Annotated in this window: 94 protein-coding genes, 4 tRNA genes, 1 other RNA gene and 1 pseudogene (1 of these 100 only partly in view); 57 read left to right on the top strand and 43 right to left on the bottom strand. The window is 49.3% G+C overall.

Annotated features, from left to right (window positions below):
• The 3 genes and pseudogenes from ACPLJI_RS01635 to hacA all read right to left on the bottom strand — a co-directional run.
• Nucleotides 1–113: pseudogene (locus ACPLJI_RS01635) on the bottom strand (NAD-dependent isocitrate dehydrogenase); the annotation flags it as partial.
• Nucleotides 114–118: 5 nt separating this feature from the next.
• Complete coding sequence (locus ACPLJI_RS01630) at nucleotides 119–607, bottom strand: 3-isopropylmalate dehydratase small subunit (RefSeq protein ID WP_424731308.1); 489 nt, start codon at nucleotides 605–607, stop codon at nucleotides 119–121.
• A gap of 16 nt (nucleotides 608–623) precedes the next feature.
• Nucleotides 624–1880, bottom strand: a complete 1257-nt coding sequence (gene hacA, locus ACPLJI_RS01625) for a homoaconitase large subunit (protein WP_424731307.1) — start codon at nucleotides 1878–1880, stop codon at nucleotides 624–626.
• Nucleotides 1881–2206: 326 nt separating this feature from the next.
• Here hacA and ACPLJI_RS01620 point away from each other — a divergent pair, with 326 nt between their 5' ends.
• The 7 genes from ACPLJI_RS01620 (at nucleotide 2207) to ACPLJI_RS01590 (ending at nucleotide 11301) form a co-directional block, all read left to right on the top strand.
• Entirely contained in the window at nucleotides 2207–4585 is a 2379-nt protein-coding gene (locus ACPLJI_RS01620) for an OB-fold nucleic acid binding domain-containing protein (RefSeq protein ID WP_424731306.1), read from the top strand.
• Between the two features lie 23 nt (nucleotides 4586–4608).
• A complete protein-coding gene (gene radA, locus ACPLJI_RS01615; RefSeq protein WP_424731305.1) occupies nucleotides 4609–5544 on the top strand; it encodes a DNA repair and recombination protein RadA in 936 nt (311 codons plus the stop codon).
• 17 nt (nucleotides 5545–5561) lie between these two features.
• A complete protein-coding gene (locus ACPLJI_RS01610) occupies nucleotides 5562–6461 on the top strand; it encodes an AEC family transporter (RefSeq protein WP_424731304.1) in 900 nt (299 codons plus the stop codon).
• Nucleotides 6462–6643: 182 nt separating this feature from the next.
• Nucleotides 6644–8623 carry a H(2):CoB-CoM heterodisulfide ferredoxin reductase subunit HdrA gene (gene hdrA, locus ACPLJI_RS01605; RefSeq protein ID WP_424731303.1) on the top strand — a complete coding sequence of 660 codons (1980 nt, stop codon included), beginning with the start codon at nucleotides 6644–6646 and terminating at the stop codon, nucleotides 8621–8623.
• A gap of 201 nt (nucleotides 8624–8824) precedes the next feature.
• Complete coding sequence (gene glyA / locus ACPLJI_RS01600) at nucleotides 8825–10096, top strand: serine hydroxymethyltransferase (protein WP_424731302.1); 1272 nt, start codon at nucleotides 8825–8827, stop codon at nucleotides 10094–10096.
• Entirely contained in the window at nucleotides 10097–10792 is a 696-nt protein-coding gene (locus ACPLJI_RS01595) for a dihydromethanopterin reductase (acceptor) (RefSeq protein ID WP_424731301.1), read from the top strand.
• A 116-nt stretch (nucleotides 10793–10908) separates the two neighbouring features.
• Nucleotides 10909–11301 carry a HEAT repeat domain-containing protein gene (locus tag ACPLJI_RS01590; RefSeq protein ID WP_424731300.1) on the top strand — a complete coding sequence of 131 codons (393 nt, stop codon included), beginning with the start codon at nucleotides 10909–10911 and terminating at the stop codon, nucleotides 11299–11301.
• A 47-nt stretch (nucleotides 11302–11348) separates the two neighbouring features.
• Here the strand turns inward: ACPLJI_RS01590 and ACPLJI_RS01585 are convergent, their stop codons facing one another.
• Complete coding sequence (locus ACPLJI_RS01585; RefSeq protein ID WP_424731299.1) at nucleotides 11349–11714, bottom strand: DUF192 domain-containing protein; 366 nt, start codon at nucleotides 11712–11714, stop codon at nucleotides 11349–11351.
• A 94-nt stretch (nucleotides 11715–11808) separates the two neighbouring features.
• Between ACPLJI_RS01585 and ACPLJI_RS01580 the strand changes: the two genes are divergently transcribed.
• The 4 genes from ACPLJI_RS01580 to ACPLJI_RS01565 are packed head-to-tail and all read left to right on the top strand — an operon-like array spanning nucleotide 11809 to nucleotide 18891.
• The gene (locus tag ACPLJI_RS01580) at nucleotides 11809–13014 is read left to right on the top strand and encodes a methionine adenosyltransferase (RefSeq protein ID WP_424731298.1); all 1206 of its coding nucleotides are present in this window, start codon (nucleotides 11809–11811) and stop codon (nucleotides 13012–13014) included.
• 22 nt (nucleotides 13015–13036) lie between these two features.
• Nucleotides 13037–16174, top strand: coding sequence for an isoleucine--tRNA ligase (gene ileS / locus ACPLJI_RS01575; RefSeq protein WP_424731297.1), 3138 nt, complete (start codon nucleotides 13037–13039; stop codon nucleotides 16172–16174).
• Nucleotides 16175–16176: 2 nt separating this feature from the next.
• Nucleotides 16177–18321, top strand: a complete 2145-nt coding sequence (purL, locus tag ACPLJI_RS01570; protein ID WP_424731296.1) for a phosphoribosylformylglycinamidine synthase subunit PurL — start codon at nucleotides 16177–16179, stop codon at nucleotides 18319–18321.
• 9 nt (nucleotides 18322–18330) lie between these two features.
• Nucleotides 18331–18891 carry a diacylglycerol/polyprenol kinase family protein gene (locus ACPLJI_RS01565; RefSeq protein WP_424731295.1) on the top strand — a complete coding sequence of 187 codons (561 nt, stop codon included), beginning with the start codon at nucleotides 18331–18333 and terminating at the stop codon, nucleotides 18889–18891.
• 67 nt (nucleotides 18892–18958) lie between these two features.
• Here the strand turns inward: ACPLJI_RS01565 and ACPLJI_RS01560 are convergent, their stop codons facing one another.
• Genes ACPLJI_RS01560 through ACPLJI_RS01550 form a run of 3 tightly spaced genes read right to left on the bottom strand, consistent with a single transcriptional unit; the run spans nucleotide 18959 to nucleotide 22068 of the window.
• Nucleotides 18959–20083 carry an ABC transporter permease gene (locus ACPLJI_RS01560; RefSeq protein ID WP_424731294.1) on the bottom strand — a complete coding sequence of 375 codons (1125 nt, stop codon included), beginning with the start codon at nucleotides 20081–20083 and terminating at the stop codon, nucleotides 18959–18961.
• Nucleotides 20080–21162: an ABC transporter permease gene (locus tag ACPLJI_RS01555; RefSeq protein WP_424731293.1), complete on the bottom strand. Its 1083-nt coding sequence runs from the start codon at nucleotides 21160–21162 to the stop codon at nucleotides 20080–20082. The genes ACPLJI_RS01560 and ACPLJI_RS01555 overlap by 4 nt, the downstream gene beginning before the upstream one ends.
• Nucleotides 21163–22068 (bottom strand): ATP-binding cassette domain-containing protein, encoded by a 906-nt coding sequence (locus ACPLJI_RS01550; RefSeq protein ID WP_424731292.1) that lies wholly within the window; start codon nucleotides 22066–22068, stop codon nucleotides 21163–21165.
• Between the two features lie 97 nt (nucleotides 22069–22165).
• Here ACPLJI_RS01550 and glp point away from each other — a divergent pair, with 97 nt between their 5' ends.
• Nucleotides 22166–23380 (top strand): gephyrin-like molybdotransferase Glp, encoded by a 1215-nt coding sequence (glp, locus tag ACPLJI_RS01545; protein WP_424731291.1) that lies wholly within the window; start codon nucleotides 22166–22168, stop codon nucleotides 23378–23380.
• A gap of 74 nt (nucleotides 23381–23454) precedes the next feature.
• Nucleotides 23455–24612, top strand: coding sequence for a site-2 protease family protein (locus ACPLJI_RS01540; protein WP_424731290.1), 1158 nt, complete (start codon nucleotides 23455–23457; stop codon nucleotides 24610–24612).
• A 160-nt stretch (nucleotides 24613–24772) separates the two neighbouring features.
• Here the strand turns inward: ACPLJI_RS01540 and ACPLJI_RS01535 are convergent, their stop codons facing one another.
• The 4 genes from ACPLJI_RS01535 to ACPLJI_RS01520 form a co-directional block, all read right to left on the bottom strand.
• Nucleotides 24773–24922 carry a hypothetical protein gene (locus ACPLJI_RS01535; protein ID WP_424741092.1) on the bottom strand — a complete coding sequence of 50 codons (150 nt, stop codon included), beginning with the start codon at nucleotides 24920–24922 and terminating at the stop codon, nucleotides 24773–24775.
• 97 nt (nucleotides 24923–25019) lie between these two features.
• Complete coding sequence (locus ACPLJI_RS01530; protein WP_424731288.1) at nucleotides 25020–25304, bottom strand: Hsp20/alpha crystallin family protein; 285 nt, start codon at nucleotides 25302–25304, stop codon at nucleotides 25020–25022.
• Nucleotides 25305–25313: 9 nt separating this feature from the next.
• Entirely contained in the window at nucleotides 25314–25625 is a 312-nt protein-coding gene (locus ACPLJI_RS01525; protein WP_424731287.1) for a 4Fe-4S dicluster domain-containing protein, read from the bottom strand.
• A 1-nt stretch (nucleotide 25626) separates the two neighbouring features.
• Nucleotides 25627–26310, bottom strand: a complete 684-nt coding sequence (locus ACPLJI_RS01520) for a DUF169 domain-containing protein (RefSeq protein WP_424731310.1) — start codon at nucleotides 26308–26310, stop codon at nucleotides 25627–25629.
• A 160-nt stretch (nucleotides 26311–26470) separates the two neighbouring features.
• Between ACPLJI_RS01520 and ACPLJI_RS01515 the strand changes: the two genes are divergently transcribed.
• The 3 genes from ACPLJI_RS01515 to feoB all read left to right on the top strand — a co-directional run bounded on the left by ACPLJI_RS01515 (nucleotide 26471) and on the right by feoB (nucleotide 32789).
• Complete coding sequence (locus ACPLJI_RS01515) at nucleotides 26471–30478, top strand: cobaltochelatase subunit CobN (RefSeq protein ID WP_424731286.1); 4008 nt, start codon at nucleotides 26471–26473, stop codon at nucleotides 30476–30478.
• Between the two features lie 123 nt (nucleotides 30479–30601).
• Complete coding sequence (locus ACPLJI_RS01510) at nucleotides 30602–30832, top strand: FeoA family protein (RefSeq protein ID WP_424731285.1); 231 nt, start codon at nucleotides 30602–30604, stop codon at nucleotides 30830–30832.
• Between the two features lies 1 nt (nucleotide 30833).
• Nucleotides 30834–32789, top strand: coding sequence for a ferrous iron transport protein B (gene feoB / locus ACPLJI_RS01505; RefSeq protein WP_424731284.1), 1956 nt, complete (start codon nucleotides 30834–30836; stop codon nucleotides 32787–32789).
• 74 nt (nucleotides 32790–32863) lie between these two features.
• Here feoB and tusB read toward each other — a convergent pair whose 3' ends face one another.
• Genes tusB through ACPLJI_RS01475 form a run of 6 tightly spaced genes read right to left on the bottom strand, consistent with a single transcriptional unit; the run spans nucleotide 32864 to nucleotide 35636 of the window.
• On the bottom strand, nucleotides 32864–33187 hold the full coding sequence (tusB, locus tag ACPLJI_RS01500; protein ID WP_424731283.1) for a sulfurtransferase complex subunit TusB: 324 nt from the start codon (nucleotides 33185–33187) through the stop codon (nucleotides 32864–32866).
• The gene (locus ACPLJI_RS01495; protein ID WP_424731282.1) at nucleotides 33187–33786 is read right to left on the bottom strand and encodes a (Fe-S)-binding protein; all 600 of its coding nucleotides are present in this window, start codon (nucleotides 33784–33786) and stop codon (nucleotides 33187–33189) included. Before ACPLJI_RS01495 ends, tusB begins: the two co-directional genes overlap by 1 nt.
• Nucleotides 33787–33795: 9 nt before the next feature.
• Nucleotides 33796–34152, bottom strand: a complete 357-nt coding sequence (locus tag ACPLJI_RS01490) for a DsrE family protein (protein ID WP_424731281.1) — start codon at nucleotides 34150–34152, stop codon at nucleotides 33796–33798.
• A 1-nt stretch (nucleotide 34153) separates the two neighbouring features.
• A complete protein-coding gene (locus ACPLJI_RS01485; protein ID WP_424731280.1) occupies nucleotides 34154–34519 on the bottom strand; it encodes a DsrE/DsrF/TusD sulfur relay family protein in 366 nt (121 codons plus the stop codon).
• Between the two features lie 59 nt (nucleotides 34520–34578).
• Nucleotides 34579–35226 (bottom strand): DUF166 domain-containing protein, encoded by a 648-nt coding sequence (locus tag ACPLJI_RS01480; RefSeq protein ID WP_424731279.1) that lies wholly within the window; start codon nucleotides 35224–35226, stop codon nucleotides 34579–34581.
• Between the two features lie 17 nt (nucleotides 35227–35243).
• The gene (locus ACPLJI_RS01475) at nucleotides 35244–35636 is read right to left on the bottom strand and encodes an arsenate reductase ArsC (RefSeq protein WP_424731278.1); all 393 of its coding nucleotides are present in this window, start codon (nucleotides 35634–35636) and stop codon (nucleotides 35244–35246) included.
• A 121-nt stretch (nucleotides 35637–35757) separates the two neighbouring features.
• Between ACPLJI_RS01475 and ACPLJI_RS01470 the strand changes: the two genes are divergently transcribed.
• Genes ACPLJI_RS01470 through ACPLJI_RS01455 form a run of 4 tightly spaced genes read left to right on the top strand, consistent with a single transcriptional unit; the run spans nucleotide 35758 to nucleotide 37785 of the window.
• Entirely contained in the window at nucleotides 35758–37110 is a 1353-nt protein-coding gene (locus ACPLJI_RS01470) for an FAD-dependent oxidoreductase (protein ID WP_424731277.1), read from the top strand.
• Nucleotides 37111–37158: 48 nt separating this feature from the next.
• A complete protein-coding gene (locus ACPLJI_RS01465) occupies nucleotides 37159–37290 on the top strand; it encodes a hypothetical protein (RefSeq protein ID WP_424731276.1) in 132 nt (43 codons plus the stop codon).
• Nucleotides 37271–37579 (top strand): hypothetical protein, encoded by a 309-nt coding sequence (locus tag ACPLJI_RS01460; RefSeq protein ID WP_424731275.1) that lies wholly within the window; start codon nucleotides 37271–37273, stop codon nucleotides 37577–37579. Before ACPLJI_RS01465 ends, ACPLJI_RS01460 begins: the two co-directional genes overlap by 20 nt.
• Before the next feature lie 5 nt (nucleotides 37580–37584).
• A complete protein-coding gene (locus ACPLJI_RS01455) occupies nucleotides 37585–37785 on the top strand; it encodes a hypothetical protein (protein ID WP_424731274.1) in 201 nt (66 codons plus the stop codon).
• A gap of 196 nt (nucleotides 37786–37981) precedes the next feature.
• Here ACPLJI_RS01455 and ACPLJI_RS01450 read toward each other — a convergent pair whose 3' ends face one another.
• Genes ACPLJI_RS01450 through ACPLJI_RS01440 form a run of 3 tightly spaced genes read right to left on the bottom strand, consistent with a single transcriptional unit; the run spans nucleotide 37982 to nucleotide 40154 of the window.
• Complete coding sequence (locus tag ACPLJI_RS01450; protein ID WP_424731273.1) at nucleotides 37982–38515, bottom strand: rubredoxin; 534 nt, start codon at nucleotides 38513–38515, stop codon at nucleotides 37982–37984.
• Nucleotides 38516–38517: 2 nt separating this feature from the next.
• Entirely contained in the window at nucleotides 38518–38931 is a 414-nt protein-coding gene (locus tag ACPLJI_RS01445; RefSeq protein WP_424731272.1) for a ferritin-like domain-containing protein, read from the bottom strand.
• Nucleotides 38932–38936: 5 nt separating this feature from the next.
• Nucleotides 38937–40154: an FprA family A-type flavoprotein gene (locus ACPLJI_RS01440; RefSeq protein ID WP_424731271.1), complete on the bottom strand. Its 1218-nt coding sequence runs from the start codon at nucleotides 40152–40154 to the stop codon at nucleotides 38937–38939.
• Nucleotides 40155–40277: 123 nt separating this feature from the next.
• Here ACPLJI_RS01440 and ACPLJI_RS01435 point away from each other — a divergent pair, with 123 nt between their 5' ends.
• A complete protein-coding gene (locus ACPLJI_RS01435) occupies nucleotides 40278–41039 on the top strand; it encodes a V4R domain-containing protein (RefSeq protein WP_424731270.1) in 762 nt (253 codons plus the stop codon).
• A 4-nt stretch (nucleotides 41040–41043) separates the two neighbouring features.
• Here ACPLJI_RS01435 and cobI read toward each other — a convergent pair whose 3' ends face one another.
• On the bottom strand, nucleotides 41044–41742 hold the full coding sequence (gene cobI, locus ACPLJI_RS01430) for a precorrin-2 C(20)-methyltransferase (RefSeq protein ID WP_424731269.1): 699 nt from the start codon (nucleotides 41740–41742) through the stop codon (nucleotides 41044–41046).
• Between the two features lie 91 nt (nucleotides 41743–41833).
• Between cobI and ACPLJI_RS01425 the strand changes: the two genes are divergently transcribed.
• Nucleotides 41834–43588, top strand: coding sequence for a helicase C-terminal domain-containing protein (locus ACPLJI_RS01425; protein ID WP_424731268.1), 1755 nt, complete (start codon nucleotides 41834–41836; stop codon nucleotides 43586–43588).
• A 24-nt stretch (nucleotides 43589–43612) separates the two neighbouring features.
• On the opposite strand, the gene ACPLJI_RS01420 is transcribed toward ACPLJI_RS01425, so the two are convergent.
• The gene (locus tag ACPLJI_RS01420; RefSeq protein ID WP_424731267.1) at nucleotides 43613–46414 is read right to left on the bottom strand and encodes an FmdE family protein; all 2802 of its coding nucleotides are present in this window, start codon (nucleotides 46412–46414) and stop codon (nucleotides 43613–43615) included.
• Nucleotides 46415–46572: 158 nt separating this feature from the next.
• On the opposite strand from ACPLJI_RS01420, the gene ACPLJI_RS01415 reads away from it, so the two are divergent.
• The 3 genes from ACPLJI_RS01415 to ACPLJI_RS01405 all read left to right on the top strand — a co-directional run bounded on the left by ACPLJI_RS01415 (nucleotide 46573) and on the right by ACPLJI_RS01405 (nucleotide 48894).
• A complete protein-coding gene (locus ACPLJI_RS01415) occupies nucleotides 46573–47088 on the top strand; it encodes an FmdE family protein (RefSeq protein WP_424731266.1) in 516 nt (171 codons plus the stop codon).
• A 742-nt stretch (nucleotides 47089–47830) separates the two neighbouring features.
• On the top strand, nucleotides 47831–48370 hold the full coding sequence (locus ACPLJI_RS01410; RefSeq protein WP_424741091.1) for a flavin reductase family protein: 540 nt from the start codon (nucleotides 47831–47833) through the stop codon (nucleotides 48368–48370).
• A gap of 329 nt (nucleotides 48371–48699) precedes the next feature.
• Nucleotides 48700–48894: a polysaccharide biosynthesis protein gene (locus ACPLJI_RS01405; RefSeq protein WP_424731264.1), complete on the top strand. Its 195-nt coding sequence runs from the start codon at nucleotides 48700–48702 to the stop codon at nucleotides 48892–48894.
• A gap of 39 nt (nucleotides 48895–48933) precedes the next feature.
• Here the strand turns inward: ACPLJI_RS01405 and ACPLJI_RS01400 are convergent.
• A tRNA-Arg gene (locus ACPLJI_RS01400) sits at nucleotides 48934–49009 on the bottom strand.
• Between the two features lie 133 nt (nucleotides 49010–49142).
• On the opposite strand from ACPLJI_RS01400, the gene hisF reads away from it, so the two are divergent.
• From hisF to ACPLJI_RS01380, 4 genes are read left to right on the top strand one after another with little or no spacing between them, the layout of a single operon-like run.
• Entirely contained in the window at nucleotides 49143–49982 is an 840-nt protein-coding gene (gene hisF / locus ACPLJI_RS01395) for an imidazole glycerol phosphate synthase subunit HisF (protein WP_424731309.1), read from the top strand.
• 7 nt (nucleotides 49983–49989) lie between these two features.
• Complete coding sequence (locus ACPLJI_RS01390) at nucleotides 49990–50919, top strand: DNA glycosylase (protein ID WP_424731263.1); 930 nt, start codon at nucleotides 49990–49992, stop codon at nucleotides 50917–50919.
• 2 nt (nucleotides 50920–50921) lie between these two features.
• Nucleotides 50922–51458 (top strand): hypothetical protein, encoded by a 537-nt coding sequence (locus ACPLJI_RS01385; protein ID WP_424731262.1) that lies wholly within the window; start codon nucleotides 50922–50924, stop codon nucleotides 51456–51458.
• Complete coding sequence (locus ACPLJI_RS01380) at nucleotides 51451–51960, top strand: GAF domain-containing protein (RefSeq protein ID WP_424731261.1); 510 nt, start codon at nucleotides 51451–51453, stop codon at nucleotides 51958–51960. The genes ACPLJI_RS01385 and ACPLJI_RS01380 overlap by 8 nt, the downstream gene beginning before the upstream one ends.
• 17 nt (nucleotides 51961–51977) lie before the next feature.
• On the opposite strand, the gene ACPLJI_RS01375 is transcribed toward ACPLJI_RS01380, so the two are convergent.
• Entirely contained in the window at nucleotides 51978–52403 is a 426-nt protein-coding gene (locus ACPLJI_RS01375) for a peptidylprolyl isomerase (protein WP_424731260.1), read from the bottom strand.
• Nucleotides 52404–52481: 78 nt separating this feature from the next.
• On the opposite strand from ACPLJI_RS01375, the gene ACPLJI_RS01370 reads away from it, so the two are divergent.
• Nucleotides 52482–53657: an acetylornithine transaminase gene (locus ACPLJI_RS01370; protein ID WP_424731259.1), complete on the top strand. Its 1176-nt coding sequence runs from the start codon at nucleotides 52482–52484 to the stop codon at nucleotides 53655–53657.
• A gap of 87 nt (nucleotides 53658–53744) precedes the next feature.
• Here the strand turns inward: ACPLJI_RS01370 and ACPLJI_RS01365 are convergent, their stop codons facing one another.
• Nucleotides 53745–54152, bottom strand: a complete 408-nt coding sequence (locus tag ACPLJI_RS01365) for an NUDIX domain-containing protein (protein WP_424731258.1) — start codon at nucleotides 54150–54152, stop codon at nucleotides 53745–53747.
• 84 nt (nucleotides 54153–54236) lie between these two features.
• Between ACPLJI_RS01365 and lysA the strand changes: the two genes are divergently transcribed.
• Together lysA and dapF are read left to right on the top strand one after the other, a co-directional pair.
• Nucleotides 54237–55523, top strand: coding sequence for a diaminopimelate decarboxylase (gene lysA, locus ACPLJI_RS01360; RefSeq protein WP_424731257.1), 1287 nt, complete (start codon nucleotides 54237–54239; stop codon nucleotides 55521–55523).
• Nucleotides 55524–55528: 5 nt separating this feature from the next.
• Nucleotides 55529–56401 carry a diaminopimelate epimerase gene (gene dapF / locus ACPLJI_RS01355; protein WP_424731256.1) on the top strand — a complete coding sequence of 291 codons (873 nt, stop codon included), beginning with the start codon at nucleotides 55529–55531 and terminating at the stop codon, nucleotides 56399–56401.
• Here dapF and ACPLJI_RS01350 read toward each other — a convergent pair.
• The 9 genes from ACPLJI_RS01350 to ACPLJI_RS01310 all read right to left on the bottom strand — a co-directional run bounded on the left by ACPLJI_RS01350 (nucleotide 56398) and on the right by ACPLJI_RS01310 (nucleotide 62566).
• Nucleotides 56398–56991 (bottom strand): HemK2/MTQ2 family protein methyltransferase, encoded by a 594-nt coding sequence (locus tag ACPLJI_RS01350; RefSeq protein ID WP_424741090.1) that lies wholly within the window; start codon nucleotides 56989–56991, stop codon nucleotides 56398–56400. The genes dapF and ACPLJI_RS01350 overlap by 4 nt on opposite strands.
• Nucleotide 56992: 1 nt before the next feature.
• Entirely contained in the window at nucleotides 56993–57196 is a 204-nt protein-coding gene (locus tag ACPLJI_RS01345; RefSeq protein ID WP_424731254.1) for a helix-turn-helix transcriptional regulator, read from the bottom strand.
• Nucleotides 57193–57630 (bottom strand): hypothetical protein, encoded by a 438-nt coding sequence (locus ACPLJI_RS01340; RefSeq protein ID WP_424741093.1) that lies wholly within the window; start codon nucleotides 57628–57630, stop codon nucleotides 57193–57195. Before ACPLJI_RS01340 ends, ACPLJI_RS01345 begins: the two co-directional genes overlap by 4 nt.
• A gap of 73 nt (nucleotides 57631–57703) precedes the next feature.
• A complete protein-coding gene (gene rsmA, locus ACPLJI_RS01335) occupies nucleotides 57704–58525 on the bottom strand; it encodes a 16S rRNA (adenine(1518)-N(6)/adenine(1519)-N(6))-dimethyltransferase RsmA (protein ID WP_424741089.1) in 822 nt (273 codons plus the stop codon).
• A gap of 26 nt (nucleotides 58526–58551) precedes the next feature.
• Nucleotides 58552–59133 carry a DUF655 domain-containing protein gene (locus ACPLJI_RS01330; RefSeq protein WP_424730526.1) on the bottom strand — a complete coding sequence of 194 codons (582 nt, stop codon included), beginning with the start codon at nucleotides 59131–59133 and terminating at the stop codon, nucleotides 58552–58554.
• A gap of 40 nt (nucleotides 59134–59173) precedes the next feature.
• On the bottom strand, nucleotides 59174–59515 hold the full coding sequence (locus tag ACPLJI_RS01325) for an RNA polymerase Rpb4 family protein (protein WP_424730527.1): 342 nt from the start codon (nucleotides 59513–59515) through the stop codon (nucleotides 59174–59176).
• Between the two features lie 5 nt (nucleotides 59516–59520).
• Nucleotides 59521–59811, bottom strand: a complete 291-nt coding sequence (locus ACPLJI_RS01320; RefSeq protein ID WP_424730528.1) for a 50S ribosomal protein L21e — start codon at nucleotides 59809–59811, stop codon at nucleotides 59521–59523.
• A 190-nt stretch (nucleotides 59812–60001) separates the two neighbouring features.
• A complete protein-coding gene (locus ACPLJI_RS01315) occupies nucleotides 60002–61210 on the bottom strand; it encodes a tRNA pseudouridine(54/55) synthase Pus10 (protein WP_424730529.1) in 1209 nt (402 codons plus the stop codon).
• Nucleotides 61211–61237: 27 nt separating this feature from the next.
• Nucleotides 61238–62566, bottom strand: coding sequence for a signal recognition particle protein Srp54 (locus ACPLJI_RS01310; RefSeq protein ID WP_424730530.1), 1329 nt, complete (start codon nucleotides 62564–62566; stop codon nucleotides 61238–61240).
• A 149-nt stretch (nucleotides 62567–62715) separates the two neighbouring features.
• Here ACPLJI_RS01310 and hpt point away from each other — a divergent pair, with 149 nt between their 5' ends.
• The 16 genes from hpt (at nucleotide 62716) to ACPLJI_RS01230 (ending at nucleotide 72244) form a co-directional block, all read left to right on the top strand.
• Entirely contained in the window at nucleotides 62716–63300 is a 585-nt protein-coding gene (gene hpt / locus ACPLJI_RS01305) for a hypoxanthine/guanine phosphoribosyltransferase (RefSeq protein WP_424730531.1), read from the top strand.
• 4 nt (nucleotides 63301–63304) lie between these two features.
• Entirely contained in the window at nucleotides 63305–64297 is a 993-nt protein-coding gene (gene dph2, locus ACPLJI_RS01300; protein WP_424730532.1) for a diphthamide biosynthesis enzyme Dph2, read from the top strand.
• A 173-nt stretch (nucleotides 64298–64470) separates the two neighbouring features.
• Nucleotides 64471–65040, top strand: a complete 570-nt coding sequence (locus ACPLJI_RS01295) for an exosome complex RNA-binding protein Csl4 (RefSeq protein ID WP_424730533.1) — start codon at nucleotides 64471–64473, stop codon at nucleotides 65038–65040.
• 12 nt (nucleotides 65041–65052) lie between these two features.
• Complete coding sequence (locus ACPLJI_RS01290; protein ID WP_424730534.1) at nucleotides 65053–65310, top strand: DNA-directed RNA polymerase subunit L; 258 nt, start codon at nucleotides 65053–65055, stop codon at nucleotides 65308–65310.
• Between the two features lie 8 nt (nucleotides 65311–65318).
• Nucleotides 65319–65918: a DUF99 family protein gene (locus ACPLJI_RS01285; RefSeq protein ID WP_424730535.1), complete on the top strand. Its 600-nt coding sequence runs from the start codon at nucleotides 65319–65321 to the stop codon at nucleotides 65916–65918.
• A 9-nt stretch (nucleotides 65919–65927) separates the two neighbouring features.
• A complete protein-coding gene (locus ACPLJI_RS01280; protein ID WP_424730536.1) occupies nucleotides 65928–66347 on the top strand; it encodes an NUDIX domain-containing protein in 420 nt (139 codons plus the stop codon).
• 78 nt (nucleotides 66348–66425) lie between these two features.
• Complete coding sequence (locus ACPLJI_RS01275) at nucleotides 66426–66740, top strand: transcription factor S (RefSeq protein WP_424730537.1); 315 nt, start codon at nucleotides 66426–66428, stop codon at nucleotides 66738–66740.
• Nucleotides 66741–66792: 52 nt separating this feature from the next.
• Nucleotides 66793–67221, top strand: coding sequence for a hypothetical protein (locus tag ACPLJI_RS01270; protein ID WP_424730538.1), 429 nt, complete (start codon nucleotides 66793–66795; stop codon nucleotides 67219–67221).
• A gap of 51 nt (nucleotides 67222–67272) precedes the next feature.
• A complete protein-coding gene (gene pcn / locus ACPLJI_RS01265; protein ID WP_424730539.1) occupies nucleotides 67273–68007 on the top strand; it encodes a proliferating cell nuclear antigen (pcna) in 735 nt (244 codons plus the stop codon).
• Between the two features lie 19 nt (nucleotides 68008–68026).
• Nucleotides 68027–68704: a hypothetical protein gene (locus ACPLJI_RS01260; RefSeq protein WP_424730540.1), complete on the top strand. Its 678-nt coding sequence runs from the start codon at nucleotides 68027–68029 to the stop codon at nucleotides 68702–68704.
• Nucleotides 68705–68846: 142 nt separating this feature from the next.
• Entirely contained in the window at nucleotides 68847–69125 is a 279-nt protein-coding gene (locus ACPLJI_RS01255; RefSeq protein ID WP_013296475.1) for a 50S ribosomal protein L44e, read from the top strand.
• Nucleotides 69126–69139: 14 nt separating this feature from the next.
• On the top strand, nucleotides 69140–69319 hold the full coding sequence (locus ACPLJI_RS01250; RefSeq protein ID WP_013296474.1) for a 30S ribosomal protein S27e: 180 nt from the start codon (nucleotides 69140–69142) through the stop codon (nucleotides 69317–69319).
• 14 nt (nucleotides 69320–69333) lie between these two features.
• Complete coding sequence (locus ACPLJI_RS01245; RefSeq protein ID WP_424730541.1) at nucleotides 69334–70113, top strand: translation initiation factor IF-2 subunit alpha; 780 nt, start codon at nucleotides 69334–69336, stop codon at nucleotides 70111–70113.
• A complete protein-coding gene (locus ACPLJI_RS01240) occupies nucleotides 70110–70280 on the top strand; it encodes an RNA-protein complex protein Nop10 (protein WP_424730542.1) in 171 nt (56 codons plus the stop codon). The genes ACPLJI_RS01245 and ACPLJI_RS01240 overlap by 4 nt, the downstream gene beginning before the upstream one ends.
• Nucleotide 70281: 1 nt before the next feature.
• Nucleotides 70282–71055 carry a proteasome assembly chaperone family protein gene (locus tag ACPLJI_RS01235; protein ID WP_424730543.1) on the top strand — a complete coding sequence of 258 codons (774 nt, stop codon included), beginning with the start codon at nucleotides 70282–70284 and terminating at the stop codon, nucleotides 71053–71055.
• A 28-nt stretch (nucleotides 71056–71083) separates the two neighbouring features.
• A complete protein-coding gene (locus ACPLJI_RS01230; protein WP_424730544.1) occupies nucleotides 71084–72244 on the top strand; it encodes a TIGR00375 family protein in 1161 nt (386 codons plus the stop codon).
• A gap of 98 nt (nucleotides 72245–72342) precedes the next feature.
• On the opposite strand, the gene ACPLJI_RS01225 is transcribed toward ACPLJI_RS01230, so the two are convergent.
• The 4 genes from ACPLJI_RS01225 to ACPLJI_RS01210 all read right to left on the bottom strand — a co-directional run bounded on the left by ACPLJI_RS01225 (nucleotide 72343) and on the right by ACPLJI_RS01210 (nucleotide 73710).
• Nucleotides 72343–72417: transfer RNA gene (locus ACPLJI_RS01225), tRNA-Arg, on the bottom strand.
• 22 nt (nucleotides 72418–72439) lie between these two features.
• Nucleotides 72440–72514 (bottom strand) — tRNA-Arg (locus tag ACPLJI_RS01220).
• A gap of 45 nt (nucleotides 72515–72559) precedes the next feature.
• On the bottom strand, nucleotides 72560–73270 hold the full coding sequence (locus tag ACPLJI_RS01215) for a proteasome assembly chaperone family protein (protein WP_424730545.1): 711 nt from the start codon (nucleotides 73268–73270) through the stop codon (nucleotides 72560–72562).
• The gene (locus ACPLJI_RS01210; protein WP_424730546.1) at nucleotides 73270–73710 is read right to left on the bottom strand and encodes a PepSY domain-containing protein; all 441 of its coding nucleotides are present in this window, start codon (nucleotides 73708–73710) and stop codon (nucleotides 73270–73272) included. The genes ACPLJI_RS01215 and ACPLJI_RS01210 overlap by 1 nt, the downstream gene beginning before the upstream one ends.
• Nucleotides 73711–73950: 240 nt before the next feature.
• Between ACPLJI_RS01210 and frhA the strand changes: the two genes are divergently transcribed.
• The 4 genes from frhA to frhB are packed head-to-tail and all read left to right on the top strand — an operon-like array spanning nucleotide 73951 to nucleotide 77335.
• Complete coding sequence (gene frhA / locus ACPLJI_RS01205) at nucleotides 73951–75168, top strand: coenzyme F420 hydrogenase subunit alpha (protein ID WP_424730547.1); 1218 nt, start codon at nucleotides 73951–73953, stop codon at nucleotides 75166–75168.
• A gap of 8 nt (nucleotides 75169–75176) precedes the next feature.
• The gene (gene frhD / locus ACPLJI_RS01200; protein ID WP_300477702.1) at nucleotides 75177–75653 is read left to right on the top strand and encodes a coenzyme F420-reducing hydrogenase, FrhD protein; all 477 of its coding nucleotides are present in this window, start codon (nucleotides 75177–75179) and stop codon (nucleotides 75651–75653) included.
• Entirely contained in the window at nucleotides 75650–76477 is an 828-nt protein-coding gene (gene frhG / locus ACPLJI_RS01195) for a coenzyme F420 hydrogenase subunit gamma (protein ID WP_424730548.1), read from the top strand. The genes frhD and frhG overlap by 4 nt, the downstream gene beginning before the upstream one ends.
• A gap of 12 nt (nucleotides 76478–76489) precedes the next feature.
• Complete coding sequence (gene frhB / locus ACPLJI_RS01190) at nucleotides 76490–77335, top strand: coenzyme F420 hydrogenase subunit beta (protein WP_424730549.1); 846 nt, start codon at nucleotides 76490–76492, stop codon at nucleotides 77333–77335.
• Between the two features lie 16 nt (nucleotides 77336–77351).
• On the opposite strand, the gene map is transcribed toward frhB, so the two are convergent.
• The gene (gene map, locus ACPLJI_RS01185) at nucleotides 77352–78242 is read right to left on the bottom strand and encodes a type II methionyl aminopeptidase (RefSeq protein ID WP_424730550.1); all 891 of its coding nucleotides are present in this window, start codon (nucleotides 78240–78242) and stop codon (nucleotides 77352–77354) included.
• Between the two features lie 86 nt (nucleotides 78243–78328).
• Between map and ACPLJI_RS01180 the strand changes: the two genes are divergently transcribed.
• From ACPLJI_RS01180 to rnpB, 4 genes are all read left to right on the top strand, one after another.
• Complete coding sequence (locus ACPLJI_RS01180; protein ID WP_424730551.1) at nucleotides 78329–78742, top strand: hypothetical protein; 414 nt, start codon at nucleotides 78329–78331, stop codon at nucleotides 78740–78742.
• A gap of 15 nt (nucleotides 78743–78757) precedes the next feature.
• Nucleotides 78758–79222, top strand: coding sequence for a hypothetical protein (locus ACPLJI_RS01175; RefSeq protein WP_424730552.1), 465 nt, complete (start codon nucleotides 78758–78760; stop codon nucleotides 79220–79222).
• 168 nt (nucleotides 79223–79390) lie between these two features.
• Nucleotides 79391–79465: transfer RNA gene (locus ACPLJI_RS01170), tRNA-Met, on the top strand.
• 30 nt (nucleotides 79466–79495) lie between these two features.
• An RNA gene (rnpB, locus tag ACPLJI_RS01165) (RNase P RNA component) lies at nucleotides 79496–79794 on the top strand.
• 788 nt (nucleotides 79795–80582) lie between these two features.
• Here rnpB and dnaJ read toward each other — a convergent pair.
• The 3 genes from dnaJ to ACPLJI_RS01150 form a co-directional block, all read right to left on the bottom strand.
• Nucleotides 80583–81713: a molecular chaperone DnaJ gene (dnaJ, locus tag ACPLJI_RS01160; RefSeq protein ID WP_424730553.1), complete on the bottom strand. Its 1131-nt coding sequence runs from the start codon at nucleotides 81711–81713 to the stop codon at nucleotides 80583–80585.
• Between the two features lie 80 nt (nucleotides 81714–81793).
• On the bottom strand, nucleotides 81794–83635 hold the full coding sequence (gene dnaK, locus ACPLJI_RS01155) for a molecular chaperone DnaK (RefSeq protein WP_424730554.1): 1842 nt from the start codon (nucleotides 83633–83635) through the stop codon (nucleotides 81794–81796).
• Nucleotides 83636–83649: 14 nt separating this feature from the next.
• Nucleotides 83650–84174 carry a nucleotide exchange factor GrpE gene (locus ACPLJI_RS01150; protein ID WP_424730555.1) on the bottom strand — a complete coding sequence of 175 codons (525 nt, stop codon included), beginning with the start codon at nucleotides 84172–84174 and terminating at the stop codon, nucleotides 83650–83652.
• A 108-nt stretch (nucleotides 84175–84282) separates the two neighbouring features.
• Between ACPLJI_RS01150 and ACPLJI_RS01145 the strand changes: the two genes are divergently transcribed.
• Nucleotides 84283–84786 (top strand): ArsR/SmtB family transcription factor, encoded by a 504-nt coding sequence (locus tag ACPLJI_RS01145; protein WP_424730556.1) that lies wholly within the window; start codon nucleotides 84283–84285, stop codon nucleotides 84784–84786.
• Nucleotides 84787–84947: 161 nt separating this feature from the next.
• On the opposite strand, the gene hypF is transcribed toward ACPLJI_RS01145, so the two are convergent.
• Nucleotides 84948–86713, bottom strand: partial view of a carbamoyltransferase HypF gene (gene hypF, locus ACPLJI_RS01140; RefSeq protein WP_424730557.1) — the 3' portion only. The gene runs 535 nt beyond the window's last position; the window shows 1766 of its 2301 coding nt (coding positions 536–2301); the start codon falls outside the window, past its right edge; the stop codon is at nucleotides 84948–84950.

Raw genomic sequence — 86713 nt, 5'->3', positions numbered from 1 at the left:
CCTGCCTCTGCATACACAAATTCCAGTTCAAGGTCCAGCCCCCCAAGAACGTGGAGGGCGGCCTCCATGACCTCCTTACCGATACCATCCCCTGGTATAATGGCTATCTTCATGGTATTCACCCGTCAAATTCTCCCTTTTTCCTGAGGTAGGGTATGAGACCCCCACTTTCAAGTATTTCCACCATGAACTCGGGGAGTCTCTTGAAGGGGAATTCTTCGTCTCCCCGTATTATAACACCCCTTTCAAGGTCCACCTCTATCTCATCACCTTCATTGAGTTTCTCTGTTATTCCTGGCGCCTCAAGAAGAGGTATACCCACATTTATGGCGTTTCTGTAGAATATCCTGGCAAAGGACTCTGCAATGACCGCGGCTATTCCGGCACCCTTGAGGGCAAGGGGGGCGTGTTCCCGTGATGAACCACATCCAAAGTTCTTCCCGGCGACTATGAAGTCTCCTGGCCTGACCTTTGAGGGGAATTCAGGGTCAAGGCCCTCCATGACGTGCTCCCTGAGTTTTTCAGGGTCACGCATAACAAGGTACCGTCCAGGTATTATTATGTCCGTGTCCACGTCATCGGGGAATTTCCAGACTCTTCCTTTCATATATAAGCACCTCCAACTATTCAAGTTCACCCGGGTGGGTGATTCTCCCTGTTACTGCAGATGCGGCTGCAACCGCTGCGGATGATAGGTATACCTCTGCATCCGGGCTTCCCTGCCTGCCCCTGAAGTTTCTGTTTGATGTTGAAAGGCTGACCTCTCCTGGCCCCACGAGTCCCACATGGCCGCCGAGACATGGTCCACAGCAGGGGTTGCATACGAGGGCGCCGGCATCCACGAATATTTCCATTAGACCCTCTGAGAGGGCCCGGCGGTAGACCTCCCTTGAGGCGGGTATCACGAGCATCCTGACGCTGTCTGCAACCTCCCTGTTTTTCAGTATTGCAGCGGCATCTCTGAGGTCACTGAGGCGGCCGTTTGTACATGAACCAAGGAAAACCTGGTCTATCTCAACATCCACCTCACTGACGGGCTTCACATTGTCAACGTTGTGCGGGCATGCGACCTGGGGTTCAAGCTCAGAAACATCAACCTCCATGACACTGAGGGAGGGTGCATCAGGGTCTGTCCTGAACACCCTGTAGGGTTTATCTGATCTACTTTCCACGTACCTTATGGTTTTTTCATCAGGTTCAACTATTCCGGTTTTACCCCCCATCTCTATTGCCATGTTGGAGAGCACCATACGGTCTGATACGCTCATATCTGCGACGGTTTCACCTGCAAATTCACAGGCCATGTAGGTGGCACCGTCTGCCCCCACCTCACCTATGATGTTCAGTATGACGTCCTTTGCATACACGTGTTTTCTTAGTGATCCGCTTATTTCGAACCGTATCGTTTCAGGAACTCTGAACCACAGTTTTCCGGTGGCAAAGACCATTGCCATGTCAGTTGACCCTATACCCGTGGCAAAGGCCCCCAGGGCACCGTGGGTGCAGGTGTGGGAGTCTGTTCCCACAACAACCTCTCCAGGCACCACATGTCCCTTTTCAGGCAGCACCTGGTGACATACACCCTCCCTTACATCATAGAAGTTCTTTATGCCCTGTTCCCTCACAAAGTCCCTCATTATCATGTGGTTCTGGGCCGCGTCCAGGGAATCTGCAGGTACCTGGTGGTCGAATATCACAACGATTTTTTCAGGGTCCCAGACCCTTTCCCTGCCTATTCCTTCAAAGGATTCAACCGACAGGGGTCCTGTGAGGTCATGGGTCATGGCGACATCTATACTGGCCATAACTATTTCACCGGCCTCTACACGGTCTTTACCTGAAGCCATGGCAAGTATTTTCTCAGAAACAGTCATAGACATCTTCTATCCTCCTTTAGCAGAATATACTGAAGGCATCATAAAATTTCCAGCAATGGATCCATGGGGCTGGCTGTGAAAATTAGAGCATCCTTAAGGTTCAAATGTCCCCCCATGTTCACTGGATATCTGCATTTCGCCTTCATACTGAAAAACTCGGCTTAATTTTACAGTTATATTTTCACCCAACACTAATAAATACTTTGATAATAAAATTTAAATATTTAGTAATACAAGGTAGTAACAGTTCCAGGAATATTAGTTTCCAGGACCTCACCAAGTCTTTTATAGACGGTGCGTAATAATTATTAATCAAGTGAGGGACCCAAATGAAGGAAGAACTTAAGAGGGAATATGAAAGGATTAAGGACAGAATGTCCCTTGAGGAATTCCAAAGGCTAATAGAGAAAAGGAAAGAGCAATATGGGGACGTAGAATTCATGGATGATGTTGCAATTGCAACGACGGTGGTTGATGAGATCCTCAGGGATGAAAATACAATGCTATCAGAGAAGGAAGAGCACAGGATGGATACCATATCCAAACTTGAGGAGGGTGCAGAGACCCCGGTGACAGGGAGGGTCATGAAAATATCAAGTCCCCGGACATTCATCACAAGGAAGGGAAGAGAGGGAAAACTTGCCAATGTGATAATTGCAGATAATACAGGGGAACTTCGAACCGTTTTCTGGACAGAGAACATGAAGCTCCTCAAAAAATTCAATGAGGGAGATGTGATCAGGATAAGGGATGTTAGAATAAGGGGCGGATTTGGAGGCAGAAAGGAAGCCCATCTGATGCCAAGGTCGAGGGTTGAGGTCCTTGACCCCGCGGATTTCCCGGACTTTCCAGAATACAGGGAGGAGATAACCCCCATAGCTGACCTTGCAGAGGACCAGGAGGTCAACGTCATTGCGAGAATAACAGGCATATCACGGGTGAGGACCTTTGAGAGGGATGGCCGTGAGGGAAGGTTCCTTTCACTTGAAATAATGGATGAAACCGGTTCAACCACCTACACCATCTGGAACAACGACGTCACCCTTGTGGAGGAACTTGGTCTTAATGAGGGAGACGCGGTTAAAATACTGGGGGCCCAGACAAGAAGAAGGGATGACAGTGTAACACTCACCCACACCAGCCTGACCAGGATTGTGCCGGGCGAATATGATGTTCCCGAGTACAGTGAGAAGGTGATTAAGATAGGGGACCTCCATGAAATGGAGAGTGCAACCGTGATGGGCCTTGTAACAAGGGTTCATGACCCTGTGGAATTTGAAAGAAACGATGGAACAACAGGTTCTGTAAGATCCATTGAGATTACAGATGATACCGGCTCTGCGAGGGTGACACTCTGGGATGAGGACAGCCGCATAAAGATCAACAAGGGGGACATTGTCAGGATATCCGGTGCAAGGGTTGAATTTGATGATTTCAACCAGTCATACCGCATCAACACCAACTTCAACACTCGCATCACCGTCAACCCTGAATCTGATGGTTCGCTCCTTAAGGTCCTTGAGGAGTACCGGGAGCATCTGAGACCCCTCAAGATAGCCGAAATACTTGAAATGGAGGATGAGGGCGAGGAGGTGGATGTTGCAGGTAGGATATTCAGCCTCAGCGACCCGAGGGAATTTGAGAGGCAGGATGGAACCGGCATCGTGAGGTCAATGGAACTTGCAGATGAGACAGGCACGATAAGGGTCAGTCTCTGGGATGAAAAGGCAGAAAAACCCCTGAATGTGGGGGATGCTGTGAGAATAGAGAATGCCCGCATAAGGCTCGGGCTTTACAGCGTGGAACTCAACACAGGAAGAACAACCAGGATAGTGGAACCCCTTCCTGAGGATATTGAGAACCTGCCCTCCTTTGAGGAGCTTGAGGAGATGTTCTACACCACAAAGAAGATTGATGAACTTGAGGAGGACGACAGGAACATAAGGATAATTGCAAGGGTGGTTGATCTCTTTGATCCCAGGGAGTTCCAGAGGGGGGACGGGACACCGGGCCTTGTGAGAACCGTTGAGTTTGCTGATGATACAGGATCCATAAGGGCAAGTCTCTGGGATGATGCTGCGGAGAAACAACTGAGCATTGGAGATGCGGTGAGAATAGAAAACCCCCGCGTAATCTACAGGAATGATCTGGGTGGAGAGAGGCTTGAACTCAGCATAGGGAGAAGTTCAAGGATTGAACCGGCAACTGAAAGGGATATTGAAGGGTTACCCTCCTTTGATGAGCTCCAGGAAATCCTCTATCCACGGGTAAACATTGAGGACCTTCCGGGGGATTCAAGAAATGTCATGATAAAGGGTGAACTCACAGAAATGTCAGGCAGGAGAATTCTATCCATAAAGTGCCCATCGTGCAATGAGAGGCTTGAACTCTCTGATGAGAACATCTGTAACTTCTGCGGCGCCCTTGTGGATGAGCCACGGTACCTCCTGATGATCCCTGGAAGGATCATGGATGATACCGGTGAGGTCCTCATAACCTTCTTTGGAAGGGAGGCTGAAAAAATCCTGGGAATGTCCACGGGGGAGGTTGTTGATATCATAAATCAGTCTGCAGATGAATCAGCCCTTGAGGAGAGGGTTGAGGACCTCAATGGCGTTACCGTGGAGGTTATTGGAAAGGCGGATTTTGATGAATACAATGAGGAACTGAGGTTCATACCCAGAAAGGTTGTGAAGGTTGAACTTTAAAATGAAATTTAAGGGAGATTAAAATGGTTGAACTTGAAGATCTACCAAATGTAGGGGCCAAAACGGCACAGAAATTAAGGGACGCAGGATTCGGGGACATGATGCGTCTTGCCACAGCCACAGCCAAGGAACTCTCTGTGAAGGCGGAAATTGGTGAGGGCGTGGCTGAAAAGGTGATAGAGGCTGCCAGAAGGGCTGAGAAGATAGACTTTGAAACAGCCTTTGATGTGATGGAACGTCGAAAGGACGTGGGCAGAATAACAACAGGTAGCAAGGCCCTGGATGAACTCATAGGCGGCGGGATTGAAACACAGGCAATAACCGAGGTTTTCGGAGAGTTCGGGTCAGGTAAGAGCCAGCTATCCCATGAGCTTGCAGTGACTGTGCAGCTGCCAGAGGAAATGGGCGGTCTGGATGCCGAGGCTGTGTTCATAGATACAGAGAACACCTTCCGTCCAGAAAGGATAGAGCAGATAGCCAATGCCTTTGAGCTGGACCTTGATGAGGTTCTCAATAAGATACACATTGCAAGGGCATTCAACTCAAGTCACCAGATACTCATGGCAGAGAAGGTGAATGAGCTAATACAGGAGGGCAAGAACATACGCCTCGTGATTGTGGACTCACTCACAGCCCACTTCAGGGCAGAGTATGTTGGGAGGGAGGCCCTGGCAACAAGGCAGCAGAAGCTCAACCAGCACCTCCACACCCTCCAGAACATAGCAAACAGCTACAATGCAGCGGTTTTCGTAACAAACCAGGTTCAGGCAAGACCCGATGCCTTCTTTGGAAGCCCCACAAAGGCGATAGGCGGACATGTCCTGGGCCATGCAGCAACCTACCGGCTGTGGCTCAAGAAGGGACTTGCAGGTAAGAGGATAGCGAGGCTTGTTGACAGCCCCCACCTCCCGGAGGGTGAGTGTGTCTTCAAGATAACAGAAGCAGGTATCGTTGATTAAACCCTATTTTGATTTTTATGGGCTCGTTTGAAACGGTTCTCTCCATACTGATCCTTGTCCTCACAGGACATGCACTTAAACTGAGTGGCATGCTGAGGGAGGAGGATGCATCACCCCTCAACAGGATTGTCATCAACCTTGCAATACCCTCCTTGATATTCACATCACTCTACAGGGCTGATTTGAGCGGAATAGCGGATCTATTCCTGATACCACTGGTATGTATAACCACCGGGGCATTATCTGGAACCATAGCAGCCCTGTGGGCGGGAAGGAGGGGCATGGATTCCCGGAAAACCTGGGGGATGATTGTGGCTGCAGCCATGATGAACTCAGGTTTCCTGGGTTACCCTGTGACTGAGGGAATATTTGGATCTGAGGGTCTTTTAAGGGCCATATTCTATGATACAGGCACAACTGTAATGTTCACATTCCTCGGGCTTATCCTATCATTTATCTCAGGGTCTGGGGGGACTGCAGTCGTTAAGAGGGCAGCCACCTTCCCACCCCTCTGGGCATTCATACTGGGTCTTACCTTCAACCTGATGGGATTACCTGCGGGAATTGCAGGCACGGTTCTTGGCTATCTGGCCGGTGCAGCGGTTCCCCTCATCATGATCTCACTTGGTCTTTCACTGAACTTCAGGTTCCTGAGGGATTCAATGGTTGAAGCAACATTTGTGAGTACCTTGAGACTCATAGTATCCCCTCTAATTGCGGCATTCATTGTTTACATCTTATCATTTAAGGGTCTGGACTTCTCTGTAACTGTGCTTGAAGCCTCAATGCCCTCGGCCATGCTTGCAGCGGTACTTGCAATCGAGAATGACCTTGACGTTGACCTTGTATCATCATGCATATTCATGAGCACGGTACTGGGCCTTGTGTCACTGCCAGCATGGTCATTTATACTCTGAAAAATTTATTTCAAATTCGGAATATAATGAAAATATTTTTAATTTTTAGCAATTTGATTAAAATAAATGTAATAGTATATAAATCTTACTTAAAGTTTTTGATAGAAATGTTTATTTAGCACTGTGCTATACCTTACATCAAATAAATATCATTGCTAGATATCCCTATGTAAGGTGATCTAATGGCAGAAGAAAAAAAAGAAACAATGGAAGAACCAAAAATCGGTGTTTACGTCTGTCACTGCGGTGTAAACATCGGCGGTGTGGTCGACATTGAGGCTGTAAGGGACTACGCTGCGAAACTACCAAACGTTGTGGTTGCAAAGGACTACAAGTACTACTGCTCCGACCCAGGTCAGCTTGAGATACAGAAGGACATCAAGGAACTCGGAATAAACAGGGTAGTTGTGGCTGCATGTTCCCCAAGGCTCCACGAACCAACCTTCAGGAGATGTGTTGAAGAGGCAGGACTCAACCAGTTCCTCTTCGAATTCGCAAACATAAGGGAACACGACTCATGGGTCCACATGGACAACCCTGAGGGTGCAACAGAAAAGGCCAAGGACCTTGTGAGGATGGCGGTTGCCAAGGCAAGACTCCTGGAGCCCCTGGAGGCATCAAAGGTTAGTGTGGATGACAAGGCCCTGGTCATTGGGGGAGGGGTTGCAGGTATACAGGCCGCCCTTGACCTGGCAGACATGGGATTCAAGACCTACATGGTGGAGAAGAGGCCAAGTATCTCAGGAAGAATGGGTCAGCTGGACAAAACCTTCCCAACCCTCGACTGTTCAATGTGTATCCTTGCACCAAAAATGGTGGATGTCGGTAAACACGAAAACATTGAACTCATAACCTACGCCGAGGTTAAGGAAGTTGACGGTTACATAGGTAACTTCAAGGTCAAAATAGAGAAGAAACCAAGGTACATAGACGAGGACCTCTGTACCGGATGCGGTTCCTGCGTAGAGGTATGCCCGATCGAGATGCCCAACTACTTCGACGAGGGAATCGGTATGACCAAGGCTGTCTACATACCATTCCCACAGGCTGTCCCGCTATGCGCAACCATTGACAAGGACTACTGTATAGAGTGCATGCTCTGTGATGAGGTCTGTGAAAGGGGAGCCGTTAAGCACGACCAGGAACCAGAGGAAATCGAAATCGAAGTTGGTACAATAATCGTTGCAACAGGATACGATGCTTACGACCCAACAGAGAAACTCGAATACGGTTACGGCCGGCACACAAACGTCATAACAGGCCTTGAACTAGAAAGGATGATCAACGCATCAGGTCCAACCGATGGTAAGGTCCTCAAACCATCAGACGGAGAAAAACCAAAGAGGGTCGCATTCATCCACTGCGTCGGTTCAAGGGACGAACAGGTTGGAAAACCCTACTGTTCCCGTGTCTGCTGTATGTACATCATGAAGAACGCACAGCTCATCAAGGACAAAATGCCTGACACAGAGGTTACACTCTACTACATGGACATAAGGGCATTCGGTAAAGGATTCGAGGAATTCTACAAACGCTCACAGGAGAAATACGGAATCAAATTCATAAGGGGACGACCTGCTGAGGTCATCGAAAACCCTGACCTCACACTCACAGTGAGATCAGAGGACACACTCCTCGGTAAGCTCACAGAGTACGACTACGACATGGTTGTCCTTGGTGTGGGTCTCGTGCCACCGGAGGGTGCAGAGACACTCAGGCAGACAATCGGTCTATCCAAATCTGCAGACGGCTTCCTCATGGAAGCACACCCAAAACTCAGGCCTGTTGACACACTGACAGACGGTGTGTACCTTGCAGGTGTGGCTCAGGGTCCAAAGGACATTCCTGACGCTGTTGCACAGGCTTCAGGTGCAGCTGCACGTGCAGCAATACCCATGGTCAAGGGTGAAGTGGAAATTGAGCCAATAATCGCAGTTACAGATTCCGACGTCTGCGGTGGTTGTGAGGTCTGCATTGAGCTCTGTCCATTCGGTGCCATAAGCATAGAGGAAGGGCAAGCCAACGTTAACGTGGCCCTCTGTAAGGGTTGCGGTACCTGTGTGGCAGCATGTCCATCAGGTGCAATGGACCAGCAGCACTTCAAAACAGAGCAGATCATGGCTCAGATCGAAGCTGCACTCAACGAACCTGCTTCAAAATAGATGGGCCGGCCCATCAAAACCATTTCTTTTATCTGCTAACTGATTTAATCTTTCAATGCTATTTCTGCAGCTATTTCATAAAAACGCCTTTTCCATGTTCTATTGCAGATTCATCTCCTGGGCTCATGACTGGCTGCAGGTAAATTGGCGGCACCAATTTTATATTGTAATTTTAACTATTTCCTAATGGAGATGATTTTCATGGTCAGCAATCAGGATTATACCGAGAGGATAAGAGAGCTCATGAAGGATCATAACAGCTGGATGGAGTCAAGCATCAACCTCATAGCAAGTGAAAATATAACCAGTTCAAGGGTCAGGGAGGCCCTCACCTCTGACCTTTCACACCGCTATGCAGAGGGCCTTCCGGGCGAGAGGCTCTATGAGGGCTGCAGGTACATAGATGAGATTGAAGAGATGGCAATTGAACTCTCAAAGAAACTCTTCAGGGCAGAACATGCGAATGTCCAGCCAACTTCTGGTGTTGTGGCCAACCTCGCATGCTTCTTTGCAACTGCAGATGTTGGGGACCCCATAATGGCCATGGAGGTCCCATATGGCGGTCACATATCCCATGCAAAGGTCAGTGCAGCCGGTGTGAGGGGATTCAAAATATACACACACCCCTTTGACTTTGAAAATATGAACATAGACGCTGATGCAATGAAGAAGAAAATCCTTGAGGTCAAACCAAGGATAATACTCTTCGGTGGAAGTCTCTTTCTATTCCCCCACCCTGTGGAGGAGGCCGTTGAGGCCGCAGAGGAGGTCGGTGCAAGGATAATGTACGACGGCGCCCACGTCCTTGGCCTCATTGCAGGAGGGTACTTCCAGGATCCCCTCAGGGAGGGGGCCGATATGCTGGTGGGAAGCACACACAAGACATTTCCCGGACCCCAGGGAGGCATAATCCTCTGCAGGGAGGAACTTGCAGATGACATAGATGAGGCGGTCTTCCCGGGACTTGTGAGTAACCACCACCTCCACCATGTGGCCGGCCTTGGAATAGCAACCGCAGAGATGCTTGAGTTTGGAAGTGAATACGCGGCACAGACAATCAGAAACGCAAAGAAACTAGCAGAGAACCTCAATGAACTTGGATTCAACGTACTGTGTGAGCACCTCGACTTCACAGAATCCCATCAGGTTGTGATGGATGTATCAGACATTGGCAGGGCCGCCGAGATATCCAAGAGACTCGAAGCCAACAACATAATACTCAACAAGAATCTTCTCCCATGGGATGATGTTAACAGGTCAGAAGACCCCTCAGGAATAAGGATAGGTACGCAGGAGATAACGAGACGTGGCATGAAGGAGTCAGAGATGTCAGAGGTTGCAGAATACATAAAGAGGGTTGTTATTGACGGCAGGGATGTTAATGAAGAGGTTTCAGAGTTCATGTCATCCTATACAAAGGTCCACTACGCCTTTGAGGAGTCAGAGGCCTACAGGTACATGGAGATCCAGTAGATGAGAATTGCCTGGGCATTCACAGGGGCCGGGCACCTGCTCCTTGAGAGTGTTGAGGCACTGGAGGAGATGGTTTCAGGGGGCCACGAGGTAACCATCCTCCTATCGGGTGCTGCAGAAGAGGTTCTGAGGATGTACGGCCTCTTTGATAGGGTCAGGAAAGTTTCAGGGGGATACTACAGGGAACTTGTGCTTGAAAGTGGGGAGGGCTACAGCTTCCCCATAACAGGCAGGCTCTCCATGGGTAGATATGATCTTCTGGTGGTATCCCCTGTAACATCCAATACCGTGGCCAAGATAGTTCATGGCATAGCCGACACACTTGTGACAAACGCAGTGGCCCAGGCAGGTAAGGGTGGAGTGCCTGTGTACTGCGTTCCGGTGGACCTTGAGGAGGGCGATGTTGAAACGGTCCTCCCATCAAAACTTGAACTTGAACTCTGCAGGAGATGCGAGCAGTGCCTTGCCGCGGCGGCATGTCCAGGGGACGCAATAGTTCCAGGGGTTGAAATAAGGCTGCTGAAGTGCAGGGGCTGCGGTCTGTGTCAGAGAGCATGTCCATATGGCGCTGTCTCAGGCGGGAGGATAATAACCATCCATATGAGGGAGGTGGACATCAGAAACACAGAGAAACTCTCTGAGATGGATGGTATAACTGTATTCGCGGGGCCCGGGGAGATTCTAGGGGCTATCTGACCACTTCAACTATTTCAACCCCTCCAACACCAAATGCTCAAGAAAAGCACCCATGCCACTCCTTCATAAAATTTAATTATCATCTGAACAGAGATATGATAACAGGGGGTTTTTTGATGGAAGGTAAGAGGATTGATTTTCTTATTGAGGAACTCAGGAACCCGGACTGGGTTGTGCGTGAGGATGCTGCTGAACTCCTTGCAGAGGTTGCAGATCCCCGGGCTGTGGAACCACTCATAGAGGCCCTTGATGACGAGGACTACCATGTTAGGGAGGCGGCTGCACTTGCACTTGCAACCTTTGATGATAAAAGGTCGGTTGAGCCCCTCAGAGAGCATCTTTCGGATGAAAAACCCGGTGTGAGATACGCATGTGCCCTGGCCCTTGGAATACTCGGGGATGAGGATTCAGTCAAGGACCTTGAGGTGCTACTTGACGATGAAAGTCCAATGGTTCGGAGGGTGGCGGAGGTCGCAATTTCGGAGATAAAAAAGAGGTTGAGATCCTAGATTCATGGAATTTCACATGTTCTGGTAGGGTTCCCTGGTGCGGAATCTTAAATATCCTGAAATTCCAGCATGTCGCCTATTTGAGTTCCAGATTCCTCAATTTTTCCCTTTTTAAGTTCTATAACATATCTTGCAGGTTTCACTGGATTGTAGACCTGCCATGGTTTGAGTTCAGCCATATCAACCACTCGCATATCCTTATCAACGAATAGAACGTCAAGCGGGACAAGCATGAAGAACATGTGTATCCCTGAGCCGTATCTCCCACGTCCCTCGGGTATTTCAAGTACAAGTCCGGTCTCAACATTTCTCCTGAGCATCAGACCCCTGAAACGTGAAAGGAATGTATCTGCAAACCTCACAGCACCAAGAGCGGCGCCCCTTGTCTTATTGAACACCTCTTTCTTCATCATAGATTCTCCTGAAAACACCGTGTTATATTTATTTATATCATCAGCTCAAAACCATAAACCATTAACTGTGCATATTCATCAGGAGGTTATCAGTGTGAGAAATATTATCGTTGAACCCCTTAACCAGACACCAATCGAGGACCAGAAGGTGGAGATAGTTGAAAGGAAGGGCATAGGACACCCTGACAGTATAAGTGACGGGATCGCCGAATCAGTGAGCAGGGCCCTCTGCAACGCCTACCTTGACAGATTCGGTGCCATAATGCACCACAACACCGACGAGGTACAGATAACAGCAGGGGAATCCGCACCACAGTTCGGAGGCGGTGAGGTTATAAAGCCGATAGAGATACTCCTCACAGGAAGGGGCATCGCTGAGGTTGATGGAGAGAAGATAGGGCTTGACAGGATAGCCATATCAGCAGCCAAGGAGTACCTCAGGGACAACATAATAAACCTTGATGTTGAGACCTGCACCGTTGTGGAGTGCAAGATCGGGCACGGTTCAGGGGACCTGAGGGACGTCTTTGCAAGGAAGGGAAGGGCACCCCTATCAAATGACACATCATTCGGGGTTGGATTCGCACCATTCTCAGAGACCGAGAGGATAGTGATGGAGGCAGAGAGCCTCCTCAACTCCCCTGAGTTCAAGAAGAAATACCCTGCAGTGGGTGAGGACATAAAGGTCATGGGTCTCAGGGAAAATGACAACATAACGCTCACCGTTGCCTGTGCAATGGTGGACAGATACGTATCAGACCTCGAGGAATACCTTGAAATAAAGAATGTGGTGAAGGATGAGGTATTCAAACTGGCCTCAGGGATCACAGAGAGAAACCTCGAGGTCTTTGTCAACACCGCCGACCGCTGCGAGGACGATGAGCCATCTGTGTACATAACAGTTACAGGGACCTCCGCTGAGATGGGTGATGACGGATCTGTGGGAAGGGGTAACAGGGCCAATGGCCTCATAACACCCAACAGGCCAATGTCCATGGAGGCAACATCAGGTAAGAACCCCATAAACCATGTGGGTAAAATTTACAACCTCCTCTCAAACCAGATGGCTGCAGACATAGTTGAGAGCATCGAGGGGGTTAAACAGGTCCATATAATGATACTCAGCCAGATAGGAAAGCCAATTGACCACCCCAAGGCCGCCACAGCACAGGTGATCCTTGAGGATGGATACACCATGGATGAGATCACAGGAAAGGTTTCAGGGGTAATGGACGCATGGCTCGAGGACATACCAAGCATAACCGAGATGCTGGTCAGGGGCCAGCTCCGGACATTCTAATATCCATCTGAGGGAGAAACACATGCCAATCCAGGAAGCCGAAAAATCCTACAGACCCCATGTGATAGAGGAAAAGGTTCAGAGTTTCTGGGAAGAAAGGGATATCTATGAACGCGTCAAGGAACTGAGGGAGAATGGTCCAAGGTACTCGTTCCTGGACGGTCCACCCTACTGCAGCGGAAGGATTCACCTTGGAACAGCATGGAACAAGATAATGAAGGACTCCTACCTCCGCTTCAAATCAATGAGGGGTTTCAATGTCAGAAGGCAGCCTGGATGGGACACCCATGGCCTCCCAATAGAACACAAGGTTGAGGGGATCCTGGGTGTCAGGAGCAAGAAGGACATCGAGGATAAGATCGGGATAGAGGAATTTGTCAGGAAGTGCAGGGAATTCGCTGTTGAGAACAAGGCTGTGATGACATCCCAGTTCCAGCGCCTGGGGGTCTGGATGGACTGGGATGACCCCTACGTGACCTTTGACCCTGCCTACATGGAATCATGCTGGTGGACCCTGAAGAGGGCCCATGAAAAGAACCTCCTTTTAAGGGATCTAAGGGTGATAACGTGGTGTCCGCGCTGTGAAACGGCACTGGCACTTGCTGAGATAGACTACCATGAGAAGGAGGACCCATCCATCTATGTGAAGTTCCCTGTCTCAGGGGACACATACATACTAGTATGGACAACAACGCCCTGGACCCTGCCTGCAAACATGGCCGTTTCGGTCCACCCTGACTTTGACTATGCCCACGCCCGCCTTGATGGGGAAACCTACATAATGGCAGAGGCACTCGTTGAGAAGGTTCTGGGGGAGGAAGCGGAGATAATAAAGACCGTCAGGGGATCTGAACTTGAGGGCCTCACCTACAGGCACCCCCTGGATGAGGAGGTGCCATGCCACAGGGACATGGAGCACAGGGTCATCCTGGGGGACCATGTGACACTCACAGAGGGTACAGGGTGTGTTCACACAGCCCCAGGTCACGGTCCAGAGGACTTTGAGATAGGTAAAGAATATGGACTCCCAGTTTTCTGCCCTGTGGACGAGGCAGGAGTCTTCACTGAGGATGCAGGGAAATACAGGGGACTCTTTGTTAAGGACGCTGATTCTGACATAATAGATGACCTCAGATCAAAGAACCTCCTCCTGAGGGCAGGAACCATAAGTCACAGGTACGGGTTCTGCTGGAGATGCAAAACACCCATAATCTACCTTGCCACAGAGCAGTGGTTCCTCAGGATAACAGAAATAAAGGATAAAATGCTCAGTGAACTCGACAGGGTACAGTGGATCCCCTCATGGGCAGGGGAGAGCAGGTTCAGGAACTGGATAGAGAATGCAAGGGACTGGACCATCTCAAGGCAGCGTTACTGGGGAATACCCATCCCCATATGGGTCTGTGAGGAATGTGACAGTATACATGTTGTTGGATCAATAGAGGAGCTCAGGGAGCTGGCGGTTGAGGGTCAGCTGGAGGGTGACTTCATCCACAGGCCCCACGTGGACAGGATAATACTTGAGTGCAATAGATGCGGGGGAAAGATGAAGAGGACACCCGATGTCCTGGACGTATGGATAGACTCGGGTGTTGCAGGGTGGGCAGCCCTCCACTACCCCTCAGAGAAGGAACTCTTCAGTAAATGGTTCCCCTACGACTTCATAACAGAGGGACATGACCAGACAAGGGGCTGGTTCTACTCACAGCTTGGCTGCGGTGTAATAGCACTTGATGAGACACCCTACCGGCGGGTCCTCATGCACGGATTCACCCTTGATGAAGAGGGCAGGAAGATGAGCAAGTCCCTGGGGAATGTGGTTGAACCTGAGGATGTCATAGAGAAGTACGGTGCTGATGTCCTGAGGTTCTACCTTCTATGGGCCAACAAGCCATGGGAGGACCTTAAATTCGTATGGGATGAACTCAGGAATGTTAACAAGATGTTCAACATACTCTGGAATGTCTACGTCTTCGCAACAACCTACATGTCCCTTGACAGGTTCCAGCCAGGGGACCATGAAGTGGAGGACCTTCACTTCAGGGAGGAGGATCGATGGATAATCTCAAGGGTTAACTCTGTGGCCCTGAGGGTGACAGAGGCCCTGGATAACCTCCACTTCCACAGGGCAACCCGTGAAATTCACGATTTCATAGTGGAGGACCTCAGCCGCTGGTACATAAGGCTCATAAGGAGCCGCACATGGATAGAGAGGGACGATCCAGACAAGCTGGCAGCCTATCAGAGCCTCTACACAGCACTCAAGACACTGATAGTGACACTCTCACCCATAGCACCCCATGTATGTGAGGACATATACCAGAACCTTGTGAGGGGGGCTGAACCCGACTCACCTGAGAGCATACACATGCTGGACTGGATGGTGAGTGGGGATGCGGTGGACGAAAAACTCGAGGCAGAGATGGACATCGTCCGTGAGATAATAGAGGCATGTGCAAGGGCAAGGGACACCGCAAGGTACAAGCTGAGATGGCCTGTAAGGGAGATAGTTGTGGTATCAGAGGAGAATAGGGTTCTTGAGGCGGCAGAGTCCCTTAAGGCTGTCATAGCTGAACAGGCCAACGCCAAGTCCATCAGGACTTCAACAGAGTTCCCTGATATGAAGATAATCCCCAAACCAAATCCAGCAACCCTGGGTCCAAAGCTCAGGCAGGACATGCCACATGTCATGAGAAAACTTGAGGAGGCGGATGGCTCTGAGGTTAAAGCTGCAATTGAGTCAGAGGGCAGCTTCAGGGTTGAACTGGACGGTAGAATAATCGCCCTGGAACCTGAGGACATAATATTTGAGACAGAACTCCCTGAAAACATCGTGAATGCACAGTTTGAGGGTGGAAGTGTCTTCGTTGACACGGAACTCACACCTGAAATAATGAGCGAGGCAATGGCCCGCGAACTTGTAAGGAGGATCCAGGATATGAGAAAGGACCTTGACCTGGATGTTGAGGCCAGAATAGAGGTTTCAGTGAAATGCAGCCCTGAGTTCAGGGAACTGACCGGGCCCCAGAGGGAATTTGTGGAGAATGAAGTCAGGGCCAGCCATCTCTCCTTTGATTACACTGAACTCCAGTACACCAAGGAATGGAAGATATCAGATGAAAACATTATAATATCCATAAAACCTTCAGATAAGGTGTGAAAATGGTTTTAACAGATTCAGAGATTGAATTCATAAGGAAAGAACTTGGGAGAGATCCAAATCCCCTTGAATACGGGATGCTGGATGTGATGTTCTCTGAGCACTGCTCATACAAGAGCAGCCGCCCGGTCCTTGGCCTCTTCCCGACCGGTGGTGAGGGGGTAATCATAGGCCCGGGTGACGACGCTGGTGTCGTGGGGATCACAGATGAACTGGCACTGGCCATTGGAATTGAAAGCCACAACCATCCCTCTGCGATAGAACCATATGGGGGGGCAGGTACCGGTATAGGTGGTATTCTGAGGGATATAATCTCAATGGGCGCCATGCCCGTAGCTCTCCTTGACTCTCTGCGATTCGGATACCTTGAGGACCAGAAATCAAGGTACCTCTTTGAACACGTGGTTAAGGGTATATCAGACTACGGGAACCGTGTTGGGGTTCCAACCGTGGCAGGAGAGGTTGAATTTGATGATAACTTCCAGCTGAACCCCCTGGTGAATGTTATGTGTGCGGGTCTTGTGCGCAAGGATGAGATAAAAAGGGGGATAGCTCCGCGGCCAGGTGACGTCTTCCTCCTCATGGGGGGCAGAACAGGCAGGGATGGGATCCATGGTGTAACCTTCGCCTCTGAGGAACTCACAAGTTCATCTGAACTGGAGGACCGGCCAGCGGTTCAGGTTGGGGACCCCTTCACCAAGAAGATGGTGATGGAGGCAAGCTTTGAGATAATGGAGAAAATAGAGGTTTCAGGTGTGAAGGACCTCGGGGGCGGGGGTTTAACTTGCTGCATCTCTGAACTTGTGGCCAAATGTGATAACGGTGCAAGGGTAAACCTGGAGGCTGTACCCCTGAGGGAGGAGGGAATGACACCCTATGAGATAATGCTCTCAGAGTCACAGGAGCGGATGATCTTCGTTCTCAGCCCTGAAAAGGTTGATGAGGCAATGGAGATCTGCAGGAAATATGAGCTCCCGGCCGCGGTCATAGGTGAGGTTACAGATACCGGAAGGATGATTGTTGAAAGTGAAGGGAATGTTATAGCGGACCTTCCAGCAAAGCTCCTTGCGGATCCCCCTGTGATTGAAAGGGAGGCAAGAAAACCAGATCTACCCGGGGGGCAGGTTGAGGTTCAGCACCCACCTCTCAAGGAGGCGCTCCTTGAGCTCCTGTCATCACCGAACATTGCAAGCAAGAGGTGGGTTTATCGCCAGTACGACCATGAGGTTCAGATAAGGACCGTTGTGAAGCCCGGTGATGATGCGGCGGTCCTCAGGGTCGACGATGAGACTGGAGTTGCACTCACCGTTGACTGCAACAGCATCCACACAAAGCTGGACCCGTATGGTGGTGGCGCAGCCTCTGTGGGTGAGGCAATAAGGAACGTTGTTTCAATGGGTGCATGGCCACTCTGCATAGTCGACTGCCTCAACTTCGGCAACCCAGAGAAGCCAGAGGTTTTCTGGCAGTTCAGGGAATGTGTGAGGGGGATGGCTGACATGGCAGAGACCTTCGGCACACCCGTAATAAGCGGTAACGTGAGCTTCTACAATGAAACAGAGGGTGTCACAGTGAACCCCTCCCCTGTGGTTGGAGTGGCAGGGAGGCTTCCACTTGATAGCATAAAAACAATGGACTTCAAGGCTGAGGGCGAGAGTATAATCGTTATCGGGGTGACAAAACCTGAACTGGGCGCCTCAGAGTACCTCAGGACGGTTCATGGTATTGTTGATGGTAAGCCACCGGAGACGGATCTTAAGGCGGAATTTGAAGCTGCAAACTCAGTCAGGAAGATAATTGAGAGATTCGGGGATCAGGTAACAGCGGTCCATGACTGTTCAGCAGGGGGTATAGGGGTTGCAGCTGCTGAGATGTCCATAAAGTCAGGTATCGGGGCAACCATAGAGACAGCCAGGATCCCGGGAAGCTTCAGTAACATCCATGAGGCCCTCTTCTCTGAATCAAATGGGAGGTACATCATAACCGTGACCGGATCCGTGGAGGAGATAATCCGGGAAACCGAAGTGCCTTGTGCTGTTATAGGAACCACTGGAGGCGGGGCCCTGAAATTTGATGATGTAGCACTGGATGTCTCTGAACTTCATGATGCTTACCATGGGGTTATTGAGGCATACATGTCCACATAGGTGTTTTTTTTGAGTTACAGGAGGGAGTTATTCAGGCAGCTCATACATGCGGCAGGCATCGTTTTCGTGATCCTCGCAGGCTACCTTGGCCCCCTCCCCATGGTGGTCATCTCCCTCACAGCAGCACTCATGGGTGAGGTGATATTTCAGCTTGACCGGAGGTTCACCCTCCCCTTTTTCTCCAATGTTCTGAGGAGCTGCCGGAGGGATGATACCGAGAGGGGCTTCATCTACTACTTTCTGGGAATGGCCCTCACGTACGCCCTCTTTGGTTTTAACATTTCAGTGGCCAGTGCCTCGGTTATAATACTCACCCTGGGTGACTCACTCTCCACAATCATCGGCAGGAAGTATGGTTCACACCCCCTCCCATTTAATCAGGATAAGAGTATGGAGGGTTCAGCGGCATTCCTTTTCGCGGGATTCCTGGGCGCCCTGCTTTTCCTTGACCCCCTAACCGCGCTCACAGGGGCTTTTGCGGGCATGCTGGTGGAGGCCTACACGCCGGTTGAGGATAACATAACCATTCCCATTGGCGCCGGGGCTGTGATGCTGCTTCTAGTCCACTGAACAGATTTTTTGAGGCCTTCAGAGTCTTATAATGATGAGAAAAACAGAAAAATGGTTTTTGCGGGTTTCAGAGTCTTATCACTCCCTCCCTCCTGAATGAGACAACTGAAGCCACAAAGAGGATTACAGATAAAAAAGCCGCCGGTAACATTTCATAGATGAGACCCGGGCTGAGATATGGGCTTGATGATAATTTGACCATTATGATGCTGGGTATGAAGCGTATTACCGGGTTGAGGATGCCCATATCCATGAAGAGGGGCACGAACAGCAGAAATGTTGCGAAGAAGAGCACCACCGTGATGGCAGAGTTGGCCTCCTTTGTGCTGTCTGCGAGGATTGATATGAAGAGGCCGGTTCCTGTGAATCCCAGACCCGTGAGGAACATTATGATGGAAAGCAGTGGAAGGTTGTAAACCGGCACCCCCAGGAGCATCATCATTCCAAGCCACAGGAGGCTCTGAATGAATGAAAAAATGAGTGCAGGGGTTATCTTACCAAGAATGATGCCGGTCTCGGATAGAGGGACCATAAGGAGTACCTCGAAGGTTTTCCTTTCCTTCTCACCAACGATGCTATCGGTTACAATATTACTACCAAGGAAGAATGGGAGGAAAACCACGAAGGGTATTATGAAGCCGTACATTATCTCCACAAAGTAGGAGCTGTCAACTGCAAGGGGAGCATATCTTTCCCTGTTAATGGGAACAATTTTCAGTTTAACAGGATTCTCAAGGGCTTTAACTGTGGATGCGGGAATCCCCGAGTCCCTGAACTGTTTCTGCTCCGCGTACCACGAGGCAGCGCGCTGAAGCCTTTCGCTCATGATGGTGTAGAATGCGCTGCCGGTGTCTGCTTCGATGCGGACATCCCCACCGCTGGTGTAGACGATGGCAACCACCCCTGACCCCAGGCTTTTCCTGGCATCAGCGAGATCCTGAAATTTCGTAACACCAAGACCCTCCCTTTCAAGGCCCTCAATAAGCAGACCTTCGTCTCCCACAACACCCACCTTGAGGAACCTGGAACCACCCCACTCCCCAATGAGCTCTGGATCCGCTGCAACAGAACTTACAACCGCAAGTCCATAGGCACCCAGTATTATTATGACCTGCACAAGGACAAGAAGCATGTAGATTCTGTTTGAGAATATGTCCCGTGCCTCCTTAAATGTAAGGGCCTTCAGTTTCATGGTTTCACCATCAATCTTAGGATACCCGGCCTTGGACCGAAAACCACATCATCCCTGCTGAATAATCTGACTGCAAGGCCATAGAAGATGATGTTAAGTAACAGAACCGAGGCGAGGGGCGGTATGATGTCCGCCCCATTCAGGTTAACTCCTGATATCATCTTTATGGTGAGGGTCATCGGTGAGAGGGAACCTGAGGAACCCGCCATGTAGGCGAGGGCCGGCACAATCAGATATGCTGCTGCGATTATGTAGGCAAAGGTTATACCTATCCCGGCCTCACGGTAGTTCTTTGCATAAACAGATATGAGTGCCGTGAGCCCTATTATGGGTGTTGATGAAAGCACAACGGTGAAATAGGCACCGGCAGGGTTGCTTATCTGGAAACCAGCCGCCATTATCAGGATCATCCACACACCAACCTGCAGCGCCACCGTTGCAGTAACAGAGAGGCACTTTCCGATGATGATCTCAGACCGCCTTATGGGCATTGCAATAAGGGCTTCACCTGTTTTCCTCTCCTTTTCACCCACGATACTGTCCACCACGAGGTTCCCGAACAGGAAAACCGGGAGAAAGAGGAGAATTGAAACCATGACCCTCCTCACAAGCTGGAGTGGAAGTGCCTCACCCCGTGTCTCCTCACGGACCTCAGGTCTTGGCGCCGGGATTTCAATGATTTCCCTGGTTATCACGGTGGAGGCCCTTTCAACCGCGGCTTCCACCTCGTCCCTCACAACCGTCCTTCTTGGATCTGAATAGTCGAGGTAGAGCGTTGCATTCAGGGGTATCCCTGTGAAGTTATCGACCAGTAGCCTGGAGGGCGCACCCCCATGTATATAGAGGATGTCAGGGTTTAGCTGCCCGGAAATGATACCTGAGGGGTCGGTGACACTGAGCTCTGCAAAACCCCTGAGGGATGGTGTGAATGTGTTTTCCTCACCGATCATCTCAATGAAGCCGCTGAACATGAATATGGTGAGTGAAAGTACCAGTATCTGGAATATGAATATGAAGAGGAATTTACGGCTCCTGAATGTGCCCCTGAGTTCCCATCTTGTCACTGTAAGGAGATTCATCTAGGACCCCTTCAGGCTCTGTATGAATACGTCGTTCAGTGTGGCCTCCCGGGTGTTCACACTGAAGACCGTCCCAGGGATATTCTCTATAACATCTTTTATGGATTCACGGCTACCAAGGGATAACCTGATGATTTTACCATCTATTTCAACGGATTTAACGCCACTTATGTTCATAAGAGACCCCCTGTTGACCAATGAGGGCTCCGATACCTTAACTTCAAGTATAAGGTCCCCACGGGCCCTGGATTTGAGTTCATCCGGGGTTCCAGTGTCTAGTATGCGCCCCCTGTTTATTATGGCTACCCTGTCACAGAGGTAATCTGCCTCCTCCATGTAGTGGGTGCAGAGTATCATGGTCCTTGACCCCTTCAGCTCCCTTATGAATTCTCTTATTGAGAATGCTGTTGCCGGGTCAAGACCCATCGTGGGCTCGTCGAATATTATGATTGGGGGGTCATGTATTAGGGCCCTTGCTATCCCGATCCTCTGCCGCATGCCCTTGGAGAATGTGTTTATTGGGTCCTCTGCACGTTCACTCATACCCACAAGTTCAAGGAGCTCATCTATCCTGTCATCCAGAACATCCCGGGGGACACCATAGAGCTCACCGAAGTACCTAAGAAGATCAGCAGCCCTGAAACGCTCATAGAGATTTGGTTCTTCTGGAAGGTAGCCTATCATTGATTTAACCATTATGGGGTCCCTGGTAACATCATAGCCCCCCACATGGACTGTGCCGGAGTCAGGGTGCAGTATCCCTGCTATTATGCGTATTGCGGTTGTCTTACCGGCACCGTTATGGCCGATTATACCCATTAGTTCCCCTTCCCTCACACTGAAGCTGAGGTTATCAAGGGCTCTGATTCTTCCAAAGCTTTTGGAGACGGAGTCCACCTCTATCATAAAACCTCCATGAATCAACGATTCTTTTACAGCTGGGAATTTATATCCCCCTTTATATTATATAGATATAGGACAGTACTTAAGCGGTGATGGTCACATGTTTCTATCGGAACTCATACCACTGCGGGATGCATTCAGAATTCTTGATGAAAATCAGAGATTAACTGAAACTGAAACCTTAAATCTGCTCCATGCCCATAAAAGGGTTCTTGCAGAGGATTTAAAAGCCAGATTTGACTCCCCACCATTTGAAAGGTCAGCGATGGATGGATACGCGGTGAGGGCAGAGGATACATTCGGTTCATCCCCTGAGAATCCATCAATATTCACCGTCACAGATTCCATAGGGGCGGGGAATGTATCGGATGTGGATGTGGGTAGGGGGGAGGCTGTTAAAATCGCAACAGGAGCCCCCATACCCCGCGGGGCGGACGCAGTTGTCATGGAGGAGTACACTGTCCGTTCAAAATCTGAAATCAGTGTTGTAAGACCTGTTTTCCCTGGAGAGAATGTTTCACCTGCAGGTGAGGATTTCAGGGCAGGGGATACCGTTCTGAGTAACGGAACCCTCCTCAGACCTGCAGAAATTGCCATGGCGGCATCCGCAGGTTACAGCCAGCTGAGAGTGTATAAAAAGCCGTCGGTAAAGGTGATAATAACAGGTAATGAACTCATGGAACCTTCCGCGGACCTTGAACCAGGCAAGATACCCAATTCAAACCTCTACACCCTCAAGGCCCTTGTTGAGAGTGCAGGTGGAGAGGCAGAGGTTAGCCACGCCCCCGACGACATGGATATCATAGTGGATGAAATCGGAGAGGCGCTGAATGGACATGACATGGTCATAACAACCGGTGGGACGGCGGTGAGCCGTGGAGATGTGGTTGTGGATGCTGTGGACACCCTCGGGGATGTGCTGTTTCATGGGGTGGCCATGAGGCCAGGAAAACCTGTGGCGTTTGGAATGGCTGAGGGCAAACCCGTATTCATGCTTTCAGGGTATCCTGTCGCTGCCATGGTGCAGTTCGATGTCCTTGCAAGGTACTATCTTCTCAGAATGCAGCACCTGGATTACAGACACAGAACAGTGAGGATGAGGTGTCTTGGCAAGGTTGCATCTGGACCCGGCAGGACAGAGTACCTGCGGGCAAATGCAGACAGCGGAACAGTTAAACCTGTCCAGAGCAGAGGTTCAGGTATAATAAGGTCAATGGTGGATTCAAATGCCTACATAGTAATAGATGAGAACCTTGAGGGTATAGCTGAAGGTGAGGAGTGTGAGGTCCTCCTCTTTGATTCAATGACACTCTGAAGCCGTTCCAGCACATATGAATGGGAGCTTTTATATGAGCGCTTCAACAACCATTAAAACAGGTGTTATGTAGTATGAATGCACTGTGGTTTTACGTCATAGCATTTATCCTGATATGGACATTCGCTGTTCTTTTCAGGGACAGGCTCAAGATTGAGATACAGGGACCCCTCCTCCTGAGGAGAACAAAGAGGATGAGGGGATTCATCGACAGCATCGCGTCAGGACATCCAGGACTCTGGAGGTGGATACTGAACGCAGGCATTCCTGTAGCGTTCTTCTTCATGTTCTACATGCTCTACCTGATGGTGATGTCCCTTCAGAGTATATTCGTGACTCCACAGGCGTCACTCATCGTGCCAGGTGTTGAAATACCGGGATCACCGGTTTACGTGCCTCTGGGTTACGGTATAGTGGGCCTTGCCACGGTAATAGTGGTGCATGAATTCGCCCATGGGATACTTGCAAGGGTTGAGGGGGTCCGCATAAAATCCATTGGCCTCCTTCTTCTGGCAATACTTCCGGGCGCTTTCGTTGAACCTGACGAGGATGACATCAAGAAGGTTAGCCCCATCTCAAAGCTGAGGATATATGCCGCTGGATCAGTGGCGAACCTCATACTTGCAGGTATATGCTTTGCATTCTTCTTTGGCATTTCAGCATATGCCATTCCAGCGGCCTTCCAGGCTGATGGTGTTCAGATAGATAGTGTGGTTCCTGGAAGCCCTGCAAGTGAGGTCCTCAAACCGGGTCTCGTTATTGAGAGCATAAATGGAATGCCAACCACAAACCTCACCACATATGGAATGGCCCTTAAGAGGATAAGGGTGGGCGAGGTTATCACAATGGACACGGATCAGGGGACATTCAGGCTTAAAACAGGTAGAAACCCCAACAACTCAAGCAGGGCATACATGGGTATCAGGACCAGCAACCACCTGGAGGTGAGGGGGTCTGTGGCATCAGTCTTTGGAAGCACCCTACCATATGCCCTCACATACCTTGAGGAGCTCTTCTTCTGGATATTCTTCCTCAACTTTGCGGTTGGTACGGTGAACCTTCTACCTGCAAAGCCCCTTGACGGAGGTCTCATGTTTGAGGAACTCCTGCGCTACAGGTTACCTGAGAGGATTGTGAAGCCAGCTGTTAGTTATGTGTCCATATTTGTTATACTCATCATAGCGGTGAGTATAATCTGGGGAACCGGGCGAGGACTTCTTATGATGTTCTGAATTCTCTTTTTTGTTCTGGTTCTGACCCTTCCGGGACTTGTGGTGCAATTCAGGTGAACAGTGTTCTGAATTCTCTTTTTTTGTTCTGGTTCTGACCCTTCCGGGACTTGTGGTGCAATTCAGGTGATGAATCAGAGAAAGGTTCCTGATACCTTTCTTTTCAGGACTTACCCTTCCTGCAGCTGAAGCAGACATCATCCTTTCTGTCTGTTCTGTATATCCTGCCACAGATGGGGCACATCACGGTTCTCATACCTGAATCCTTTCTCTCCACCACAGGGTCAGTGCACTGACAGCGGATCCCAACCATCTTTTTTCTCATAATTAGGTATATGTGCATTCCCCTTGATATTACCTGTGCACCCAGCTACCTGCCGGATGAATCTGAAAAAAATAGGGAATGAGGGTCATTCCACAGGAATTTCAAGTCCCTTGATGTCCTCTGCAAGTTCAACAGTTATCTTTAGCAGACCATCTGCGAAACTTGCAGATGCAGTTTCTGGCTTCACACGGTGTGCAAGTGACCAGCAGCCCCCGTACTTAAATCTTTCACCTTCAGCATTCAGACAGAAGCCCTGCTCTGTCATCTCAAGGTGGATATCACTCTTCTTTATACCGGGAACCTCAACTGTTATCTCGTACATCCCACCGGTGTGTGTGATGTATGCTGAGGGTATGTAGGTGAGTTTCATACAATTCCCTCATTCTTCGGGTTCCAGTTTACCTTCCTTTATGAGTTCCCTTTTAACCTTTGCCCATATACCTTCCTTCCTGTAGAGTTCCCTCAGTTCATCCTTGTCCGGGAATGTTATGGCATTTCCCTGACATAGTGTTGCACATGTTGTACACCCAACGACACATTTGTAGGGCTGTGCGACCACGGGCCCTTCCTTTGTCCATTTGTAGACCTTCTGTCCACAGTTCATGCACATACCGCATTTAACACATTTTTCAGGATCTATTGTGGGGTACCATTCTATCTTCTCGCGGGGGTATCCTGCAAACCATGCCATTTCAATCACCTCTCAAATTTTTAAGAGCATTTTTTGCCCTTGAACGGGGTATGGCTCTTTTATACAGGTATTTAAGTTTTTTAACAATTTCAGGTAGCATATCACCATGAAAACCCACCAGGGCATCCTCTGTTCCTATATCTGTCGCGTCCCTGCATCCGTAACATCCAAGGCTGATGTTGAACCCTGAGTTGAGATAGGGGATGATTGTGGCGTCCACGCAGACCGCCTGAAGTACTGCTGTTGAGCTATTTATTCTCCTGCCTCCCATCAGGTTGAGGTATGCCAGGGCTATCCACATGAGTTTCTCTGGCTGGTCTTCCACAACCACAACGTCCGGTTTTTCATCGTGCCTGTCGAGGGGATAAAGGAGTATGCTGCGGCCCCTCCATTTAAGTTCAGGCATATCCTGAAACATTTGAGCTCCTGTTTCCTCTTCTTCAACGATTCCAAAGCCCACAAGGCCCTTTCCGGTTTTGAGTTTTTCAGGGAGTTCACTGAAACCCAGGGCCCTTGCGGCAGCTGGACATGTTATTTCATCCCCGGGGAGGACAACAACCTCGCCTCTGCGTGCCCTCATGAGCGCCTGGCAGTATCTGTGTTTTTTGAGTATAACTGCATTTTCAGGTACCTTTTCATGGAATTTCACACCGACTGGGGAAGCACTCAAATCCAGGATTGACATCATTTCTCTGGCATACTCGGTTATCATGTAGATATATTGATCAATCAATATATTTAATTTTATCGATATATATCAAAGTTAAATTTATTTTTATTAAAGAAAATTTTATATTCTATTAAATTAAACCTGATTTAAAATAAAATATTATGGAGGTGAAATTTTGAGAAGATCGGTTATTCCAGTGATTTTTCTCATGGCAATCATGCTTGCAGGAGGTGCTTCAGCAGCGGATAACAGCAGCAACACCACGGGAGACGTTATTGCAGAGAACTCATCCCACTACAACATTCTGATTCTCACGGGATCAACATCCAGTACAAAGGCGATGGTGGAGGGGTATAAACTGGCAGGGCAGAACGGCTACAGATTCAACCTTTCAATGTTCACCAACGATGAACTCCTGAGAAATGACCCGCAGATTGATGCAGCAGCCATTGAGGCTGGTAGAAGGGCCGACGTGATACTGATACAGATGATAAGCAGTCCAAACACGGTTGCAAAGGTCAACCAGATCCTCAACGTCACATCAGCAGGAAGGATCATAGCCATTGGAACAGGGAACACCTTCAAGAATTACCCTGCTATAGGCGAGGACAATGCAACTGTTAAGAATATTTGGGACCAGGGCGGCCCCGAAAATTTCAGGAGGATGATGTTACTTCTCCTGAGAGATGTTGGGATGCAGCTCAGACCCGGGGAGAACCTCACAGCAATTCCAGCCATAAAGTCCTTTGTCTACCATCCTGACTCAGCACAGCAGTTCACATCCTGGGAAGAGTACTATTCCTGGTATGTGCAGAGCGGACACCACAAGGCGGGAAAGCCGTGGATAGGTATCCTGACCTTTGACACCTACTACCGTGGAAGCGACATGAGGATGCACACCGCGATAGTTGAGAGCCTCGAGCGCAAGGGATACAATGTGATGCTCGGGTTTGCAGCGGACACAGCAACCAAGAGGAATCTCATAGAGAAATTCTTCCTGGATGGCAACAGAACACCAAGGATAAGCGGCCTCATAACCTGTATGGGCTTCAACCTCTACAGCGGGGATCCGGTGAACTCCACAGGCATACTGAGGGAACTTGATGTACCTGCACTCTCAGCGGTATATGCATCAAACCTCAAAACATGGAACGAGAGCATATCAGGACTCTCATCTGAGGTCTACTGGCAGATAGCCATGCCAGAGATTGATGGAAGAATAGAGCCCATAATGATCGGCGGCGGCGTTGAGATGGTTGACCCTGAAACTGGTTTGAGGTACACATACTATGTGCCGATACCCGACAGGATAGAGAGGCTCACAGAGAGGATGATCAACTGGGTGAAACTGCGGGAACTTCCAAATTCAGAAAAGAAAATAGCCCTAATCTACTACAACATAGGGGGCGGTAAGGATGGTATCAGTGCCAGCTACCTAAACGTGCCAGAGAGCATAAGCACGATACTGAGGGCCATGAAGGCCGCTGGTTATACGGTGGATGAAAAGTCAACTGCAGAGGTAATCAACATACTCCTTGGACCTGGCCTCAATGTGGGGTCATGGGCCCCGGGGGAACTTGCAAAGGTGGTGAAGGCAGGTGCAGTAACCATACCAGTATCAGAATACATGGCCTGGTTCAGCCTTCTCCCTGAAGCCCTCAGGAACAACATAACAGCAACCTGGGGGCCAGCACCAGGAAACGTGATGGTATACAATGGCAGCATCGTGATTCCCGGTGTGATGCTTGGAAATGTATTCCTGGGACCACAGCCAATGCGTGGATTCGGCGAGGATGCAGCTGACCTCATACACTCAACGACACTCCCACCACACCACCAGTACCTTGCATTCTACCTGTGGCTCCAGAAGAACTTCAATGCAGTCATACACCTCGGGACACATGGAACCCTTGAATGGCTGCCAGGGAAATCCGTTGGACTCTCAGCACTTGACTGGCCTGATGTTATGATAGGGGACCTGCCAAACATCTACCCTTACATAGTAAACAACCCTGGAGAGGGTACACAGGCAAAGAGGCGTGGGTATGCGGTACTCATCAACCATAACATTCCACCGATGGTTGTCGGGGAACTCTACGGTGACCTGGCTGAACTCCAGCACAAGATCAACAGCTACCATTCATCAGAGGATCCCCAGAGGAAACTCATAATCGCAGAGGAAATAAGGAACCTCACGGTGAAGCTTGACCTTCACAGGGAACTGAACATTGACCTAAACGCATCCTTTGATGAGGCCCTTGACAGGATCGAACACAGGCTTGATGAACTCTCAGCAACACTGATACCCTACGGTCTCCACGTATTCGGAGAACCGCTGAACGGCCAGCTACTTGATGCAATGGTTGAGGCCATAGTGAGCTTTGATCCGGTGTCACGTAACACCACAGAGTTCAGGAACGCCATAAGGGAAAAGCTGGCCAGTGACTGTGAGATCAGCAATCTCCTGAGGGCCCTTGAGGGCAGATTCATTGAGCCGGGAAGAGGTGCCGACCCCATCAGGATACCCGATCTTCTGCCTACCGGTAAGAACTCCTACTCGTTTGACCCCCGACTGGCACCGGATAGGGCTGCATGGGTGATCGGTAAGAAGATGGCCGATGATCTCATAGCAGATTACCTTGCAAAGAACGGCAGATATCCCGAATCTGTGGGCGTGGTCCTCTGGGCCATTGAGACCATGAGGACAAATGGTCAGACAATAGCCATGGTTCTGAGGCTGATAGGGGCTGAACCGGTATGGGATAGGTCAGGAAGATTCACAGGGATCAACGTTACCCCCCTTGAAACCCTGGGAAGGCCAAGGATCGATGTCCTTGTAACCATCAGCGGACTCTTCAGGGATACCTTTGCCTACAGCATAGACAGGATGGATGAGGCAATAAGGCTTGTGATGAAGCTTAATGAACCTGTGAACCAGAATTATCTCAGAAAACACTACATTGAGGATCTCGCCAATTACACGGCGAGGGGCGTTCCAATGGCAGATACGCTTGCAGGGGCGAGGATCTTTGGTAGCGCACCTGGAACTTACGGCACGGGGATACCTGCTGTTGTTGAGTCAACTGCCAAGTGGAATGAACAGTCACAGCTTGTTGAAACCTACCTCAACCATATGGGATTCATCTATGGAAAGGACATATACGCCATTGATGCAAGGGAGGTCTTCATGAAGCAGCTATCAAATGTCGATGCAACAGTACAGGTGAGGGACAGTGTTTACGGCGTTCTGGACAATGATGACGTCTACCAGTACCTTGGAGGGCTCACAATGGCTGCAAGGGCAATGTCAGGTAAGAATGTTGCATCCTACATTGCCAACACAAGGTTCACCCCCAGGGTTGAGACACTCTCAGATTTCCTTGCAGCTGAGCTGAGGACAAGGACCTACAACCCAAAGTGGATTGAGGGAATGCTCAGCCAGGGATTCTCAGGTGGCCATCAGATCTCAAAGGAGATAGGGCACCTCTTCGGGTGGAGCGCAGTCACACCTGAACTTGTACAGGACTGGATGTGGCAGAAGGTTGCAGAGACATATGTTTTTGATCCCCAGGTTAGCAGTAGATTTAAGAGTGTTCAGCCCTACTCCTATGCTTCAACAGTGGCATGGCTTCTTGAGGCCAGCAGGAGGGGCCTGTGGAGGCCTGATTCAGCAACGCTTCAGAGGCTTGCCGATGAGTACATCTCGGCGGTGAATGAGTACGGTGTTGTCTGCTGCCACCACACCTGTGCCAACATAGTCTTCAATAGCTGGGTTGTGAAGCTCTCTTCCCTCAACCAGGCTGCCCTCAGGAAGTTTGCAAGTGCAATGGCCGCAGCCACAGGAAAATCCATTGATGTTCCGGGATCTGACACCGGATCTGATACCTCCACAGGGCGGGGTGATGATGGTAATGGTGCCGGAGAGACCGGAGCACCGTCATCAGGTTCATCTGGCGGAATATCAGGTTCTGTATCCAGGGGGGCTGCCATTTCTGGCGAGTCATCTGAGGCAAGTGAGATTTCACAGGCAGAACCTGCCGGTGAGTCAGGTAAGGCCTATGAGGTTGCTGCTTCAAACCAGAGCGGCTCAGCAAGTACCCAGACACCACTTTATGCTCTTGCTGGCATCATAGCAATTGTATGCCTCCTCGGAGCAGGATATTTCTACCAGGGAAGAAATTAAACACCTAATTATTTTTTTGATTTTTATTTTTTCTCATGAACCTGTTTTAGGAAAACCTAAAAATTTATATACGATGGGGATTTAGGCATAACTAAAGTTTAGGAATACCTAAAAGGTGGTGTCATGGAAACTACACTCGACAGAATATCCGAATCAGAAAGGGTAACGGTCACCTCAGTTGACATTACCGGCAGGATAAAACACAGGCTCACTGTGATGGGGATCGTCAGGGGATCTAGGATAACCCTTGAAATGGTTGCACCCCTCGGCGACCCGCTCAAGGTGAGGGTCAGGGGCCACCCCTTATCCATCAGGAGGGAGGAGGCCTCAAGGATAAGGGTGAGGAGAGATTAGGTTGTCACTGAAGGTAGCCCTTGCAGGGAACCCCAATGTGGGTAAAAGCACCCTCTTCAACAGTCTCACAGGTCTAAATCAGCACGTAGGTAACTGGCCAGGTAAAACCGTTGAAAAGAAGGAGGGGCGCCTGCACTTTAGGGGATGTGACATTGAAGTCATAGATCTTCCTGGAACCTACAGCCTCACAGCGGGGTCTCCTGAGGAGGAGGCAGTTATAGATTATCTGCTGGAGGATCACCCTGATATTGTGATAAACGTTGTTGATGCATCCAACCTTGAGAGAAACCTTTACCTTGCCCTCCAGATAATGGAGTTTGGCCTTAACACCATCATCGCGGTGAACCTCAACCTTGAGGCCGAGAGGAGGGGTTACAGTCTGGATCACAGGAAACTTGAGGAACTCCTCGGTGTGCCTGTTGTGAGGATCGAGGCAATTGAAGGCGAGCAGGATGAGCTCCTTGAAGGGGTAATTGAAGGGAGCAAAAGAGAACCCGGGATTCCCAGATATGAATTCCTCAGTCACCAGGCGTTGAGAAAGCTATATGAACTCATCAGGGGCAGCGGACTCAAATTTCCACCAGAATGGGTGATCATAAAGCTCCTTGAGGGTGATGAGAGGGTGGCCTCAATGGTTGGAGACGAAATCCATTATGAATTCAGGAGGATTCGCCGGATTCTCGAGGATGAATACTCTGTGAAGGCCGACGTGATTGTATCCGATTCCAGGCATGGTCTCATAGAGGCCCTCCTTGAGAGTTCACTCAGAAGGCCATCAATGGATCGGGTTACAGGGTCAGATATCATTGACAGAATTGTGCTCAACAGGTACCTTGGTCTTCCGGTACTCCTCGGCGTGATGTGGCTGATTTTTCAGCTGACATTCACTGCAGGTGCCCCACTGACTGAACTGCTGGATTCAGGCTTCTCATACCTTGCAGATACGGTTAATGGTATCATGGGTGATTCTCTGCTCGCATCCCTTCTATCTGATGGGGTGATAGGCGGTGTCGGATCGGTCCTGGTCTTCATACCCAACATATTCATCCTCTTCCTCCTCCTATCATTTCTTGAGGACTCGGGTTACCTTGCCAGGGCGGCATTTGTCATGGATCGTGTGATGAACACCCTGGCGGGCCTCAGTGGAAGGTCATTCATCCCCATGGTGCTGGGGTTTGGATGCTGTGTACCGGCCGTCATGGCCACAAGGACGATAGACTCTGAGAGGGAAAGAATAATAACGGCGCTAATAGTGCCCTTCATGTCATGCAGCGCAAGGCTACCTGTCTATGTACTATTCACATCAGCCCTCTTCCCGGTTAACCATCAGGGCTGGGTGATATTCTCACTCTACATTCTCGGGCTAGCTGTGGCCATACTGACTGCCCGTTTACTTGGTGAAAGAATCGTGGAGGGTGAAGGGTCACTCTTCCTGATGGAGCTCCCACCCTACAGGGTGCCTCGACCCAGGGCACTGCTCATTCACACCTACATGAGGGGTGTTCAGTTTATAAAGAGGGCGGGGACCATCATACTTGCAGGGTCACTGTTGATATGGTTCCTCTCAAACTTCCCGGGAGGGAACGTTTCATCATCGATCCTGGGGATTACAGGGTCCATGATAGCACCCATCTTCCAGCCACTGGGCTTTGGGGACTGGCAGTCTGCGGTTGCAATCATATTCGGGTTTGCCGCAAAGGAGCTTGTAATAAGTACCTTCGGGACGGTGTATGGCACTGGAGATGTTGCAGCAACCATTCAGGGGATATTCACACCACTGGAGGCATTCTCCTTCATGATATTCATACTTCTCTACACCCCCTGCCTTGCAACACTTGCCGTAATAAAACAGGAGGTAGGTACAAAATGGGTTCTTTTCTCACCTGCATATTCCCTGCTGGTGGCCTGGCTTGCCTCCTTCCTTGTATACACGGCAGGTGCTCTGATTGGCTTATGATCACAGAATGGAGGTGAAATTATGGTCTCCCGTGGAGGTATAAGGGGTGCAAGAAAACCTGTAAAACCGGAAGATTAAATGGTGAAGACCATCCGGTGCTTCTCCATGATATCCACAACTATCCTGTCAAAACCCTCAAGTATTTCCACACCATCGATGAGCATGTCACGGGTTATACCCCTTGCCATTAGATCCTCCTTCCTTGCAAAAACAGTCTCAGTCTCTGACAGTTCTCTGATGGTGTGGGAATACCTGTTTTTTTTCATTGCAGCATAAACTCCACTTGATATGAGGTATACGCTGAGTTCATCATCCCTCCATATCCCCACAAGGTCAAGAAATGTCCTGAAACCCAGTTCAGATGGACTTTTAGTTACAAGGAACCCCACAGAACCCATCAGTAACCGCTCCAGCCGAGGGTTTCCATCAGATGCTCACCGAGAAGATCCTCAAGGCAACGTACCTTTTCCTGCATCCATGGCTCCTTCAGGGGAAGGCAGCTGTCAAGCTTCTGTTCACCATTAAGCAGCTTCATGGCAAAGGCCATGCATGTGGCTTCACCACAGTCACCGCAGTTGCTACCAGGCAGGCAGCTGTGTATATCCATGGGACCTATACGGCTCAGATCCACTGAATCCTTACCATCCGCCCCTGAGTCATGGGCTCTGTTAATCTGGTCAATGAGCTCTCCCACAATCTCAAAGGCCTCCTCAACATCATGGGTCTTGTTCATGCTGATTTTGCCCGAAGGATAAAGACTTATTATGCGGTCATGGATGGTGAGGGTGAGTATGTTCTTTTTCTTCACATAGTTCACAACACCTGGAGGGTACATCTTTACCATCACTGGTATAATGTCACCTAGTTCAGAGTCAAGCTCCATGAGAACCCTTATCTTTCCCTCAGCTGCAAGGCAGGGTTTCACCTGCTTGAGGGTTGCCTCCTTTACAAGGGATCCATCGGCTCGAATTTCCCTTTTGACTTCATCCATTTCCATCGTGACACCTCATATCTTCACTATGGCGGTATCCGGCTTCACCCGGAATATTTCATACAGCTCATGATCATCTATGACTTCCGCGGCCTCCACCAGATCCTCCTCTTCAAGTCCCCTCTCCTTCAGGGATCTTTCATGCACAAAGACACTGCCCTCTGGGAATATGAGGTAGGTGAGTTCCTCCACATTGGGGTATTCAATGGCATCTGGGGCCTGATCAGCCACCGCAGCATAGACACCATCCTCAATGAGGAGGACATCAGCATCCAGTGAACTGTTCAGACAGGCTATGACGACGTAGAGGCCGCTGAATGCATCTTCACAGCCATAGGGAGCCCTGTCGATTATTATGAGAGCTGATTTCATATTAACATCCCAGTGTTATCACTCTATGGCTATCCTTTATCCATTCTCCGAGTTTATAAACACTCTTTATTTCAACGCCGTTTATATAGGGCCTTTCTGAACAGGTGTAACCCCTTGCAGTGGAGCACCTTATGCAGGATATTATCTTAACCCCGGCCTTTACAAGTGACCTCAATCTCTCTGCGGTGTTGGGGAATGACTGGGGGGCCTGATTCCTCTTGGGCATATGTGTTCCATCCATGTAGAGGAACATCCTGACATCATAACCATTTTTAATTGCGCTTTCAGCCATTTCAAATGCTATATCCGCGTACTGGTAACGGTAGGGCCCCTCTGTGACGACTATTGTGAGGATCTTTTTTGCCATGGTTCTATCTTGACGTCCCTAAAATAAATAATTTATTATGAATAATAATGATAGTTTTTTCACTGATTTTCAAGTGCCCTCTCAAAGGCCTCACTGTGCATCCTGGCAGCCATCTCCTTCTTGCACTCATCATCTGAGAAGAGCCTCATCTTGGGGGCACGGCAGGGGTAATGCTGTATCTTAAGCCCTGCCTTAACTGGCAGATCATCCACATCTTCCCCAGCAAGTTCCTCTGCCACGAACAGTGTTGCTCCGCACGGTGAAGATCTCAGGACCCTTATCTCCTTTACCCTGTCACCCTCAAGGTCCACCTCCACAACAGGCCTTCCAAATCTTGATACGAATTCGTCAAAGGAGGGGTTACCGTTCTCCTCCAGGTCACACATATTCTCCGGTGCTGTTACGTTCCCGTAACTCAGCAACTGATTCCTGAATCCCTCACCCCTCCATGCCCCGACGATGATCCAGTCAACGTCCCTGTGAATCTGATGGATGAGTTCCAGTGTGAGGTCCGGGTGGAGTATGTAGGTTATCACTATATCCGCGGACCTTATGTCTTTGAGTTTACCGGCTGGAATCTCAACATCATCTGCAAATATGCCGGAGGGGGCCTCAACTTCAATGAAAAGGGTTTCGAATTCACGGGCTATGTTCTCGTAGGCCCTTTCACCATAGGGTCCGTCTGTCACAATTGCAACCTTAAGCATGAAATCACCATGGTAAATCACAGTTTTTCAGGATCAAATTCATTCCTTATCCACTCAGATATTTCATCACGGATCCTTCTGAAGGTATCGATGTCCCCACCGCGGGGGTCAGGGAATTCCACATGAAGGTACCTCTCACCACCCAGGAATACAGGACATGCCTCATCGCAGAGGCTTGCAACGATGTCAAATTTTTCACCCTCAAATTCCCTGAGACTCTTTGACCTGTGGCCACTCATATCAACGCCTATCTCCTCCATCACCTCTATGGTAAGCGGGCTGATTTCCTTGGGATCACTACCGGCGCTCCTGACCTCATAATGGTCACCGTACATGGTCCTGAGTATACCCTCAGCCATCTGGGACCTTCCTGAGTTGTTCCTGCATATGAAGAGAACCTTTCTTTTCATGCTGATGCTCCTTTCCAGTACACATGGTGCTATTGATATATTCGAATTTATAAATATATCTGAATTATTTATAAAATGAGGAAGAAATCTATAACCGATAAATCCTAGGAGAAAGGGATAAATGAGAGTTGTTATAGTTGGTGGCGGGGCCGGAGGGCTTTCAACGGCCTCAAACATAAGAAAATATGATAAGGATGCAGAGATAACTGTTATAACCCGGGATAAGCACGTGGCATATTCACCCTGCGCCATACCCTACGTTATGTGCGGGGAGGTTGAGTGCTTTGATGATATAGTGATGCACCAGCCAGAGGACTACAGGGAACGCAACATAAATATCCTCACAGAAACCGAGGTCGAAGAAGTTGACTCCCATAAAAAAACCGTGACCTACGTGAGGGATGGTAAACGCCATGAGATAACCTATGACGTCCTTGTCCTTGCAACAGGGGGCTCTCCATTCATACCTCCTGTGGAGGGGGTTGATCTTGAGGGAGTGTTCACCATAAGGACACTCACAGATGGTGAGAGAATAAGCGAATGGGCCTCCGAGAGTAAAAAAGCTGTGGTGGTGGGCGCAGGACTCATAGGTCTTGAGATAGCATATGGGCTCCTGAAAATGGGACTTGAAGTCACCGTGACAGAGATGCTGCCACAGATTGTCCCACGTTCCCTTGATCCTGACATGGCAGCCATAGTACAGGATTACCTGGAGGAGAAGGGTATCAGGGTTATTCTTGGAAAGGCCCTTGAGAGGATAATTGGTGATGGGAGGGTTGCGGGTGTTGTGGTTGGAGATGAATGCCTCGATGCAGATCTGGTGGTCCTTGCAACAGGTGTTAGGCCGGAGACAAAGCTTGCCAGGATGGCGGGATGCGAACTGGGACAGTGGGCGGTCAGGGTCAATGAGAGGATGCAGACAAGCGTACCTGACATTTACGCCGTAGGGGACTGTGTTGAGGTCTACGATGCCGTGACAGGTTTCAGGACCCAGTCACCCCTTGGTTCAACCGCCGTTAGACAGGCCAGGGTGGCTGCAAGGAACATTGCGGGTCTTGATGCGACCTTCAGGCCGGTCCTTAACGCAATGGTATCAAAGATAGGCGAACTCGAGTTCGGTGCTGTTGGACTTACAGAGGTCATGGCGCTTCAGAATGGAATAAAGGTGGTTTCAGGAAAGAAGAGAGCCCTTACAAAGGCCAGATACTATCCCGGCGCCGAGAGGATTGATGTGAAGATGATATGTGACCTTAAGGGAAGGATAATCGGGTGCCAGATGGTTGCAAAGGAGAGGGTGGCTGAAAGGGTTGACACAATGTCACTTGCCATATCACAGGGACTGACATGTTCAGATCTTACCTGGACAGAGTTTTCATATGCACCCCCTGTTTCAATGGTCATCGACCCCATAATCCTTGCAGCGGAGGATGCATGCGAAAAACTCAAAAGGGTGAACAGCAAGCATGATGATTGAAATGAAGCAGTTCTCATAACCCCTGCGGCCGGCAAACGTCTGATTGGAATGGGAATGCTTCAGCACCCTGATTTGGAGAGGGTTCTTGAGGATGGAACCCTTGTTATAATCGCAGGGACAACCAATGGCTACATAGCAGAGGAGATCCTGGCAGGAATCGGTGAGGAGGGATTCGAGTGAAGGGGGCTTTCACAGGGGGATAACTGTGCCGGCGAATTTCAGGAAGGACAGCAGGGGGCGCATGGATATTGACTTTCCAGGGGATGTGGTAATCAGAGACGGCAGATGGGAGAGGGGACTCACAGTCTTTGATGTTGCAGATGAACCTGGAAGTCGGGATGTGATACTCAAGGGTGCCAAAGCCCTAGACTATCAATCGGGAAGGGCCGCTGTCTACATAGGCCACCCCAGGGGCGGCACGGTACTTGATGCACCGCAGCCGCTCCCGGAAGAAAAACAGGCCTTATAATACCAGTGGGCCTTGAGAAGATAATACCCGGGGACCTTGATGCTATTTCACTCAAACTCAACTCAGCAGCTGCCGGGGGTCACGGGATGCTCCCACCACCCGCAGGGTCTTCACGGAGGTTGATGCGCTTGAACTTCTCACAGGCGCATCTGCAGAGCCGGTTGCAGCGGGAGGAGTCTGCGGTGCCGAGGGAGCATTTTACATAGGGTTGAGGGTAATGAAGGATCACTTGAACTTGCAGAGAGGATAGTGGGGGAAATTGCGCCTGAACCACCCTACGCAGACCTTTATGATAATGATAAAATAGCAGTGGGTCCTGATTTATAAGATATAAACTGCTTTAACCTTGGCAGCCGGGATAAAAAAATTAGAGGATGAGGGTTTTTGAATCTATGGCGGCCTCTATTTTTTTGATACCCCTGAAAGTTGGATGACGTGGCCGTATTCTCCTGGCAGCCTACTTATCCTGTAACGGTACCCTGTGGAGATCTCAAGGGCCGCTGCAGCGGTGTTTGCATAGGGGCAGGTGGATACCGTAACTCCATCATCCTCAAGGGAGCGGCAGAAACCATAGAACCTGCAGTTTTTCACATCCATCATGTGCTTCTCTCCTTCAGTGCAGTTGATGGATGCTGCGAATCCATGTTTGAGGAAGTATTCTGCTGTTGACTTTAAAGGATCCTCAGGGTCAATGACCTCTGCCAGTACGAAGCCCATCTCCCTTGTGACTCCCTGTGAACCATTGCCGAGGACCTTCCAGAGGCTCTCTGTGATGGCCCTGAACATGAGGGTGAATGGCTGCTCAGGGGATGATGAATCGCTGGAGTGCTCAAACTCGTCTCTGCCCACACCACACCGGGGGCAGACCCAGCCATCCTCAAGTTCGCCGAACTCCCTGTCAGGGACCTGGTACTGGCATATCCTGCAGACGTACATCTCTATCCCTTGAAGTACCTCTCAAGTATACCCCTGAGCATACGGGCGTGCCTTCCCTCATCCCTTGAGCTCTCATTGAAAAAGTCACGGGCCTCATCAACACCACACTCCGCGGCCCTGAGGGCAGCCTCACCCTTTTCCCTGCTGGCAGCCTCTTCACCCTCAAGCATCATCTCAATGTTCTCCTTAAGATTGTCTCTGATCACACCACTGAGCTCTGCAAACCTGGCTGCATGCTCAGCCTCCTCAAGGGCTACTGTTCTGAGGACCTCTGCAACCTCAGGGAGGCCCTCCCTCTGTGCCTGCCTTGCCATTGCAAGGTACATGCCAGTCTCGGCGCATTCACCCCTGAAGTTCGCATCAACCACCTTCTCGATTTCTGTATCCCTGCATATGCCTGTTCTGTTCTGGTTCATATCACTCACCTCCTGATTTCAGCTGCAAGTTTTCTTCCGGCCTCAAAGCAGGCGTCGAGTTCATCAGCTGTGGGCACGTAGTAAACTTCCTCCTCGTCAGTAACATCGAATCCTGCCTCTTCAAGAAGCCCCTTCAGGGTTTCTGTGGCCCCACCATTTCCACCCATTGACCCGAATACGAGGGCCTTTCTGGTGCGGGTTCTGTTGAATTTGAGGCCCCTGAGGTACATGAGGAGGTCTCCAACGCTTGGGTAGGGCTCGTCGTATATGGTGGGGGCTCCAATTGCTATGGCACCACTTTCAAGTATGTCCTTAACGATCTCGCTCCGTTCATCATCGTGGAGGCAGTGGACCCTCACATCGGCCCCCTCACTCATAACTCCCTCTGCTATGGCATGTGCCATTTTCCTGGTTGACCCGTGCATCGTGTCGTAGATCACCGTGACCCTCTCATCCACCATACCGGTGGCCCAGCCTGTGTAGGCCTCTATGATCTTCATGGGGTCTGTCCAGATCTGTCCATGGGATGGGGCGATCATCTGGATCCTTTCGAGAAGCCCGAGGTCCCTAACTTCATCGAACTTTCTGAGGACCAGCTTTGAGAGGGGCGTTATTAGGTTTGCATAGAACTTCCTGGCGGCATCCATGAGGACGTATTCTGGTATCTCCCTGTCAAGGCGCTGGGGGTAGCAGAGGTGCTGTCCGAAGGCGTCGTTTGAGAAGAGTACACCCTCCTCAACAAGGAGGGTGAACATGCTGTCTGGCCAGTGGAGGAGTGGGGCCTCCAGGAATGTCAGTGTCTTCCCGCCAAGCTCAAGCACATCCCCTGTTTTGACGGTCCTGAAATCTGCTCCATTTAGGGAGGGGTAGTGTTTAAGGAGTCCCTTAACAGCCACCTCTGTGCAATAGATGGGGGCTTCCGGGAATCTCCTGTGGAGTTCCACCAGGACACCGCTGTGGTCCTTTTCAACGTGGTTCTGGACTATGTGGTCAATCCCGGTTTCTATTCCCTCCTGTTGCAGGGCGTCCTCAACCCTTGCCATGAGCTCATCAAAGGTGCCGGGGTAGGAGTTGTCTATCAGTGCAACCCCATCATCTCCACAGACAAGGTAGGCGTTGTATGTGGTGCCCTGGAGGGTGTATCCATGGTAGTTTCTAAGATCCCAGTCCAGGACTCCCGTCCAGTATACTCCATCGGATATTCTTTTTGCTGCGGCCTTCATGTTATCACCGGATATTAAGTTCGTACATCATCGAATGTACTATAACATACGAACTAATATATAATTTTTTCTGTTCTATGGCAGTGAAACAATTTTATGGCGGGTGAAACATAACTCTGCTCAATGAGTGAAAGAAAGCAATTTACAATATTCGCAACGGATGAGGGAATAGAGGTAATAGAGAGTCCCATCAAATCACTTATACTATCAGAACTCATGAAGAGCCAACTCAGATTTCAGGATATAGTCAGAATAACAGGAAAATCCAAGTCCACGGTATCAAAGCACCTCTCTGATCTCAGAATGGCCGGCCTCATAGTCGAAAGGCAGGACCCGGCAGATAGAAGAATAAAGGTCTTCTCAATAAACTCGAGGTACCTGGGTAAACTAAGAAGAAAAAAATGTGGAGAACTGGATGAGGAAAAAACAGAGTTTCTTGCAGAGCACCTGACCTCAGCGGGAGATCCCTTTGAGTTCTTCAGGCTGATGTTCCATGTGCTCCGGGTTGAACTGATAAAGGAGGGCATAAACATCGACCCCATCCTCCATGAGGTCGGATTGAAGATAGGGGAGGTTATATACCCCACTTTAAGGGCAGGGAACCTTGAGGATCTCCTTGAAAACCTCAGAAGATTCTGGAGTATAAACCGGCTGGGGACCCTGAAGGTGGAAAGCATGGATCCGCTTATAATAAGGGCCTATGACTGCTTTGAATGCGGGCTGCTTCCTGAAATCGGTGAATCCGCCTGTGCACTGGACTCAGGGATACTTGAGGCCGTATTTGGCAGATATTTCAATTCTGATGTTGAAATCCAGGAAACAGAATGCTATGCAAGGGGGGATGAGAGGTGCTCATTCATTATCACACGGCAAAGGTCCGACTGAATGGTTAGTGGCTGTTCCTGAACCTCACTATGGTGGTTGCAAGGTACCTGCCCCGTGACGGGAAGCCCCTCTCAACCACCTCATCATCCATGCTGCAGTTCTCCACAGATACAACATCCCTCTCCCGGGGGTCAGACTCCACAACCTCCCTGGCGCGTCTCCCATGACGGGAGGTCTTCATTATAACGCAGGCATCAACGTTTTCAATCATGTTACTGAAGCGTTCATCAACCCTTGGCACCACAACAAGGATCTCATCACCCTCCACGATAGCCTTACCTGCACTTGCTGCACATGCTGTGAATGATGTCACACCTGGAACCATCTCTGTCTCAAAGCCCATATCCTGAATCCGCCTCTGAAGGTAACTGAAGGTGCTGTAGATGGACGGGTCACCCAGGGTTATAAATGCAACATCCCTTCCCGAGGCAAGTTCCCCTGAAACCAGGCGGGCAGCCTCATCCCAGTGCCTTTCAAGTTCATCCCTATCATCTGTCATTGGAAATACAGGATCAATTATCTGGTAATCATCACCACGTTCATTTAAAATATCCTTCACGATTGAAAGAGCTATGCTGTCCCTTTCAGATGACGAACGGGGAGCGCATATAACTGGAACTGATTTTAAAATCTTCAGGGCCTTTATGGTTAAAAGTTCACTGTCACCTGGCCCAACACCCACACCTATGAGTTTTCCATTCATTAGAAACACCTGATAATCTTCTGTGGACAATGAATTTGTTTTCAGCGGCACTCTCTAAACTTATATAGTTCCTCACCCTTAAATAGACTCCATGGAAAACCCACTTTTCTGTCCCGACTGTGGAATGATGAGGGATAACTGCACATGCAGGGGGAAGGGGCGTCTTTCATTCTTTAAGAACCTCATAAAATCCGATGAGAAATCAGATTCCATCAACGAGGACCTCCAGAAGAGGTATCCCCACATACCCGGCGAGATCATAGAGAACTTTCCCTTTCCACAGCCAAGACCAGGGCAGCTTGATATCATAAACGACATATACCAGGCACTTGAGGATGGCTACCGCTACGTTATACTTGAAGCGGGTACAGGCACTGGAAAGTCGGCAATAGCATGCACCTTCGCAGGCATATACCAGCCGGCATACATTCTCACAATGACAAAACAGCTCCAGGACCAGTATGCCGCTGAATTCGGGGTTCCGGTTGTGAAGGGTAGGGGCAACTTTCTCTGCCGCAACGACGACCTGGAGTCAACCTGTGACATGGGCACCTGCCAGACAACACCATCCTCAGAGAACTTCCACTGCCCCTACGGTGTTGTGAGGGGTGAAACACTCCTCGGTGAGGAGGCATTCCAGGACTCATATGGCAACAGGGTATTCTTCAGGACAGATGAGCACTGCCACTACTGGGAACAGAAGGCAGAGGCCATAAACAGCCCCATAACCCTCATGAACTATGACTACGCATTCCTTGAACTCAACTACGTGGGCCACTTTGACAGGAGGAACCTCATGATACTTGACGAAGCCCACAACATCGAGGATAAGCTCATGAAGCGGCTTGAGGTCACCATATCCAACAGGCGCCTAAGGAAGGACATTAAGAGGACAATACCCCCCAGTATGATGCAGGAGGATGACCCGGCTGAATGGATACTCCAGGTTGAGGCCATAGCAGACCACTACGGTGACCTTGAACTGGAATCACTGCCCAGGAAGAGGAGGGACAGGATAAAGAGGACCATTAAGAGGCTCTCTGAACTTAAAATGAGCCTTGAGGATGAACCAAAAAACTGGGTTATTGATTCCGACGGCGAATCAGTTTCATTCAAACCCCTCCGGGTACACCACTATGCATATGACCGTCTATTCTCCTACTCTGAATCATGCCTCTTCATGAGCGCCACAATACTGAATGAGAGGCTCTTCTGCCAGTGGCTGGGCATAAAACCTGAGGAGGCCTACATCGTAAGGGTCGACAGTCCATTCCCGGCATCAAGAAGACCCATAGAACTGAAGATCGCAGGGAAAATGTCAAGGAACAGGATAAAGCAAACGGCCCCTGAGACCATCCCAATACTCAACAGGATCCTTGAGAGGCACAGAAACGATAAGGGACTCATACATACACACAACTACCGCTGTCAGAGGTTCATAATGGAGAACATACCAAACAGGAGGCTCATAGACCACAGGGCATCCAACAGGGAGGCAGTTCTAAGATATTTTGAGGACTCCAGGGACCCCCTTGTCCTTGTGAGCCCATCAATGAGCGAGGGCGTTGATTTACCCTATGATAAGTGCCGGTTCCAGGTGATCTACAAGATACCCTTCCCCTACCTTGGGGATAAGCAGGTGAACAGGAGGCAGAGGATGGACCAGAGGTGGTACGCCTACAAGACAATAATGACACTGATGCAGGCATATGGACGTGGGGTGAGGGCACATGACGACTCATGCTACACCTACATACTGGATGGTAATATAGAGATGCTATTCAGAAGCCCCCTCTACAGGTCGCTCCTCCCTGAGTTCTTCAAGGAGGCCATAGTCAATGAGTGATTATATAAAAAGAAAAAAAGTTTTTTATTTTCCTGCTCCACCCCTGAGGAACCCGAAGGCCACTAGACCAGCAGCAACAAGGACGCCCACGATACCATAAACATACCATGATGAGTCTCCGCCACTGGAAGATGACGTCGCATTCTTAACCTCATATGCCCTCTTACCCTCAACGGGGGACTCCTCTGAGACCTCAGATGCAGCACTCACAGCGGCAGGTGAAGCGCTGCGGTCAACACCCGGTGAGTAACCGGCATGGCCATTTGTAACACCATGAGAACCTGAGGACACGCCACCAGTTGAGGCGTCTGTGGAGCCACCAGGAACACCGCCCTGGGTCCCGCTCTGTGATCCCCCATTGTTCACAGGTATGAGGTCATCCAGACTTCTTGCAGGTATTGAACGCAGGTAGGCGAGCGGGTTACCATCTGCACCGCCCTGTATCACCCTCAGTTCATCCTCTGTTATCCACTTCTCAACCTCCTTTGTGAGCACCATGGGGGATGTCATGTAATCTGGGGTCTGGCCGCTGTAGAGCATTATGAAGGCGGCGGCCCATTTCTCGAACATAGCATTCCTTGTGGTGCAGTCACTGAGGTCAAACTGTGGCCATCTGAAGCTTATCATTATGGCCTTACCAACCTTCTTCACAGGATCCCATAGTATGAGTATTCCCTCTTCACTTCCACCGGGGATCATGGGTGATTCAAGTTCATCCTGGAGGACCCTCTTCGCAAAGTACGTGCCTGTACCGGGGCTCACACCCATGAGGTAGAGGAGAGCGTCGTCCTTGCAGTATATGCTCGTCCCGAACCACTGGTACTGCTGGCCAGCTTCCAGTGGATAGTTCTCAAAGGCGTACTCTGTTATGAAGAAACCTGGCTGAACACCGGGGCAGACATGGTTGTGGAAGAGGAACGTCACGAGCTGGTCGTAGGGGATGTTGTACTTCCATGCGTTTGCTATGCTCTCTATGCTGAAGTATGAACTTCCAAATATACCTGCATTTGCGGTGTCTCTTGCGGCGTCGTTAAGGGCTGCCGGGCCTATGTCGTTGACCCGTATACCATCAGGAGTGGCCCCTGCAGTGAGGGCACCTGTCGTGGGATTGTAGGTTATGTATACTGAGTCAAGTGTTTTTCCATCGGCTCCCTTAAGGACGAATGTAAACCACAGGGGCTTGTAGAATGGGCTGTGCACCGGTAGCAGGTTTTTTCTGCTGAGTCTTGAGCCAAGGACCTCAAAGATTCCCTCATAACATGCATCTGTTGGTGTGCCGTTGAGGTAGACGTAACCTGCCGATGTGAGGACGGCAATGTTGAGACTGTCCCTTTCAAGGTTCACACCCCTATCAGCCATGAATATGTTCTTTGCCATCTCTGCAGCCCTTTTCCCGATTTCCCTGAGCTCCGAGTAACTCAAACCACCATCTGATGCGGCTGGTGTTTCCCTTGTTGCATTTGGAAGATTGAGTCTGTTTATGTATTCCATGTCAAGGCCGTGGGTTTCGTTCACCTGGTTATAGTTGACCTCCCTTCCTGCGAGATAGTAGTACTGGTCGGCTGTGAGATTATCGAGCTCTTTGACTATTGTTACAAGGGATGCGGGGTTCTGTGTAACCTTTTTAACAAGCCAGGCGTTGAATTTGAGTTCAGATACTGCTGCTGCACCTGTTTCCCTTTTGTAGAGGTCGATGAGTGCCTGCTGGTCAAACTTCATGACCACAAGTGTCCCTGTATTTGTCCTTGAGTTCCACCTTATGAAACCAACCATGCTCGCATCTGCACCGGTACCTGATGTATCAAAGCCAAGGTATGACCTCTTTCCAGGTGTGTTGTCGAGTGCAAGTATAAGGGCGTCGTCATCTGATCCACCAGGGACACCTATTGTTACATAGTTGGTGATTTCTATTGGGGAACCTGTTGACCAGTCCTGAAGTGGCGGGTAGTACATGTAGAGTGTTTTGCTCATGGCATAGCCGCTGATTGTTCCAAGACACATGTGACCGTGGAAAGCTGCCTGCTTGAGAAGGTCAGCGGGGGCTCCAACAGCCCATGCATTGGCAAGGCTTGCGAATGGAAATGCATCTTCCCCCAGCCTTGAGGTCAGGTTGTTCCACTGGGCGATGGTCATGTTCTGGGAGATGGTTCCAAGGTACACAAGGGTGTTGTTTCTGTAAAAGGCCATAAGAAGGTCGTTGCCTTTTTTTATTATGAATGCTGTGCAGAGCGGGTCCACTGCTGTTCTGCGGAGGGTGAGTATGTTTGCCTTTCCATAACTGATAACACCCCCGGCCCTGTTGAGTATACCCTCTATCACGTCTTCGGTTGTCATGTTCCTGTATTTAACAAGGCCAGCGGTTGTTATAACCAGAACTTCGCCTCCTCCTGTGAAGTTCAGGATTCTGTCGGCCCTCTCGGTCACATCTCTACCCAGACGGTATGCTTCTGTTGCATTGAGCACAAGGTTCAGGCTGGCGTAGTACCTTGTGTCTCTGGGGTCATTGGGGTTTAATGTGAGGTTTAGTCTTCTCTCTGCGGTTATGTAGCCGGGGGCCCTCACCGTGAGTGTAAGATTTGCTGAGCTTATATTTGTGCGCTGGAATACCAGCTTTGTGTAGCCGCTTGATGGGTCGTAGGTTCTCGTGTAATTCAGACCAACCCCCGAGTCTGTGATCTCAAATGTTGGGTTTATTCTGTTTGTGTCATCGCTGTACTGATAACTGACAAGTACACCAACCTCACAGGTTGTGTTGTCTGCAGCCGCCACTGATCCCGTCATTAGGAGCGGGAGTAAGAGCACTGAGACCAGAAATAGTTTACGCATTCTTTCACCTCCATCAATTATTTATCACCCAACAATACTATAAAAATAAATATTATTATTTTTTTTAAATTAATGCAGGCATTAGTAATAAATATTCTCCAGATCAGGTACAAACATTTATATTTAGCGTGGCCTCCAGAGATAGAATGGGTGATAACATGGATTATAGTGACATAGTCAAATTTCACGGTCATTCCTGTGCAGGAACAGCCCTTGGATACATGGTTGGAAAGATCGTGGCAGAGAAATTTGGAAGATCAGAGGATGAGGAGATAGTTGCTGTTGTTGAGAACGACAGCTGCAGCATAGACTCTGTCCAGTTCATGACAGGGTGCACATTCGGCAAGGGAAACCTGATATTCAGGGACCATGGGAAACATGTCTACACATTCCTGAACAGAAAAACAGGTGAGGGGATAAGGATATCCCTTAAAAAGACCATTGATGAACTCATGGATGAACTGGGAGTTGCTGACAGGGCTGAGGTGACAGACAGGATACTTGAAATGGACCCCCATGAACTCTTTGATGTCACCGATGTGGTGGAGGAGATTCCAGGGAATGCGAGGATCTATGGGTCGGTGAGATGCGCTGAGTGCGGAGAACCTGTTTCAGAGCACAGAGCAAGAATAAAGAATGGTGAAATAGTCTGCATTCCCTGTTTCAGGGGCTGAAATTTTATTTCTTATCATAGTTCTACCAAACAATCACACAAGTTATAAAAACGTTAAATGAAATTATCTGGTCTCAGCATTGGCTTCTCAGAAATCTAAGGTTATTGGTAGTTGCTGTTTAGGATGCTTACTATTATCAGATCAGTGAGAGGAAAAATGACCTTGCTGTGAGTGGTAATGTCCAGGAATTTAATGGAAAACCCTAAGAGCATGCAGCATGAGCAGGAAGGTGTAAGAGGATACTGCTTATTATCATGCTGGTCTTTTCTTCAGAAGCTTTCTTCAGAAGGCTTACTGAAGTGGGGCGATAAACAGTCCGGTGAAGATGGCGAATGCTAGGCCCAGAAGTAAAAACCTGGATTCTGCTCAGCATCCAGGGAAAAGGAGCAATATAACCTCCTGAGTATATGTACGTTGCCTATAATCACCAAATCCCATGAATAGGTGCTTAAACTCCATATGATGCATATCTGTACCCTTCGTGACGGTAGCGGGCATGTAGTTTTTCGCTGTAATCATGGAACCCATCGAAATCTACCCAAATGCATCACTGAACCCAAATGGGCACGTACATGTACAGTACTGGCCATCCCACCAGTGTGCACATCTCCGTTTCTATGGATGCCGGTGGGCATGTCGCCACCTCTTACCTTTGATGTTCTGCATTTCCTCAGTGCTTGATGTTTTTCCTGTTTTTCCGGGTCTTCTTCTTAGGTTTTCAGGTTTTTCCTACTGGTGCTGTATGTATTCATGTCTGATGCCCATTCTCAGGCCATTTGACCTTGTCTGTGTGGCATCAGCTAAGATGAGGGATACCTATGTGAATATAATGGAGACAGAGGAATTTGTTATAAATCTTCCCGGTGCAGACATGGTTGAGAAAGTAATCCCCACAGCATCCCATGTTCCCCCAGAGATTGATGAATTTGAACTGGCTGGTCTTGAAGAGAAAAGATCAGCAAAGGTCACAGCGCCGGGAATCAAGGGATGCTATGCATGGATGGAATGCAAACTCCACAGAATTTATGAGGATACCTACATGGAGGTACCATATCTACTGATACCAGGTAAGGTTGTGCATCTGGAGGTCGATGATAGTATATACAATAGAGATGATGGATCATGGGATACAGAAGCTGCCAGACCATTGATGATGATAGAATCAGATAGGGGGATGCATTTCTGTACAGTAATGGACCTTGAATATTTTGAACCTTATGGTGCAATGTTCCCCGATGGGAAGGATCCTCTTTCCTGGATGTATAAGGAGGAAAGTCCATGAAACAGACATTTGAAGAAATGAATAAACCCCGCGTGCAGAAAAATCCCGGGATTTAATGGTGACAGACTCATTGAAGGGGTGGTGATAAAGGACCTCATGACATTTTCAGATGAAGGGGGTTTATTATAGAACTAATGCGTCTGGATGATCGTGGAATGAAAGCGGCGGATATAAAACAGATAATAGCATCTTACTATCCTGGAATGGTTAAAGGGTGGAACATCCATTCCAAGCAGCAAGATCGTCTGATCTGTGTGCATGGAATGGTTAAACTGGCTCCATGACTACTGAGGGATTCAACCACTTGTGGTATAATAAATGAAATCTTTATGGGCGAAAGATGCCCAAGGGCTGTTTACATACCTCCCAGCATATTTCATGGAACAAAGAACACTGGTAGAGATGTTGCCGTGGTCATAGGCATGCCATCCCTTCTATATGATCCTGAAAATGTTGATGAGAGACGGCTGGACCCTAATGATAATGACCTGATACCCTATGAATGGGACTGTAGAATGGAATAAACCATTCTATAAGCCTATATAAATTAAACAGATGAAATACGGACCCGGGGGGATTTGAACCCCCGACCTTGGGATCCGAAGTCCCACGTCATATTCCAGGCTAGACTACGGGCCCTACAGACACTTCTCTATTTAAACTTAACCATTTAAATATTTTCTCATACCCTCATACCACCACAGATTTATAGATGGTACCAGTTAGATATACATAAGGTTTCAGGAATCTTAATGGGCCAGTGGCGATTGAAATGCTTGCAAAGAGGATAATACCATGTCTTGACTGCGACCTCCAGGTTCCGCATGGCAGGGTCGTGAAGGGCGTTGAATTCAAGAGGATAAGATATGCGGGAGACCCTGTGGAACTTGCAACCCGCTACTACGAGGATGGTGCCGATGAGATAGTCTTCCTTGACATAACAGCATCCCATGAGAGAAGGGAGACCATGACCCATGTGATAGAGGCAACCACCGAGAACGTCTTCGTACCCATATGTGTGGGGGGAGGTGTAAGGAAACCAGAGGACTATGTTAAGATGCTTAAGGCAGGTGCAGATAAGTGCTCAACAAACACGGCGGCAATCAAAAACCCTGAACTCATCAGTGAGGCGTCAGAGCTGGTGGGGTCCCAGGCATGTGTCGTGGCAATAGATGCCAAGAGGAGATACATTGAAAACCCCCGGGAATCAGATGATAGGTTTATAATAGAAGTTGATGACGGCTACTGCTGGTACGAGTGCAGCATATACGGTGGAAGGGAATTCACAGGTATAGACGCCATAAACTGGGCAATTGAGTGCCAGGACAGGGGTGCAGGAGAGATACTCCTCACATCCATGGACCGCGACGGCACGAAGGAGGGCTACGACATTCCACTCACAAGGACCATGAGCGAGAACCTGGACATACCCGTCATAGCATCAGGGGGGGTTGGGAACCCCCAGCACATATACGAGGCCTTCACAGATGGCAGGGCAGACGCGGCTCTTGCCGCAAGCATATTCCACTTCAACGAGTATCCGGTCCCTGCTGTGAAGGAGTACCTTCATTCAAGGGGTATCCCGGTTAGACTAGAGGAAAAACGGGGTTAAATTACACATGGACATACCTGTAAGGGAATTCGACCTTGAAATGACCCAGGAGAGCGGTCAGACATCCCAGCCACCATGGAGAAGGGCTGACGGCGCCTTCAGGGAGCTCCTCATAATCGATGGAGTGCCATGCCCTGTGGAGGTGAGGGTTGAGGATGAAGTCCTCAGGGTGAACCCATACTGTGATGTCCCCAAAAAACCTTTAAAGAAGAAGATAGAGTACATATTTGACCTTAAATTTGAAATTGAAGATTTATACAGTTTTCTTGAGGATAAGGGGCTCTCAGATACTATCCAGTCATCAGGGGGCCTGAGGTTATTCCTTGCAAAGGATCCATTTGAGTGCATAATATCCTCCATAGCATCCGCCAACTGCTCCATTAAGAGATGGACAAGGGCAGTGGATGATATCAAAAGGGGATGGGGTGACTGCCATGTATTCAGGGGGGAGAGGTTCTACACCTTCCCATCACCCGCCACCCTTGCAGGGGTTGAGGAGGAATCACTTGAGGACCTTCAGAGGCGCGAGGATAAACTACTTGATGATTTCAGGTTCACTGACCTCAGATCATGTGGGGTGGGCTACAGGGCCCCCTACATAAGGGAGACCTCAAGGATACTCTCTGAGGAACTTGATATCAGGGAAATCCAGAGAATGGACTACCTGGATGCAAGGGAGGTCCTCCTTGAACTGCCAGGGGTCGGTCCGAAGGTGGCTGACTGCATACTGCTCTATGGGTTCAGGAAGACCGAAGCATTTCCTGTTGATGTGTGGGTGAGGAGGATAATGAACCACCTGTACCCTGATAGAAACTTCGGTGCCAGGGAGATTGCGGAATTTGCAGCCCGAGAGTACGGTGAAATGGCTGGTTACGTCCAGCTCTACCTCTTCAACCATGCAAGGAGGTCGGGGCTACTTGAAAAACTCAGGGGTTGATGATGAAGGGCAGATCTTGTGCCGGGGATCTTAAGATGAAGGATGTTATTGATGAATTCAGGAGGGCAGCAGGGAAATCATTCAGGGAACTCAGAAGAGTCCTGGATGAAAAATACTGCTGGAAGTGCCCCCAGAGGTCAACAAGGGACAGGATAGGCTGCAGGGAGGTTGAGGCATGGATGCGTCTCACCTCAACCCTTGAGGAGGAACTCACAGAACAGGTGAAGGGACTGGGCGAGAACTATCATGAACATGTACTCTTAAGGATCAGGGACAGGACTGAGAGGGCCACCATTAAGATAATCAGGGATAGGGGAGGATACATGATCATCAGGGAGGGCACCTCCGGCATCAGGATGGGCCATGAGGTGATGGTTGGCTCCAGGATCCTCAGGGTTGAGGGAATGGATGGTGCCGCTGTCATAACTGATGGGGGAAGGTACCCCCTTTATGAGGTGCAGGGCAGGGTTCTGGACAGGGTTCGAACCGGGCACCCATTCTACAGGTATATAATGTCACTGGAGGGCCAGGATGAATGATCTGAAGGAAAGGCTGGAATCTGTTTCATCAGTTAAGGAAGCCTCTGATATTGTATTTGATGAAATAAAAATGAGAACCGGAAGCAGGTACTGCTATGTGGCCTATGTTGACCCTGAAAATGGGGACAGTGTTGGTATAAGGTTCTCGCACCTGACCGATTACTGCAGCCACTATGAGGAGCTGGGCGAGGCGAGGTTCAGGCTACCTAAAAGCGGCAGGTACGGGGGCCTGCTCGGGTACTCCCTTGATACAGGGGAGTCATTCTTCACCAACAACCCGGCAGGACACCCTGCAGCCCATGGGATACCCGAGGGACACATAAAGGTTTCAAGGTTCCTCTCCCTGGCGGTGAGGGATGATGGGGGGATTCTTGGTCAGATAGTGGCAGCAGATCCCCCTGAGAATTACAATGAGGCCCACCTCAGGGTGGCTGAGGAGATCGCAGAGGCCTACGCAGGGGTCCTTAGAAGGTTCTACCGTGGCGAGATACCCCTCAGATAGAAACCTTGGGGGGATCCTCACTCGTCATAGACCCTGACCCTCAGCATCCGGTCGCCCCTCTCTATTGCTTCAACAACATCCATGCCCTTCACAACCCGCCCAAAGACGGTGTGAACCCCATCAAGGTGAGGCTGGGGGGAGAGTGTTATGAAGAACTGACTACCGCCGGTGTCCCTCCCTGCATGGGCCATTGAAAGGGCCCCCTTCAGGTGTTTATTGGGGTTTATCTCACACTTTATGGTGTAACCTGGACCGCCTGTACCATCACCCACCGGGCAGCCCCCCTGAATCACAAAGTCAGGTATTACCCTGTGGAATGTGAGTCCATCATAGAAGCCGGTGTTTGCAAGTTTCTCAAAATTGGCGACTGTATTCGGGGCATCCTCAGGGAAGAGGATGAGCTCTATTTCGCCCTTAACGGTTTCAATAACAGCCCTTTTCATTTAACCACCACAACATACATATTTATTATCCTTTTAGGCTCAAGATTAATATAAGTCCACCACATTTTCGGTGATATCATGAATTCAGAGGAAGTAATTGAACTTGAAAAAAAATTTATCATGCAAACCTATACGCGGCAGCCCATTGTGCTATCCCATGGAAAGGGCGCCACTGTATGGGATATTGATGGTAACTCCTACATTGACTGCTTTGCTGGTGTCGCTGTTAACAGCATTGGACATGCCCACCCCAAGGTTGCCCTTGCAATCTGTCACCAGGCCCAGAGGCTCATCCACTCATCCAACATATACTATACCAGGGAACAGGCGGAACTTGCAAAGCTCCTCACAGGGATATCCTCCCATGACAGGGTTTTCTTTGCAAACAGCGGTGCTGAGGCAAATGAGGGGGCCATAAAACTTGCGAGAAAGTTCACAGGAAAATCTGAGATAATAGCTGCCGAGAACTCCTTCCATGGAAGGACCCTTGCAACTGTAACCGCCACGGGACAGAAGAAGTACAGCGAACCATTCAGGCCACTGCCAGAGGGGTTCAAACACGTACCCTATGGAGACCTGGGTGCAATGGCAGATGCCATAGGTGATGACACAGCAGCCATAATACTTGAACCCATCCAGGGTGAGGGTGGAGTTATCGTCCCCCCTGAGGGGTACCTGCGGGACGTGGGGGAACTTGCAAGGCAGAACGATGTTCTCCTCATACTCGATGAGGTGCAGACAGGGTTTGGAAGGACAGGAGCCATGTTCGCATCGGAGCTATTCGATGTGCGACCTGACATCACCACGGTTGCAAAGGCCATGGGGGGAGGATACCCGATTGGAGCAGTGCTTGCAGATGAAAGGGTTGCATCGGCATTCAAACCAGGAGACCATGGATCAACATTCGGGGGGAACCCGCTGGGGTGTGCAGCTGCCACAGCAACCATTGAGGTTTTACTGGATGAGAAGCTCCCTGAGAGGGCAGCCAGGATGGGTTCCTATTTCATGGCAAGGCTCAGGCAGGTTCTGCAGGGCTGTGATTCTGTGAGGGATATCCGTGGCGTGGGCCTCATGATCGGCATAGAACTTGATGGCGACTGCAGCAGAGTCGTTGACGAGGCAAGGAAAATGGGGGTGCTGATAAACTGCACAGCTGGTAACGTGGTAAGGCTGCTGCCTCCACTTGTTATAAAGAAGGAGGAGATAGATGCAGCCGTTGATGTCCTTGGCCATGTGATCTCAGGGCTTCAGTGATGCATTTGAAGTTCAGGAGGCTTTCTCAGGGTTCTGCATTGGTGATCTTATGACACTGCAGGGCTCATCCAGGTTCAGGAGGCTTTCTCAGGGTTCTGCGCCTGTCTCAAAAAGCCATGGATTTTTATTTTTAAATTCACGGAGCCAGGGTGAAAAGTCCATTTTACCACACCTGAACCAGCACCAGTCCTCATGTTCACTGCTGAGTTGAGGGACACCCCCTCTAAACTCAGCAGAGAAGACAATATTAACCGATACCTTATCAGGGAAAACCTGTTCAAATGCACCCAGAACATGCAGGGGCCTGATTTCAAGGCCTGTCTCCTCATAGACTTCCCTTGAGAGTGCCTCATCCAGTGTTTCACCACCATGAGGTTTTCCACCGGGAAGCTCCCACAGTGAGGGGTTTGTTGCTGAATCACCGGACCTTTTCAGAATGAGAACACCCTCATCACCCCTTATAAGGGCCCTAACGACCGGTATGAATGGTTTCATATTCTCACATCCCACGAACTTTTATTAGTCAGTTGAATGAAAGATCTGATTGATTCATCAATTAATCTGGGAGGATAATCGGTTATGTTTTCTGATATTGAGGTTAACGATAAGGGACATCTTGTGATTGGGGGCGCCGATGCTGTTGATCTGGCAGGTGAATACGGCACCCCACTCTATGTCATGGATGAGATGAGGATAAGGGACAATTACAGGAGGCTCCACAGGGCATTCTCCAGGAACTATTCAGATTTTCAGGTATTCTACGCATGCAAGGCCAACACCAACCTCGCGGTTATGAGGATACTGGAGGAGGAGGGCAGTGGAATCGATGCGGTGTCTCCAGGGGAGATCTACACAGCCCTCATGGCAGGCTTCGAACCTGAAAGGATCCTTTACACAGGTAACAATATTAGGGATGATGAGCTGCAGTTTGCACTTGAAGCAGGTGTGAGGATCAATATTGATTCAAGGTCACAGCTTCTGAGGCTAGCGGAGATGGCCCCTGAGGGACTTGAGGTATCATTCAGGGTCAACCCCCTGGTGGGCGCAGGCCACCATGAGCACTGCATCACCGGTGGGGAGATGAGCAAGTTCGGTATCATGGAAAGCGAGGCCCCTGAGGTTTACAGCCTGGCACTTGACCTTGGTCTTGAACCCGTGGGTATACATGCCCACATAGGATCAGGAATACTTGATCCGGAGCCCTTCATGATGGCAGTTGAGTCCCTCATGGATATCGCTGGAAGGGTCCATGAGGAGGCAGGGGTTGAATTTGAATTCATGGACTTCGGCGGCGGCCTTGGCATACCATACACTCCAGATGAGGAGCCACTGGATATTGATGAATTCGCATCAAGGATAACGGGCCTCTTTAAGGATAAACTATCTGATTATGGTCTGGGAAAGCCTGTGATGTGCCTTGAGCCTGGAAGGTACATAGTTGGGGATGCATCATATCTCCTAACACGTGTTAACACCATAAAGGAGAGTTACAGAAAATTCGCAGGGGTTGACGCGGGCTTCAACACGCTGCTGAGGCCGGCCATGTATGGCTCCTACCACCACATCCTGGTTGCAGACAGGCCCCTTGCCGAGCCCTCAGGGAAGATAGACATAGCAGGAAATGTATGTGAATCAGGGGACCTCTTTGCAAGGGACAGGCCCATGCCTGAGATCAGTGAGGGCGACCTCCTTGCCATCATGAATGCAGGTGCCTACTCCTTCTCAATGGCCTCCCAGTACAACTCCCGCCCAAGACCGGCTGAGGTGCTTGTGAGGGATGGTGAAGCCGAGGTTGTAAGGAGAAGGGAGACTTTCGCCGATCTACTCGCAGGGCAGGTTGTACCTGGAAGGCTCCTTAAGAGGTAGATAGAATGACGAGGATGGTAATGTTTTCCAAGATGCATGGACTTGGGAATGACTATGTGGTTATAGATGAGAGCACCCGGGAGTGCATACCCGAGGATAAAAAGTCTGAATTCGTCAGGGAGGTCTGCACCAGGGGATTCTCCATTGGGGCCGATGGCGTCATATTTGTCCAGCCAGCAGCGGGCGAGGGGGATATAAGGTTCAGGATATTCAATGCCGATGGAAGCGAGGCAGAGATGTGCGGTAATGGAATAAGGTGCTTCTCAAAGTTCGTATACGACAATGCCATCGTGAGAAAGAGAAAACTTGATGTTGAAACCCTTGCAGGCATCAAAACCGTGGAGCTTGAGGTTGGTGATGATGGTTCGGTGGTTTCCTCAAGGGTTGATATGGGTACAGCGACATTCAAGACAGACAGGATACCCATGGATGTGGGGGAATACGAGTTCATAGATCGTTTCCTCCCGGTTGAGGGTGAGGATATCAAGCTCACAGCCCTGAGCGTCGGGAATCCCCATGCGGTGATATTTGTGGATGATACAGGGGCGGTGGACCTGGAGCGGCTTGGACCTGCAATAGAGAATCACCCCCTGTTCCCTGAGAGGATCAACGTGCACTTTGTTGAGGTGGTTGATCCATCTGAAATCATCATGGTAACCTGGGAGAGGGGCGCCGGACCAACAATGGCCTGTGGAACAGGTGCCACCGCCAGTGTGATTGCAGGGGTTAAACTTGAAAAACTGGATGATAGCGTCCTGGTGCATCTACCTGGAGGTGAACTGAAAATAGACGTCTACCAGGAGGGTACAGATCTGGGGGCCTACATGGAGGGTGATGCGGTCCTTGTGTTCGATGGGATACTCGTGAGGGATCCCTAGCCCTCATTCATAACGGCCCTTATAATGACTATCTCCTCAAAGAAGTACCTTTCACTTGCAGCAACCTCCGCATCAAAACCCAGACTCCGAAGCCTTTCAAGTGTCCTCCGGGTGTCTGAGAGTGAGGATTGAACAAGCTGGATTCTTCCACCGGGCTTCAGATGTTCAGCCACATCATCCAGGAAGCGGTCTATAACCCTCCTCCCGTCGGGCCCCCCATTCCAGGCAAGGTCCAGGGGGTCACCTGTGAAATCATCCTCACCCACAGGGAGGTAGGGGGTGTTGAAGAGTATAACATCGAATTTCTCACCCCTCACAGGGTCAAAGAGGTCGCCCTGGAGCAACCTTAACCTGGAACCATTCAGGGCAGCGTTTTTCCGGGCACATTCAATTGCGGCAGGGTTTATATCAGTTGCAGTCACATCGGCCTTCTCTGAGGCCTTTATGGCAACCAGCCCCGTACCGGTGCCTATTTCAAGGACCCTTTCACCCTCCCCAACATCAAGGTTATCTGCAAGGAGGAAGGTGTCCTCTGCAGGTTCATACACGTCCCTGCATGTTTCGATTTTCAGATCACCATACCTTATCATTTCAACCATCCTCATCAAGGATGAATACATCCTCGATGTGTTCCCCCATGAGGGCCCTTGTGATCCTGTGGGCCAGGATGAGGGATGGGTTGTAGCGCCCCCTCTCAAGGGCTATTATGGTCTGCCTTGTAACCCCCACCATTTCTGCCAGTTCCTCCTGGGTGAGTCCAAGTTTATTTCTGTATTCCCTTATCAGGGTTTTCAATTTTCCCTCTCCAGGCGGTAGTTTGTCACTGATTTGGCGATAACCCCTGCAACCAGTGCAACCAGAGGGATGGGATCCACATAGGGGTCACCCTTGAGGGAACTTGATATGAGTTCTATGAATATTCCCACCACAAGGACTGGCATCATGGCCCAGGCTGCGTTTCTCTCGGCTATTGCCTCGTGGATGTATTCCCTCTCATCCCTCTGGACCTTCCACATAACATCAAACATGTCGAGGAAGAGGAATACTAGCCATGCGGCTGTCACATATATTCTTGCCATTGTGCTGAGGGGCAGGAGCTGAACCGCTACAAGGATGAGAAGCACAGATGCCAGGTATGCAGCGCCCTGCCAGGTTTTCACCGAGACTCCCCAGCCACCATACTTTCTTCTGCCAAACCATTCGGGTCTTGCTATTATCAAAACAACCACCATGTAAAAAATAATTTACATAATATTTATATTTTTCCATGATGGGGCTGCACTTCCTGTGGGTTCACAGTGATCATGAGGGTGCTGAGAGTTCCTCCATGCGTTCCGCTATTTGGAGTATCTCCCCTGGCTGCAGCTGAAAGACCCTCTTCTCAAGTATCTCAGATGGAAGAACATCCAGAACCTCTTTGAAGTTCAGGTCGGCTTTTATCTCGTGAAATGACTCCCTGAGTGACTTGGCGGTTTTTTTCTTTCTGTGCTGGAAGAGGGCACGGCACACATCCTCAAAAAGTGCCGGGAGCCTGAATCCCGTGGGCCTGACGGTCACAACCGCAGAGTCAACACGGGGTCTCGGGAAAAAACAGCCTGGTTTGAGGTGGTCAACTATCTGGACCTCTGCAAGGAAGTGCAGCATTACAGAGAGCCTTGAGTAATCCCGTGTACCCGGCTCTGCAACCATCCTTTCAGCAAATTCCTTCTGGTACATGAGGACCCCCAGCTTGAATTCATGCTGCAGCAGCCTGAAGGTTACAGGGGATGATATCTGGTAGGGCAGGTTGGATACCACCTTGTTGAAGCCGGGAAGGTCAACCTTAAGGGCGTCGCCCACAATTATATCCACATTATCCCCCTTTACTCTATCGGCAAGGATCCCTGCAATGAATGGGTCGCTTTCGATTGCAGTAACATGACCTGCAAGTTCTGCCATGGGGAGTGTCAGTGTACCTATGCCTGCCCCTATCTCCAGGACATGATCATCTGGCCCCAGGTCAGCATATTCCAGTATTCGCTGCCTCTTACCGTCATCAACAAGGTAATTCTGCCCCAGACTCCTTCTGAGCCTGACACCGTACCTTCTCAGAACGTCCCTTGTCTCTCTGTAGAGTCCCGTCATAAAATAAAGTGGTTATTGGGTTAAAATCAGTCCCTCTTCTTCTGGGGAGGTCTTGTGAATATTGTGTACTTCCTTTTTCCCCGCTTGGCGCCCTCAACATCCAGTTCCATGAGGACCCTCCTGACTATGAGTTTAACAGGGTCTGATAGCATGGGGACCCTGTTCTTTATGTCCTCAAAACTCTCAAAGGGCTTTTCCTCACGGGCCTTCAGGATATCCCACATATGCTTTTTACCGATTCCTGGAAGAAGTTCAAGCTGATGAAGCCTGGTGCTTATGGGACCCGCCTCATTGAAGAAACGCACGAACCTGTCCTCGTTGGACTTTATTATTTCCTCAATGACGTAGGGCAGTTCAACCCGGGCGGTGGCCGTGAGTTCATTGTGCCGGAGTCTTTTGTTGATCCTGGCTATCTTATCCCTTTTACCCTTACCTATGTAGACCTCCTCATGAATCTCAAGGTCAACATCTGGCCGGGGTGTTAACTCAAGGAGGGTGAACTCGTCCCTGCCCAGGGCCTGGGCAACAGGCCTCTTCTTGAATGTACCGAAACCTTCACTCACGTAACCAAGTGGAAGGTAATCCAGTATGATAGCGTACTCTTCCATGAAATCACATACTCTAATTTATTCAGGTCAGATATTATTTTTATTCGACCCGGTATTTATCTATTACCTCGAGTATGCCTGGCAGGTCCTCTGCCTTTATGGGGACCCTTTCCTTGGCAAAGATTAAACGGAGGTCAGATAGGTCCACAGGCATGATATCTGCGATCTTGACAGCATGCCTCCTTTTTATGTTGGGGATACCCATAAGTTCCTCAATGAGGCTCCTGCCGTTTTCAGGGTCAAGCCTTGAAAAGCGGGTTACATGGTCCAGGACAAGGTTCTGCTCGTAGGTGAGCTCATGTTCTTCCCCGAATTTTTCAAGTATCTCCTTAACCTCTGCCATAGAAACAGGTTCACTTTCCAGAACCTTTTTCCCTATCATGGGAATCACTCTTGCATCTGAAGGTGTTCCGGCCTCACAACAAGCTGTTTCTCCTTGTTACCATCCCTTATGGCAACAACATATGATCTGCCCATCATACCGGCAACACGGCCTGTTTTACCATGGAAGCGGGGGTGGGGCTGGCCCCTGTGTATGCTTGGATCTATTATTATGTGTACAAGGTCACCCTCACTGAAGCTCTGGATCTTCCTCGTTATCGGGTTTGATCTTCCAGGCCTTTTAACCTTCTGAAGCTTGTGTCTTGTTTTACTTCTGAAACCTCTTGATCTTCTCATTTTTTAACCTCCATAAAAGCCTGTGATGGCTTGTAACAGTCATTAAAACCTTACAAGAATCAGACATCTAAACTTATAAGTTCTGTATTTAACATTTCCATAAATATATATTTTTCCTAAGGGTCAGGAGGGATCTCTCAGTTGAAGGGTAGATCATCATCAGCCCTGACTTCGGGGTCAGAAGGATTCCTCATGTGACCTCTCCGACCTCAAGGACATCAAGACTGGCGCACCTTGCAGGTACACCCAGGACACTGCTCACACTGGGTTCTGTACGACCCGAGTCCCCTGAGATAAGTTCCTTTATGTACAGTCCACCCTCCGCCTTTATTATGAGTTCCAGGTGATCTTCAATGGGCTTCCAGGATATGTCAAGGACTCTCCGTTCTCTGATCCTGTCAGCTCTTCTGTGTGAAACCCTCAGCGGTGTCCTCTGCCTTATCAGGTCAAGTTTCTCAAGCTTTACCAGGTCCTCATCAGACACGGTACCTCCGAGTTCAACAATGGCACGGTAGACCTTGTATTTTTTCCTTGATGACTCCTTTAGTTCCACCTTTCTGTTCCTTGAGGAGAACCTCAGATCAGCCACCTCAACCATGCCCATGGCTTTTTTGTTTATTTCATCCTCCAGTGCCCTTAGATCTATTGTGCGGACTGCTGGCTCCTTTATCTCCAGTACAAAGGGTCTTCCGGTTCCAAGCATTCGCACATCCACATCCTCCCTGCCAGAACCATGGAACTTGCTGTCACTTCCCCCTGTCGCCTCAAGGACCGGTTCTGATATGAGCTCCTCCACCGATGTGGGGTACATTTTACCGGTATAATCACACCTGCGGCACCCCCTCCCACGGCAGCTCCTGCAGGGCCACCTTGTCTGGGGTATCCCACGGACAAGTTTACGGTATCGTCCCTCAATGAAGATGGGGTTTATCTGAACATGGACCCCTATTTCTCCCCTCAGATCAACCGTTATTACAAGGTCCGGTGATTCAAAATCCGCACCACAGCTGAGGATGGAGGTGACCCTCTTGCCGAGTTCACGGTTCAACTCCCTCTTGATACCCTCCACCCGGATTTCAAGGCGCCTGTTTATCTCTTCATCAATTCTGAGCACATCATCAGGGATCCTTGTACCCACAAGTACCGAGGAGTACTCAAGGTTGAGGTCATCCACCTTCTCCCCAACCCTCAGGGCAGCCTCATCGAGCCTCTCGAACACATCGCCACATACCATGCAGGGACCTTCCAGCTGGAGTGAAAATTTTTCAACAAGCCTTTCACCCCTCAGACGATTTCCCGGCCCCTCCATGACGTCAGAGAAACGTCTTCCAAGGCAGGGGGGACATATTTTTGAGTCTGTGATATCCAGGATGGCATCAAGTCTTTTCTGAACATCCATTTTCCATTCTCCTGGTTTAAATCAGATCTACCTCATGAACTGCCTCATCAGCTGACCCATGGGTCCCCCCATCTTTCTCCTGCCAAGGCCCTTCATGGCCTTCCTGGTTACCCTGTAGTACTTTAAAAGTTCCTTGACATCCTCGTTCCGGGTGCCTGAACCCCTTGATATCCTTCTGATCCTGGATTGCTTGATTATATCGGGTTTTTCCAGTTCCTCATCTGTCATAGAGTCCATTATGATAAGGTACTTCCTTATGGTTTCCTCAGTCATCTTTGTGGCATCCTTGGGGAGTTTCCCGACACCAGGGAGCATGTTCATGACCTGCTGCAGGGGCCCCATCTTACCCATCATCTCAAACTGGACCCTCATATCCTTAAGAGTGAACTTCCCGGATAGTATGGCGTCAAGGGATTCCTCAGCAAGTTCCTCCTCTGAAACCTCCTCAACCTTTTCAAGGAGACTTTTGAGGTCCCCCATTCCAAGAAGCCTTGATATGAACCTTTCAGGGTCGAAGACCTCCAGGTCATCTATCCTCTCTCCGGTACCTATGAACCTTATGGGGGCACCAATCTCTGCAACCGCTGAGAGGGCACCCCCACCCTTGGCCGACCCATCAAGCTTTGTAACGATTATTGACCCGATATCTGTGGCCTCCCTGAATGCAAGGGCCTGCTCCCTTGCCTGCTGACCAATCGTCCCATCAATTACCAGTATGGCTTCATGGGGTTTAATGACGGCTGAGAGTTCCTCCATTTCCCTGAGGAGGTCCTTCTCCTCCTTGTGCCTTCCTGCGGTGTCAAATATGATAACATCCTTTTTCTGAAACTTTTCGAGCCCCTTCTCTGCAAGTTCAAGGGCGTTTTTGTTTTCAGGGTCCCCGTAGACACTGATATCCTGGCCCTCTGTGTACTGCTTCAGCTGTTCAAAGGCCGCGGGTCTCCAGGTGTCGGTACAGACCACACCAACGGTGAAACCTTTCTTGCGCAGGTACCTTGCAAGTTTACCTATGGTTGTTGTTTTACCGCTTCCCTGGAGCCCAAGGAAGAGTATCCTGTAGGGTTTCTCCTCTATCTTCAGTTCATGGGACCTTTCACCAAGGAGCTTAACCATCTCCTCGTATACTATGCTTATGATGTGCTCCTTGGGTGTTATCCCCTTCGGAGGCTCCTCGTTAAGAGCCCGCTCCTCTATTGATTTTGAAAGATTAAATACAAGTTTTATGTTAACGTCAGACTGGATCAGGGCCCTCTGTATATCCTTAATGACCTCCTTCACGACCTCCTCATCAACTATGGTCATCCCTGCCAGTTTTTTCATAGTTTTACTGAGACTCCTGCCCAGATTTCCAAGCATAGTTTCACCTGCAGTGATCAGTAATCATTAACTATTGTTGGGGCAACTTATATATTAAGATCCTATAAAGCGTATCCTGTGCCACTGTGGATACACTGAAACATTCCAGGTCGTCATCGCTGCTCAAAAACCATACCGGGTGATGAAAAATGCTTGATAAATTAAAGGAAAGCCTCAGAAATTCTCCTGTAATCAGGAAGGGGGATTATGACTACTTTGTTAATCCTGTAACTGATGGGATACCCCTCACAGAACCTGAAATCCTTGAGGAGGTTGCAGAGGAAATAGTGAGAAGATTCAATCCAGATCCAGCCAGTGTGGATAAGATAGTGTGCATTGAGGCCATGGGCATACACCATGCCACGGTGCTATCACTCAAAACCCGCATACCCTTCGTTGTCGTAAGAAAAAGGAGGTACGGCCTCCCCGGCGAGGTCGCGGTCCATCAGATGACAGGTTACAGTGAGGGAGAACTTTACATAAATGGTGTTGATGGGGACGATCGTGTCATCGTCATCGATGACGTTGTAAGTACCGGCGGAACACTGCTGGCTGTCCTTGAGGCCCTAAGGGAGATGGAAGTGGAGGTTGTGGACGTTGTAACAGTTATAGATAAGGGTGAGGGCTCAAGGGTGGTGAAGGAGAGGACAGGGTTCACTGTAAGGAGCCTTGTGAAGGTGAATGTTGTTGACGGGAAGGTAACCGTTGAGGACATTCCTGATGGGGCTGAATGATTAAATGTCACTCTATGATCTTGAAACAGAAAGGGTTATCAGGGAAATAAAACGCCTCAAAGCGGATGTTGTTGGGCTTCAATTTCCTGAGGGACTTAAAGGCAGGGCTGTTGAGCTTGCCGGGATTATAGAATCAGAAACGGATGCAACAACTGTTATATCTGCAGATCCATGCTTCGGTGCATGTGATGTTTCAGACAGGAAGATGAAGGGGATGGCTGATCTCATAATCCACTATGGGCACACACCATTCCCCATTGACTATGAGGTGCCTGTCATATTCATTGAGGCCCGTTCAGGGGTTGAGATAGGAGGTGTACTTGAGGATGCTGCCCGTCTCCTGGATGGCCACGAAAGGGTGGGCCTTGCAACAACAGCACAGCATCTCCACCTCCTCGATGAGGCAGCGTCATTCCTTGAGGGAAAGGGTTTTGAAGTGGTTAAGGGCTGCGGGATAAACACAGCTGAGGGACAGGTACTCGGGTGTAACTTTTCAGCAATCAGGAATACCGGTGCAGATGCATACCTCTTCATCGGAAGCGGAAACTTCCATCCACTGGGCATAAAGCTCTTCACAGGAAGGGATGTTGTGGTGGCTGATCCCTATCATGGGGAGGCACGTATACTGGATGAATTCGCAGACAGAGTCCTCAGGATCAGATTCGCAAGGATAAACAGGGCATCCTCTGCCAGGATGTGGGGGATAATAGTCTCATCAAAGGAGGGGCAGAGGAGATTCAAACTGGCCCTTGAGATAAAAAGAAAGCTGGAGTCTGCTGGAAGGGATGCATTCATCTTCATGCTTGAAAACATATCACCGGAGGCACTGCTACCGTTCAGGGAGATCGAGGCGTTCGTGGTGACGGCATGCCCCAGGATTGCCATTGACGACTCACAGATCTATGATAAACCACTCCTTAACCCATCAGAACTTGAGATAGCCCTCGGTGAAAGGGAATGGGAGGATTACGTCCTCGATGAGATAATATTTCCCTGAAGATATTCACTGGAGGTTTTAACAGGATAGAGGAATATGAGGGCATCTTGGGGTGTCCTCTCTGAATATGGATCAATTCTCAGCTTATCATACAAAAAGCATATATATAATCAGAAAGTAATCATAACCCAATATAAGTTGAGGTATTGTTTTTACCTTCAAGAGGTGAATGGATGAAAGTTAAATCTGGGGACATCGTTTTTCCCGGAGACTTTTTAGCTGTAAGTGAAGAGGTACTCCCCTCAGAGGGGACCTACGACGACGATGGAGAAATAAAGTCCCTTGTTGTTGGAGAGGTGGCAAGGGATGATAGGAATAAGAGCATAAAGGTAATCTCAAAGTTCAGCACACCACCCGTCCTCAGGACAGGTTCAAGGGTTATTGGAGAGGTAATAGATGTGAGGGGCCAGAGGGCCCTTGTGAGGATACACAGCATCAAGGGTAACAGGAGGGCCCTTGCAACCTACTTTGTTGGGGGTGTCCATGTCTCACAGGCAAAGAAGGGCTACCTCTCAAAACTTACAGAGGCCTTCAGGATAGGGGATATAGTGGAGGCAAGGGTTACAAGGGTTATGGGCCTTGATGGTATAGACCTCCAGACATCCTCCCGTGACCTGGGTGTCATAAAGGCCATGTGCACAAGGTGCAGACACTTCATGGAGATTAACGGCAGGGACGAGGTGAAGTGTCCCAACTGTGAAAACAGGGAAAAAAGGAAACTATCAGCGAATTACGAAGGTTAAGGGGTAATGAAAATGGAAGTCATTCTTAACAAGAGACATGAAATGGAGATGGTATTCGAGGGCGAAACACACACCCTCTGCAATGTACTGAGGAGCATACTGATGGAGGATGAAACCGTTAAGGCCGCGGCCTACTCCATAGACCACCCCATAGTGGGCGAACCACAGCTTTACATAAGGGCAAGGAGCCCGAAGAAATCACTCATCAAGGCAGCCGGGACTCTGATTGAGAGGTGCGATGAGTTCAGGTCACTCATAGAGTCAGCCTAACTATTTTTATGGAGAACTGTAATTTCAGGCAAATAAAATCTGAGATAAGGATTCTCGGGATAGATGACGCTCCCTTCACACCCAGAAGTGACGAGGACGTGCTCATCGTGGGCACAGTCTTCAGGGGAGGGCAATGGCTTGACGGGGTCCTCACAACAGATATAAGGGTGGATGGGGATGATGCCACAGAGAAGATAGTTGAAATGGTGAATGGCTCAAGGCACCTCAACCAGCTGAGGGTTATAATGCTGGACGGCCTCACCTTTGGCGGCTTCAACGTGGTGGATATAAATGAGATATCCTCAAGAACCGGACTCCCTGTCATAGTGGTTGTACGCAAATACCCTGACCTTGAGAGGATAAGGAGGGCCCTTAAGCACAGATTCCCTGACTGGAAGAAGAGGTGGCGGATGATAGAGGACGCCGGGGAGATCCACCGGGTGGAATCCACCGAGACAGTTTACATACAGACTGCCGGTATAGATCCGGAGGATGCGGCTGAGATTGTCAGACTCTCAACGACCAGGAGTTCCATTCCCGAGCCCATAAGGGCCGCACATCTCATTGCATCAGGGGTTAAACTTGGTGAGTCAAGGGGCAGCGCATGAGGTATTTGTATGAGGACACCACTACTCACAGTGGATGTGATAATAAGGTTATCAGAGGACACCCTGGTACTTGTAAGGAGGGGAAAACCACCATATGAGGGCTCATGGGCCATTCCAGGGGGATTTGTTGAATACGGGGAAACAGTGGAAGAAGCAGCAATCAGGGAGGCCCTTGAGGAGACAGGACTTGAGGTGGAACTGGAGGGCCTTCTTGGGGTATATTCGGACCCCTCAAGGGATCCCAGGGGGCACACTGTGAGCATCTGCTTCACTGGAGTTGCTTCAGGAATACCCACTGGGGGATCCGATGCTGCCGAAGCCAGGGTGTTCCATATTGATGATATACCCTATGATAATCTTGCATTCGATCATTCACGGATACTCGATGACTTCATAGAATCCATTAGAAACCAGAAAACCGCAAATTAAATCAAAAAAATTATAAGTGTCATCGCAGAAAAATCTTAAAAATCAAAAAATTTAGTTTCTCTTATCAGGAGGAAGAAAATGGAGTTCTGTCCCAGGTGTGGAGCTGTAATGTTTCCTGCGAAGGGAAAATTCAGCTGTCAGTGTGGCTATGAAAAGGATATCACAGATAAACTCAAGGACAAATACAATTTTTCAGAGGAAGTTGAATCAAAGGACAGTGTCATATTCACAGGAGATGATGTGAGCACACTACCAACAACAAGGGTGGAATGCCCGAAATGCGGTAACATGGAGGCCTTCTGGTGGCTGCAGCAGACAAGAAGGGCTGATGAATCTGAAACAAGGTTCTTCAGGTGCACCCGCTGCAAGCACACCTGGAGGGAATACGATTGAGGTATGAAGTGCTCGGCCAGGATTCCTGAAGATGGACTGAGGAAGGTTCAAGATGAGCACCGAAGAAACCGGAACCAAAGATTCCGGGGCTGAAAGCAAGGAAAAATCAGGGAAACCCAGTTCCCTGAAGGGTTTCATATCAAGGATAAGGGAAGAGATCCAGAATGATGAGTCTGATCACGGATTCCCGGTTACAGTGATAATAAGGTACCGGGATGACATAGTCAGGTACTCAGCAATGGCCCTTGGGGCGGTCCTTATAATCACAGGGATAATCGCAATCATGGGATCCTCAGAGAGGGTTGTGGATAACGTTGTCTCAGGTGAGAACACGGTCATTGCAGCATTCCTCATTCTCACGGGTCTCCTGCTGCTGGGCGCCTCAATGATACATAGCATCATAGGTCGGACCCCCCTTGAAAGACTCTATAAACAGGTTAAGAGTGCTGAAACAGGGGAAGAGGAAAAAGAGGAGAAATAGTATATAAAGAATGACCCCAATATCTAGCTATATAGGATAAGGAGGACGAAAATGTTCAAGGCAGAATTGAATGATCCTAACATTTTAAGGACGAGTTTCGATGCCATATCATCCATCGTTGATGAGGTTCAGATACAGATCAGTGCCGAAGGCCTGCGTCTCGATGCCCTTGACAGGTCCCACATCACATACGTGCACCTTGAACTGAAATCTGAACTCTTCGATGAATACGTCTGCGATGAACCAGAGAAGATAAACGTGGATACAGAGGAACTCATGAAGGTCCTCAAGAGGGCCAAGGCAAATGACAGGGTTATCCTCTCAATTGATGAGGGAAACCTGATAGTCCAGTTTGAGGGAGAGGCAGTGAGGACCTTCAAGATAAGGCTGATTGACATTGAATATGAAACCCCAAGTCCTCCTGAAATCGAATATGAGAACGAATTTGAGGTACCATTCCAGCTCCTCAAGGACTCGATAGCCGATATAGACATATTCTCCGATAAGATAACATTCCGTGTTGATGAGGATCGCTTCATGGCATCTGCCGAGGGGGAATTCGGGGACGCCGAGATAGAATACCTCCATGGTGAAAAGATAAGTAAACCTGCAAGGAGTGTTTACTCACTTGACAAGATAAAGGAGATGCTCAAGGCCGATAAGTTCAGTGAGACAGCAATCATCAACCTTGGAGATGACATGCCCCTTAAGTTAACACTGAAGATGGCCAGCAATGAGGGGGAGCTGAGTTTCCTCCTTGCTCCAAGAATCGAGGCAGAGGAATAACTGCTGGTGAGGAATGGGGTTGGACGAATTCTTTCAAAAATTGAGGAGGATTCAGAAAAAAGAGAGAACTGAAAGCGGTCTTGCAAGGGTTGGCGATGACTTCTATGAGAGGGTCCACAGCTACCTGGAGGATCTCCTCGAGGCGGTTGGAAATGACCCCTTTGCAAAGGAACACTACCTTATAAGGGACACCCAGAGGATAGCCACCGAGATATGCGAGAGAAGGGAGCACAAGATAACGGACAGTGCAGTGATGAATGTCCAGAGGTCATACCACCTGTTCAACGGGAAACCCCAGTTTGACCTCCAGGATACAACCCCACTCAACATGACCCCTGAGGAGGAGGAACTCTACTTTTCACTTATAGAGACACTGAGGGAATTCAGGGAGAAAATAATTCCTTCGATAGAACTTGATAAAGAGAAAGAGAAACCCCGAGGGGAACCTGAAGTCATCCAGAAGCCGAAGAAAGAAAATTCCAGATCCCGGGAACCTCAAACCAGGGGCAATGCACTGGATGATACGGGAGGGGACATTGAGACGGTGCTGATATTTGAGGAGGTACCTGCAAGGATAATGGGGGTTGATGAAAAAATTTACGGCCCATTCAGACCACAGGACATTGTTACACTCCCATCGCTAAATGCAGATGTGTTTATAAATGCAAGGAAGGGCAGAAAGATAAGGTACTCATAAATACCCTTCTCCCGGCATATTTCTATCTGTCTGAAAGGTCCCATACAAAGGTATAAATAGAGATTTGAGATATACTAACCCAGTATAAAAAAAGTTCCAGTTATTTTAAAGGCTTACTTTTTCACTTAAGAGGTGATTAGATATGAAGATTCCCAAGGAAAGAAGAACTTACTGTCCAAACTGTAGAAAACACACAGTTCACGAGGTACTCGAATCAAAGAGAAGAAAGGCAAGTGAACTCAAATGGGGTCAGAGGCAGTTCAGACGTGTAACAGCCGGTTACAGGGGTTACCCACGTCCACTCCCCTCAGGTAACAAACCCGTCAAGAAACTTGACCTCAGGCTCAAATGCAAGGAATGTGGAAAATCACACATCAAGAAAAGGTCCTTCAGGGCTGGAAGAGTTGAATTTGTAGCCTAGGGGTGGTATGTGTGATGTTCTACAATACGAAAGGTAATTTTCTCCGGGTTAAATGCATGGATTGCGGGAACCAGCAGGTGGTCTTTGACAGGGCAGCCTCATACGTCCAGTGCATAATCTGCGGTAAAACACTTGTTGAGCCAACAGGAGGAAAATCAAAGATCAAAGCCCAGATTCTAGAGGTCCTGGATTAATCTAGGTGTTTTTCATGGTAAGAAGAAAAAATGAATGGCCTGAAGAGGGTGAACTGGTGGTTGGGACCGTTCACAAGGTCCTCAACTACGGCGCCTTCGCAACCCTGGAGGAATATCCAGGGAAGGAGGCTTTCATTCATATATCCGAGGTATCCTCTGGATGGGTTAAGAATATAAGGGACTTCGTAAGGGAGAACCAGAAGATAGTGGCAAGGGTCCTCCGTGTGAACCCCAGGAAGGGGCACGTGGATGTTTCAATGAAAAGGATAAGGGAGGACCAGCGTACAAAGAAGATCCAGGCCTGGAAAATCGAGCAGAAGGCTGAAAAGTTCCTTGAACTGGCAGCGAAGGACCTGGGAAAGGACCTTGACACGGCCTACGAGGAGGTCGGATACGAACTCATGGACATATTCGGCGACCTCTACGGTGCATTTGAAACCGCTGCAGAGGAGGGTGAAAAGGCACTTCTTGATGAGGGCGTCCCAGAGGACTGGGCCGCTGCCATAACAGAGGTTGCTAAACGTAACATAACACCCCCCGAGGTTCAGATCACAGGATATGTTGATATAAAGTCCTATGCACCCAACGGTGTTGAGATAATCAGGAAGGCCCTTAAATCCGTCCAGGATGAGGGCATAACTGTCCAGGCCGTCGGGGCCCCCAGGTACAGGCTTATAGTGAAATCAACAGATTATCTCAAGGCCGAGAAACAGCTCAAGGAAGCGGCCCAGAGGTGCATAGATATAGTGGAAAAAGAGGGTGGAGAGGGAGAATTCCTCCGTGAACTGACATGAAGATGAGAAGATGCCGTTCCTGCATGGAGTACACCCTCAGGGATGTATGCCCCCGCTGCGGCGGATCAACGGGGGTTGTTTATCCCCCAAAATTTTCCCCTGAGGACAGATATGGTGAATACCGGAGAAGACTCAAAAGAGAGGTTTTGAGAGGTAGTGGTGAATAAAATGAGGGAAACAACCATAAATATTCTGGAGGATGTTGAACTTTCCAGCCCGGTTTTCATTGAGGCACTTCCAGGGATAGGGCATGTAGGGAAACTCGCCGCTGACCATATAATAGATGAACTCCAGGCGTTAAAGTTCGCTGAACTCTACTCTCCATCATTCCCACCACAGGTTCTGGTAGATGAGAATGGGATAGTTGAACCCATGAAGAACGAGTTCTACTACCTCAGGGAGGCTGGTGAGGATAAAGGGGATTATATAATACTTGTTGGTAACACCCAGGGCCTTTCACCTGAGGGCCAGTATGAGATCTGCGGCATGATACTTGACTTTGTTGAGGGCTACGGTGTTGAGAGGATATACACCCTTGGGGGACTTGCAACAGGTCAGCCTGTTGATAAGGCAAAGGTTTACGGTGCAGCCACAGACATGGAACTCGCTGAGAACCTTAAAGAGCACGATGTTATCCTGCGCTCTGCAGATGGAGGTATAATAGGTGCATCGGGACTCCTCCTTGGAATGGGAAGGATGAGGGGTATGCGTGGAGTTTGCCTCATGGGTGAAACACCAGGCTACTTCATAGATGCGGAGGCTGCACGGGCGCTTCTGGAGGTGCTCCTTGAGATGACAAAGCTCCAGGTGGACCTTGAGAAACTCGAAGAGCGTGCAGAGGAGACAAGGAAGATGATCTCCAGGGCGCAGCAGATGGAGCAGGAGATGATTGACAGGATGAATCTCAAGCCCGGAGAGGAGGACCTCCGCTACATAGGCTGATTCTCAATTATTTTTTCTGGCTGATTAAATGATTTTAAATGCTGATCTACATATACACAGCTGTTTTTCAAGGGCGACATCCCGCAACATGGTCATTGAGGCAATAGCGCCCCAGGCAAAACTCAAGGGCCTCCATATCGTGGGAACAGGGGACGCATTCCACCCTGGCTGGAGGAAAATCATTGAGGAATCCACGGAATATGCCGGGGATGGGGTGTATGTGAGGGATGAATGCAGCTTCATAATAACCGCGGAGGTTGAGGACTCAAGGAGGATTCACCACCTCATAATACTCCCATCCCTTGAGGCTGCAGAGGAGATGGGGGATAGAATGCCCTCAACAAGCAGTTCAGATGGAAGACCCAGGGTGCGGATGAACGGGGCCCAGATACTTGAAATGGTACATGAATATGATGGTATAGCGGGCCCTGCACATGCCTTCACACCCTGGACCAGCATGTACAAATCATATGACAGCTACAGGGACTGTTACGGGAAGCGGCCGGATTTCCTTGAGCTGGGGCTTTCTGCGGACACTGAAATGGCAGACAAGATATCTGAACTTGCAGACATACCCTTCCTCACAAATTCAGATGCCCATTCACCGTGGCCCCACAGACTCGGGAGGGAGTTCAACCAGCTTGAAATGGATGACGTATCCTTCACATCCCTCAAAAGGTCAATCAGGAAGTGCAGGATCACAGCAAATTATGGCCTTGACCCCCGCCTTGGGAAGTACCATATGACCGCCTGTACAAGGTGCTACAGGATTTACAGCCCTGAAGAGGCACTTCAGATGAAGATGAAATGTCCCTGCGGCGGCAGGATCAAGAAGGGTGTTGACTACAGGATCTATGAACTTTCAACATGGGATGAGCCACACCATCCCCCACACAGGCCGCCATATGTCCATATCATGCCCCTTGCAGAGATTATAGGGATGAAGTATGGTAAGGGTGTTACAACAAAGTTCGTGCAGGGCATCTGGGAGGGCCTTGTGGGGGAGTTTGGAACAGAGATCGAGGTTCTTCTCAGTGCCCCCATTGAGGATATTGGAAGGATCGATAACGGTGTTGCAGTTGCAGTTGAGGCATTCAGGAACGGTTCACTCACCGTGATACCTGGTGGCGGGGGTAAATACGGTGAGATAAGGTTTCCTGCTGAGACACTTGACGCATATTTCAGGTAGATCTATAATCAGGAAATGACTCCCTTTTATTGAAACCAACTTTAAAGTAAGCTCTTAAAATATTTGAAACCGGGGTTTAAAATAATAAAAAATGTGAGCGGACCCGCCGGGATTTGAACCCGGGACCTTCAGATTAGGAGTCTGATGCCCTATCCTGGCTAGGCTACGGGCCCCTCCGTACTCACCTGTTTTTAGCGGACCCGCCGGGATTTGAACCCGGGACCTTCGGATTAGAAGTCCGACGCCCTATCCTGGCTAGGCTACGGGCCCTACCAAAAGAGTAAAAAGATATTGGATCTTTTCATATATAAACTTTTACATGTATATGGGTGTTTCTGCCTCCCCCTGAACGGTCTCTGCGAGCTTCTTGAGACGTGACTCTATGGCCTGGGCCTCCTGTAGGAGTGGCTCGGGGTTAACACTGGTACCCAGCATCTCATTTAGGACCTCAACAACACTTGCAGCGGCCCTGGGATCAGGGTATGGGTTGAGTATCTCTGCAAAGAGGCATGATGCAGGTATATCATTAACAGCGCACCTTGTGAGGAGTGTCCCTGAAATACCATTGAGGTTACCGAAGGGTACTATGGGTATTCCGATATCTGCGAGTCTCTGGATGACCTCCTGACTGTTACCTGCACCTGCAACCGGCTGTGACTTTTCACGGACAACCATGCTGTTGAATGTTATGAGTTCCCTGCTGTTGTTTCGGGTCATCCAGTCCACAATTGCATTTGTCATATCATAGACCACCGCAGGTGGAAGGATAAAATCCGATAGGAAGAGCACTATCCCATCACCCTCATATATCCTGAAGGGGTGTATTGCGACCCCCTTGTAGAGAACCGCGAGCGGAGGGAAGTACTTGGAATCAATGTACCCTATCTCCTTCATTTTGAGGTCCTCAACAAGTAGCCACCCAAGGATGTTACCTATGAGCCCCACACCGGGGGAGCCCTCGAGGACAACGGCATCCTCAACATCCTCCGCATAAATTGTACAGCATTCGGTTTCTGTTTTTATCATCATGGCGCACCACCAGCCCCTCCAAGGTTTTCGCCTGTGATGGGGTCAATGTAGATCTCCCCAACGGCTTGGCCGTTAATCTCAACGGGCACAATGTAAACCATTTTACCGTTTAACTTGACAAGCCTTGGGGTCCCTGCAGTGGCACCCTCCTGTTTTATGTACTTCTGCGCGATACTCCTGGCCTCTGAAGATGAGATCTTCACATTCATATCTGAAGCCCCACCTGAACCTGAACCACTGTCACCCTGAGATGATGTGGTTGAGGGTGATTCACTGTGGACGCTTGACTCACCCTGCTGTGGCCCCTGGTTCTGACCGCCCTGGGGGTTGGTGAACTTCCACAGTGTTTCGGAATTCTGACTCACCTGATAACCCGCTGCAACAGCTCCAATTATCAGGACTATTGCCACTGATGCTAGGATCTTTGAGTTTATCATCAACTCACCTTCTCGTGTGTTTGACAACACATATGGACTATGTGGATACACATATAAATAAATATTCAGTATTACTGAATAAAAAATTAATATTATAAAGTAGATTTTCTACTAATAATAATTCAATCACAACATAATATAAATAGTTTTCACTTTTTTTATAATTGAAAAACTTATAACATTTAAAAATAGTTATAATATTGAAGGTTTTTTGAACTTTAAAAACAAGAGGTGATACATTTGAGCGAAAGGATTGTTATATCGCCGACATCACGACAAGAAGGACATGCAGAACTTGTCATGGAAGTCGATGATGAAGGAATCGTGACAAAGGGGCGATACTTCAGTATTACTCCTGTCAGGGGCCTTGAGAAAATAGTGACAGGTAAAGCACCTGAAACAGCTCCAGTCATTGTCCAGAGGATATGTGGAGTGTGCCCCATACCCCACACCCTGGCTTCAGTTGAGGCAATAGACGACTCCCTTGACATTGAGGTTCCAAAGGCCGGAAGACTCCTCAGGGAACTGACACTGGCCGCACACCACGTAAACAGCCATGCAATTCACCAGTTCCTCATAGCACCTGACTTCGTACCTGAAAACCTGATGGCCGATGCCATAAACTCAGTCTCTGAGATAAGGAAAAACGTACAGTACGTAGTTGACATGGTGGCAGGTGAGGGTATCCACCCATCAGACGTGAGGATAGGTGGAATGGCCGACAACATAACAGAACTTGCAAGAAAAAGGCTCTACGCAAGGCTCAAACAGCTCAAACCAAAGCTTGACCAACACGTTGAACTCATGATTGGTCTCATCGAGGACAAGGGCCTTCCTGAGGGCCTTGGTGTCCACAACCAGCCCACACTTGCAAGCCACCAGCTATACGGTGACAGGACAAAATTCGACCTTGACAGATTCACAGAGGTAATGCCAGAAAGCTGGTATGATGACCCTGAAATAGCCAAGAGGGCCTGTTCAACAATACCTCTCTATGACGGAAGAAACGTGGAGGTTGGTCCAAGGGCAAGGATGGTCGAATTCCAGGGCTTCAAGGAAAGGGGTGTTGTGGCACAGCACGTTGCCAGGGCACTTGAGATGAAAACTGCACTCTCAAGGGCAATAGAGATACTGGATGAACTCGACACATCAGCACCTGTAAGGGCAGACTTCGATGAGAGAGGTACAGGCAAACTGGGTATAGGTGCAATAGAGGGCCCAAGGGGACTTGACGTGCACATGGCCAAGGTTGAGAACGGCAAGATCCAGTTCTACAGTGCACTTGTCCCAACAACCTGGAACATCCCAACAATGGGTCCCGCAACTGAAGGATTCCACCATGAATATGGACCACACGTTATACGTGCATACGACCCATGTCTCTCATGTGCAACACACGTGATGGTTGTTGATGATGAGGACAAATCACTGATTAAAAACGAAATGGTCAGAATCTAGGGAATAACATGCCATACGACGCTGAGATTCTAGTGGTGGGCTGTGGAAACATCCTTTTCAAGGACGATGGATTCGGCCCAGAGGTTATCAAGGCCCTTGAAGAATACTTCAGGGATAAGGAAAAACCAGAAAATGTAATGTTCATAGACGCTGGAACTGGCGGTCCACACTTTGTCTTCTCACTCCCACATGAACAGTGGAAGAAGATGATAGTCGTGGACGTTGTTGAATTCAATGCAGAGCCCGGGACCCTCAGAAAATTCGAGGTAACTGAGATTCCAAAGGGATCCTATGAGAATATGCACACATGGCCAGTGAGCCAGCCCCTCCATGAACTCAGTGAAAAAATTGACGTTGTGGTAATTGGGTGTAAACCCGAGGAGATATCAGCTCCCAATGTGGAAATGGGCCTCACACCCCCGGTAAAGAAGGCTATTCCCAGAGCCATTCAGATGATCTTAGAGGAGATTGGGGTTTCTAAATGAGTTTAATTGCCCGAATCAAAAGATTTTTAGGATTGGAGGCTGAAGCTAAGAGGGAAGAACCCGAAAAGGAAAAATCGGAACCTGTTGGAGCTTCAAAAGAGGAGGTTGAAAAAGTGGCTGAAGAAAATGCAAAACCAAGAATAGGTTACATTCACCTGAGTGGATGTACCGGAGATGCCATGTCGTTAACTGAAAATTACGACATTCTCGCAGAACTGCTCACCAATATGGTGGACATAGTATATGGACAGACCCTTGTGGATCTCTGGGAGATGCCAGAGATGGACCTGGCACTTGTTGAGGGTTCCGTCTGTCTGCAGGACGAACACAGCCTGCACGAACTCAAGGAACTCAGGGAGAAGGCTAAACTTGTCTGTGCATTCGGTTCATGCGCAGCAACAGGCTGCTTCACAAGGTACTCAAGGGGAGGCCAGCAGGCACAGCCATCACACGAGTCCTTTGTACCAATAGCAGACCTCATAGATGTGGACCTTGCACTGCCAGGGTGCCCACCATCACCTGAAATAATAGCAAAGACCGTTGTTGCACTTCTCAACAATGATATGGATTACCTGCAGCCAATGCTGGACCTTGCAGGTTACACCGAAGCATGCGGGTGCGACCTTCAGACAAAGGTCGTGAACCAGGGTCTCTGCATTGGATGCGGAACATGTGCAATGGCCTGCCAGACAAGGGCCCTTGATATGACCAACGGAAGGCCGGAACTGAACAGTGACCGCTGCATAAAATGTGGAATCTGCTACGTGCAGTGCCCGAGAAGCTGGTGGCCAGAAGAACAGATCAAGAAGGATTTAGGGCTATAGGAGGCTGGAAAAATGGTTTTAGGTACTTACAAGGAAATTGTTTCCGCCAGATCAACTGACAGGGAGATTCAGAAACTAGCCCAGGATGGGGGAATAGTCACAGGTCTTCTAGCTTACGCCCTTGATGAGGGTATCATTGAGGGTGCAGTGGTTGCAGGTCCAGGTGAGGAGTTCTGGAAACCACAGCCAATGGTTGCAATGACCTCAGATGAACTCAAGGCAGCAGCCGGTACCAAGTACACATTCTCACCCAACGTGCTGATGCTCAAGAAGGCCGTCAGACAGTACGGTATAGAAAAACTCGGTACGGTTGCCATACCCTGTCAGACAATGGGTATAAGGAAAATGCAGACCTACCCATTCGGTGTAAGGTTCCTTGCAGATAAGATAAAGCTGCTGGTGGGTATATACTGCATGGAAAACTTCCCATACACATCACTCCAGACCTTCATCTGCGAGAAACTGGGAGTCAGCATGGAACTCGTTGAGAAGATGGATATAGGTAAAGGGAAGTTCTGGGTATACACCCAGGATGATGTCCTAACCCTCCCACTCAAGGAGACCCATGGATACGAGCAGGCAGGATGCAAGATCTGCAAGGACTACGTGGCTGAATTTGCAGATGTCTCAACCGGTTCAGTGGGGTCACCTGACGGATGGTCAACTGTCATAACCAGGACAGACGCAGGGGACTCAATATTCAAACAGGCAGTTGAAGCAGGCCTATTTGAGACAAAACCAATAGAGGAAGTTAAACCCGGCCTTGGACTGCTTGAAAAACTTGCCGCACAGAAAAAGGAAAAGGCAGAGAAGAACATAGCTGCAAGGAAGGAGATGGGATTACCAACACCATTCTAATCCCATCAACTATTTTTTATTCTGTTATCACGGTGCACCCATCACCCTCCACAATGACCGTATGCTCCCACTGTGCCACAGTGGCACCGCTCTTTTCTCTCAGCACATGGTATGGGTAGATGGCCCTTGACTGTATCAGGAGCCTCATGGAGGCGCTGAGCCTTTTAGGATCAAAGTACTCCTCAAGCCATCTCTCTGCAAATGGAAGGGAACGGTACTCCTCCCGTATCTTACCGAGAACCCTTCTTGCATGGACAAGCCGAAGTGGCCTTTCACGGAGGAACCTGAATATGTGGGTCTGGGGCATGTCTGTAACAAGCCCAACACCATCGGTTGCGAAGGGTTCAATTGCAAGCACATCCCCCTCCTCAAGTTCATGGGGATTGTTTTCCCTTACGTTGGGTATTGAAAGTCCTGAGTGCAGTATCCACCTGTCCATGCTGTGACCTGTAAGGTTCGACACTGGCTTCATATCATGGGACTCTATCGTCTCCTGGATAACACTTCCAACCTCCCCAACCTCAACACCGGCCCTTATGGTGGAGATCGCATTCTCAAGGGCCTCCCTTGCAGCGTCCATCATCCTGTAACACCTGTCATCCACATCACCCACAGGGATGGTGATGGCGGTGTCGGCTATGAACCCCTCCACATGCGCCCCGAGGTCAAGCTTAACAAGGTCGCCCTCCACTATTCTGCTTTCATCACCTGGAGGGGAGGTGTAGTGGGCGGTAACCTCGTTGATGGAAACATTGCAGGGGAATGCCGGTTCACCGCCCCTACTTCTGATACCATCCTCAACGTAATTCACGAGTTCTATTACTGGCAAACCATCCCTTATGATCTCTGAAGCCTCTTTTCGAACCTTTGATACGATTTTACCTGCTTTTAAATATGATTCGATCATCGTTATCACTTAAGTGAGTTCTGATACTTATTTAAATAATGAGTTATATATTATTTCCAGCAGATAATACTTCAAGGGGGAGCTATATGGCGAGCACCGCAACAATACCTCAGAATATCCTGTGGCTTATAATATCTGTCCTGGCTTTTGTGACAGTGATCATTGTGGCTATACAGTGGAGGAGGGTCAGGGAGTCCCAGAATGACATCCAGCTTCTTGAAAAGCAGATCGAACTTAAAAAGATATCCCTCGTTGAGAACGACCTTCAGGCAAAGCGCCTGATGGAGACAACCATACCTCTCCCAAAGGACAAACAGGAGAAACTTGCTGCAATAAGGAAGAACACATCTGAGATAATGCATGAGGTGGGTTATCTTCAGAGTGAGATAAGTGAGAGACTTGCACTCCTTGAGGCAAGGACAGAGTTCAGGAAACTGGAGAAGATGCTGAAGGATATTGAGAAGAAGGAAGCAGAGCTCAATGCGAAACTTAAAAAATGATCTGGAGGTTTTAATTTGGGACCGGTGGAGCTTCTTGCAATCCTGATACTTGCAGGGGCCATAATTGTCCTCATATACTACTACCTGATGGAATCAGGAAACATGGCACCGGTAACCAGAGTTTACGGCGCCTTTGAAAAACCAGGTGAAGGGAGGGAAGGTTACATGGCAGGAGTTGGAGAGAAGGTGTCAGATGTCAGTGACAGGATAATGGGCAAGGTAAGGGAGGTTCCCATAAGCACTGATGTCATCTCAAGCAAGATAGACGCATTCCTTAATGAGAAGAGCGATGAACTCATAGAGGACTGGGAACTGGCCACCAAGGATGATATATCTGACCTTGAGAAGAGACTTGAACTGGTATCAAGGAACATAGATGAACTGGAGCACCGCTTCAACGAGTACAGGGGTTACACCAACAGGAAGCTTGAGTCCCTTGACAGGAGGCTCAGGAAGCTTGAGGAAAAGGAGGAAGAATAACCAAATCTCAGAGCGGTTCATCTCTAACCTCGCTGCAGGGATCAGATCAGGGAAAAGGAGGAAGAATAACCAAACCTCAGAACCCCTCCGTACATTAAGGCTTGAGGGATGGGTTAAAACCAGACCTCACCACAACCTTTATATAGTAAGATAACAAACCTAATGTTTAGCGGGGTGGGGTAGTCTGGTGATCCCGCGGGGCTCATAACCCCGAGATCCCTAGTTCAAATCTAGGCCCCGCTATCAGTTTTTATTCTCATGTTCATCTACCGGGCAAGCCGGAGGGCAGCTGACGGTCCATTTTTTGGGCTGAGGAAACTCCACCCATCATACAGAACCGCGGTGCCGTGAGGCATCAGCTGAGAGGCTGGACCCTGGAGCAGAAACGACACGTCTTCTGGTGGATGATAATGAAGCTTCACCCCAAGGAGCAGACTGACACCAGGAGGACCGGTGAAACGGCCATTCCGCGGGATGCAAGGACAAATACTGCCTGTGATTACTGTAGGAGGCAGAGGTAGTCCGCCGAGATGAATGCTGCCGAAACAGAAGGTGGGTTACTCCCGGCATGCCCGGTCTCAGTACTTATCTCAACGGGATACCCAGAAATTGCATTATCTCCCTTTGATCTCTGGAGCCGCTGTGCCTAGGACGGTGTTCACGGTTTCACATCTTTCATGAAGGAGCAGGGGTTTTAACTCTTATTTTCTCAATGTAGACGACCTTATCATGAGTTCTTTATTTTTGAGTTAAGGCATGGTTGATCCTCCGAAGGTGGAATTATTCGCCATAGGCTCTTATACGTTCTTTCCATGTTATGGGTTGCTCCCGCATGGCCTGGAAGTACGTAGTCGGCTGTGGTGTTGATCTTAAGGGCAATGAATGTTTTTTTCACTGAAACCATACGAATCCCTTTTTATACACCGTTCCCTCAACCAAGACCCTCTGACCGTTGAGGGCGCATGGATCTTCCCTTGAAGTGAAAGGGTCAAGTGCACTGCACTCCAATCTCTACATTTTTCGGTTTCAGCGTCTGTTAAGGTAGAGGGAGATCATTCGCACCGGATGGAGGGGGACATCTCTGTAAGAAGCTCAATCACACCTTAACCCACAACAAAACCAGGAAAAGACCTGGAATGCCTCTTTCACCTAGATCATCCTGAATATCCTGACCGCTCCTGAAAATTAGAATACTGCATGGATTTTTATGTTAACTCAGGTTTTTAGTAACTTTAAGAATATTAAGGTAGTTCTCAATGTAAAAAAGAGGGAGTACTCTGCTAGCTGAGGTTCACTCCGTGATCATCACTAGAATCTTAGGATGGAAAAGAGGGTTTAGTGGAATGGACCCGGGGTGGTTTCAGTGGATTATGGCATCCTTAACCTTATCAAAGAATCCCTTATCCTCGTGGATCTCATCCCCACTGATACTTGCAAATTCCCTGAGGAGTTCCTTCTGCCTTGGACTCAGTTTTCTCGGTGTTACAACCTTTACCTTTACGTAGAGGTTTCCGTAGCCATTCCACTTTAGGTGGGGCATCCCGTGCCCCTTAACACGGAAGGTTGTCCCACTCTGGGTTCCCGCTGGTATCTTCAACTGCACTGGCCTGTCAAGGGTTGGGACCTCCACGGTGTCACCCAGGGCGGCCTGCACGAAACTTATAGGTTTCTCTGTGTAGAGGTTTGCCCCCTCCCTCCTGAAAATGCTGTGGGGTTTGACCTTAATGACCACGTAGAGGTCCCCTGGTTCTCCACCACGAAGACCCATCTCCCCCTCACCGGGGATCCTGAGCCTGGATCCGGTCTCAACGCCTGGCGGAACATTCACGTGGATTGTGCTGGTTTTCCTGACAACCCCCTTACCGTTACAGTTGCTGCAGGGCTTTTCAACAATGGTTCCCTCGCCGTGGCAGTCGGGGCATGTCGTTATGTTCATCATCTGCCCGAGAAGGGTGTTACGCACCTGCCGCACCTGTCCGCTGCCCCCGCAGGTGGAACAGGTCCTTGCACCTGTACCCGGCTCGGCCCTGCTTCCATTACACACTGGACACTTCTTTGTGTGGGGAACCCTTATATCCGTTTCAAGGCCACTGTAGGCATCCTCAAGACTTATCTCAAGCGTGTAGGTGAGGTCAGCACCTCTCTGGGGGCCATGTCTCCTTCCCCCACCGAAACCGAACATGTCGAAGATGTTCCCTATATCAAATCCCAGGCCGCTGAAAATGTCCTCAAAGTTGATGCTGTTGAATATATCCTCCTGACTGAAGCCCTCCATACCTGCATGACCGAACTGGTCGTACCTTCTCCTCTTCTCATCGTCAGAGAGGACCGCGTAGGCCTCACTTATCTCCTTGAACTTTTCGGCAGCATCGGGATCATCGCTGACGTCGGGGTGGTACTTCCTTGCAAGCCTCCTGTAGGCCTTCTTTATCTCCTTCTTATCGGCACCCCTATCCACACCGAGAACCTCATAGTAGTCACGCTTAGCCATCGATTTTCACCTGGTATAGAATCTGAAAGTTATCAGCTAAAAATAGTTGCACATCAGAGAATAAAAAGTTGGGGGAGGCCTCAGTTCTTGACCTCAAAGTCAGCATCTATGGTGTCGTCACCCTGGTTTTCACCCTGTGATGCTGTGTTCTCTGCCTGCTGCTGGGCAGCCTGCTGGTATATAACCGCACCGATTTCCTGCACGGTCTTTGTGAGTTCCTCGGTCTTTGATTTGATGGCCTGGACATCGTCACCTGCTATGAGTTCCCTTAGTTCACTGACCTGTTTTTCAACCTCCTCCTTCTTATCTGATGGTACCTTATCTCCAAGTTCCTCGAGGGTCTTCTCGGCGGTGTAGATCATTGAATCGGCATTGTTCCTTATCTCGATTTCCTCCTGTTTTCTCCTGTCTTCCTCGGCGTGTTTTTTGGCCTCCTCTATCTTCTGTTTTATCTCCTCCTCTGAGAGCTTGTTGGGGGCTGTTATTGTTATGGCCTGTTCCTTACCTGTTCCAAGGTCCTTTGCTGATACGTTCAGTATACCGTTCGCGTCTATATCGAAGGTCACCTCTATCTGGGGCACTCCACGTGGGGCGGGGGGTATTCCCACCAGCTGGAACCTTCCAAGGCTTGTGTTGTCTGCGGCCATTGGCCTTTCACCCTGAAGGACATGTATGTCAACGGAGGTCTGGTTGTCTGCTGCTGTTGAGAATATCTGGCTCTTCTTTGTGGGTATCGTGGTGTTTCGCTCTATGAGCTTGGTGAAGACCCCTCCAAGGGTTTCTATACCCAGTGACAGTGGCGTCACATCCAGAAGTACAAGGTCCTTTATCTCCCCTGCAAGAACACCACCCTGTATGGCTGCACCCATGGCAACACACTCCATGGGGTCTATTCCCCTCTCGACGGGTTTTCCTATGAAGTCCTCAACGAATTTCTGGACAATGGGCATCCTTGTGGGTCCACCTACCAGTATTATTTTATCCACGTCCTCCCGGGTCATCCTGGCGTCCTTCAGGGCCTGTTTCATTGGTCCTGCACATCTCTGCACGATTGGATCAACCAGTTCCTCCAGTTTTGCTCTTGTGATGGTCTTTATGAGGTGTTTTGGTCCGTCCTGGGCCACGGTGATGTAGGGGAGGTTAACCTCAGTTGTGAGGGTTGTTGAAAGTTCTATTTTGGCCTTCTCAGCAGCCTCCCTCAGTCTCTGGACTGCCTGGTCGTCCTCCATGAGGTCTATGCCTGTTTCCTTTTTGAATTCATCGGCGAGGTAGTTCATTATTGCGTTGTCCATGTCGGTCCCACCCAGCTGGGTGTCACCGCTTGTTGATCTAACCTCAAAGACTCCCCCACCGAATTCCATGATCGTAACGTCCAGTGTACCTCCGCCCAGGTCAAAGACCATGATGACCATGTCCTCGTCTTCCTTGTCAAGGCCGTAGGCGAGGCTTGCTGCTGTTGGCTCGTTGACGAGTCTTACAACGTCTAGCCCTGCGATGGTACCCGCGTCCTTGGTGGCTGTCCTCTGGTTGTCGTCGAAGTAGGCGGGTACTGTGATGACGGCCTTCTTTATCTCCTCACCCAGGAATGCCTCTGCGTCCTTCTTGATCTTCTGGAGGATGAATGCTGATATCTCCTGTGGAGTGTACTCCTTTCCCTGAACCTTCACCTTCCTGTCTGTACCCATACTCCTTTTTATGGCTGTTATGGTGTTCTCAGGATTTGTGACTGCCTGTCGCCTTGCAGGTTCACCCACTAGCATCTGACCGTCCTCTGTGAATGCAACGCAGCTTGGGAAGGATTTACCGTACTGTGATGCCCCTTCTGCACTGGGTATGATGGTTGGTTTTCCACCTATAAGTACTGCGGCTGCAGAGTTACTTGTTCCAAGGTCAATACCGAGAATTTTTTCTTTTTTTGCCACATGATCACCTCAAATCAACTTTTCTTACATACCTTGACTATTGAATGTTTTATTATCCTGTCGTTGAGTCTGTAACCCCTTGATAACTCCTCTATTATGATTCCATCGTCGTATTCATCATGGTTCTCAACCATAACTGCCTCATGAAGGAATGGGTCAAATTTCTCACCCTCGGCTGGTATCTCAGTTAAGCCCTCCCTTCTGAGGGTGTCCCTGAATTTCCTGTAGATGACCTCCAGGCCGTCGCCATCATTCTCCCGGTTTTCAAGGGCCCTTTCAAGGTCCTCGTATACGTCCAGGAGGTTCAGTATGAGCTTCTCATTTGCATTTTTCACGATTTCCAGCTCCTGTTTCTCCTTCTGTTTCTTGTAGTTTTCAAAGTCGGCCTGAAGTCTCTGGAGGTGGGAGACGTATTCGCTGATTTCCTCTTCCTTAACAGCGAGTTCACTTTCAAGTTCTTTCACTCGTTTTTTAAGTTCCTTTAATTCATCTTCACAGTCATTGGCTGGTTTAGAATCAGTTTTTTTCTCTTCGCACATTGCTTCACCTTTCATTTTTTACAGAAATTAAAGTTACCAGAGGTTACCTATAACCTTATAGCTATTATACTTACAAAAGGTTATATAAACCTTTCGACATATCCTACCATGATGAGAGAAAAATCCACTGAAGAGCGGAACATGGAAGTTATACTTGATGTTATGGGCTGCAAGACCAGGAGGGAGATCATAAACCTCCTCCGTGAGGAGCCCAGATTTGTCAGTGAAATATCAAAGGAACTGGATATTGGCCAGAAGGCTATAATAGAGCACCTCAGGGCGATGGAGGAGGCAGGGATTTTAAGCTCCTTTTTCAGGAAGATAGAGAGGGGAAGGCCCCGCAAATATTATGATATATCAAGGGACATCCACATCAGCATAACCATAAACAGGAACAACTTCAGGGTGGATGTTGTGGATGACCTACTCAGTAGAAAACAGCTCCCACCAGGTGACGAGTGGTCCAGACTGCTTAACCTTGAAAATAAGATAAGGAACGGCCAGTGGGAGGCCATTGAGGAGTTAAAGAACCTCATAAGGCTCTACGACCATCTCAAGAAAAGGGCCGAGGACCTACTCCGCGAGGCAGAGATGAGAAGAAAAATGGATTAGTTCCCATTAGGGGAGCCGGTTTTTGCATTTACTGAGGTCCATGGGGCTTCCTGAAATATCAGATCTCAGTTCTGGGAGGTTTCAGCAATATCATTTGGGGTCCTCTGATAGGTTCCTGAAATATCAGATTTCAGTTATGGCACCAGAATGGGGGAACGTGATTATCCACTGTATTCGAGTGCAGCTGCAACAGCCTGCCCAAGGGACACTGAACCATCACCTGCACATGAATCTCTGTGCTGAATGAAACTGTAACCCCTCTCTGTAACGTGATCCCTCACCGCAAGGCTTATGGCCTCATTGTAGAAAACACCGCCGGTTCCCCCTATAACCTCAACTCCAAGATCTTCAGCTGCAAGGACCGCCATCTCTGCAAGTCCCTCTGCAACGGCTTGCTGGGCTGCATGGGCTATCTCTGTCCTGTTCTCACCGGATTCCAGAAGATCCATCACATCTAGGAGTATAGCTGATGTATCAAGGATGTACCTCCCTTCACTCCTCAGAATTCTGGAGGGTATTCTGAGTTTTCCTCTAGCTCTGAAGGCAGCCGATTCAAGTTTCATGGCACATTCCCCCTCATAGGTTCTCCTTCCGCAGATTCTGAGGGCTGCTGAAATTGAGTCAAGGACTCTGCCGGTGCTGCTGCTCATGCCTGTGTTGAGTCCGGTTTCCATCTGCCTTAATACGACATCGATCTCCCTTTCTCCGTGGGGGAAGTAATCAAGGTACCTTTCAATGAAAACTTCACGGATGTCCCCATCATAGCGGTCCAGAAGCATTGAGAGCAGCATCCTTGCAGGATACCTTGTTGCAAGGTCACCTCCAGGCATCTTCTGGGACATGAGGCTCCCAACCCTTGAATATTCAGGACCGTGGCAGTGGAGAATCTCACCACCCCACGATGTACCATCTGCACCGTAGCCAACACCATCTGCGGCTATACAAATGCATTCATCGACACCATTATCGAGCATGAGTGCCAGGGCATGGGCATGGTGGTGCTGGACCCTCAGGATGTCCGAAGAGAACCTCTCAGAAAGCTCCTCTGCATAGGACGTTGTCAGGAACTGGGGGTGGAGATCACAGGCTATGACGTCCACGGATTCTGTGCCTGTTATGCCCATGAGGTAATTCACCGCCTCCTTGAGGAAGAGGAGGGTGTCATACCTTGAGGTGTTACCTATGTGCTGTGATACATAGCACTGCCCTCCATTAAGCACAGAGAAGGTGACATCAAGCTCCGGTCCAAGGCAGAGGGCTGATAGATCCTCTGATATATGCGTCAGGTCATAGGGTTCAGGTGCGTACCCCCTCGACCTCCTTATGAAGGCCATATCACCACCCCTGAAACGGACAACAGAGTCATCACAGCGGTTTATGATTTTACGGTCATGGAGAAGGAAGTAATCGGCTATACCCTCAAGTCCACTGGTTATCTCACTGTTCCTTATGAACATGGGGTCGCCTGGTTTATTGGCTGAGGTCATAACATAGGCCGGGGCCTCGGTGTATCCGAAGAGGACATGGTGCATTCCAGAGTAGGGTAACATGACTCCTATGTTGTGGAGGCCCGGTGCAACTGATGGGGCGAGGGGGTAGTCACTGTTTTTATTCAGAACAACTATTGGCCTTCTCCGGGAGGTTAAGGCCTTCTCCTCTGCTTCAGACATGCATGCATAGACCTTCACTGAGGAAACATCAGGGGACATGCAGGCGAATGGCTGGCTGGGCCTTCCAAGCCTGGATCGGAGTTCCGTCACTGAATCCTCATAGTCTGCCCGGCAGACCAGGTGAGTGCCCCCTATACCCTTAACTGCGAGTATTTTACCCTCATCAAGAAGTTCTGCAGCCATTTTCAGGGGGTTATCTGTTTCAATAACATCTTCACGCCATATGAATGGTCTGGGCCCGCATACCGGGCAGCATG

Origin of the sequence: Methanothermobacter sp., assembly GCF_049720995.1 — an archaeon.
Lineage (GTDB): Archaea > Methanobacteriota > Methanobacteria > Methanobacteriales > Methanothermobacteraceae > Methanothermobacter.
The sequence above is the reverse complement of the archived record's forward strand: the minus strand, read 5'-3'. Positions and strand labels throughout refer to the sequence as shown.

Bases quoted from the DNA above. Each gene is read 5' to 3' on its own strand.
- ACPLJI_RS01380 (WP_424731261.1), top strand. From the start codon at position 51,451: ATGAATGATCTGAAGGAAAGGCTGGAATCTGTTTCATCAGTTAAGGAA.
- ACPLJI_RS01520 (WP_424731310.1), bottom strand. From the start codon at position 26,310: ATGTCAATCCTGGATTTGAGTGCTTCCCCAGTCGGTGTGAAATTCCAT.
- ACPLJI_RS01485 (WP_424731280.1), bottom strand. From the start codon at position 34,519: ATGGCAAAAAAGATCCTCACAATAGTCGTCACAGAGGGGCCCTACCGT.
- ACPLJI_RS01510 (WP_424731285.1), top strand. From the start codon at position 30,602: ATGGAAACTACACTCGACAGAATATCCGAATCAGAAAGGGTAACGGTC.
- hacA (WP_424731307.1), bottom strand. From the start codon at position 1,880: ATGTCTATGACTGTTTCTGAGAAAATACTTGCCATGGCTTCAGGTAAA.
- ACPLJI_RS01555 (WP_424731293.1), bottom strand. From the start codon at position 21,162: ATGAATCTCCTTACAGTGACAAGATGGGAACTCAGGGGCACATTCAGG.
- ACPLJI_RS01440 (WP_424731271.1), bottom strand. From the start codon at position 40,154: ATGAAGGCCGCAGCAAAAAGAATATCCGATGGAGTATACTGGACGGGA.
- pcn (WP_424730539.1), top strand. From the start codon at position 67,273: ATGTTCAAGGCAGAATTGAATGATCCTAACATTTTAAGGACGAGTTTC.
- ACPLJI_RS01445 (WP_424731272.1), bottom strand. From the start codon at position 38,931: ATGAACCAGAACAGAACAGGCATATGCAGGGATACAGAAATCGAGAAG.
- ACPLJI_RS01630 (WP_424731308.1), bottom strand. From the start codon at position 607: ATGAAAGGAAGAGTCTGGAAATTCCCCGATGACGTGGACACGGACATA.
- ACPLJI_RS01230 (WP_424730544.1), top strand. From the start codon at position 71,084: ATGATTTTAAATGCTGATCTACATATACACAGCTGTTTTTCAAGGGCG.
- ACPLJI_RS01285 (WP_424730535.1), top strand. From the start codon at position 65,319: ATGGAGAACTGTAATTTCAGGCAAATAAAATCTGAGATAAGGATTCTC.
- ACPLJI_RS01255 (WP_013296475.1), top strand. From the start codon at position 68,847: ATGAAGATTCCCAAGGAAAGAAGAACTTACTGTCCAAACTGTAGAAAA.
- hpt (WP_424730531.1), top strand. From the start codon at position 62,716: ATGCTTGATAAATTAAAGGAAAGCCTCAGAAATTCTCCTGTAATCAGG.
- ACPLJI_RS01480 (WP_424731279.1), bottom strand. From the start codon at position 35,226: ATGCTTAAGGTTGCAATTGTGACAGACGGACCCTATGGTGAAAGGGCC.
- ACPLJI_RS01375 (WP_424731260.1), bottom strand. From the start codon at position 52,403: ATGAAAAGGGCTGTTATTGAAACCGTTAAGGGCGAAATAGAGCTCATC.
- hisF (WP_424731309.1), top strand. From the start codon at position 49,143: ATGCTTGCAAAGAGGATAATACCATGTCTTGACTGCGACCTCCAGGTT.
- ACPLJI_RS01525 (WP_424731287.1), bottom strand. From the start codon at position 25,625: ATGGCATGGTTTGCAGGATACCCCCGCGAGAAGATAGAATGGTACCCC.
- ACPLJI_RS01530 (WP_424731288.1), bottom strand. From the start codon at position 25,304: ATGAAACTCACCTACATACCCTCAGCATACATCACACACACCGGTGGG.
- ACPLJI_RS01585 (WP_424731299.1), bottom strand. From the start codon at position 11,714: ATGATGAAGAAAGAGGTGTTCAATAAGACAAGGGGCGCCGCTCTTGGT.
- lysA (WP_424731257.1), top strand. From the start codon at position 54,237: ATGTTTTCTGATATTGAGGTTAACGATAAGGGACATCTTGTGATTGGG.
- frhB (WP_424730549.1), top strand. From the start codon at position 76,490: ATGGTTTTAGGTACTTACAAGGAAATTGTTTCCGCCAGATCAACTGAC.
- ACPLJI_RS01405 (WP_424731264.1), top strand. From the start codon at position 48,700: ATGGGCGAAAGATGCCCAAGGGCTGTTTACATACCTCCCAGCATATTT.
- ACPLJI_RS01595 (WP_424731301.1), top strand. From the start codon at position 10,097: ATGAGAATTGCCTGGGCATTCACAGGGGCCGGGCACCTGCTCCTTGAG.
- ACPLJI_RS01245 (WP_424730541.1), top strand. From the start codon at position 69,334: ATGGTAAGAAGAAAAAATGAATGGCCTGAAGAGGGTGAACTGGTGGTT.
- ACPLJI_RS01280 (WP_424730536.1), top strand. From the start codon at position 65,928: ATGAGGACACCACTACTCACAGTGGATGTGATAATAAGGTTATCAGAG.
- ACPLJI_RS01390 (WP_424731263.1), top strand. From the start codon at position 49,990: ATGGACATACCTGTAAGGGAATTCGACCTTGAAATGACCCAGGAGAGC.
- rsmA (WP_424741089.1), bottom strand. From the start codon at position 58,525: ATGACGGGACTCTACAGAGAGACAAGGGACGTTCTGAGAAGGTACGGT.
- ACPLJI_RS01215 (WP_424730545.1), bottom strand. From the start codon at position 73,270: ATGATAAAAACAGAAACCGAATGCTGTACAATTTATGCGGAGGATGTT.
- ACPLJI_RS01560 (WP_424731294.1), bottom strand. From the start codon at position 20,083: ATGAAACTGAAGGCCCTTACATTTAAGGAGGCACGGGACATATTCTCA.
- purL (WP_424731296.1), top strand. From the start codon at position 16,177: ATGGTTTTAACAGATTCAGAGATTGAATTCATAAGGAAAGAACTTGGG.
- ACPLJI_RS01535 (WP_424741092.1), bottom strand. From the start codon at position 24,922: ATGGTTGGGATCCGCTGTCAGTGCACTGACCCTGTGGTGGAGAGAAAG.
- ACPLJI_RS01470 (WP_424731277.1), top strand. From the start codon at position 35,758: ATGAGAGTTGTTATAGTTGGTGGCGGGGCCGGAGGGCTTTCAACGGCC.
- ACPLJI_RS01410 (WP_424741091.1), top strand. From the start codon at position 47,831: ATGTATTCATGTCTGATGCCCATTCTCAGGCCATTTGACCTTGTCTGT.
- ACPLJI_RS01290 (WP_424730534.1), top strand. From the start codon at position 65,053: ATGGAAGTCATTCTTAACAAGAGACATGAAATGGAGATGGTATTCGAG.
- ACPLJI_RS01435 (WP_424731270.1), top strand. From the start codon at position 40,278: ATGAGTGAAAGAAAGCAATTTACAATATTCGCAACGGATGAGGGAATA.
- ACPLJI_RS01590 (WP_424731300.1), top strand. From the start codon at position 10,909: ATGGAAGGTAAGAGGATTGATTTTCTTATTGAGGAACTCAGGAACCCG.
- ACPLJI_RS01490 (WP_424731281.1), bottom strand. From the start codon at position 34,152: ATGAAATCAGCTCTCATAATAATCGACAGGGCTCCCTATGGCTGTGAA.
- ACPLJI_RS01465 (WP_424731276.1), top strand. From the start codon at position 37,159: ATGGGAATGCTTCAGCACCCTGATTTGGAGAGGGTTCTTGAGGATGGA.
- ACPLJI_RS01150 (WP_424730555.1), bottom strand. From the start codon at position 84,174: ATGTGCGAAGAGAAAAAAACTGATTCTAAACCAGCCAATGACTGTGAA.
- ACPLJI_RS01540 (WP_424731290.1), top strand. From the start codon at position 23,455: ATGAATGCACTGTGGTTTTACGTCATAGCATTTATCCTGATATGGACA.
- map (WP_424730550.1), bottom strand. From the start codon at position 78,242: ATGATCGAATCATATTTAAAAGCAGGTAAAATCGTATCAAAGGTTCGA.
- ACPLJI_RS01450 (WP_424731273.1), bottom strand. From the start codon at position 38,515: ATGTACGTCTGCAGGATATGCCAGTACCAGGTCCCTGACAGGGAGTTC.
- ACPLJI_RS01320 (WP_424730528.1), bottom strand. From the start codon at position 59,811: ATGAGAAGATCAAGAGGTTTCAGAAGTAAAACAAGACACAAGCTTCAG.
- hdrA (WP_424731303.1), top strand. From the start codon at position 6,644: ATGGCAGAAGAAAAAAAAGAAACAATGGAAGAACCAAAAATCGGTGTT.
- ACPLJI_RS01365 (WP_424731258.1), bottom strand. From the start codon at position 54,152: ATGAAACCATTCATACCGGTCGTTAGGGCCCTTATAAGGGGTGATGAG.
- ACPLJI_RS01275 (WP_424730537.1), top strand. From the start codon at position 66,426: ATGGAGTTCTGTCCCAGGTGTGGAGCTGTAATGTTTCCTGCGAAGGGA.
- tusB (WP_424731283.1), bottom strand. From the start codon at position 33,187: ATGGGTTCTGTGGGGTTCCTTGTAACTAAAAGTCCATCTGAACTGGGT.
- ACPLJI_RS01310 (WP_424730530.1), bottom strand. From the start codon at position 62,566: ATGCTTGGAAATCTGGGCAGGAGTCTCAGTAAAACTATGAAAAAACTG.
- ACPLJI_RS01370 (WP_424731259.1), top strand. From the start codon at position 52,482: ATGAATTCAGAGGAAGTAATTGAACTTGAAAAAAAATTTATCATGCAA.
- ACPLJI_RS01415 (WP_424731266.1), top strand. From the start codon at position 46,573: ATGGATTATAGTGACATAGTCAAATTTCACGGTCATTCCTGTGCAGGA.
- ACPLJI_RS01250 (WP_013296474.1), top strand. From the start codon at position 69,140: ATGTTCTACAATACGAAAGGTAATTTTCTCCGGGTTAAATGCATGGAT.
- ACPLJI_RS01420 (WP_424731267.1), bottom strand. From the start codon at position 46,414: ATGCGTAAACTATTTCTGGTCTCAGTGCTCTTACTCCCGCTCCTAATG.
- cobI (WP_424731269.1), bottom strand. From the start codon at position 41,742: ATGAATGGAAAACTCATAGGTGTGGGTGTTGGGCCAGGTGACAGTGAA.
- ACPLJI_RS01475 (WP_424731278.1), bottom strand. From the start codon at position 35,636: ATGAAAAGAAAGGTTCTCTTCATATGCAGGAACAACTCAGGAAGGTCC.
- ACPLJI_RS01240 (WP_424730542.1), top strand. From the start codon at position 70,110: ATGAAGATGAGAAGATGCCGTTCCTGCATGGAGTACACCCTCAGGGAT.
- ACPLJI_RS01620 (WP_424731306.1), top strand. From the start codon at position 2,207: ATGAAGGAAGAACTTAAGAGGGAATATGAAAGGATTAAGGACAGAATG.
- glp (WP_424731291.1), top strand. From the start codon at position 22,166: ATGTTTCTATCGGAACTCATACCACTGCGGGATGCATTCAGAATTCTT.
- dph2 (WP_424730532.1), top strand. From the start codon at position 63,305: ATGTCACTCTATGATCTTGAAACAGAAAGGGTTATCAGGGAAATAAAA.
- ileS (WP_424731297.1), top strand. From the start codon at position 13,037: ATGCCAATCCAGGAAGCCGAAAAATCCTACAGACCCCATGTGATAGAG.
- frhD (WP_300477702.1), top strand. From the start codon at position 75,177: ATGCCATACGACGCTGAGATTCTAGTGGTGGGCTGTGGAAACATCCTT.
- ACPLJI_RS01180 (WP_424730551.1), top strand. From the start codon at position 78,329: ATGGCGAGCACCGCAACAATACCTCAGAATATCCTGTGGCTTATAATA.
- ACPLJI_RS01315 (WP_424730529.1), bottom strand. From the start codon at position 61,210: ATGGATGTTCAGAAAAGACTTGATGCCATCCTGGATATCACAGACTCA.
- ACPLJI_RS01385 (WP_424731262.1), top strand. From the start codon at position 50,922: ATGAAGGGCAGATCTTGTGCCGGGGATCTTAAGATGAAGGATGTTATT.
- ACPLJI_RS01210 (WP_424730546.1), bottom strand. From the start codon at position 73,710: ATGATAAACTCAAAGATCCTAGCATCAGTGGCAATAGTCCTGATAATT.
- ACPLJI_RS01270 (WP_424730538.1), top strand. From the start codon at position 66,793: ATGAGCACCGAAGAAACCGGAACCAAAGATTCCGGGGCTGAAAGCAAG.
- ACPLJI_RS01235 (WP_424730543.1), top strand. From the start codon at position 70,282: ATGAGGGAAACAACCATAAATATTCTGGAGGATGTTGAACTTTCCAGC.
- ACPLJI_RS01325 (WP_424730527.1), bottom strand. From the start codon at position 59,515: ATGATAGGGAAAAAGGTTCTGGAAAGTGAACCTGTTTCTATGGCAGAG.
- frhG (WP_424730548.1), top strand. From the start codon at position 75,650: ATGAGTTTAATTGCCCGAATCAAAAGATTTTTAGGATTGGAGGCTGAA.
- ACPLJI_RS01495 (WP_424731282.1), bottom strand. From the start codon at position 33,786: ATGGAAATGGATGAAGTCAAAAGGGAAATTCGAGCCGATGGATCCCTT.
- ACPLJI_RS01425 (WP_424731268.1), top strand. From the start codon at position 41,834: ATGGAAAACCCACTTTTCTGTCCCGACTGTGGAATGATGAGGGATAAC.
- ACPLJI_RS01295 (WP_424730533.1), top strand. From the start codon at position 64,471: ATGAAAGTTAAATCTGGGGACATCGTTTTTCCCGGAGACTTTTTAGCT.
- radA (WP_424731305.1), top strand. From the start codon at position 4,609: ATGGTTGAACTTGAAGATCTACCAAATGTAGGGGCCAAAACGGCACAG.
- ACPLJI_RS01330 (WP_424730526.1), bottom strand. From the start codon at position 59,133: ATGGAAGAGTACGCTATCATACTGGATTACCTTCCACTTGGTTACGTG.
- ACPLJI_RS01610 (WP_424731304.1), top strand. From the start codon at position 5,562: ATGGGCTCGTTTGAAACGGTTCTCTCCATACTGATCCTTGTCCTCACA.
- glyA (WP_424731302.1), top strand. From the start codon at position 8,825: ATGGTCAGCAATCAGGATTATACCGAGAGGATAAGAGAGCTCATGAAG.
- ACPLJI_RS01550 (WP_424731292.1), bottom strand. From the start codon at position 22,068: ATGATAGAGGTGGACTCCGTCTCCAAAAGCTTTGGAAGAATCAGAGCC.
- dnaJ (WP_424730553.1), bottom strand. From the start codon at position 81,713: ATGGCTAAGCGTGACTACTATGAGGTTCTCGGTGTGGATAGGGGTGCC.
- ACPLJI_RS01145 (WP_424730556.1), top strand. From the start codon at position 84,283: ATGATGAGAGAAAAATCCACTGAAGAGCGGAACATGGAAGTTATACTT.
- dapF (WP_424731256.1), top strand. From the start codon at position 55,529: ATGACGAGGATGGTAATGTTTTCCAAGATGCATGGACTTGGGAATGAC.
- ACPLJI_RS01350 (WP_424741090.1), bottom strand. From the start codon at position 56,991: ATGATAAGGTATGGTGATCTGAAAATCGAAACATGCAGGGACGTGTAT.